This is a genomic window from Paracoccus aminovorans, from assembly GCF_900005615.1.
GTDB classification, from domain to species: domain Bacteria; phylum Pseudomonadota; class Alphaproteobacteria; order Rhodobacterales; family Rhodobacteraceae; genus Paracoccus; species Paracoccus aminovorans.
The window spans coordinates 658057-767579 of sequence record NZ_LN832559.1 but is presented as its reverse complement, the minus strand read 5'-3'; the positions used below and the strand labels follow the sequence as shown (position 1 = coordinate 767579).

The following is a 109523-nucleotide window of genomic DNA, read 5'->3' as shown; positions in this document are numbered from 1 at the left end:
TCGCCACGCTGCGCGGCGTCGGCTTCGACCTGAACCCCGGCCAGGCGCTGGGGGTGATCGGCCCCTCGGGTGCGGGCAAGACCACGCTCGCGCGCGCGCTGACCGGGGCTTGGCCCATCGCCGGCGGCTCGATCCGGCTGGCGGGGGCGACGCTCGACCAATACGACCCCGACGTGCTGGGCGGGCTGATCGGCTATCTGCCGCAGCAGGTGACGCTGTTCGACGGCACCATCGCGGAAAACATCGCGCGGCTTTCGCCGCAGCCCGACCCGCAGCGTGTCGTGGCCGCCGCCACCGCCGCCGCCGCACATCGCATGATCCTGGACCTGCCGCAGGGCTATGACACCAGGGTCAGCCAGACCGGCGGCCGACTTTCGGGCGGACAGATCCAGCGCATCGGGCTTGCCCGCGCGCTCTATGCCGACCCGGTGATCTTCGTGCTGGACGAGCCGAACTCGAACCTCGACAACGAGGGCTCGGCAGCGCTGAACGTCGCCATCCGCAACATCAAGGCCCGCGGCGGCGCCGTCATCATCATGGCGCATCGCCCGGCCGCGATCAGCGAATGCGAATTGCTGCTGGTGCTGGACCAGGGCATGCGCCGCGCCTTCGGGCCGCGCGACGAGGTGTTGAAATCCCTGGTCAAGAACGCGGATCAGATCGTGCGCAGCCAGGGACAGGGCGGAGGCGTGACATGACCGATCCGCTGGACACCGGCCGCGCCCCGGTCGAAAAACCCGCGACCGAACCCGGCGGCGCATCGCCGCAGTTTCGCGCCCGGCGGGCCGAGACCCCGCAGCCGCCGCCGAACCCGCCGCACAAGCGCCCGGAATGGTCGGCGCGAGGTGCAGTGATCCTGGGCATGGTCGCGCTTCTGGTGCTGTTCGGCGGTTTCGGCCTTTGGGCCTGGACTGCACGCATCGCCGGCGCCGTGGTCGCCGCCGGCCAGGTCGAAGTCGAGCAGCGCCGCCAGGTCGTCCAGCACCCCGACGGCGGCGTCGTGGCCGAGATCCTGACCCAGGACGGCGAAAGCGTTACCGCCGGCCAGGTGCTGATCCGGCTGGACGGCACGCTGCTCAAGACCGAACTCGCCATCGTCGAGGGCCAGTATTTCGAGATCCTCGCCCGCCGCGGCCGGCTGGAGGCCGAGCGCGCCGACGGAAAGCAGATCGTCTTCCCCGAGGAGCTGGTCAGCGCCGCCGCCACCCGTCCCGAACTCAAGGCGCTCATGCAGGGTCAGGAAAGCCTGTTCCGCGCCCGGCTCGACACGCTGGACCAGTCGCTGGGCCAGCTTGCCAAACAGGCCGAGCAGGTGCAGTCCCAGATCGGCGGCATCGACGCCCAGGACCGCGCCCTGCAAAAGCAGCGCGACTTCATCGCGCAAGAGCTGCGCGACCAGCGCTCGCTGCTGGAAAAGGGCCTGGCGCAGGCGCCGCGGGTGCTGGCGCTGGAACGCGAGGCGGCGCGGCTCGACGGCCTGCTGGGCGAAACCACCGCCACGCGCGCCCGGGCGGTCACGCAGCTTGCGGAAATCGACCTGTCGCGGCTGGAAAAGACCGCCACCCATCGCGAGGCGGCCGAGACCGAACTGCGCGATCTCGGCTATCGCGAGCTGGAACTGGCGGAACGCCGCCGGGCGCTGGTCGAACAGGTCTCGCGGCTCGAGATCCGCGCCCCGGTCTCGGGCGTGGTGCAGGAACTGCAGGTGACAACGCCGCGGGCGGTGATCCGCGCCGCCGATCCCATCCTGTACATCATCCCGCAGGACCGGCCGCTGGTCGTCGCCGCCCATATCGCCCCGATCAACATCGACGAGGTGCATCCGGGGCAAGAGGTGGTGCTGCGCTTCTCGTCCTTCTCGTCGCGCACCACCCCCGAAATCGACGGCCGGCTCAGCCGGGTCTCGCCCGACACGCTGGTCGATCAGGCCACCCGCGTGCCCTATTACCGGGCCGAGGTCACCATCCCCCCCGATCAGGTGCAAAAGCTCAAGGGCCTGGAACTGGTCCCCGGCATGCCGGTCGAGGTCTATGTCCAGACCGGCGAACGCAGCCCGATGGCCTATCTGGTCAAGCCGCTGAGCGATTACTTCACCCGCGCCTTCCGCGAAAACTGAAAAGGCGCGGCCATCCCGCCGCGCCCTGCCGTTTCTTTTGTGCGAAAATATCCTGGGGGTGCGGGGGCAACGCCCCCGCCCGACGCCTCAGACGCCCAGGCACCAGCGCATGACGGCCTTCTGGGCATGCAGCCGGTTCTCGGCCTCGTCGAAGATCACCGAATTCGGCCCGTCCATCACCGCGCTGGTCACCTCGTCGTCGCGATGCGCCGGCAGGCAATGCATGAACAACGCGTCGGGTTTTGCCCGCGCCATCAGCGCCTCGTTGACCTGATAACCGCGCAGCTGGTTGTGGCGCCGCTCGCGCGCCGATTGCGGGTCGTGCATCGACACCCAGGTGTCGGTCACCACCAGATCGGCCCCTTCTACCGCCTTGGCCGGATCGCGCTCGATCGTCACCTGAACGCCCTGGGCGCGGGCGAACTCGACCGCCTCGCGCTCGGGGTCCAGCGTCGAGGGCCCGGTGAAGGTGAAATCATAGCCGAACTGCCCGGCCGCATGGATCATCGAGCAGCAGACGTTGTTGCCGTCGCCCGACCAGACCACCTTGCGCCCGGCGATGGGGCCGCGATGCTCTTCGAAGGTCATCACATCGGCCATGATCTGGCAGGGGTGGGTGCGGTTGGTCAGCCCGTTGACCACCGGAACGCTGGCATATTCCGCCATCTCCAGCAGCGTCGCCTCCTCGAAGGTGCGGATCATGATCAGGTCGACATAGCGCGACAGCACCCGGGCGGTGTCGGCGATGGTCTCGCCATGGCCCAGCTGCATCTCCTGACCCGACAGCACCATGGTCTGCCCGCCCATCTGACGCACGCCAAGGTCGAAGCTGACCCGGGTCCGGGTCGAGGGCTTTTCGAAGATCAGCGCCACCATCCGGTTCTTCAGCGGGGCTTCGGCATCCGGCGTCGCCTTGGGCAGGCCGGCGCGGGCATCCTTCATCCGGCGGGCGGAATCGATCATGCCGCGCAGCTCTGCCTTGTCGGTGGTATGGATGTCGAGGAAACTGTTCATCTTTGGTCTGTCTTTCGGATTGATCCGGCCAGCAAGCCGCTTTGCCGATGCGAGGTCAAGGCCCGACCCCGGTTTTTTATGCGCGTCGGAAACACGGGGCTTCATCGGTGCCGCGTCATCACGCGGGCCAGCGTCCCGTCCTCGGACCGGCGCAGCGCCTCGCCGGCAAATCCCGCCTTCTCATAGGCGCGGATGGCGCGCAGGTTGTCCGGTTCCGGATCGATGACCAGCACCGGCGTCTCGGCCAGCAGCCGGTCCGACAACGCACGCAGCCAGGCCCCGCCCTGCCCGAAGCCGGCGGGTCCCGAAAAGCAGTCGATCGCCAGCGTCCCGGCGGGCAGATCGGCGAAATGCGGCGCACCCCAACGATGGGCCGGATAGAACTGCGCATAGCCCAACGGCACACCGTCCCGCAGCGCCAGAACCTGCCGCATCTCGGGCAGGTCCAGATCCTCGTCGATCCCGGCCAGCTGCTTCTCGGCCCCGCGCCACCAGCGCGCCACCTCGGGCAGGCGCAGCCAATCCGCCAGCTGGGGCAGATCGGCGCGCGTCACCGGCCGGAACGCGTATTCAGCCATCCAGCCGGCCGGCCGCGCGGTCCAGCCGCACCACCGCCTCGGCGATCTCCTCGTCCGAGATGATCAGCGGCGGCAGCAGGCGCAGGGTGTTGTCGGCCGCCGCCACGGTCAGCACATGTTCCGCATAGCCGGCCCGCACCATCTCGGTCGGGGCGACGCGGCATTTCAGGCCCAGCATCAGCCCCTGCCCGCGCACGCTTTCAAACACCGAGGGATGCGCCGCCACCAGCCCCTCCAGCTTCTGGCGCAGCAGCGCCGCCTTGCGGTTCACCTCGGCCAGGAATTCGGGCGCGGCGATGATCTGCATCACCTTGGCGCCGACCGCGCAAGCCAGCGGATTGCCGCCATAGGTCGAGCCGTGCGTGCCCGCCCCCATGCCCGAGGCGGCCTTTTCCGTGGCCAGCACCGCACCCAGCGGAAAGCCGCCGCCGATGCCCTTGGCGACCATCATGATGTCCGGCGCGATGCCGGCATATTCATGCGCGAACAGCCGGCCGGTCCGGCCCATGCCCGACTGCACCTCGTCCAGCACCAGCAGCGCGCCGGTGCGGTCGCAGAGTTCGCGGATCAGCCGCAGATCGGCATCGGGCAACGGACGGATGCCGCCCTCGCCCTGCACCGGCTCCAGCATGACGGCGGCGGTACGCTGCGAGATCGCCGCCTCCAGCGCCGCCATGTCGCCCCAGGGCAGGTGCCGGAACCCCGGCATCAGCGGGCCGAAGCCCTGGACCATCTTTTCCGACCCCGAGGCGGCGATGGCCCCGGTCGAGCGGCCGTGGAAGGCGCCTTCGAAGGTCAGGATCTCGATCCGCTCGGGATCGCCCTGCTCGCTCCAATATTTGCGCACCATCTTGATCGCCAGCTCGGCGGCCTCGGTGCCGGAATTGGTGATGAAGGCGGTGTCGGCGAAGGTGTTGGCGACCAGCAGTTCGGCCAGCTTCTCCTGCTCGGGGATCTGGTAGAGGTTCGAGACATGCCAGATCCGCTGCGCCTGTTCGGTCAGCGCCGCCACCAGTTCCGGGTTGGCATGGCCGAGCGCGTTCACGGCGATCCCGGCCCCCAGGTCCAGGTATCGCGTCCCATCCGTCGCGATGGCCCAAGAGCCCTCGCCCCGCTCGAAGGCGATGGGGGCGCGGTTATAGATCGGCAGGACGTGCGAATTCATGGGGTTACCCTCTCTGGGAACGGGTGCGTGGCGGCACCATGGGCTGACGGAAGGCGGAAGGCAGGCGGGATCGGACGCGAAAGCGTCAACGTCGGGGACGGGCGATGATGGCGGTCCGCGGGGTCATGGCCCGTCGCATAGCGCGGAAGCGCCGCCCGCGCAACGGTGATTTCGGTGGCGGATCCGGCCGTCATCTCAGGGCTTCATCCGATAGCCCGAGGCCAGCCAGCGCCAAGCGACGGCCAGCACCAGCACCACCGTCAGCACGCAGACCGCGAGGCCGCGCAGCACCGGCGCGTCCGAGACGCCCAGGATGCCGTAGCGGGCGCCGTCGATCAGATAGAAGATCGGGTTCCAATGCGCGAAGGCCCGGAACGGCTGCGGCAGCGCCTGGACCGAATAGAAGGTGCCCGACAGGAACGACAGCGGCGTGACGATGAAATTGGTGATCACCGCCATCTGGTCGAATTTCTGCGCCACGATCCCGGCCAGCAGCCCCAGCCCGCCCATCAGCAATGCGCCCAGCACCACGAAGCCCAGGGCCCAGGCGGGATGCGCCACGCCCTGGCCGATGACCAGCGCCATGCCGGCGGCGATGGCCCCGGCGACGATCAGCGCCCGGGCGACCGCGCCGATCAGATATCCGGCCAGGATCTCGCCCGCCGACAGCGGCGGCATCAGCGTATCGACGATATTGCCCTGCATCTTCGACGAGATCAGGCTCGACGAGGTGTTGGCGAAGGCGTTCTGGATCACCGTCATCATCAGGATGCCGGGTCCCAGGAAGGCGAGATAGGGCAGGCCCATGACCTCGCCCCGGCTGCGGCCCAGCGCCAGGGCGAAGACCACGACGAACAGCGCCGAGGTCATCAGCGGCGCGAAGACGGTCTGCTGCCAGACCGACATGAAGCGCATGATCTCGCGCTGGGACAGGGTATAGAGCCCCAGCCAGTTCACCCGGCCAAAGCGGCGCACGCCCATCTGGCGGATTCCGGGTCGGGTCTGGATCGGCTGCATCGGCGCTCCTTGAATTTGCGGGTGCGGACGGGTAAATCTGGCTATCCCCGGATTTAAGCCCGGGCCTGCCGGAATTGAAGCCACGAACACGAAGGCACCGGACCGCAGCCGGTGCAGGAAAGGCAAGCCATGTCCTGGACCGACGAGCGCGTCGAGACGCTGAAACGCATGTGGGCCGAGGGACAGTCGGCCAGCCAGATCGCCAAGGAGCTTGGCGGCGTCACCCGCAACGCCGTGATCGGCAAGGTCCACCGGCTGGGCCTGTCGAATCGCGGCGAAGAGGCCGAGGCCGCCCCCGCCGAGCCGAAACCGGCCGCCGCCGCGCCGATCCCCGAGCCCGCGGCCCGGCCCGAAGCCGCCCCCGAGCCCGCGCCGCAGCCCAAGCCGGCCGCGGCCGCCGCGGCGCCCGCCGCCGAACCGGCCCCCGAGGCCGCGGCCGCCGCGCCGCAGCCCAGCTTCAACCGCCGCACCCTGGTGCCCTCGGGCCAGCCGCTGCCGCCGCAGCCCTCGGCCAACGAGATCAGCCCCGAGGCGCTGGCCTCGGTGCGCGAGGTGGAAAAGCGCGCCCGCAAGCTGACGCTGATGGAACTGACCGAACGCACCTGCAAATGGCCGATCGGCGACCCGGCGACCGACAAGTTCTGGTTCTGCGGCCTGCCCTCGGTGCCCGGCAAACCCTATTGCGAGGCTCATGTCGGCGTGGCCTTCCAGCCGATGAGCTCGCGCCGCGACCGCCGCCGCTAGGCGACCGGCACGACACGGGGCCGAAAGAGCGCCTTTCCGCGCGGCACCCGCAGCCCCGCCCGGCGGCCGCCGCCCTTTCTTTCGCGGCCGGCGCGTCCTATATCCTGCGGGCAATCCGCGAAGACGCGCCGAAAGGAAGCCGATGTCCCAGAAAGCGATGCAGCGCCTGTCCTTCTTCCTGCTGATGGGGCTGACGCTCTATGCCGCCTTCGTGGGCGCGGGCTGAGGGCGGGCGGATGGCCAAGCGCTTTGGCGGCCGCTTCTCGCCGCAGCCGCAGCCGGACGAAAACGGCGCCCGCCGGCCGGCGCGTCCGGCGCCCGGCGAGGTCCGGCACCCGCTGGAATCGCGCACCCGCTGGGTCACGATCATGGCGATTCCCTTTCTGATCAGCGCCTTCTGGCAGGACCCGAACGGGCTTGCCCTGCATCTGATCGCCTTCGGCAGCCTCGCCTCGGGCATGTGGATGACGCGCGAGGGGCTGCAGGCCGAGGCCGCCTATGACGCCCGCCGCGTCGCCCGCCGCCCGGCGATCCCGCGCAAGCTGTTCGGCGGCATCCTGACCGGGCTCGGCCTCGCCATCGGCGCCTATGTCCCCGGCGCCGAGGCCGGCGCGGGCGTCATCGGCGTCGCCGGCGCCGTGCTGCACTGGCTGGCCTTCGGCACCGACCCGATGCGCGACAAGGGCATGGAGGGCGTCGACGCGTTCCAGCAGGACCGGGCCCAGCGCATCCTGGCCGAGGGCGAGGCGCATCTGAAGGCGATGCAGGACGCCATCCTGCGCACCGGCGACCGCCGGCTGGAAGCCCGGGTCGGCATGTTCGCCGCCACCGCGCGCGAGCTTTTCGGCCATATCGAGGACGACCCCGACCATATCGCCCCGCTGCGCCGCTATCTGGGCGTCTATCTGCAGGGCGCGCGCGACGCCACGGTCAAGTTCTCGGACCTCTATGCCCAGACCCGCGACCCGCGGGCGCGCCAGGATTACGAGACCTTGCTGGACGACCTGGAAACCGAATTCGCCGCCCGCAGCGCCCGGCTGCTGGAAGGCGGCCGCAGCGATCTCGACATCGAGATCAGCGTGCTGCGCGAGCGGCTGGCGCGCGAGGGGGTCCGCCCCGCCGATCCCGCCCCCACCGATCCCGCCCCTGCCGATCCGGCGGCGCTGGAGCGTCCGATGACGCTGGACGACCTGCTGATCCCGCGGCAAGGCGAAAAGCAGCGCCGCTAGAGATGCCCCGCTTCGCCCTGCTGATCGAATATGACGGCACGCCCTTCGCCGGCTGGCAGGCCCAGGCCGACCAGCCCAGCGTGCAGGGTGCCATCGAGGCGGCGCTGGCCCGGCTCGACCCCGGCTTCGCGCAGGGCGCCCGGATCGCCGCGGCCGGCCGCACCGATGCCGGCGTCCATGCCACCGGCCAGGTCGCCCATGCCGATCTGGCCCGCGACTGGGACCCGTTCCGGCTGTCCGAGGCGCTGAACTGGCATCTGAAGCCCGCGCCGGTCGCCATCCTGTCGGCCGCGCGGGTCGGCGACGATTTCCACGCCCGCTTCTCGGCGCATGAGCGGCGCTATACCTTCCGGCTGGTCGCCCGGCGCGCGCCGGTCACGCATGATCGCGGCCGGGTCTGGCAGGTGCAGAACCCGCTGGACCTTGACGCCATGCGGGCCGGGGCCGCGCATCTGCTGGGCTTGCACGACTTCACCACCTTCCGCTCGACCATGTGCCAGTCGAACAGCCCGGTAAAGACGCTGGACCAGATCCGCATTGAGGAAATCGCCATCCCGCAGGGGCGCGAATTCCGCTTTCACCTGCGGGCGCGGTCTTTCCTGCACAACCAGGTGCGCTCGATCGTCGGCACGTTGGAGCGGGTCGGTGCCGGGTCCTGGCCGCCCTGCCGCGTGGCGCAGGCACTGGCCGCCCGCGACCGTGCCGCCTGCGGTCCGGTCTGCCCGCCGCAGGGGCTGTACCTGACCGGCGTGGGCTACGACCCGGCGCCGTTTCCCGGCTGATCCCACAGCGCCCGCATCCCCTCGGCGATGCCGGTCCGGGCGATGAAGCCGAAGCCCTCGCGCGCGGCCAGCGGGCTGCCCAGCGACTCGCGGATGTCGCCGCTGCGCAGAGCGGCATGTTCGACCGGGCTCGCGCCGCGTCCGGCCAGGAGGTCGAGCTGCGCCACCAGCTCCAGCAGCGTCGTGCCGGCGCCGGTGCAGATGTTGAAGACCCGGGCGCCGCCGCCCTGCGCCGCCGACGCGCCGGCACGCAGCAGCGCCTCGACCACGTCGGCGACATAGATGAAGTCGCGGCTCTGGCCGCCGTCGCCAAAGATCACCTGCGGCCGGTCGGCCCGTCGATTGGCGCAGAATTTCGAGATCACCCCGGCATAGGGCGATGCCGCGTCCTGCCTCAGTCCGTAGACGTTGAAGAAGCGCAGGCCCACCGAGGCGAGGCCATGCACCTCGGCCATGGCGCGGACCTGATGCTCGGAGCCGAGCTTGTCGGCGCCATAGGGCGAGATCGGCAGCGGCAGGTCATCCTCGGCGCAAGCGGCGCCCGAGCGGTTGCCATAGACCGCTGCGGAAGAGGCATAGACCACCGGCACCTTGCCCGCCCGCTGCGCGGCCTGCAGCACGGCCATGGTGCCGCCCAGGTTCACCCGATGCGCCGCCATCCAGTCCGAAATGCACAGCTGCACCGAAACCCGCGCTACCAGGTGAAAGACCCGGTCGACGTCTTGCAGCAGCGAGTCGAGCAGCGCGCCGTCTGCGACGTCGCCGGCGATCAGCCGCACATCCGGGGGCAGATTGGCGCGGCGCCCGCTGGACAGGTCGTCCAGGACGGTGACGTCACGCCCCTCGGCCAGCAGGCGCTCGACCAGGTGGCTGCCGATGAACCCGGCCCGTCACCAGGATTCTGTGCTGCAAACTCATGTCCCCGTCTTCGCATCGGCGAAACTAGGGCAGAAAACGGCGGGGCGCCAGAGGACGAAGGGCCGCCGCGAGGGCGGCCGTCAGGGATCAGTTGCGGCCGCGCCGGCGCGGGCGTTCGTCCTTGTAGACCACGACCAGGATCGTGCGCCACAGGATCCACAGGTCCAGCCCCAGGGTGCGGTTCTTCTGATAGATCAGGTCGATCTTCAGCTTGGTCGGCAGGCAGCGGCCGGCATAGGCGGCCTCGGTCGCCTCGGCGCTCTTGCAGCGGCGCAGGATCTTGTCCTCGTGCCGGTGATAGATCAGCGTCGCGAGCCCGGTGACGCCGGGGCGGCTTTTCAGCACCTGCCCATAGACCGCCGGATAGCGGTCCACATATTCGCGGATGGTCGGGCGCGGGCCGACGAAGCTCATGTCGCCCTTGAGGATGTTGAACAGCTGCGGCAGCTCGTCGATGCGGGTGCGCCGCATGAAATGGCCCAAGGGCGTGATGCGCCAGGCCTTGTGCGCGCCGGTGACGCCGAAATCGTCCTCTTGCCGCAACATGGTGCGGAACTTCAGATGGGTAAAGGTCCGGCCGGGCGCCAGCATGCGGGGCGCGGCGTAAAAGATCGGACGGCCCTGCACCACCAGCAGGATCAGCGCGAAGACGGCCATGACGACCGAAAGCGGCACCAGCAACACCAGCGCCAGCACGATGTCGAACAGCCGTTTCGAAAGGGGCATGGCCGCGACCGCTCTGCCGTCGGCCTGGAACCAGGACATGGCGGGCTGAGGCAAGGTGGCGAGCCGGGCGATGTCGGCCTTTTCCCAATCTTGGTGGATTGTCACAATTCCGTCCCGCGTTCGGCGCTTTGGCTAACCTAAGTCGAGTAACACAGCACCCCTGAATTGCAAACCGTCGCAAGAGGGAAAGCGCACAAGACTTGCGCCAGCGTGTCCTTTCGGCCAGTCTTTGCCCAGATCGGGGCAACCGGACGGAGAGCGATGCGGAAATTTCTGGTGGTTCTGGACGATTCGCGCGAATGCCTGAACGCCATCCGCTATGCCGCCCTGCGCGCATCCCGCACCGGCGGCGGGGTGCAGGTGCTGGCGGTGATCCCCGCGAACGCCATCCAGCACGGCATGGGCGTGGCCGAGGTGATGCGCGCCGAGGCCTATGAGCGGATCGAGGCGCATTACGAGGTCTTTGCAAAATGGATGCGCGACCGGCCGGGGATCGAACCCGAGCTGGTGGTGCGCGAGGGCGAGCCGGGCAACGAGCTTCTGGCCCAGATCGGCGCCGACCCCGAGATCGGCGTGGTGGTGCTGGGCGCCTCGACCGAAAGCGCAGGGCCGGGGCCGCTGGTCACCCGGCTGCTGCGCGAGGTGGCGACCCTGCCCTGCCCCGTCACCATCGTGCCCGGCGACATCTCGCGCGAGCGGCTGGAGCAGATCACCGGATGAACCGGCCCCTGGCGCTGGCGGCGGTGCTGGCGATCCCGGGTCTTGCGGCGCTGTTCCATCTGCTGGGGCAGTCCGGCCTGCGGCCGCTCGACGCGCAGCTGGCGGGGCTGGCGGCCTATTGGACCGCTTTGGCGATTGCCCTGGCCCGCTGCGGCGGATGGTCGCTGCGGCTGCGCCGGCCCTCGGTGCCGGCAGTGCTGGCGCTGGTCGCGCTGGTGCTGGCGGCGCTGGCCTGGCAGGGCGGCACGCTGCTGCGGCTGTCGCCCGGCGTGCTGGCGGCGGTGGTGCTGGCGGCGGCGCTGAACGGCGCGCTGGAAGAGGCTTTCTGGCGCGGCGCGCTGATCCCGGATCCGGGCCCGGGCGCGCAGGCGCTGGCGGCGGCGCTGTTCGTGCTGTGGCACCTGGCGCCGGCGGCGGGCGCGGGGCTGGCCGGGCAGGACACCCTGCGCCTGCTGCTGGGCGCGGCGCTGATCGCACCCTTCATGATGGCGGCGCGGCTGTCCTCTGGGACCGCGGGCGCGGGCGCGCTTGCCCATGCCCTGGTGAACCTGCTGGCTTTTTCCGGGCTCGCCGCCGCGAACGGGATGCCCGCTTCGGCTTGACTTGCGCCCCCTTCGATCCCCATATCCCCGGACAAAGGAGCCCGCGCCATGTTCATCCAGACCGAAACCACCCCGAACCCCGCGACGCTGAAATTCCTGCCGGGCGAAACCGTGCTGGGCAGCGGCACCGCCGATTTCCCCCAGGCCGAGGCCGCGTCCGCCAGCCCGCTGGCCCGCCGCATCTTCGCGGTGCCAGGGGTGACCGGCGTGTTCCTCGGCTCGGATTTCGTGACCGTGACCAAGGCCGACGACGCGGTCTGGGACCACCTGAAGCCCTCGGTCCTGGGCGCGATCATGGAGCATTACCAGTCCGGCGCCCCGGCGATCGAGGGCACCGCCGCCAGCGGCCATAACGAGCAATCGGGCCCGGATGCCGAAATCGTTACCCAGATCAAGGAGCTGCTGGACACCCGCGTGCGTCCGGCCGTGGCCCAGGACGGCGGCGACATCACCTTCCACGGCTTCGACCGCGGCGTGGTCTATCTGCACATGCAGGGCGCCTGCGCCGGCTGCCCCTCGTCCACGCTGACGCTGAAGATGGGCATCGAAAACCTGCTGCGCCACTATATCCCCGAAGTGACCGAGGTCCGCCCTGTTGGCTGAGCCGCTGTCGCTGGGCTTCGACACATCGGCCGCGCATTGCGCGGCCGCTTTGCTGCAAGGCGACCGTGTGCTGGCCCAGGCGCAGGAAGACATGGCCCGCGGCCAGGCCGAGCGGCTGATGCCGCTGCTGCAGGACCTGCTGGCCCAGGCCGGCGTCGGCTGGCGCGACCTCTCGGTGATCGGCTGCGGCACCGGGCCGGGCAATTTCACCGGCATCCGCATCGCCGTCGCCGCCGCGCGCGGGCTGTCGCTGTCTCTGGGCATCCCCGCCGTCGGCGTCGGCCGGGCCGAGGCCGCCGCCCATGGCCTGGCCCGGCCCTGCCGCGTGCTGCTGCCCGCCCGCGACGGCGAGGTGCTGTGGCAGGATTTCGGACCCGGGCTGGACAGCCGGCCCCGGCAGGGGGCGGTCCACGACCTGCCGCCCGGCCCGCCGGTGCATCGCCACCCCCTGCTGCCGCTGGCCGAGGCCATCGCCCGCATCGCCCTGGACCGCCGCGCCGCGCCCGGCCTGCCGCGCCCGGCGCCGATCTACCTGCGTCCCGCCGATGCCGCGCCCGCGCGCGACCGCGGCCCGGTGATGCTGCCCTGACCGCCGTGACCCGCCCCGACCAGCTTGCCGAACTGCATCTGCGCTGTTTCGCGGCCCATCCCCGGCCCTGGTCGGCGCCGGAATTCGACGCGCTGCTGAAAAGCCCGCTGAATTTCCTGCTCGTCCGCCCGCAGGGTTTCCTGCTGGGCCGCGCCGTCGCCGGCGAGGCCGAGTTGCTGACCCTGGCCGTCGCCCCCGAGGCGCGGCGCCAGGGCCTGGGCGCGCAGCTGCTTCGGGACTTCGCCGCAGCGTCGCGGGCGCGCGGCGCCGAGATGGCTTTCCTGGAGGTCGCGGCCGACAATGCCGGCGCCATCGCGCTTTATGCCGGGCGCGGCTGGGAAAACGCCGGCCGGCGGCGCAACTACTATGCGCCGGGGCTGGATGCGATCCTGATGCGCCGTGCCCTGGGGCTCGCGACAAACGGTTGACGGAGTCCGGCCCTTGCGCCCTAATCCGGCTATCCCGCGGGCTGAATCGCCCGCCCAAGGTTGAGGTTCCAAAATGTCCCCGATGAAATTCCTGCTGACCGGCGCCTGCCTGAGCCTTTTGCCGCTGGCGGCCCTGGCCGATCCGGCGCTGATCTTCGACCTGGGCGGGAAATTCGACAAGTCGTTCAACGAGGCCGCCTATAACGGCGCCGAGCGCTGGAAGGCCGAGACCGGCGGCAGCTACAAGGAACTGGAGATGCAGTCCGAGGCGATGCGCGAACAGGCGCTGCGCCGGCTGGCGCAATCGGGCGCCAACCCCATCGTGATGACCGGCTTCGCCTTCGGCGAGGTGCTGAACAAGGTGGCGCCGGACTATCCGGACACGAAATTCGTCCTGATCGACATGGTGGTCGAACAGCCCAACGTGCAATCCATCGTCTTTACCGAGGAACAGGGCTCGTACCTGGCCGGCGTGCTGGCGGCGCAGGCATCGAAATCGGGCACGGTCGGCTTCATCGGCGGCATGGACATCCCGCTGATCCACAAGTTCGAATGCGGCTATGCCCAGGGCTTCAAGGCCGCGCGGCCGGACGGCAAGGTCATCGTCAACTATACCGGCACCACGCCCGCCGCCTGGAACGACCCGGTCAAGGGCGGCGAGCTGGTCAAGGCCCAGCTGTCGCAGGGGGCGGACGTGATCTATGCCGCGGCCGGCGGCACCGGCATCGGCGTCCTGCAGGCGGCGGCGGACGCGGGGATCCTGTCCATCGGCGTCGACAGCAACCAGAACCACCTGCATCCGGGCAAGGTGCTGACCTCGATGGTCAAGGGCGTGGACAATTCGGTCTATGAATCCTTCAAGGCCGGCACCGAGATCCAGCCGGGCGTCAAGGTCATGGACCTGAAATCCGGCGGCGTCTCGGTGGCGATGGACGACGACAACAAGCCGCTGATCACCGAGGAAATGGCCGCCGCCGTCGAGGCCGCGACCAAAAGCATCGAGGACGGCTCGGTCAAGGTCCACGACTACATGACCGACAACACCTGCCCGGTGAAGTGATGGCATCGGCCGGCGCCCCCGCGATCGAATTGCGGGGGATCTGCAAGGCCTTCGGGCCGGTGCAGGCCAACAAGGACATCGACCTGGTGGTGCCGCGCGGCACCATCCACGGCATCATCGGCGAGAACGGCGCCGGCAAGTCGACGCTGATGTCGATCCTCTACGGCTTCTATCGTCCCGACGCGGGCGAGATCCTGATCGACGGCCGGCCCACCCAGATCGCCGACAGCCAGGCCGCGATCCGCGCCGGCATCGGCATGGTGTTCCAGCATTTCAAGCTGGTGCGGAACTTCACCGTACTGGAAAACGTGATCCTGGGCGCCGAGGACGGCGCGCTTCTGCGCCCGTCGCTGTCGCGCGCCCGGGGCGAGCTGAAGCGGCTGGCGGCGGAATACGGGCTGCAGGTCGATCCCGACGCGCTGGTCGAGGACCTGTCGGTCGGCCACCAGCAGCGGGTCGAGATCCTGAAGGCGCTGTATCGCCGGGCCGAGATCCTGATCCTGGACGAGCCCACGGGCGTGCTGACCCCCGCCGAGGCCGACCACCTGTTCCGCATCCTGCGGGGCCTGCGGGACGAGGGCAAGACCATCGTCCTGATCACCCACAAGCTGCGCGAGATCATGGCGGCGACCGACAATGTCTCGGTCATGCGGCGGGGCGAGATGGTGGGTTCGGTCAGGACCGCCGAGACCGGCCCGGCCGAACTGGCCGAGCTGATGGTCGGCCGCAAGGTGCTGCTCAGGGTCGAGAAGCCGCCGGCCGCGCCCGGCGCCCCGGTGCTGGAACTGCGGGGCTTGCGCATGGTCGATGCCCAGGGCGTCGAGCGGCTGCGCGGCATCGACCTCGACATCCGCGCGGGCGAGATCCTGGGCATCGCCGGCGTCGCCGGCAACGGCCAGACGCAGCTGCTGGAGATCCTCGGCGGTTTCCCCGAGGCCGGCGCGACGCTTTCGGGCGAGATCCGGCTGAAGGGCGCGCCGCTGGCGCTGGCCGGCTCGAACGGCCGCGCCCGCCGCGCGGCCGGCATCGGCCACGTCCCCGAGGACCGGCAGACCGAAGGGTTGATCATGGATTTCTCGGCCTGGGAGAACACGGCCTTCGGCTATCAGGACGCGCCGGAATACAACCGCGGCGGCCTGATGGATCACGCCGCCATCCGCGCCGACGCGGCGGACAAGATCGCGCGTTTCGACATCCGCCCGCCCGACCCCGAGCTTGCGGCGAAGAATTTCTCGGGCGGGAACCAGCAGAAGATCGTCGTCGCCCGCGAGGTCGAGCGCGACCCCGACCTGCTGCTGGTCGGGCAGCCGACGCGCGGCGTCGACATCGGCGCCATCGAGTTCATCCACAAGCGCATCGTCGCCTTGCGCGATGCCGGCAAGGCGGTGCTGCTGGTCTCGGTCGAGCTGGACGAGATCCTGGCGCTGTCGGACCGGATCGCGGTCATGTTCGACGGCCGCATCATGGGCGAGCGCCTGCCCGATCAGGCGACGACCGGCGAATTGGGCTGCCTGATGGCCGGCGTCGATCCCGCGACCCGCCCCGAGGTGGTCTCGTGATGCCGCGCGGCCGGCCTCCGGCGGGGGTATTTGGACAACGGAAAGAACCAGGGGCAGCGCGCTGATGGAACGGATGCCGACATGGGCCGATGTGATCCTGACGCCGCTGATCTCGCTGGTTCTGGCCTTTGCGCTTTCGGCGCTGGTGATCCTGGCCATCGGCGAAAGCCCGGTCGAGGCGCTGAAGGTCATGGTCGAGGGCGCGCTGGGGTCGAGCTATGGCTTGGGCTACACACTGTATTACGCCACGAATTTCGTCTTTACCGGGTTGGCGGTCATGGTCGCCTATCACGCCGGCCTGTTCAACATCGGCGGCGAGGGCCAGGCGGCGATGGGAGGCCTGGGGGTGGCGCTGGTGCTGCTGGCGCTGCCCTGGCCGCATTGGGCGCTGGCGCTGCCGGCGGCGATGCTGGGGGCGGCCGGGTTCGGCGCACTCTGGACCTTGATCCCGGCCTGGCTGCAGGCCCGGCGCGGCAGCCATGTCGTCATCACCACCATCATGTTCAACTTCATCGCCGCGGCCGTGCTGAACTATATGCTGGTCAACGTGCTGCGCCCGGTCGGCAGCATGGACCCCGCCACCGCCCGCTTTCCCGCCGGGGCGCAGTTGCCGAAACTGTCCGAAATGGCGGCGGGCTTCGGCTTCGCCTGGGGCGAGGACACGCCGGTGAACGTCACCTTCTTCATCGCCATCGCCGCCTGCCTGCTGGTCTGGCTGCTGATCTGGCGCACACGGCTGGGCTATGAGATCCGCGCCTTCGGCAAATCCGAGCCGGCGGCGCTTTACGCCGGGATCTCGCCCGTGCGGATCACCGTGCTTGCCATGCTGATCTCGGGCGGGCTGGCGGGCCTGATGGCGGTCAACAACGTCATGGGCGAGGCGCAGCGGCTGGTCCTGAACGCGGTCGAGGGCGCGGGCTTCATCGGCATCGCCGTGGCGCTGATGGGGCGCAACCATCCCTTCGGCGTGTTCCTGGCGGCGCTGCTCTTCGGGTTCCTCTACCAGGGCGGGGGCGAGCTGGCGCTGTGGACCTCGATCCCGCGCGAGCTGATCGTGGTGATCCAGGCGCTGGTGATCCTGTTCACCGGCGCGCTGGACAATATAGTGCGCCTGCCGCTGGAACGGCTGTTCGCGCGCGGCCGCAGGGGGGCGTGATGGATTTCGCGACGCTGATCCAGATCCTCGATTCCGCCGTGCGGCTGATGGTGCCGCTGCTGCTGGCCTGCCTGGCCGGGCTGTATTCGGAACGGGCCGGGGTCTTCGACATCGGGCTGGAGGGCAAGATGCTGATGGCGGCCTTTTGCGCCGGCGCGGTGGCCTATGCGACCGGCAGCGCATGGCTGGGGTTGCTGGCCGGGATCGGCGGCGCGCTGGCGCTGGCGGCGCTGCATGGGCTGGCCTCGATCACCTTCCGCGGCAACCAGCTGATCTCGGGCGTGGCGATCAACTTCCTCGCCTCGGGGCTGACGGTGCTCTTGGGGCAGAAGATCTTTGCGCTCGGCGGCCGCACGCCGTCGCTGCAAGGCGCCGCGCGGTTCAACGAGATCACCCTGCCCTTCGCCGACGCCCTGCGGCCGGTGCCGGTGATCGGGCGCCTCTATGCCGAGCTGATCTCGGGCCATTCGGTGCTGGTCTATCTGGCCTTCGCCATGGTGCCGCTGACCTGGTGGGTGCTCTATCGCACCCGCTTCGGGCTGCGGCTGCGGGCGGTGGGCGAGAATCCGGCCTCGGTCGATACCGCCGGCGTCTCGGTCACGCGGCTGCGCTACGCGGCGGTGCTGATCTGCGGCGCATTGTGTGGGATCGCGGGGGCCTATCTCGCCACGGCAATCTCGGCCGGCTTCGTCAAGGAGATGACGGCCGGGCGCGGCTTCATCGCGCTGGCGGCGCTGATCTTCGCCAAATGGCGGCCCTGGTCGGCGCTCGGCGCCTGCTTCCTCTTCGGCCTGATGGAGGCGGTGGCGAACCGCTATCCGAACCTCGACCTGGGGCTGGTCACGGTGCCGTCGATGTTCATGAACGCCCTGCCCTATATCCTGACCGTCATCATCCTCGCGGGTTTCGTCGGCCGCGCCATCCCGCCGCGCGCGGGCGGAGAACCCTATGTCAAAGAGCGCTGAGCTTGCCGCCCTGATCCGCGCCCGCGCCGGCGTGGAACCACCGGAATACGGGCTGGTGCTGGGCTCGGGCCTGGGCCATCTGGCGTCGGCGGTTCAGGGCACGGCCATCCCCTATTCCGACCTGCCGGGCTTTCCCCATGCCGGGGTCTCGGGCCATGTGCCACAGTTGGTGATCGGCCGGCTCGAGAGGCGACGCGTCGCGGTCTTCGGCGGCCGGGCACATTACTACGAATCCGGCCGCGCCGACGCCATGCGGCTGCCCTTGGAGGTGCTCAAGGCACTCGGCTGCCGGCGCCTGATTCTGACCAATGCCGCGGGCTCGCTGCGCCCCGACCTGCCGCCCGGCGCGCTGATGCTGCTCTCGGACCACATCAACTTCTCCGGCACCAACCCGCTGATCGGCGAGCCGAGCGACGCCCGCTTCGTCCCCATGACCGCCGCCCACGACCCGGGCCTGCGCGCCGCCCTGCAAGCCGCCGCGGCCGCCGAGGGGCTCGCCCTGCCCGAAGGCGTCTATTGCTGGTTCTCGGGCCCCAGCTTCGAAACCCCGGCCGAGATCCGCGCCGCCCGCACCTTGGGCGCCGATGCCGTCGGCATGTCCACCGTGCCGGAAATCATCCTGGCGCGCTTCCTCGGCCTCGACTGCGCCGCCATCTCGGTCATCACCAACATGGGCGCCGGGCTCTCGGACGAAGCGATCAGCCACGACCACACCAAGGCGATGGCGCCCCTGGGCGCGGCCAAACTGGAACGCATCCTGCGCCGCCTTCTCGGCGCCTGAGCTTCTTTTGTGTGCAAATATCCCCGCCGGAGGCCGCCGACCGCGCCGGCAGGCGATGCCCTCACCGATTGAGCCCGGCCAGCGCCGCCTCGACCCGGGCCGTCGCCGCGTCCAGATCGTCCAGCCGCTGCAACGCCACCACCCGGCTGCGACCGTCGTCGTGCCGGGCGCGGTGCTTGTCATAGCGCGGATCGTAATGGTCGCGCATCAGTCCCAGCGACAGGCCGGTCCAGTCCCGCGCCTCGACCAGGCGCAGCCAATCCGCGATGCGCTCGGCCGGATGCAGCGGGCGCAGACTTTCGATAATGTGCGCCACCCGGGTGGGGTCGGCGCAGGCATCGCCGTAGCTTCGGGCGGTATAGGCGGCACGGGCTTCGACGGGCACCGCCAGCCGCAGGCGGGGCGCGGCGATGATCGCCTGCCAGATGCCGCGCGGCAGGTTGACCTCGCCGATGCGCGAGCTTTCGGCCTCGACCAGCAGCGGACGCGAAGGGTCCAGCGCCTCCAGCGCCATGGCAAGCCGGCTTTCGAACAGCTTCTGCGACGGCTGCCCGCCCGGCAGGGCGCCGAACAGGCTGCCGCGATGGTTGGCGAGCCCCTCCAGGTCCAGCACCTGGTGCCCGCGCGCCGCGAGGCGCTGCAGGATCTCGGTCTTAGCGCTGCCGGTATTGCCGTCCAGCACCACGACCGGCACCGCGACATCGGCCGTCACCCGCGCCACCACCAGCGACCGCCAGGCCTTGTAGCCGCCCTCGATGCGGCCGACGCGCCAGCCGATCTGCCCCAGGATGGTGGCAAAGGCGCCCGAGCGCTGCCCGCCGCGCCAGCAATAGACCAGCGGCCGCCAGCCGCCACCGAACCCCGCCAGCGGGCCGGCGATATGGCGCGCGGCATTGGCGGCGACCAGGGCGCCGCCGAGCTTGCGGGCGTCGAACGGGGAAACCTGCTTGTAGATCGTGCCGACCTGCGCGCGCTCCTCGTCCGAGAGCACCGGCAGGTTGATCGCGCCCGGCAAGTGGTCCTCGGCGAATTCCGAGGGCGAGCGCGTGTCGATCACGGTGTCGAACCCGGCCAGCGCCGGATCCGACAGCGATGTCAGCCGAATGTCCAATCAGTAGACATAGACCGGGGTGCCGACCGGAACCTGCTCGTAAAGGTCCATCACGGCCTCGTTGCGCATGCGGATGCAGCCGTTCGAGACGGCGCGGCCGATCGAATTCGGCTCGGTCGTGCCGTGGATGCGGATCGAGGTGTCGTTGCCCTTGGCGTCGTACATGTAAAGCGCGCGGGCCCCCAGCGGGTTGGTCGGCCCCCCCGGCATGCCGTCGGCCCATTTGCCGTATTGCGCCGGCTTGCGCTTGATCATCGCCGGCGTCGGGCGCCAGCTCGGCCATTCGGTCTTGCGGCCGACGGTGGCGCGGCCCTTCCAGACCAGCTCGTCCTTGCCGACCGCGACGCCATAGCGAACCGCCCGGCCCGGCGCGACGACATGGTAGAGGAAGAAGTCCTTCGATACCACGACGATGCTGCCGACCTCGAAATCGTTGCGGATCGCCACTTCGGTCGGGGCATAGGGGTCGCGCTTCGGCTCGGCCTTGGCAGCGGGCGCGGCGGGCAGCGTCCTGTCCTGCGCGAAAAGCAGCGTGGGCGCGGCCAAGAGCGGCAAGGTGGCCATCAGCATCTGTCTGCGGTTCATCTGTGCGTCCTGAATCCTTGAAATCCTTGATCATCCGCGTAACCGCTCACGCGCGCGGGATCAACTCAAAGCGCCGTGAAACGGTTGAATCGCAGGCGGATCGTGCCTAGCTTGCATCGGGAAAGGACCCCTCGTCATGCCAAGTGCGACCGCCACGCCCTGCTGCCATCCGCTCCGCCGCGCGGCGGTGCGGCCGCCGCATCTGTGCCGGGGACGGGGCGACCGGCATTGCCGCTGTCACCTTGGCGCACGCAGGCGGCTGGCCCGCCCGGTGCTGGCCGGCAATGGCCATCCGCTGCGCTGGCGCCCCGCGCCCGACGGACCGCCGCCGCTGATGCGGGTGCTGCACGACCCGCCGCAACGCCCGCAGGCCCCGCCCCTGCCTGTCTGAATCGCGAATTTCCCGCCATTCCGACAGGACAGGACCCATGACCAAACACCGAAACGATGCCGAGCTGACCGTCACCGGCATGAGCTGCGCCTCTTGTGTGGGGCGCGTCGAAAAGGCGCTGCGCGCCGTGCCCGGCCTTTCCGACCCGCAGGTGAACCTCGCCACCGGCCGGGCGCATTTCCGTATCGACACGCCCGAGGCCCTGCCCGGTGCCGTCGCGGCGCTGGCAAAGGCCGGCTATCCGGCCGAACCGCTTCAGACCCGGCTGAACGTCGCGGGCATGACCTGCGCCTCATGCTCGGGCCGGGTCGAGAAGGCGCTCGCGGCCCTGCCGGGCGTAAGCTCGGCGCAGGTGAACCTGGCGACCGGCAGCGCCACGGTGCTGCATTCCCCCGCCGTGACGCCGCAGGCGCTGGCCGAGGCCGTGACCGCCAAGGGCTACCCAACCGAGGTGCAGGCCGAGGCCGGCCATCACATGCACGACCATGGCGGCGACGCCGCGATGCTGAAACGCCATTTCCTGGTCGCGCTGGTGCTGACCCTGCCGGTCTTCGTGGCCGAGATGGGGGGCCATGCCCTCCCGGCCTTCCACCACTGGCTGCATATGGCCCTGGGCCAGCAAACGCTGTGGATCCTAGAGTTCCTGCTGACCACGGCGGTCCTGGCCGGGCCGGGGCGGATGTTCTTCCGCATCGGCTTCCCGGCGCTCGCCCGCCGCGCGCCCGAGATGAACAGCCTGGTCGCGCTCGGCGCCTCGGCGGCCTGGCTCTATTCGACCGTCGCGACCTTCGCCCCTGGCCTGCTGCCGCCGGATTCGCGCCATGTCTATTTCGAGGCCGCCGCGGTCATCGTCACCCTGATCCTGCTGGGCCGCTGGCTGGAGGCCCGCGCCAAGGGCCAGGCCGGCGACGCCATCCGCCGGCTGATCGAACTGACCCCAGACGAGGCCATGGTCGAACGCGACGGCCAGACCCGCACCCTGCCGGTGGCCGAACTGCGCCCCGGCGACATCGTCCACCTGCGCCCCGGCGAAAGGGTGGCCGTGGACGGTGTGCTGACCGAGGGCAGCGGCCATGTCGACGAATCCATGCTGACGGGCGAGCCGGTGCCGGTGCTGAAGACGCCGGGCGACACGGTGACCGGCGGCACGGTCAACACGGGCGCGGCGCTGAGCTTCCGCGTCACCGCGACCGGCGCCGACACGGTGCTCGCGCGCATCATCCGCATGGTCGAGGACGCGCAGGCGGCCAAGCTCCCGGTGCAGGCGCTGGTGGACCGGGTCACGGCAGTCTTCGTGCCGGCGGTCATGGCGCTGTCGGCGCTGACATTCGTGCTGTGGATGGTCTTCGCCGGCACGCTGGGGCCGGCGCTGGTCGCCGCGATCTCGGTCCTGATCATCGCCTGCCCCTGCGCCATGGGGCTTGCCGTGCCGGTCTCGATCATGGTCGGCACCGGGCGCGGGGCGGAACTGGGCGTGCTGTTCCGGCGCGGCGATGCGCTGCAACGGCTGGCCGAGGCCCGCATCGTCGCCTTCGACAAGACCGGCACCCTGACCCAGGGCGCCCCCGCGCTGACCCAGCTGGAAACCGAGGGCATCACCTCGGCCGAGGCCCTGCACCTGGCCGCCAGCGCCGAGGCGCGCTCGGAACATCCGCTGGCGACCGCGATCCTGGCCGCCGCCCGGCGCGAAGGGCTGACCCTGGCGCCGGCCAGCGCCGTCGCCGCCAGCGCCGGCCGCGGCCTGTCGGCCAAGGTCGAGGGCCACGCGCTGCTGATCGGCAATGCCGCCGCCCTGGCCGAGGCCGGCATTCCCGCCGCCCCCGCGCTGCTGGACCGGGCCGAGGGCTGGGCCATGGACGGCGCGACGCCGGTGCATCTGGCGGTGGACGGCCGCCATGTCGCCGCCATGGCGCTGGCCGATCCGGTGCGGCCCGAGGCGGCCCAGACCGTGACCGAGCTGCATGAGCTGGGGCTGCGCACGGCGATGATCTCGGGCGACGTGCCGGCCACGGCGCAGGCGGTGGGCCGGCGGCTGGGCATCGACGCGGTGACGGCGGGCGTCCTGCCCGAGGGCAAGCTGAAGGCGATCCGCGACATGGGCGCGGGCACGGTCTTCGTCGGCGACGGCATCAACGACGCCCCGGCGCTGGCGGCCGCCGAGACCGGCATCGCCATCGGCACCGGCACCGATGTCGCCATCGAATCGGCCGAGGTGGTGCTGGTCGGCGGCGATCCGCTGGGCGTCGCCCGCGCGATCCGCCTGTCACGCAGCGTCATGCGCAATATCCGGCAGAACCTGTTCTGGGCCTTCGGCTATAATGTCGCCCTGATTCCCGTGGCCATGGGGGCGCTGGTGCCCTTCGGCGGGCCGCAGATGTCACCCATGCTGGGGGCCGGGGCGATGGCGCTGTCCTCGGTCTTCGTTGTCAGTAACGCGTTGCGATTGAGGCGTGCCGGATGAGATTGAAAGCTCTTCTGCTGTCCCTGATGCTGTCCCTGATGCTGGCGCTGGCGGCGGGGCCCCTGGCCGCCGCGCCGCTGCGCATCCTCGCCTTCGGCGACAGCCTGACCGAGGGTTACGGGCTAAAGCGTGGCCAGGGGCTGGTGCCGCAGCTGCAAGCCTGGCTGAGGGCGCGCGGCCATGACGTGATCGTGCTCAACGGCGGGCTTTCCGGCGATACCACCGCCGGCGGACGGGTGCGGATCGGCTATTCCCTGGCGCGGCACAGGCCCGATGCGGTGATCGTCGAACTGGGCGGGAACGACCTGCTCATGGGCTTCGGGCCAGCGATGGTCGAGGACAACCTGGATTCCATCCTGTCCCAGGCGGGCCAGAACGGCCGGCCGCTGCTGCTGGTCGGCATCGCCCTGCCCCAGAAGGATGCGCCGTTGCGCGAGGAATGGGCCGGGATCTGGCCGCGGCTGGGTGCCCGCCACGATGCGCTGGTGCTTGAGAACCTCTACCAGCCGCTCTACGACGGCCCGGACGAGCAATACCTGTCGCTGCTGCAAGAGGATCAGCTGCATGCCTCGGCCAAGGGCGTCGGCCTGATCGTCGAGGCGCTGGGGCCCAAGGTCGAGGAACTGATCGCCCGGACCGAGGCCCGGCGCTAACAGGTTGCTCAAAACGGATTTTGAGCAGGCCCCATCGCGAAAATCGTTCTGTATCTGGTAAGGATTGGCCTGAAAACCGGGCGTTTCCTGCCAATTCAAGACGGATTTCCCGGTTTCCGGCCATACCCATCGTATCACGCGGGCTTTTGCAGCCCGCCCCGCCCGGCCGTTTCCGCGCCGGCGGCACAGGCCGGCGCCGGGTTTCCCTGCCCCGGACATGCAAAAGCCCCGCCGAAGGGCGGGGCGCATCGCATCCGCGCGCGGGCCTCGAATCGACAGGCCCGGCGAGGAGAACGGCTCAGGCTTCTTTCGCCAGCTCGCGCTTGATCTTCAGGGCGCGGTCCGACAGTTCCGCGTCCTTGGCTTTCGCCAGGAAGGCGTCCAGGCCGCCGCGGTGATCGACCGAGCGCAGCGCCGCGGCCGAGATGCGCAGCTGGTAGCTGCGGCCCAGTTTCTCCGACAGCAGCGAGACGTCGTTCAGGTTCGGCAGGAAGCGACGACGAGTCTTGTTGTTGGCGTGGGAGACGTTGTTGCCGCTCATCGGGCCCTTGCCGGTCAGTTCGCAAACGCGCGACATGATCTTTTTCCTTCGATTCGATCCAGCGCGGGCCGGGCGCCCGCAATATGAAAGGGCGCCGCGTGGCGCCCGGAAATCCGTCTGCGGGGAAATAAGGCCAGCGCGGCGGCGCGTCAAGCCTTTTCGGGCCGGGAATCCCCGGTCGCCGCCCGATCCGGCGCAGTTTGCCCGCCGAACCTGTCGCTTTCGTGACGGATCAGCGCCTGCTTGCGCCACAGCCCGCCGCCATAGCCGGTCAGCCCCCCGTTCGTGCCCAGGACGCGGTGGCAGGGAATCACCAACGCGATCCGGTTGGCGCCGTTGGCCGAGGCCGCCGCCCGCACCGCCGCGGGCCGGCCGATGCGCCGGGCCAGCTCGGCATAGCTGATGGTGGTGCCGGGCGGAATCCGCTGCAGCTCTTGCCAGACCAGGTGCTGGAAGGGGGTGCCGCCCGGCTCCAGCGGCAGGTCGAAACCGGCGCGCGTCCCGGCGAACCAGGCGGTCAGCTGCGCCTCGGCCCGGTCGGTGACCGGGGTGCGGCCCAGGCCGACGCGGCCGCCGCCCTGTCGCGACAGCCGGCGCATCTGGGCCGGCAGCGCCTTGCGGTCGGCGAACTCCAGCAGGTGCAGCCGGCGGCGGTCGGCGACCGCGATCATCGGCCCCAGCGGCGTGGCAAGCCAGGCGGAGGCCAGTGCGGCGCCTTCCGCCGGGGCATGGCCCAGCAATGCGGCCAGTTCGGCGGCCGGGTCAGGCGGGATGGTCATGCGAATCACCGGGCCCGGCCAGCCAGCCCAGCATCTGCGCCGCCGCCCGATCCGGGTCGCTGTCGCCCCGCGCCACGGCATCGCCGATCTTGCGAAGCCGGCTGCGGACCTCGGGGCGGTCCAGCCGCGCCAGCAGGCCGGCGCGCAGTTCCGACAGGAACCAGTGCCGCGCCTGTTCGGCCCGGCGGGCGTCGAAATGCCCCTCGGCGCGGCGCCAGTCGGCCAATTCGGTCATCTCGGCCCAGGCCGTGTCCAGCCCCTCGCCGGAATAGGCCGAGACCGGCAGTGCCTTGGGAAAGCCCTTGGGATCGTAGGGGCGCTTGCGCAGCAGCCGCAGCGCGCCGGCGTAATCGGCGACGGTGCGCATCGCCGTCTCGCGCAGCTCGCCGTCGGCCTTGTTGACCAGGATGATGTCGGCGATCTCCATGATGCCGCGCTTGACGCCCTGCAGCTCGTCGCCGCCGGCCGGGGCCAGCAGCAGGATGAAGAGGTCCGACATTTCCGCGACCAGGGTCTCGGATTGGCCGACGCCCACCGTCTCGATCAGCACCACGTCGAACCCGGCCGCTTCGCACAGACGCACCGTCTCGCGCGTGCGGCGGGCGACGCCGCCCAGTTCGGCGCGCGAGGGCGAGGGGCGGATGAAGGCCAGCGGATCGCGGCTCAGCGTCTCCATCCGGGTCTTGTCGCCCAGGATCGAGCCGCCCGAGCGGGCCGAGCTGGGATCGACCGCCAGCACCGCGACCTTGAGCCCCTGCGCGGTCAGCATCTTGCCGAAAGCCTCGATAAAGGTGGACTTGCCGACGCCCGGCGTGCCCGAAAGCCCGATGCGCAGCGCCTGGCGCGGCGGCAGTTCCGAGAGCAGCCGGACGGCGCGGGCGCGGTGTTCGGGGCGGGTGCTTTCGATCAGCGTGATCGCGCGCGACAAGGCGCGGCGGTTTCCCTGCACCAGCGGTTCCGTCAACTCGTCCATGCTCTCGCCCCTCCCCGGCTGTCGCTGGCGGGGGCCTACCGCCCCCGCACCCCCCGTGGATATTTGCACACAGAAGAACTGTAAACGTGCTTGTCCCGCCGAAAGAGGGCGCCTAGCTTGCCGCCATGATGCTGACGCGACGGATCATGCTGGCCGGGATGGCGGTTTTCGCGGCAAGGGCGGTCCTGGCCGCGCCGGCCTTGCGACTGCTGATGGTGCGGCGCAGGGGCTGCGTCTATTGCGCGCAGTGGGACCGCGAGATCGCGCCGGTCTATGCCGAGCACCCCGAGGGCAAGGCCGCCCCGCTGATGGTGGTCGATCGCGACGGCCCTTATCCCGACGGGCTGGCGCTGGCCCGGCGGCCCTGGCTGACGCCGACCTTCATCCTGCTCAGTGGGGGCGCCGAGGTGACGCGCTTCGAGGGCTATCCCGGCGCCGAGAAGTTCTTTCCGGTGTTGCGGGACATGCTGGCGCTGGCCCGCTGAAGTCTTTCACCGCGCGGCGCTTTGCGCTATCCCCTGCGGCACAAGCCTGTCAGAGGGACGATCATGCACGACATCCGCGCCATCCGCGAAAACCCCGCCGCTTTCGACGCCGCCCTGGGCTTGCGCAACCTGGCCCCGGTGTCGCCGCAGATCCTGTCGCTGGATGCCGAGCGTCGCGCCCGCATCGCGGCCGCCGAGACCGCGCAGGCCGAGCAGAACAAGGCCAGCAAGGAGGCAGGCGCCGCCAAGGGCCGCGGCGACGAGGCCGAGTTCGAGCGGCTGCGCGCCCTGGTCGGCGCCAAGAAGGACGAGATCGCCGCCATGCAGGCCGAGGCCTCGGCGCTGGACGGGCAGTTGCGCGCGCTGCTGCTGACGATCCCGAACCTGCCGCTGGACAGCGTGCCGCCCGGCAAGGACGAGGAAGACAATGTCGAGATCCGGCGCTGGGGCACGCCGCGCGGTTTCGACTTTACCCCGCGCGAGCATTTCGAGATCGGGGGCGTCAAGCCCGGCATGGATTTCGAGACCGCCGCCAAGCTCTCCGGCGCGCGCTTCGTGGTGCTGAAGGGCGGCGTCGCCCGGGTGCAGCGGGCCTTGGCGCAGTTCATGCTGGACCTGCACAGCAGCGAACATGGGCTGGAAGAGACCTGGACCCCGGTGCTGGTGCTGTCCGAGATGATGGAGGGCACCGGCCAGCTGCCGAAATTCGGCGAGGACAGCTATCAGACCCGCGAGGGCTGGTGGCTGATCCCGACCTCGGAGGTGACGCTGACCAATACCGTGAACGGCGCGCTGGTCGACCATGCCAGCCTGCCGCGCCGCATGGTCGCGCATAGCCAGTGCTTCCGCTCGGAAGCCGGCAGCGCCGGGCGCGACACCGCCGGCATGCTGCGCCAGCACCAGTTCGAGAAGGTCGAGATGGTTTCGATCACCGATGCCGAGCAGGGCGTGGCCGAACATGCCCGGATGACGAAATGCGCCGAGGCGGTGCTGGAGCGGCTGGGCCTGCCCTATCGCACCATCGTGCTGTGCGGCGGCGACATGGGCTTCGGCGCCCGCATCACCCATGACCTGGAGGTCTGGCTGCCCGGCCAGGACCGCTATCGCGAGATTTCCAGCGTCAGCTATTGCGGCGATTTCCAGGCCCGGCGCATGAACGCCCGCTATCGCCCCGAGGGCGGCGGCAAGCCCGAGTTCGTGCATACGCTGAACGGCTCGGGCCTGGCGGTGGGCCGCACGCTGATCGCAGTGCTGGAAAACGGCCAGCAGGCGGACGGTTCTGTCGATCTGCCGCCGGCGCTGCATCCCTATCTGGGCGGCAAAACCCGGCTGGGCACGGACGGCACCCTAGCCTGAAATCCCGCCGGGACTGCGAAACCCGCCGCGGGCGCAAGGCGTTTCCTGCGCATGTCCCGCATCGGCACCAACCTGCTGACCTTGGCGGCGCTGGTCTTTGTCGCCAGCACGATGCTTTACGCCTTTTGGCCGGCGGCGCCCGTGCCGCCATCGCCGCCCGCCGATTCGCTCGTGCTGTCAGAGCAGGTGCCGCCGGTCGATCTGGCGCAGCTGTTCCTGCGCCCGGACAGCCCGGCCATGACGGGGCTGCTGGCGGCAACCTGGGCGGCGCTGGGCTATCACGCCCTGCGGCTGAGGCTGGAGGGCCGGCGGCTGGCGCGGGCCCGGCAGGCGGCCGAGATCGAGGGCCGGCCGCTGCCGCCGCAAGGCGCCGGGCCGCCAGTACCGGGCGACCTGCTGCGCCTGCACGAGCGCGACGGCAATCTGGCCGAGCATGGGCCGCTGATCGTCAGCCTGCTGGTCGGGGCGCTGTGGCCCTGGCTGTTGTCGCCTTACCCGCTGATCAGCTTCCTGCTGTCCACCGTCACGCTGGCGGGCACGCTGGCCGCGGCGCTGCGCGGCGTTCGGGTGGGTCCGGTGGTGCAGCGCAGCTCGACGCTGGGCTTCGTTGCCGGCTGGGCGCTGCTGGTCAGCTTCGCCCTGTTCACCGGCCTGCTGGAACAGCGCCTGGGCGTGCCGCAAACATCCGCCGCGCTGATCGCGCTGCTGATCGGCGCGGTGGCGGCGGTGGGGGTGCAACTGCGCATGCCCAAGCGCATCGGCTTCAGCGTGGCCTTGATCTGGGGGCTGATCGGCATCGCCGCCGGCACCGTCACCACCGACGCCACCATCGCCACCGCCACGGTGGTCGCCATCGCCATCATCGCCGTGGCGCTGGTGCGGGTGACGACCTAGCAGGCTGCTGAAAAAGTCCCGTCACGCGACACATGGACAGAAAGCGGAGGTTCACCTCGAATTGTCCGCAAATACGCTGTCCTTTGGCCGATGCTCGTCGGGCCCGGAACGATTTTCCGTCCCGACGCCCTCTCGGAGCTCTTTTTCAGCAGCCTGCTAGGCGCCCTTGGGCTTTTGCCGGGTCTTGTGCTTGGACAGCGCGCCGGACTGGTTGATCTTGTTGGCCTTGTCCCGATAGGGGTTTTTCGTCCCCTGATCGCGGAAGGTCAGCCGGATCGGCGTGCCGGGCATGTCGAAATCCGCCCGCAAGCCATTGATCAGATAGCGCTGATAGCTGTCGGGCAGCTTGTCGGTATGCGTCGCCATGACCACGAAGGCCGGCGGCCGGGTTTTCACCTGGGTCATGTAGCGCAGCCGGATGCGGCGTCCGCCCGGTGCCGGCGGCGGATGCGCCTCGGTCATGGCGCCCAGCCACTGGTTCAGCCGCGCGGTCGGAATGCGGCGGTTCCAGACCTCATGCGCTTTCAGGATCGCATTGTGCAGCCGGTCCAGCCCCTTGCCGGTGCGGGCCGAGACCGTCACCAAGGGCGCCCCCTTCAGCTGCGGCAAGAGCCGCTCGAACGCCTCGCGCAGCTCGTTCAGCTTCTGCGGCTTGTCCTCTTCTAGGTCCCACTTGTTCGCGGCGATGACCACGGCGCGGCCCTCGGTCTCGGCGAAATCGGCAATGCGCAGGTCCTGCTGCTCGAAGGGGATGCCGACGTCCAGAAGCACCACCACCACCTCGGCGAAGCGCACGGCGCGCAACCCGTCGGCGACCGAGAGCTTTTCCACCTTGTCGGTGACGCGCGCCTTTTTCCGCATCCCGGCGGTGTCGAAGATGCGGACCGGCGTGCCCATGAAATCGGCGCCGACGCTGATCGAATCGCGGGTGATGCCGGCCTCGGGGCCGGTCAGCAGCCGGTCCTCGCCCAGGATCTTGTTGATGAGCGTCGACTTGCCGGCGTTCGGCCGGCCGATCACCGCGATCTGCAGGGGCTTCGCGGCCGAGGGACGCCAGCTTTCGTCGTCTTTCTCGTCGCCGTCCTCGGGCAGGTCGATGTCGGTCTCGGGCGCCTGCTGGACGTTGGCGGCCTCGAACGCCTCGGCCAGCGGCAGAAGCGCGCGATAGAGGTCGTCCATGCCCTCGCCATGCTCGGCCGAAAGCCGCAGCGGCTCGCCCAGGCCCAGGGCATAGGCCTCGATCGCGCCCGATTCGCCGGCCCGGCCCTCGGCCTTGTTGGCGGCCAGAATGACGTGTTTCGCCCGCTTGCGCAGGATGTCCGCGAAATATTCGTCGGCCGCCGTCACGCCGGCGCGGGCGTCAATGACGAACAGGCAGACGTCGGCCTCATCGACCGCGCGTTCGGTCAGGCGGCGCATGCGGCCTTGCAGGCTGTCGTCCTCGGCCATTTCCAGGCCGGCCGAATCGACCACGATGAAGCGCAGGTCGCCCAGGCGCCCCTGCCCCTCGCGCAGGTCGCGGGTCACGCCCGGCTGGTCGTCCACCAGCGCCAGGCGCTTGCCGACCAGGCGGTTGAACAGGGTGGACTTGCCGACATTCGGCCGCCCGACGATGGCGAGGGTGAAGCTCATCTATACGCGATCAACTGGCCGTCATGGGTGACGACGTAAAGGGTCTGGCCCGCCACGGCCGGCGCCGCCGCGGCACCGCCCGGGATCTGGGCAGTGCCGATCAGCGCGCCCGAGGCGGGATCGAAGACGCGCAGATAGCCGTCCGAGCCGGCAAGGTAAAGCTTGTTCCCCGCCAGCACCGGCCCGTAATGGTTCCAGACCTTCTGCTGCTTGCGGATGACATTCTGGGTGAAATAGGGCAGCTTCTGCGCCCAGACCCGGCCGCCGTTCGCGGCATCCAGCCGGATCAGCTGCGCCTGGTCGTTGACCAGGAAGACCGAATTACCGACCGCCAGCACCGGGCTGGAGGCACCCTCGCGCGCCTCCCATTTCATCGCGCCGGTGGCGAGGTCGAAGGCGGCGACCCGACCGGAACTGGTGCCAGCATAGACCGTGCCGCCCGCGATCACCGGATCGCCGGTGACGTCGCGGAAATAGCCCACGGCGCGGCCCAGGCGCTGGCCGGCGACATTGGCGGTCCACAGCTGGTTGCCGGTGTTGGTATCGACGCCCATGATCTCGCCGGTGGCGAAGGGGAAGACCACCGTCGAGCCTGCGACCGCCGGGGCCGAGACGCCCATCACGCCGGCCATGCCGTCATTGCCGAAGGCGCGCCACAGCACCTTGCCGTCATTGGCGCGCACCGCCCAGCTGGTGGCGTCGCGGCCGCCGACATAGACCACGCCGTTCTGCACCGTGGGCGAGCCGCCGATGGGCGCATCGACGCGCTGGCGCCAGGCGATGCCGCCGGTGCGCGCGTCCAGCGCCACCAGCTCGCCATAGCCGGTGGTGGCAAAGACCCGGTTGCCCTCGAAGGCCAGCCCGCCGCCCGAGACGCTGCGTCCGCCTTCGCCGGCCGGGCGCAGATCGACGCTCCAGACCCGGCCGCCGCCGGTCGTGGTGGCGGTGACGGTGGACTGGCTGTCGAGCGTGAAGACCAAGCCCGCCGCCACCACCGGATCGGCGGTGATGCGGTGGCGCTTGTCCGAGGCCTGGCCGATCGCCACCGCGAAGACGCGGCTGGTGCCGGCGCCGATCGCCATGTTGCCCGAGGCGTGGCTGGCGCTGCCGGCGCGCTGCGGCCAGTCGCTGTTGCCGCGCACCGGCGGCAGCGACAGGGCGGCGGTGGTCGGCGCCTGCGCCCCTTCGGCCACCGGCCCGTCGGGCGACAGCACCGCGCGCGGGTCCAGCCGCTCTCCGGGCAGGATGGTGTCACGCTGCTGGCAGGCCGAAAGGGCGGTCAGCCCGGCCAAAGCGGCGATCAGGGGCAGCCTCGTCATCGCTCTCTCCTCTTTCCGGGCCGGCGCGGGATCGGCGCGGGCCGCGGCGCAGTTTCCTGGTCTTGCCGCCGGGCGGCGTCAGTTCGCGGTCGGGGCCGGCATGGACTGCGGGCCGGGACCCTCGGCACGCTCGGGCTCGGCGCCCAGCGTGATCATCATCTCGGACAGGCGGCGGCGCAAGGGTTCGGACAGGCCGTCCTTCTGCTGGATCTGGCCGATCAGCATGATCGCGTCCTCCTTGCGCCCGGCGCCGATCAGCGCCACCGCCTTCTGCTCCAGCGCCAGCAGTTCGAAGGGGGCGCCGGCCTTGGACAGTTCGGACAGGATGCGGTCGCGCTCGGCCGCGTCCATGGCCGGGCCCGCGGCCATCACCGCCTTGAGCAGCGCCAGGTCGCGCAGCACCGGGTCGTCCTTGACCGCGTCGGCCGCGGCCTTGAGCCGCTCGGCGGCCTTCTGGTCCAGGCCGGCCTCGGCCTCGAAGCCGGCGGCCAGCATCTCGGACAGGGCCTTGCGCCCGGCGCCGCCTTGCGGATCGACCGCCGACAGCGCCGCGACCCGGTCCTGCGCCTGTTCGGCGGACAGGATGGCGTCGCCCCAGACCTCGGCCCGCGTCTCGTGCTGGCTGCGGGAATATTCGCGCCAGGCCGCGCCCAGGACGATGCCCAGGATGGCCAGCAGCACGATCCAGCCGTAGCGGCGGAACAGGCGGAACAGCCGATCGCGCCGCAGATCCTCGGTGACCTCGTCGATGAAGCTGTCGTTCTGATTGGCCATGTCGCCCCCGGTGGTTCTGTCGCGCTGTTCTATACGCGGTTTCACCCGTTTGCCAATGCCGCCGCGCGGCGCGCCTGCCCCAGCGCCGAGGCCGAATAGATCGCGAGCGCACCCCAGATCATCGCGAAGGCGATCATGTGCCAACGGGTGAAGGGCTCGCCGAAGAGCAGCACCGCGCAGAGGAATTGCAGCGTCGGGTTCAGGTAGAGCATCAGCCCCAGCGCCGCCATGCCCAGCCGCCGCGCGGCATAGCTGAACAGGATCAGCGGCACCGCCGTGATCAGGCCCGAGCCGACCAGCAGCAGGCTGCTTGCCAGGTCGGTACCGAAGACGAACGGCTGCGCCAGCGCGGCCGGCATCAGTCCGGCGCCCTGCAGAATCAGCCAGCCCGCGGCCAGGGGCGACAGCAGCGCCACCTCGGCCGCGACCGACAGCACCGGCCCCAACGCCAGCGCCTTCTTGACCACGCCGTAAAGCCCGAAGGTGATCGCCAGCCCCAGGCTGATCCAGGGCGCGACGCCCAGGCCCCAGGTCAGCAGCCCGACCGCCAGCGCGGCCAGCGCCACCGCGGCGGCCTGCGCGCGGGTCAGCCGCTCGCCGAAGACGAGGACGCCCAGCAGCACCGCGACCAGCGGGAAGATGTAATAGCCGAGCGAGCTTTGCACCACATGGCCCGCTTGCACCGCCCAGATGAACAGCCCCCAGTTGGCCGAGACCGTGATCGCCGCGAAGGCGATGCGCCCGATCTGCGGCCCCGCCAGCGCCGCGGCGAGCTGGCGCAGCCGGCCCTGCAGGCCCAGCACGACCCCGAACAGCACCAGCGACCACAGGGTGCGGTGGGCCAGCACCTCGACCGTGGGGACATGCGCGAGCGCGCGGTAGTAGATCGGCGACAGGCCCCAGCTGACGCAGACCGCGATCATCGCCCAGAAGCCTTTCGTGCCTTCGCGCATCGTCCCGTTCCCCTTGCGACTGCCAGCCATGCGGGGCTTTTCGGGCGAGGGCAAGGGGGCTTTGCCCCCCACGTGGGGAAGGCCCCGCGTTCCCCCCAGGATATTTCGGCACAAATGTAACGCACTAATTCTCCCGCAATGTCACCAATTCAGCCGCAATTCGTGGGAATAGCTGACAATAACCGATTACAAACAATAGTCCGGGAGATGTTGCGAATGTGGCTGCGGCACTACCCGGGCGAGCCCGCAGCGCGCTGCAAACACTCGTCGATGATTTCCAACACGTCGCTGCGATCTTCGTCTGACAGGCCGATGAAGGGCCGGGCGGGAATGTCACCCCAGAGGTTCGGATGCTCGGCCTTGCGGCCGCCGAATTGCATCATCGCCGCCTGAATGGCGTTTGACCCAATCGTCGCGGCGTCCATTTCGGCCTGCATGTGGATCTTGCCGTAAAGGTCACCATGACGCCACAGCGGCTTCTTACCGTAGTGCTCGCCTGCCTTGTCGTAGTGCCCAAGCGTCACGGGCGACCGCAGCGCGAAAGCGGTTCCTCCGGCGTCACGCCAGCCTTGAATCGCTTTGTCGTTGAGGCAAGCAGCGAATCGCCAAGGTCGTTCATCAGGCCTGAAGTGTCGGTAAACGCCCTCTATCTCCTTAAACGCACGACGGATAACCGCATCGTTGAACTCGACTTCAATCATGCTTCACGTCCTCTTTCTGGCGCGGCGCTCCGCATCAGCGCGCAGTCGCTCGCGGTTCTCGGCCTCGCGGCGCAGATAGGTGCGGACCGAGATATCGGAGATGCGCAGTTTGCGGGCGATCTGGGCGATGGACAGACCCTGCGCATGGAAATGGGCGGCACTGTTGCACAAATCCTGTCATGGATTCATCTGATGAAACCCGTACGGTAGCTGGTCTGCATGAGCCGACCCGCATCCCCGACATACAGAACCCGGAACTGACCAGCCTACAATGAAGCGCTCAAGCGCCGGGGTTCGCTGACGATCTGGTTCGACCCCGAGATGAGCTGGGATGCCGCGCCGACAGGCAGGCGTGGCCGCCAGCAGACCTACAGCGATGCCGCCATTCAGACGTGTCTTTCGATGAAGGTGCTCTTCGGCATGGCGCTCAGGCAGACGACTGGTTTCGTCGAGAGCCTGCTGCAGTTGGTTGGTCTCGACTGGACGGTGCCTGACTTCAGCACCCTGTCCCGTCGCCAGAAGACCCTGGCTGTGAACATACCGTATCGCGGGTCCAAGGGGCCGCTGCACCTGCTGATCGACAGCACTGGCATCAAGGTCGAGGGCGAAGGCGAGTGGCACGCCCGCAAGCATGGCGGCCCGAAACGGCGCGTCTGGCGCAAGATCCATCTGGGGATTGATGAGGAAACGCTGGAGGTTCGGGCGGTGGAGATCACAGGGAGCCACATCGGCGATGCGCCGGTGTTACCCGACCTGCTCAAACAGATCCCGGCGCACGAGCAGATCGGCCGCGTCACAGCAGACGGCGCCTACGACACCCGCAAATGCCACGATGCCATCGCTGACCGCGGCGCCGACGCTGTCATTCCGCCCCGCAAGAACGCCAAACCCTGGAAGACAGTCGCCGCCGGCGCGGGCGCACGAAACGAGGCTCTGCGGGCATCGAAATACCTCGGTCGTGCCCTCTGGCGACGATGGAGTGGATACCACCCCCGAAGCCGCGTCGAGACGAAGATGCACTGTGTGAAACTGCTGGGTCAGCGCCTCATGGCACGGGACTTTGACCGACAGGTCGCCGAGCTTCAGGTCCGTATCGCTATTCTGAACCGTTACACCGCGCTTGGCATCCCCGTCACAGAGGCCGTGGGATAGATCTGTCCGGGGAAGGGGGAAATCCGGCCATCAACTCTTTGGTGCAACAGAGTCGCGCGCCACAAAAGAAAAGGCCCGCCGGTTCGGGCGGGCCTTTCGGTCTGTCGCGGGCGCAGGAGTCAGAGGCGCGAGGCCACGTTTTCCCAGTTCACCAGGTTGGACAGGAAGTTTTCCAGGTATTTCGGCCGGGCGTTGCGGAAGTCGATGTAGTAGCTGTGCTCCCACACGTCGCAGCCCAGAAGCGCGGTCTGACCGAAGCAGAGCGGGTTCACGCCGTTCTCGGTCTTGGTGACCTTGAGGCTGCCGTCCTTGTCCTTGACCAGCCAGGCCCAGCCCGAGCCGAACTGGCCCGCGCCGGCTTCCGAGAACTTCTTCTTGAACTCGTCGACCGAGCCGAAGGATTCGGTCAGCGCCTTTTCCAGATCGCCGGGAATGGCGCCGGATTTCGGAGCCATCATGTCCCAGAACTGGCTGTGGTTCCAGTGCTGGCTGGCGTTGTTGAAGATGCCGTTCTGCGCCACGGCGCCCGACTGGTAGGTGCCCCTGACGATGTCTTCGAGGCTCTTGCCTTCCCATTCGGTGCCGGCGACGAGCTCGTTCAGCTTGTCGACATAGGCCTTGTGGTGCTTGTCGTGGTGGTATTCCAGCGTCTCCTTCGACATGCCGCCGGCGGCAAGCGCGTCATGGGCATAGGGAAGGTCGGGAAGCGTGAAGGCCATTTTCGATTTCCTTTTCCAAGGGTTCCGGTGGATGTTCTGGCACAGGAGCCAGACGGGGAAAAGCCCTGTCGGCCGCTAAACGCCTTCGGGGCGGCGCGGGTTCCGGCCCTAGCCGCCGCCGGGCGAGCCGCAGACGCCGCTGCCGGTCATCACATTGTCATAGCCGAGCGCCGTCGCCGCGACCTGTGCGCTGCCGTCGCGTTTCGAGACCGTGAGGCGATAATCCAGCCGCTCGGTGCGCTGGCCGGACCGGTTCCGGACCCCGGCCAGCGCCCAGCCATAGCTGCGCGCGCGGGCGTCGTCGGCGGTCACCTGCGCCGGGATCGGCCGGCCCAACAGGTCCTTGAGAATGGGGTCGAAAACCTCGATCCGGCCCTCGTGGGGGCCGGATGTCTGCCGCGTCAGCATGATGAACTCGGGCACCCAGCCGGTGCCGCTTTCGTCGGTGATCCGGCACATCATCACCACCGGCTCTTGCGCCGCCGCAGGCATCGGGGTCAGGGCGAACAGGCAAAGCGCCGTCGCGCGGATTATGGGACGCATGGAATCAACCCCCGTGTTCATGGGTCATCCATACGCCCCGCCCGCGCGGCGGCAAGGGCTTAGCGCGGTTCCAGGTCCGTGCCGGGCGACGCGGCGCCGGTCAGGATGCCGCGCAGGTAGTCCCCGACCGAGCGGAAGCCGACCAGAACATAGCCGCCGGGCTCGCGCCAGATGCCGCAGGCGACCTGGGCGGCGCGGGTGCGGCGCAGCCCGTTCTCGGGCATGGCGGACAGGTCGGCCGGGCAGAGCTTGGTCAGCACCTGCAGCGCCTTCGCGCCCTGGATGCGGAAGACCGCGCGCATGTCGCTGACGTCCAGCGCCAGCGCATGCTCGGTCGAGAGCGCGTCCTGCAGGGCGGCGAGCGCCGCGGCCGTTTCGGCCTTGGGCAGCACCAGCAACAGCTCGTCGGGCGACATCCAGCCCAGCACGCGGCTGCCGTCCGTGGTGGTGCAGCCCTGCGCCGGGACCGCGAGGCCCGCGGCGCCGGCAATGGCATCGCCCGCCCGCGACAGGTCGGCGCGGATCTGGATCATGCCCCAGTCCTGCACCTGAGAGATCTTCGCCAGTGCCTCAGCCATTCGCCCGGCTCCCTTCCTTGTCATAGAAGACCGGATCGACGATCCGCGCCTTGTAGCTTTCCTGACCCGCGACCGGGAATTCCAGCACCTCGCCCATGCGGTCCGGGCCGTTCAGCACCAGCGCCATGGCGATGGGCTTGTTCAGCGTCGGCGACATGTAGGTCGAGGTCACCCGGCCCTGCGTGTTGCGCTGGCCGTTGGCATTGGTGCCCTCGGCCACGGCATAGACGCCGTCGGGCAGCACGCGGCCGTCCACGCTGTCCAGGCCCACCAGCTTCCAGCGCCGGGGGTCGGTCATGTGGCTGCGTTCCTGCGCCCGCTTGCCGATGTAGTCGGCCTTCTTCTTCGAGATCGCCCAGTTCAGGCCCAGGTCCTGCGGGATCACCGTGCCGTCGGTCTCGTCCCCGATCATGATGAAGCCCTTTTCGGCGCGCATGACGTGCATGGCCTCGGTGCCGTAGGGGGTCACGTTCAGGTCGCGGCCGGCCTCATGCAGCTTTTCCCACAGCTCGAGGCCGCGGTTCGCGGGCACGGCCACCTCGAAGGACAACTCGCCCGAGAAGCTGATGCGATAGACGCGCGCCGGGATGCCGGCGATGTCGCCCTCGATCCAGCCCATGAAGGGCAGCGCCTCGGCCGAAAGATCGATGTTGCCGCCCAGGCGTTCCAGCAGCACGCGCGCCTTGGGGCCGACCACGGCGACCTGCGCCCATTGCTCGGTCACGTTGGCGGTATAGACCTTCCAGTCCCACCATTCGCATTGCAGCCAGTCTTCCATGTGGCCGTGCATGCGGTCGGCGCCGCCGGTGGTGGTATGCACCAGCCAGGTGTCCTCGGACAGGCGCGCGGCGACGCCGTCGTCCACCAGGAAGCCGTTCTCGCTGCAGATCAGGCCATAGCGGCACTTGCCGACCGGCAGGGTGGACATCATGCCGGTGTACATCATGTCCAGGAACTTGCCCGCATCCGGGCCCTTGACGATGATCTTGCCCAGGGTCGAGGCGTCCAGCGTGCCGACCGAGGCACGGACCGCGCGGATCTCGCGCGCCACGGCGTCATGCGGGGTCTCGGCGCCTTGCCGGTAGCAATAGGCGCGGCGCCAATGGCCGACCGGCTCCCAATGGGCGCCATGGGCTTCGTTCCAGGCGTGCATCGGGGTCTTGCGCAGCGGCTGGAAGATCTCGCCCCGCGCTTCGCCGGCGATGGTGCCCAGCGTCAGCGGCGTATAGGGCGGACGGAAGGTCGTGGTGCCCGTCTGCGGGATCGGCTGGTTCAGGGCCTTGGACAGGATGGCCAGGCCATTGATGTTGCTGACCTTGCCCTGGTCGGTCGCCATGCCCAGCGTGGTGTAGCGCTTGGTGTGCTCGACGCTGTGATAGCCCTCTTGCGCGGCCAGTTCGACATCCGAGACCTTCACGTCGTTCTGGAAGTCGAGCCACATCTTGAACTTCATCTTGCGCGTGGCGTTGGTCGGCATGACCCAGACCGGCAGGATCGCGCCCTCTTCGGCCGCACCGGTCGCCTCGGCGACGTGCAGGTCGCCGGCGGCGGCGCCGATGCAGGTCGCCATGGCCTTGCCGTCGGCGCCGGTCGGCGGACGGTTCGGGTCGGGGGCGAACATCGCGCGGTCGTCGTGCCAGGTCAGCTTGCCGCCGCAATGGCTCCACAGGTGGACCACCGGCGACCAGCCGCCCGACATGGCGACGCAATCGGCATCGATCACCTCGGTCACGTTGCCCGAGCCGGAATGGGCGCAGACCTTGACGCCTTCGACGGCCTTGCCGCCCTTGACGCCGGCGATGGCGCTGCCGGTCAGCACGCGCACGCCGTGGCCGCGCACCGCCTCGGGCAGCGCGCCGTTGGCCGTGGCGCGGGCGTCGATCACCGCGGCGACCTGCACCCCGGCGGCCAGAGCCACCAGCGCGGTGCGATAGGCGTCGTCATTGTTGGTGACGACGACGATCTTGCGGCCCGGGGACACGCCGTAGAGGTCGATGAAATCGCGCACGGCCGAGGCCAGGATCACGCCGGGGATGTCGTTGCCGGCGAAGCTGAGCGGACGCTCCAGCGCGCCGGTGGCGACGACGACATGGCCGGCCCGGATGCGCCACAGGCGCTGACGCGGGATCGCGGCATTGGATTCGTGGTCGGCCACCGATTCGCGGACCAGCAGATAGCCGTGGTCGTAAAGGCCGGTCGCCATGGTCGAGCGGCGCAGCGTGACGTTGGGCAGCGCGCGCAGTTCGGCCACCAGGGCGTCGATGCGGGCCTGGCCGTCGCTGTGGTCGGTTGGGGTGCGGCCGCCGAATTGCGGGGTCTGCTCGACCACCCAGACCGACTTGCCGCTGCGGGCGGCTTCCAGAGCCGCGGTCAGGCCGGCGATGCCGCCGCCGACCACGACCACGTCCACATGGGCATAGGCTTGTTCATAGCGGTCCGGATCGGCCTCGGTCGGGGCCTTGCCCAGACCGGCCGAGCGGCGGATGATCGGCTCGAACACATGCTTCCAGAACGGGCGCGGATGCATGAAGGTCTTGTAATAGAAGCCCGCCGGGAAGAAGCGGTACATCCAGTTGTTGATCGCGCCGATGTCGGTGTTCAGGCTGGGCCAGGCGTTCTGGCTGGCCGTGACCATGCCGCCGACCAAGGGCGTGGTGGTGGCGCGCTGGTTCGGCTCGAACCGGCCGCCCTCGCCCAGGCCCAGCAGCGCGTTGGGTTCCTCGGCGCCCGAGGCGACGGGACCGCGCGGGCGGTGATACTTGAAGCTGCGGCCCATCATCAGCTGACCGTTCGCCAGCAGGGCCGAGGCCAGGGTGTCGCCCGCGACACCGCGCATCTGGCGGCCGTCGAAGCGGAAGGGCAGTTGATAGGCGCGGTCGATCAGGCGGCCGCCGCGCGGCAGGCGGAAGGGTCCGGTCTGGGTCATGCTTTCGGGCTTTCGGCGGAGGTGTCAGCGGTGGTGTCAGTCCAGTCGGGCTGCCAGCCGGGACGCGCGGCCTGGACGGCGGCGACGATCTCGGGCGTCGGATGCGGGGTCTGGGCGGTATAGGTGCCGAAGACCTGAAGCGTGGCGGTGTCGCGGGCGGCCATGAACCACTTGCCGCAGCCATAGGCGTGGCGCCAGCGCTCGAAATGCACACCCTTGGGGTTCTTGCGGCCGAAAAGATAGGCCTCGAACTGTTCGTCGGTCGAGCCGGGGCCGAAGCGCTTCAGATGCGCTTCGCCACCCGGAGCGAGCTCGGTCTCCTCGGCGGCGATGCCGCAATAGGGGCAGGTCAGGGTCAGCATCGTTCACTCCTTGGGCGGCAGGGCGCACGCGGTCGCGGGCACCCGGGCCAGGGGCCGGGCGCGCGTGGCGGCGTCGGTAAGCTGATAATGATCGGAAAGGGCTCGGCGCCCATCCGCGGCCTGCCCGGCAAGGGACAGCAGCCGGGCGGCGCGGATCAGGTCGCGATGGGAAAGGCCGGGCCGCAGGCGGGCCGGCGCTTTCCGCAATGCGGGGAAAGCGGCCGGCAGCGCAGGCAGCGGCACACCGCGCGAAGCAGCGCAAGCCGAGGGGCGCACCGCCCCCCGGCCCTCGTTCGTGAGGGCGCGCTCAGGCGCCCGAAGGGTCGCCTCAGTTGGCCGGAGCCGCGGGCTGTGCAGGCTCGGCAGGGACCGGAGCAGCAGGATCGGCCGGAGCGGTTGCCGGCGGCTCGACGGAAACCGCACCGTCATCGGTCGGCGCGGGCTCGCTGCTGACGACAGGCGGCGTCGCGGGTTCGGTCGTTGCTGCCGGCTCGGTGCCCGAGGACATGAACCAGTAGATGACGACCAGCACGACAACGACGACGCCGGCGATGATCCAGATGTTGCTCTTGTTCTGTTCGGCCATGAAGAAAACTCCTTGGTCATGGTGACGTGAAGGAACAATTCACCAAAGCCGCAAGAGTTTCCCATGGGTTGCGCGAAACTTTCCGCCAGACCGAAACTGGCGGAAACCGGCCGGTACCGGCCGGGCGCAGGCATGATCCCGCGCGCATGCTCCATCAGTGCGCCACCCCCGCGGCGACGCTTTCGTCGATGAACCGGCCTTCGACGAAGCGGTTCAGGCCGAAATCCTTGGCCAGGGGGCCCGGCTGGCCCTTGGCGATCACCTCGGCCATGGCCCAGCCCGAGCCGGGGATGGCCTTGAAGCCGCCGGTGCCCCAGCCGCAGTTCACGAAGATGTTGCCGACCGGCGTGGTCGACAGGATCGGCGAGCGGTCGCCGGTCATGTCCACGATCCCGCCCCATTGGCGCAGCATCTTCAGCCGCGACAGCATTGGGAAGGTCTCGACCAGGGCGCGGACGGTTTCCTCGACATGGTTCCAGGAACCGCGCTGGGTGTAGTTGTTGAAGCCGTCGGTTCCGCCGCCGATCACCATCTCGCCCTTGTCGGATTGCGACAGGTAGCCGTGGACGGTGTTGGCCATGATGACGATGTCGCAGCAGGGCTTGATCGGTTCCGACACCAGCGCCTGCAGCGCGATCGATTCGATCGGCAGGCGGAAGCCCGCCATCTCGGCCAGGTGCGACGAGTGCCCGGCCACGACCAGCGCCAGCTTGTCGCATTCGATGCGGCCCTTGCCGGTGTTCACGGCCTTGACCTGGCCATTCGCGGTCTCGATCCCGGTCACTTCGCAGTTCTGGATGATGTCCATGCCCATGGCCGAACAGGCGCGGGCATAGCCCCAGGCCACGGCGTCGTGGCGGGCGGTGCCGCCGCGTTCCTGGTAGAGGCCGCCCAGCACCGGATAATGCGGACCCTCGATGTTGATGATCGGCAGCATTTCCTTGATGCGCTTGGGCGTGACCCATTCGGTGGCGACGCCCTGCAGTTGGTTGGCATAGGCGGTGCGCTTGTAGCCGCGGATCTCGTGCTCGGTCTGGGCCAGCATCAACAGGCCGCGCGGGCTGAACATGATGTTGTAGTTCAGGTCCTGCGACAGGGTCTCGTAAAGCTGCAGCGCCTTGTTGTAGATCGCCGCCGAAGGGTCCTGCAGGTAGTTCGAGCGGATGATGGTGGTATTGCGGCCGGTATTGCCGCCGCCCAGCCAGCCCTTCTCGATGATCGCGACATCGGTGATGCCGAAATTCTTGCCCAGGTAATAGGCGGTGGCAAGGCCGTGGCCGCCGGCACCGACGATGACGACCTGGTATTTCTTCTTCGGCTCGGGACTGGCCCAGGCCCGGGTCCAGCCGGTATGCAATTTCATCGCCTCTCGGGCGATGGCAAAGACCGAATAGCGGCCGGTGCTGGAACTGGCGGATGCGGGCATGGCGAAACCTCTTGCGACTCGACTGGTGCAGACTGTCTTGCGGGGGCTTTTCGGGCAAGCCTGCTTGCGACGGGCCGCCCGTATAATTGCGTCAGGGCGGGGCGCATATCTCCCGGGCGGGGGGGGCTTGCCATTTGTCGCAGGGCTTTGGCTTTCTCATGCCGCGCAAAGCCGCTATCACCGTGGCAGCCACGAAGGGGAAGCCATGTTCTGGATCATCTGCGCCGCGCTGGCCGGGGTGGTGGCCATCGCCATCGCCGCGCCGCTCCTGCGTCGCCGGGCCGAGGCGGGGGAGGAGCCGGCCGCCGCCTACGACCTGCGCGTCTATCGCGATCAGCTGCGCGAGGTGGACCGCGACCTGCAGCGCGGGGTGGTCGACGCCGCCGATGCCGAACGCCTGCGGGTCGAGATCGGCCGCAAGGTGCTGGCCGCCGACCGGGCGCTGCAGGCCGCGGGCGGCAGGCGCCGCGCGCCGGGCGGCTGGGCGGCGCTGGCGGTGCTGGCGGCGCTGCTGGCCGGCGCCTTCCTGCTGTATCCGCGCCTGGGCCAGCCCGACCGCCCCGACGCCCCCATCGCCCAGCGTCTGGCCGATGCGCAGACGCTTTACGACAACCGCCCCAGCCAGGCCGAGGCCGAGGCCAAGGCGCAGAAGGGGCCGCGCCCGGCGCCCGATGCGGATTATGCCGCGCTGATCGAACGGTTGCGCCAGGCGGTGGCCAAGAACCCGAACGATCCGCGCGGACTGGAACTGCTGGCCCAGCACGAGGAACGGCTGGGCAACCTGGTCGCCGCCAAGGAGGCGCAGCGCCGGCTGGTCGCCCTGCGCGGCGACAAGGCCGATGCCGAGGAACTGGCGCGTCTGGCCGGGCTGACCATCGAGGCGGCGGGCGGCCTCATCACCCGCGAGGGCGAGGAGACCATCGCCGCCGCGCTGGCCCGCGACGGGCGCAATCCGCAGGCCCGCTTCCTGCTGGGGCTGCTGCATCTGCAGAACGGCCGCCCCGACCGCGCCTTCCCGCTGTGGGCCGGACTGCTGGCCGAAGGGCCCGAGACCGCGCCCTGGATCGCGCCGATCCGCGGTGCCATCCCCGACATCGCCTGGCTGGCCGGCCGCCCGGACTATACCCCGCCCGAGCCGGCCGCATCCGCCCTGCCCGGCCCCGGCCTGCCCGGTCCCGATGCCGACAGCATGGCCGCGGCCGAAAACATGACGCCGGACGAGCGCCGGCAGATGGTCGAGGGCATGGTCAAGGGCCTGGAAACCAGGCTGGCGACCCAGGGCGGCACGCCCGAGGAATGGGCGCGGCTGATCTCGTCGCTGGTGGTGATCGGGCAAAAGGAACACGCCGCCGCCATCCTGGGCGAGGCGCGGCAGCGGTTCTCGGGCAATGGTCCCGCCTCGGATCTGATCGAGGCGGCGGCGCAAAAGGCGGGGCTGGAATGATCTGCGACGACATCGAGACCTTCGCCGCCGCCCTGCCCCGCGCCGGCGCGCTGGCCGGGCTGGACCTGGGCACCAAGACCATCGGCGTGGCGGTCAGCGACGGGCTGCGCTCGGTCGCCTCGCCCCTGACGGTGATCCGGCGCGAGAAGTTCACCCTGGACGCCCAGGCGCTGCTGAAGATCGCGGCCGAGCGGGCGCTCGTCGGGCTGGTGCTGGGCCTGCCGCGCAATATGGACGGCAGCGAAGGGCCGCGCGCGCAATCGACCCGCGCCTTTGCCCGCAACCTGGAACGGCTGACGCCGCTGCCCATCGGCTTCTGGGACGAGCGGCTGTCCACCGTCGCCGCCGAACGCGCGCTCCTGGAAGGCGACACCTCGCGCAAGCGCCGGGCCGAGGTCATCGACCAGGTCGCGGCCGGCTATATCCTGCAAGGCGCGCTGGACCGGCTGCGGTATCTGGCGCCATGACCGTTTCCACCCCCTGCATCAAGGTCTGCCGCATCGACCCGGAAAGTCGGCTCTGCACCGGCTGCTGGCGCTCGCTGGACGAAATCGCGACCTGGGGCGGCCTGTCCGAGGCGGACCGGCTGGCCGTCATGGCCAGCCTGCCCGCCCGCAAGGCGCGGTTCGCCGCGTCGTCTGGGCCGTCTATCCCGCCAGCTTGACCGACCACAGGAAGGTCTCGCCCGAGGCTTCGTCCACGCCGTCATTGTCGGTGACGATCCAGGCGGTGCCGTCGGGCGCGATCGCCATGCCCTCGACCTTGTCCTGGACATAGCCGTTCCACCGCTTCAGGTCGGGGATCAGGTCGCGCTCGACCCGCTTCTCGACCAGCGGCAGGTCGCCGCCCAGGGGCGCGGGCTTCAGCCCCTCCAGCGCCACCGAGGCGACCTGTTTCAGCTGCGCCGCCTGGCCGATCAGATTGTCGCGCTCGATCAGATAGATGCGGTCGCCGTGGATGGCGAGCTCGGACAGGCCGATCCAGCCCTCGCCCTTGTCCAGCGGATAGCGGGCTGCGGACCAGCGGTCGGTCGCGGGGTCGAAGTTCAGCAGCTTCGCCTGACCCTTGGGATCGTCCTTCCATTCGCGCTGCACCGCCATCCACAGCGTGCCGTCGGCGGCCAGCGCGATGCCTTCGAGCCCGAAGCGGGTCGAGCCGGCGACCAGATCGGCGGGCAGTTCGACCTGGCGCTGGATCGCGCCCTTGCCGTCCACATGCAGGATCCGGTGCGGGATGTCCTTTTCCGGGTCCGGGTTGCCTTCCGAGGCCAGCCAGAAGCCGCCTTCGCCGTCGGCAGCGATGCCTTCCAGGTCGATCTTCCCGGCCGGCTCGCCGTCCTGGATCAGCACGATCTTGTCGGTGAGAACCGCGGGTTGCTGCCCGGTCTGGATGCGATAGATCGCCGGCTGGTCCTTGTAGGCGCTGTCGCTGACCGCGTAGAGCACCGCAGGATCGGCCGGATCGACGGCCAGGCCCGACAGCGCGCCCCAGCCCAGCAGCTTTTCCGAGGCGAGGGTCGGATAGGCCGGCACCCCCTCGGCGCGTTCGTAAAGCATCACATGCGCCCGGGCGCCGCCGTCCTCGCCCAGGTCGGTCTCGTTGGCGCTGGCAAACAGGTTGCGGCCGGGGATCGCGACCAGCCCCTCGGGGCCGATGCCCGAGGGCAGGATCTGCTTCAGCACCGGCGCCGCGGGGGCGGCCACGTCATAGACGCCGATGGCATTGCCGCGTTCCGAGCCGACGAACAGCAACTTCTCGCCGTCGAACTCGGCATATTTCAGCGCCTCGGGCTCGATGCCCTTCTTGCCGGAACGCCCCTCGGGGTAATGACCCATGCGGATGAGCGCATGTTCGAAGGCGGGGCCGGATTCGTGGACCACGGTGCCGTCGCGGTTCCAGATGGTGAAGCCGCGCGAGCCGCCCTGCCAGTCGCCCTCGTTCGCGGTGGCGAAATGGTCGTCGTCGATCCAGGCCACGGCGTCGGGTTCGCGCGGCACCGCCTTCAGGCTGCCGGTAAAGTCCAGCTTGCCGTCCTTGGCGGTGTCCACGCCGTCCAGGTCCACGGTCCCGGCGCTGAAATGGCCGGCGACCGCACCGTCGGCGCCGATGACGACGATGTGGTTGTTTTCCTGCAGCGTGACGACCAGATCGCCCCTGGCGTTGAAGTCGACGAATTCCGGCTCGGGATCCTCGGGGGCGATTGCGGCAAGGCCGGTCAGGTCCACCACCTGCTTGCCGGCGCAGTCGACCTGGCCTTCCCGGACCGGCAGCCGGACGACGAAGCCGGCCGGCATCTGCGGCAGGGCGCCGTCGTTCACCTCTTCGTCGCGCTCGTTCTCGATGGCGACGGCGATCATGTCGCCCCGGGGCGACAGCGCCACCGAATCGGGCTGCCCGCCCAGGTCGCAATCCGCCACAACCTTGCGGCTTTCCAGATCGACCGCGCGCAGCACGCCCGAGGGTTCAGCGTAGCTTTCCGAGGTGTTCACGCCCACGAAGGCGGTCCCGCCCAGGACCACCGTGGTCGTCGGCTCGCCGTCCATGGCAATATTGCCCAGCGGCTTCGGCGCGCGGGGATCGGCGATGTCAATCAGGCCGATCGCGCCCAGCGGGCTGTCGGAATAGATCAGGGTCATACCGTCGGGCGTCGCCGCCATGATCTCGGCCGAGGTGGCGCGCGCCCGGTCCTCGCCCGCGGCCATATTGTCCGGGGTGGCAAAGCTGGCGATGCGGTTGAAGACCGGCGCGGCTAGCGCGGGAGAGGCCGCGGCCAGGGCGATCAGCGAACAGAAGGTCAGGCGGAATGTCATGGCATCCTCGGGGGTTGGGTCCCCCGGGGTTTGGCGCCCTTGCGTGACAGCGCCTTGTCGGAGCGGTGACGTTTCGGTGACGATCAGTCCCGGACGACCACCCGCACCTCGCGGATCGCGGCCTTGAGCCGCACCCGGGTCTCGACCGGCTCGCGCGCCACGGCGTCCAGCATCGCCCGCATGTCGCCGCGCAGCCCGTGCAGCTGATCGACCAGCGACAGCACCAGCGCCAGCGCCTCTTCGTCCAGGTGATAGCCCTCGGCCAGGTCCACGACCAGGCTGAGCCGCGCCAGGTCCAGTTCGCGGAACAGCGGGCCGTGTTCGGACTGCACCGGAACCACGACGCCGGCGCGGATATAGCGGTGCAGTTGCTCGGGCGTCAGGTCCTCGACCCGCGCGAGCGCCTCGACCAGGGTGTAATGGCGCTGGGTCATTTGCCCCTCCTCGGATCATAGGCGTGGCTCTGGCGCCATTCCTCCATGAAGCGCGCCAGTTCGTCGTCGACCTTGGGCGGCATCACGATCTTCAGCGCGACATGCTGGTCGCCGCGCTTGCCGCCGGCGCCCTTGAGACCGCGCCCCTTCAGCCGCAGCTTCCGGCCGGAACTGGCGCCGCGCGGGATGGTCAGCATGACCGGGCCGTCGATGGTCTGCGCCTCGACCTTGCCGCCCAGCACCGCCTGGTCGATGGTGATGGGCAGCGTGGTTTCCACATCGTCGCCGTCGCGCTTCCACTCGGGATCCTCGGCCACGATCAGCGTCAGCAGCGCGTCGCCCGGCTCGCCCTCGCCCATGCCGGGGCCGCCCTTGCCGCGCAGGCGGATGACCTGGCCGTCATGCGCGCCCTCTGGGATCTTCACCTCCAGCACGCTGCCGTCGGGCATGGTGATGCGGGTCGAGCCGCCGCGGGCGGCGGTCATGAAGTCGATCTCCAGCGTGAAGCGCTGGTCGGGGCCGCGCATGTCGAAGCTCCTCGCCCCGCCAGCGCCTGCCCCGCCGCCGCCTGCCCCGCCGCCGCGCCGGGCCTGCGCGCGCTGGCCGAACAGGTCCGAGAACACGTCCGAGAAATCCTCGAACCCGTGGCTCTGGCGATAGGGATTGTCGCCCTGCTCCGCATATTCGCGGTAATAGTGCCGCTGCGCCTGCTCCTGCCCCTGGGAGTCGATCTCGCCCTTGTCGAAGCGGGCGCGCTGCTCGGGGTCCTTGAGCAGATCATAGGCCGAGGACGCGGCCTTGAAGCGCTCATGCGCCGCCGGATCGGGATTCAGGTCCGGGTGGTCGGTCTTGGCGATCTTGCGATAGGCCTTCTTGATCTCGTCCTGAGTGGCATTCCTGTTCAGTCCCAACGCCTTGTATGGATCGTCGGCCATGGCCGCGTCTTCCTTTCCTCACCTGTCCCGCGGGGAACGCATGGGCGCACCCTGGGTTTCATGCCCGTTCCGGCCCGGCCGCGGGACGGCGATGCCGCCGCCCGGCATGAAGCCGGCGCTGAGCGGCAGCGCGGCCGCCCCCAGCGTGCGGGCCCGGCGGCCCAGGGTCCCGGCGCGCACCTCGGGCAAGGTGACGCCGTGGTGGCGCATCCCCGCCAGGGCGCCGGCCGTCGCCTGCACCAGCGCGTCCCGCAGCGCCGCCGGCATGGCGCCGTCGATCACCACCAGCGGCAGGTCCAGAGCCGCGACCGCCCCCAGCGCCGCATGGGACAGCACCCGCGCCGATTCGTCCAGCCATTGCCGGGCGATGTCCGGCGGCAGCCGCCAGCCGGCATCGTCCAGCGGCAGGTCGCGGCCCAGCGCCGTTTCCAGCACCGAAACCGAGGCCACGTCCAGCACCTGCCGCCCGCCCGGCACCGGATAGGAGCCCATCGCCCCCGCGTTGCGCGACGGCCCCAGCCGCAGCCTGCCGTCCAGCACCACGCCGCCGCCGGCGAAATGCGCCAGGTAGAAATACAGGAAATCCTCGGGCAGTTCGCCGCTGCCGAACATCATTTCCGCCCCGCAGGCGCAAGAGCCGTCGTTTTCCAGCCAGACCGGCAGGTCCAGCGCCTGCGCCAGTTCGGCGCGCAGGTCGCGGCCGCGCCAGGGCGCCATCTCGTCGCCCCAGTCCCACAGATAGAACGGGCTGGCGATGCCCATTCCCGACAGCCGCGACCGCTGCGCCGCGGTCAGTTCGGCCAGCATGGCGGCCGCGCCGGCGACGGCGAAATCGCGAATCGCGTCGGGCTCCGGAAAGGCATGCGGCAGCGCCCGCAGCTGCCGGATCGTGCCGGCGAAATCGACCAGCACCAGCTCGGCCACCCGGCGCCCCACCTTGAGGCCCAGAAACAGCGCCCCCTCGGGCGCCAGCCCCAGGGGCAGCACCGGCTGGCCGACCTTGCCGCGCCGGCGCTCGCCTCCCGCGTCCAGCAGGCCGGCGGCGATCAGTTCGCGGGTGATGTTGGTGACCGCTTGCGCCGACAGGCCGGTGGCCTGGGCCAGCGCGGCCCGCGGCATCGGCCCGCCCCTGCGAATCAGCCACAGGATCAGGCGCTCGTTCTGGCTGCGCAGCCCTTGCGGCGTGGCGGCCTCGGGCGTGGGTTTCGACATGGCTCGTTCCTCCCCCTCCTATAAATCAACGAAATTGATTTATTGACAAGCCCCGGATTCTTGGGCAGCCTTTCGTATGAGCCGGCGGGAGGACGCCGCCCACAGGAGGAAAGACACCATGACCAAGACCAAACTGCTGCGCGCGGCGCTTGCGGGATCGGCCCTGACCCTGATCGCGGGCGCGGCAATGGCGGCGGACAGCGCCTGCATCATCACCAAGACCGACACCAATCCCTTCTTCGTGAAGATGAAGGAAGGTGCGACGGCCAAGGCGCAGGAATTGGGCATCACGCTGAAATCCTATGCCGGCAAGATCGACGGTGACCACGAGGGCCAGGTCGCCGCCGTCGAGGCCTGCATCGCCGACGGCGCCAAGGGCATCCTGATCACCGCCTCGGACACCAAGGCCATCGTCGATTCGGTGAAGTCGGCGCGGGATGCGGGCCTGCTGGTGATCGCGCTGGACACGCCGCTCGACCCGGTCGACGCCGCCGACGCCACCTTCGCCACCGACAATTTCAAGGCCGGCGAGCTGATCGGCCAATGGGCCAAGGCGACCCTGGGCGATGCCGCGGCCGAGGCGAAGATCGCGATGCTGGACCTGGGGATCTCGCAGCCCTCGGTGGACGTGCTGCGCGACCAGGGCTTCCTGCAGGGCTTCGGCATCGAGCTGGGCGATCCCGAGAAATGGGGCGACGAGACCGACCCGCGCATCGTCGGCCACGAGGTCACCTCGGGCAACGAGGAAGGCGGGCTGACCGCGATGGAATCGCTGCTGGCCAAGGATCCGGGCATCAACCTGGTCTATACGATCAACGAACCGGCCGCCGCGGGCGCCTATGAGGCGCTGAAGGCCGTGGGCCGCGAAAAGGACGTGCTGATCGTTTCTATCGACGGCGGCTGTCCCGGGGTGCAGAATGTCAAGGACGGGGTGATCGGCGCCACCGCGCAGCAATATCCGCTGGAAATGGCCGCGAAGGGCATCGAGGCCATCGCCGCCTTCGCCAAGGACGGCACCAAGCCGGCGCCGACCGAGGGCAAGGACTTCACCGACACCGGCGTGACGCTGGTGACCGACAAGCCGGTCGAGGGGATCGAATCCATCGACAGCGCCAAGGGCGCCGAGCTTTGCTGGGGCTGATCGGCCGATGAACCGCAGGGCGGGGCGCCTGCCTCGCCCCGATCACAGGCAGCGGCGCCCTGGCTGGCGCCTCGCAAGGGGGGAAGACCGTCCATGTCATCGGATGCAAAGGCGGCCGTCAGCTACGAGGAAGGCCTGAAGGGCGCCTCGGAAAAGGTGGCCGAGTTCCAGGAACACAAGAGCGCGCTGAAACGCCTGCAGCACTGGCTGCACATGACGCCGTCGGCGGTGCCGATGATCGTGCTGGTGGTGGCGCTGATCGTCTTCGGCCTGCTGTCGCCGAATTTCTTCAAGGCGGTGACGCTGTCCACCATCCTGCAGCAGATCGCCATCGTCGGCATCCTGGGCTGCGCGCAGTCGCTGGTGATCCTGACCGCCGGCATCGACCTGTCGGTGGGCGCCATCGCGGTGTTCTCGTCGGTGCTGATGGGGCAGTTCACCTTTCGCTACGGCATCCCGGCGCCGCTGGCCATCGCCGCGGGCCTGGCGCTGGGCACCGCCATGGGCTTTGCCAACGGCTGGCTGGTCGCCAAGGTCAAGCTGCCGCCCTTCATCGTGACGCTGGGCACCTGGCAGATCATCCTGGCGGCGAACTACATCTATTCCGCGAACGAGACCATCCGCTCGTCCGAGATCGCGGCCACGGCCCCCGCCCTGCAATTCTGGGGCAATTCCATCCAGCCGGGCGGGGTCAAGGTGCTTTACGCGGTGTTCCTGATGGTCGCGCTGGTCGCCATCCTGGCCTATGTGCTGCGCCATACCGCCTGGGGCCGCCACGTCTATGCCGTGGGCGACGACCCGGATGCGGCGGAACTGGCGGGGGTGCGGACCAAGCGCATCCTGATCCAGGTCTATGCGCTGGGCGGCCTTTTCTGCGCCATCGCCGGCTGGGTGATGATCGGCCGCTTCGGCTCGGTCTCGCCCTCGGCCTCGACCGGGCAGCTGGGCAATATCCAGTCCATCACCGCGGTGGTGATCGGCGGCATCAGCCTGTTCGGCGGGCGCGGATCCATCGTCGGCATGTTCTTCGGCGCGCTGATCGTCGGCGTGTTCGAGATGGGGCTGAAGATGGTCGGCACCGACCCGCAATGGACCTTCTTCCTGATTGGCATGCTCATCATCCTCGCCGTGGCGGTGGACCAATGGATCAGAAAGGCATCGGCATGACGCAAGAACCGCTTCTGAAGGCACGCGGCCTGGTCAAGCGCTATGGCAAGGTGACGGCGCTGAACAACTGCGACTTCGACCTGATGCCGGGCGAGATCCTGGCGGTGATCGGCGACAACGGCGCCGGGAAATCCTCGCTGATCAAGGCGCTGTCGGGCGCGGTGCAGCCCGACGAGGGCGAGATCACGCTGGACGGCAAGCCGGTGCGCTTCGCCAGCCCCTTGGAGGCGCGCGGCCATGGCATCGAATGCGTCTACCAGACGCTGGCCATGTCCCCCGCCCTGTCGATCGCGGATAACATGTTCATGGGCCGCGAGCTGCGCAAGCCCGGGATCATGGGCAGCGTGTTCCGCCAGCTCGACCGTCCGGCGATGGAGAAATTCGCCCGCGACAAGCTGACCGAACTGGGGCTGATGACGATCCAGAACATCAACCAGGCGGTCGAGACGCTGTCGGGCGGCCAACGCCAGGGCGTCGCCGTGGCGCGTGCCGCCGCCTTCGGCTCCAAGGTGGTGATCCTGGACGAGCCGACGGCGGCGCTGGGTGTCAAGGAAAGCCGCCGGGTGCTGGAGCTGATCCGCGACGTGCGTTCGCGCGGCATCCCGATCATCCTGATCTCGCACAATATGCCGCATGTGTTCGAGGTTGCGGATCGCATCCACATCCACCGCCTCGGGCGGCGGCTCTGCGTGATCAGGCCGCAGGATTATTCCATGTCGGATGCGGTGGCCTTCATGACCGGCGCCAAGGTGCCGGACGAGGTGGCCGAGGCCGCCTGAACGAAACCGGCGGGGGCTTCGGCCCCCGTCGCCTTTCCGGGAAAACGCACATGGACGACATTCTTCGGCGAATCGCCGGGCTGGGGCCCGGGCGGCATGTTGTGGCCATTGCCGGCGCCCCCGGCTCGGGCAAATCCACGCTGGCGGCCGAGCTGGTCGCCGCCGTGCCGGGGGCGGTGCTGGTGCCGATGGACGGGTTCCACCTCGACAACCGGCTGCTGGAATTGGACGGGCTGCGCCCCCGCAAGGGTGCGCCCGAGACGTTCGACGCCGAGGGTTTCGTCGCCCTGATCCGTCGGCTGAAACAGGGCGGCGAGGTCGTCTATCCGGTCTTCGACCGCCAGCGCGACCTTGCCATCGCCGGCGCCGGCCGGGTCGCGGCCCAGACCGGGCTGGTGGTGGTCGAGGGCAATTACCTGCTTCTGGACCGCGCGCCCTGGCGCGGGCTTGCCGGGCTCTGGGACTTGTCGGTCATGCTGGAGGTGCCCGCCGAGGAACTGCGCCGCCGGCTGACCGCGCGTTGGCAGGGTCTGGGGCAATCTCCGGCCGAGGTGCTGGCGCATCTGGAAAACGACCTTGCCAATGCCGAAACCGTGGCCGGCCGCTCTCTGCCCGCCGATATCCGGCTGACGAATGTCTAGCAGACTGCTGAAAAAGCGGCCGCGTCGGGACGGACTGGATCAGAAAACCGGAAACTCACTGCGAATCGGCCGGAAATGACACGGTTTCCAGCCGATCCTTGCCAGACCCGGAACGATTTTTCGTCCCGCGAGGAACAGCTTTTCATCAGCCTGCTAGGCCTTGGGGCGAAAGGCCTTGATCCGCGCCGGGTCGGTGTCGATGAAGCCGGCGCCGATCAGGTCTAGGCAATAGGGCACGGCGGCAAAGACCGCATCGAGGCAGGTGGCGATGGCCGAGGGCTTGCCGGGGATGGTGATCATCAGCGTGGCGCCGCGGATGCCTGCGGTCTGGCGCGACAGGATCGCGGTCGGCACCTCGCGCAGGCTGGCGCGGCGCATCTCCTCGCCGAAGCCGGGCAGTTCCTTTTCGATGACGTCGGCCATGGCCTCGGGCGTCTGGTCGCGCGGCGCCGGGCCGGTGCCGCCGGTGATCAGGATCAGGTCGGTGCCCTGGTCGCACAGCGTGCGCAGGGTCGCGGCCACGCTGTCGCGGCCGTCGGGGACGATGGTCCGGCTGATCTGCATCGGCGTGGTGACGGTGGCGCGCAGCCAGTCTTCGGCGCCCGGGCCGCCCTTGTCCTCGTATTCCCCCCGCGAGGCGCGGTCCGAGACGGTGACGATGGCAATGCGGGCGGGGCGGTTCATCTGGGTCATGGCCGCATCCTGACGCGGCCCGCCCGCAAAGGAAAGCGCCTCTAGCCGCGCCGGGCCGCGTCGATGGCCGCCACGTCGATCTTTTGCATCGTCATCATCGCGTCGAAGGCCCGCTTCGCCTCGTCGCCGCCCGCCGCCATGGCTTCGAGCAGCGTGCGCGGGGTGATCTGCCACGAGATGCCCCAGCGGTCCTTGCACCAGCCGCATTCGCTTTCCCGCCCGCCGTTGCCGGTGATGGCGTTCCAATAGCGGTCGGTCTCCTCCTGGTCCGCGGTCGCGACCTGGAACGAAAACGCCTCGCTGTGCTTGAAGACCGGACCGCCGTTCAACCCGACGCAGGGGATGCCCAGCACGGTGAACTCGACGGTCAGCACGTCGCCGGCCTTGCCCGAGGGATAGTCGCCCGGTGCCGTGCGCACTGCCGTCACCGCGCTGTCGGGAAAGGTCTCGGCATAGAATCGCGCCGCCGCCTCGGCATCCTTGTCGTACCAGAGGCAGATGGTGTTCCTGGGAATCGTCATGGCTTTGCCCTCCCTGATTGGGGGCAACGCGCGGGGCGGGGCGGACGTTCCGGCATGCAAAAGGCCGCGGAGACCGCGGCCTTCGGTCGGTGTCGGGACCGGCTTACTTGACGCGGGCGTTCCGCGCCGCGATCAGCTTCAGCCGCAGCGCGTTCAGGCGGATGAAGCCCGCCGCGTCCTTCTGGTCATAGGCGCCGGCGTCGTCCTCGAAGGTGACGTGCTTTTCGCTGTAGAGCGAATGATCCGACCAGCGCGCCACCGTGCGCACCGAGCCCTTGTAGAGCTTCAGCTTCACGGTGCCGGTCACATGCTCCTGGGTCTTGTCGATCAGCGCCTGCAACGCCTCGCGCTCGGGGCTGAACCAGAAGCCGTTGTAGATCAGCTCGGCATAGCGCGGCATGATCGAGTCCTTCAGGTGGCCCGCGCCGCTGTCCAGCGTGATCTGCTCGATGCCGCGATGGGCCTCCAGCAGGATGGTGCCGCCGGGGGTCTCGTAGACGCCGCGCGACTTCATGCCGACGAAGCGGTTTTCCACGAAGTCCAGCAGGCCGACGCCGTGCTTCGCGCCATATTCGTTGAGGCGGGTCAGGATGGTGGCGGGCGACAGCGCCTCGCCGTTGATCGCGACCGCATCGCCCTGCTCGAAGGTCACTTCGATGAACTCGGGCTCGTTCGGCGCGTCCTCGACGGCGGTGATGCGCTGCGCGACGTAATCGGGCGCCTCGACGGCCGGATCCTCCAGCACGGTGCCCTCGGACGAGGTGTGCAGCAGGTTCGCATCGACGCTGAACGGCGCCTCGCCGCGCTTGTTCTTGGCGATCGGGATCTGGTTCTGCTCGGCGAATTCCAAGAGCCGCGTGCGCGAGGTCAGGTCCCACTCCCGCCAGGGCGCGATCACCTTGATCGAGGGGTCCAGCGCCAGCGCCGACAGCTCGAACCGGACCTGGTCGTTGCCCTTGCCGGTCGCGCCATGGGCCACGGCATCGGCGCCGTGCCGATGCGCGATCTCGACCAGATGCTTGGAAATCAGCGGGCGGGCAATCGAGGTGCCCAGCAGGTAAAGCCCCTCATAGACCGCATTGGCGCGGAACATCGGGAAGACGAAGTCGCGCACGAATTCCTCGCGCACGTCGACGATGTGGATGTTTTCCGGCTTGATGCCCAGCAGTTCCGCCTTGGCGCGCGCCGGTTCCAGTTCCTCGCCCTGGCCCAGGTCGGCGGTGAAGGTAATGACCTCGCAGCCGTACTCGGTCTGCAGCCATTTCAGGATGATCGAGGTGTCGAGCCCGCCCGAATAGGCAAGGACGACTTTCTTCGGCGCGTCGGACATGCGGTTAACCCTTCGTGGAATTTCGGAGGGGAATAGGACGTTTCCCGCCTTGTCACAAGGGGAAGGCCCACCTATCACCCCCGCATTGGACAAGGAAATTCGATGAAGATCCTGCGCATTCCCGCAGCGACCCTGCAGCAGGTGCTGCGCCGTCCCGGCCAGACCCTGCGCATCCTTGGCCTGCCGACGCTGATCGCCATCCTGTCGCTGATCCTGTCCATGGTCCTGACGGCGCAGGCGGGTCTTTCCAGCCCTATGGCGATCGCCGTCCTGCTGGGGCTGACGGGGTTGCAGCAGCTTCTGCTGGCGAGCTGGGCGGCCGTCAACTTCCACCGCCACGTCCTGCTGGGCGAACGCTTCGGCGTCCTGCCGCGGCTGCACCTGCGCGAGACGGCGCGCTATGCGTTGGGATTGCTGCTGATCGTCCTGCTTTGCCTGGCGATCCTGATCCCGTTCATGCTGGTCCTGGTGCAACTGGCGGGCCAGTCGACCCACCCCGGGCGCGTCCTGTTCCTGGCCCGGGTCCTGCCCGCCGCCGTGGTCTATGCGATGGCGCTGCGTCTGGCGGCCCGCTGCCCGGGCTGGCCATCGGCGGCCGCTACGGCGAGGGGTTCGGCCAGCAACAGGGCACGCAGCCCCTGATGATCGCCCTGGCGCTGCTGATCGTGGCGCTGTCCGAACTGGCGGATCTGACCTGGGTGCTGCTGGAACCCGGCCTGCTGTCCTTTCTTGCCGGTATCGACCTGACCCTGGGCAGTTCGGCCCTGCCGGCGCTCTTGCTGCTGGTCCGAGGATTCGCGGCGATCCTCGGCATCAGCCTGCTGACGGCGATCTACGCCAGCCATCGCGACCGCCCGGCGACCTGACCTTCCCTCTTGTCAAGACACGACTTTCGCGCCATTGCCCGCACATGGAAAACTTTGCCGCCTCTGTCCGCCAGGCAGAGGTCGCGCTGCGCGACCTCTTCGAGCCGACCCCGCTTCAGAAGAACGACCATCTCTCGGCCCGCTACGGCGCCGAGATCTGGCTGAAACGCGAAGACCTGACGCCGGTGCGCAGCTACAAGCTGCGCGGCGCCTTCAACGCGATGCGCAAGATCGTGGCCCGGGGCGGCGGCACCCATTTCGTCTGTGCCAGTGCCGGCAACCATGCCCAGGGCATCGCCTTCGCCTGCCGGCATTTCGCCGCGCAGGGCACCATCTTCATGCCGGTGACCACGCCGAAGCAAAAGATCGACAAGACCCGCATCTTCGGCAACGGCGCCGTCGAGATTGTGCTGACCGGCGACTATTTCGACCAGACGCTGGCCGCCGCGCAGGCCTTCGCCCGCGAAAGCGGCGCCACCTTCCTGTCGCCCTTCGACGACCCCGACATCATCGAGGGCCAGGCGACGGTGGGGCTCGAGGTGCTGGACCAGCTCGGCGGCGTCCCCGACATCGTGGTGCTGCCGGTCGGTGGCGGCGGGCTGGCCGCCGGCGTGACCGGCCTGCTGGCCGAGCTGGCCCCGGCCACCCGCGCCGAGTTCGCCGAGCCCGAGGGCGGCACCAGCCTGCGCGAGGCGCTGCTGTCGGGCACCCCCGTCACCCTGCCGGCGGTGGACAATTTCGTCGATGGCGCCGCCGTGGCGCGGATCGGCGACCTGCCCTTCCGCGCGCTCGGCCGCTTCGACGCCACGCAGGTCCACCCCGCGCCCGAGGACCGCATCTGCACCACCATGCTGGACATGCTCAACATCGAGGGCATCGTGCTGGAACCGGCCGGCGCGCTGGCCGTGGACGTGCTGCGCGACATTCCCGACCTGGCGGGCAAGCGGGTCGTCTGCATCTGCTCGGGCGGAAACTTCGACTTCGAGCGCCTGCCCGAGGTCAAGGAGCGCGCCCAGCGCTTCTCGGGCCTCAAGCGCTATTTCATCCTGCGCATGCCGCAGCGCCCCGGTGCGCTGCGCGATTTCCTGCAACTGCTCGGCCCCGAGGACGACATCGCCCGTTTCGAATACCTGAAGAAATCGGCGCGCAACTTCGGTTCGATCCTGATCGGCATCGAGACCACGCGGCCCGAGAACCTCGACAGCCTCTGCAGCCGGCTGGAGGCCGCGGGCATCGGCTATCGCGACATCACCCGCGACCCGGTGCTGGCCGAGTTCCTGATCTGACCCCTGCCACCGGCGGCCGGATCATGCCCGGCGCATGTGCCGGCCGGACTGCGGTTCCACGCCCAGCCCGCGGATCAGCGCCTGCTTCGATTCGGAATAGCTCGACATCAGCTCCTCGAGGCAGACCTCCCTCGGCCGGCCGTCGACGGCCAGCCGCTCGCCCTCGTCGCAGAGATTGCCGAAGCGGGAAAAGCCCAGGTTCCAAGCGCAACCCTTGAGGAAATGCAGGTTGGTTTCCAGGCGCAGCGCGTCCTGCCGCGACAGGCGCATCAGCACGCCCTCGACCTCGTCGAGGAAAAGCTCCAGGATCAGCTGGAACTCGTCGTCGCCGACTTCGTCGCGCAGTTCGTTGATGCGGTCCCAATCCAGCATGGACAACCCTCGGAGGAATCAGGCCGAAGATATAACACGGATTTCATCTAGGACGTGTTAATCGCGAAAATTGTCAGGATTAACGGAGTCTTCAGCGCCGGCGGTTTACACCACCGGCATGATGATCCTCGACAGCCAGGCCGTGAAGTCCATTCCGCACAATTCGCGGCTGGTCCTGCTTGTCGACGACAGCCGGGCGCAACGCCGCACGTTGGCGGTGCAGCTGATCCGCGCCGGCTATCACGTGGTCGAGGCCGCCAGCGGCGAAGAGGCGATGCGGATCTGCCTGGAGCGCCGGCCCGACATCGTGATCTCGGACTGGATGATGCCGGGACAGACCGGGCTGGAATTCTGCCGCCAGTTCAGGGACATGCAGTCCGACCGCTACGGCTATTTCATCCTGCTGACCTCGCGCAACGACAAGAAGGACATCGCCGAAGGGCTGCGCGCGGGGGCGGACGAATTCATGACCAAGCCGGTCTCGGGGGCCGAGCTTCTGGCCCGGCTTTCCGCCAGCGAACGCATCCTGCGGATGGAGGAAAGCCTGCGCACCGCCAATGCCCAGCTGCGCGACACGCTGGACCGGCTGCGCGAGACCCAGGCCGCGATCGACCGCGACCTGCGCGAGGCCCGGCGACTGCAACAGGGGCTGGTGCGCGAAAGGCACGGCCGCTTCGGCGATTTCGACCTGTCGCTGCTGATGCGCCCGGCGGGGCATATCGGCGGCGACCTAGTCGGCTTCTTCCCGATCAACGCCCGTCGGGTCGGCATGTTCGCGCTGGACGTCGCCGGGCATGGCGTCGCGGCGGCGCTGCTCAGCGCCCGGCTGGCGGCGCTGCTGTCGGGGGCGACCGACCAGAACGTGGCGCTGCGAACCACCGACCTAGGCCTCTACGACGCCCGCCCCCCGGCCGAGATCCTGCACCACCTGAACGCACTGATGATCCAGGAACTGCGCACCGATTCCTATTTCACCATGGTCTATGCCGACCTGGACTTCCTGAACGGCCGGCTGCGGCTGGTTCAGGCGGGACATCCCCATCCGGTGCTGCAACGCGCCGACGGCCGGCTGGAGCGGATCGGCGCCGGCGGCCTGCCGGTCGGGGTCTTTGCCCATGCCGAATATGAAGAACTGCAGCTGGTGCTGAACCCGGGTGACCGGCTGTTCATCACCTCGGACGGGCTGACCGAGGCCGAGAACGCCCGCGGCGAGCCGCTGGGCGAGGAAGGGCTGCAGGCGATCCTGCGCACCAATGCCCTGCTGCGCGGCGACGCGCTGCTGGAATCCATCTGCTGGTCGGCGGCAAACTATGCCGGCGGCAAGCGCAACGACGACATCTCGGCGGTGCTGATCGAGCGGCACGGCGAAAGCGGCGGCCTGCCGTGGACCTGACCGCCCCGCCCCAAGCGCAGTGCCGCCTGAGCGAAGGCGCGCGAGCCCGGATCGGGCAACAGGTCGGCCACTTGCGCCAGCGGCACCCAATGCGCGCGGTGGCCCGGTTCGGAGGGCGGACCCAGCCGGGCGACCGGCCGGGCGATCCAGACCGAGCACAGCTTCTCGGCCCAGAAATCATAGTCCGGCATGTAGCAGAAGCGGCGATAGGCACCCAGCCGGCGCGGGGCGGCGATGACCCAGCCGGTCTCTTCGCGCACCTCGCGATGCAGCGCCCGCAGCGGCGACTCGCCGGGGTCGATGCCGCCGCCGGGCAGCTGGAACTCGGGCTCCGGCGCCTGCTGCCAGGTCAGCAGCGCGCAGCCGTCGCGGATCAGCAGCGCATAAGCCCCCGGGCGCAGCCGATAGGAGCGGCGGCCGGGCGACGGCCCGAAACGCGGAATCATGCGGATCCTTCCCTCTCATCTGCGCCGCGCGCGACGCTGCGGGGCCGGCGGCCCATCCGCCTGGCGTGGGCCGGCGGCGTCTTCGCCGGCCGGCATCCTGATGCGGCCGCCCCACTCACGGCAAGCTCCGCCCGCAAGCGTGCCCGGAAAAGCAAAAGCCGTGCAACCCCTAGGGATTGCACGGCTTTTGTCTTGGTGCCCAGGAGAGGACTCGAACCTCCACGCCTTGCGGCACACGGACCTGAACCGTGCGCGTCTACCAATTCCGCCACCTGGGCAGGTCGCGTAGGCCGGGTGATTAAGGCCAGCCGCGGGGGGTGTCAACGGGGCGCGACGAAAATCTTTGCCCACCGCGATTCTTTTTTTCTCCGGCCGCGAAAACGCTTCTCTGGCGGGCTGGGAACGCCTGTCTTCGCCCCCTGTCCTTTCCGGCAGCTTGCCGCGCAAAACCCGGCGGGACTACAACGCCTTGACGACCAGTCCCGTTACCCAGTGCCATTTTATCCGGACGGACCCTGTCATGGACGACGTTAGAAGCCGCGAATGGGATGCCATCGTGATCGGAACCGGCGTGGGCGGCGGAACGGCGGGACGGCGCCTGACCGAGTCCGGCCTGTCGGTGCTCTATCTGGAAAAGGGTCCCGACCTGGGCGACGAGGCGCTCTCCGCCCTGGAGATCGAGACCCGGGACCCCGAAACGCGCCTGTCCAGGGGCGCCTGGCCGCGGCTGCTGGAAGCCGAGCTGGACGGCGCCTGGTGCGAGTTGGACGGGATGATCGGCGCCGGAGTCGGCGGCACCTCGGCCTATTATGCCGCGACCTTGGAACGGCCCGAGCGCCACGACCTGGACACCGGGACCGGCCATCCGCATCCGACCGGCGGCTGGCCGGTCGGCTATGACGAGATGCAGCCTTGGTTCCAACTGGCCGAACGTTATTTCCACATCAATGGCGAGGTCGATCCGCTGGCCCCCAACGGCGCCGAACTGCTGGCGCCGGTGCTGCCGCTGCCGGAATCGGACGCGGCGCTGATGCTGGACCTGCGCCGGGCCGGGATGCACCCCTATCGCACGCATATGGCCGCGCGCTTTCTGCCCGGCTGCGAAAGCTGCTTCGGCCGGCGCTGCCCGCGGCGCTGCAAGATGGACGGCCGATCGGCAGGCGTTCTGCCGGCGCTGGAATCCGGGCGGGCGGCGCTGCTGGATCGCTGCTCGGTCACCCGCATCCAGGCCGACGGCACCCGCGTCGAGGGCGTGACCTGCCGGCGCGACGGGCAGGAGTTCACCCTGCGCGCCAAGCGCTACGTGCTGGCGGCGGGCGGGCTGGGTTCGCCCTCGCTGCTGCTGCGCTCGGGCAGCGAGGCCTGGCCCGAGGGGCTGGGCAACCGCTCCGGCCTGGTGGGGCGGAACCTGATGTTCCACCTCTCCGAGATCATCGCCATCTGGACCGGACAGGGCCAGCAGCGGGGAGAAGAGTCGCGATCGATCAGCCTGCGCGACCTGTATTTCATGGACGGGCAGCGCTTCGGCACCGTGCAGTCCATGGGCCTGAGCGCCGGTTTCGGCGAGATCCTGCACGCGCTGAACGGCCGCTTCGACCAGTCGCCGCTGCGCCGGCTGCGCCCGCTGCGTCACGGCATGCGCATCCCCGCCATGGTCGCGGCGCGGATGCTGGGTCGCGCCAAGCTGTTCGTCGGCGTGCTCGAGGACCTGCCCTATGCCCAGAACCGGGTGCTGCCCGATGCCGACGACCCCGACCGGCTGCGGTTCCACTATGACATCTCGGACGAACTGCGCAGCCGCCGCGCCGCCTTCCGCAAGGCGATGCGCAAGGCGTTCCGGCCGCATCGCGCCATGTTCATGGGCGCGGCCCCACAGCTGAACTTCGCCCATCCCTGCGGCACACTGCGCTTCGGCGACGACCCCCGGACCAGCGTGCTGGACCGCGACTGCCGGCTGCACGGGGTGGAAAACCTCTATGTGGCCGACAGCTCGTTCATGCCGACCTCGAACGGGGTCAACCCCAGCCTGACCATCGCCGCCAATGCGCTGCGGGTCGCGGATGCGGTCGCGGCGGGGCTACGGCTTGCCGCTGGCGGTGGGCTTGGGTATTGAACGGACAAGCACGCCACGCATAGGAGCGAGAGCCATGTCCGCAACCAAACTTGTCACCATCTATGGCGGGTCTGGATTCCTGGGGCGGCAGATCGCCCGAACCATGGCCCAGCAGGGCTGGCGCATCCGCGTCGCCGTCCGCCGTCCGAACCAGGCCGGCGTCGTGCGCACCTACGGCGCCCCCGGCCAGGTCGAGCCGGTGCCCTGCAACGTGCGCGACGACCTTTCCGTCACCGCCTGCATGACCGATGCGGATGCGGTGATCAACTGCGTCGGCATCATGGTGCGCGAGGGCAAGAACACCTTCCAGGCCATCCACGAAGAGGCCGCGGGCCGCATCGCCCGCATCGCCGCCCAGCAGGGCGTCAGGCATTTCGTGCATGTCTCGGCCCTGGGCGCGGACCCGGATTCGACCAGCCGCTACGCCGCCTCGAAGGGCCGGGGCGAGGCCGAGGTGCTGGCGCAGCGCCCCGATGCGGTGATCCTGCGGCCGTCGATCATCTTCGGTTCGGACGACCGGTTCTACAACCGCATCGCGGCCATGACCCGGCTGGGACCGATCCTGGTCGTGCCGGGCGCGAACACGCCGGTGCAGCCGGTCTATGTCGAGGACGTGGCCCGCGCCGCCGCCCTGGCCGCCGCGGGCGAGGCGCCGCCCGGCATCTACGAACTGGGCGGGCCGGACGTGCTGACCATGCGCGACATTGCGCAACAGGTGCTGACGGCCACCGACCGGCGCCGGCTGATCGTCGGCCTGCCGCATGTCCTGGCCGGGATCATGGGCGGGGTGCTGGATGCGGGCCAGGTCGCGGTCGGCGGACTGCTGACCAACCGGCTGCTGACCCGCGACCAGGCGCGCACGCTGCGGCTGGCGAACCGCGTCGGCCAAGACCAAGGCATCCGCACCTTTGCCGATCTGGGCATCCAGCCGACCGCGGCCCCGGCCGTGATCGCGGAATATCTGTGGCGCTTCCGGCCCTCGGGCCAATATGACGCGATCACCGCCACGGCGAAGAACCTGCGCGACAACTGATGGAGCACAACACCATCGTCGCCGCCGCCCTCGGTCTGCTGGAAGGGCTGACCGAGTTCATTCCCGTGTCCTCGACCGGCCACGTCCTGCTGGCCGGGCATTTCCTGGGCTTCGACTCGCCCGGACGCGCCTTCGAGGTGCTGATCCAATTCGGCGCCATCCTGGCGATCCTGGGGGTCTATGCCGGCAAGCTGTGGCGCATCTTCTCCAGTGCGCCGCATGATCCGCGCGCGCGCCGGTTCATCGCCGCGGTGCTGCTGGCCTTCCTGCCCGCAGTGGTGATCGGGGTGCTGGCGCACAAGGTCATCAAGGAGGTCCTGTTCGAGACCCCTGTCCTGATCGCATCCATGCTGATCCTGGGCGGCGTCGTGCTGCTGTTCGTGGACCGCATGGTCAAGCACCCGCGCTATCACGCCGCCGAGGACATCCCCATCGGCACCGCCATCGCCATCGGCTTCATCCAGTGCCTGGCGATGATTCCCGGCGTGTCGCGGTCGGGGGCGACCATCGTCGGTGCCCTGCTTCTGGGCGCCGACAAGCGATCTGCCGCGGAATTCAGCTTTTTCCTGTCCATGCCGACCATGCTGGGCGCTTTCGTCTATGACCTCTACAAGAACCGCGACATCCTGGATGCGGCGGCGGCCGGAAACATCCTGGTCGGCTTCGTCTGCGCCTTCATCGCGGCGGTGATCGTGGTGCGCTGGCTGCTGAACTATGTCTCGGCCCATGGCTATGCGCTGTTCGCCTGGTGGCGAATCGTGGTCGGCGCCGTGGTTCTGCTGGCTTTGCAGGCAGGTTGGTAACTTATACTGACCTATTTTCCACGCCTCATCTGCAGAAAATGGAAGGTGGGCGCAGGAAAACGTTAAATAGGTCAGCTTAGATGACTTTTATTCGGCTGCGGGCTGATCTATCAGGCAGGGGACACCCCCTGCCGAAGGACGCGCAGCCATGGCCACGCAAAAGATGCTCAAGTTCGTCACCATCGGGCGCGAGATGCCCGAAAAGCGCGACGCCGCATCCCGCTGGGAAGACTTTCACGAGATCTATCGCGAATTCGCCGATGCCAAGGCCAAGGAGCAGGCCAGCCGCTGCAGCCAATGCGGCGTGCCCTATTGCCAGAGCCATTGTCCGCTGCACAACAACATTCCGGACTGGCTGCGCCTGACCGCCGAGGGCCGCACGCAAGAGGCCTATTTCCGCAGCCAGGAGACCAACACCTTCCCCGAGATCTGCGGCCGCATCTGTCCGCAGGACCGGCTGTGCGAAGGCAATTGCGTCATCGAGCAATCCGGCCACGGCACCGTCACCATCGGCGCCATCGAGAAATACATCACCGACACCGCCTGGGAGGAAGGCTGGGTCAAGCCCGCCGCCCCGGCGCAGGAACGCCCGGAATCCATCGGCATCATCGGCGCCGGTCCCGGCGGCCTGGCCGCCGCCGACCGGCTGCGCCGCATGGGCTTCCAGGTCACGGTCTACGACCGCCACGACCGCGCCGGCGGGCTGCTGATCTACGGCATCCCCGGCTTCAAGCTGGAAAAGGACGTGGTCGAGCGCCGCAGCCAGCTGCTGCGCGACGGCGGCGTCGAATTCGTGCTGAACGCCAATGTCGGCGAGGACATCAGCTTCGACGCCATCCGCGGCAAGCATGACGCGGTGCTGATCGCGACCGGCGTCTACAAGACCCGCGACCTGGACATCGACAATGCCGAGGCGCGCGGCGTGGTGCGGGCGCTGGACTATCTGACCGCCTCGAACCGGGTCGATCTGGGCGACGAGATCCCCGACTATGAGGACGGAGAGCTGAACGCCCGCGGCAAGCGCGTCGTGGTCATCGGCGGCGGCGACACCGCCATGGACTGCGTGCGGACCGCCATCCGCCAGGGCGCGCAATCGGTGAAATGCCTCTATCGCCGCGACCGCGCCAATATGCCCGGCAGCCAGCGCGAGGTACAGAACGCCGAGGAAGAGGGCGTCGAATTCGTGTGGCTTTCCGCCCCCGGCGCCTTTTCCGGCCATGTTCCCGGCGAGGCCATGCAGGCGCAAGAGGTCGATGTGGATGGGCTGCCCGCCATCGCCTCGGTCCGCATCCAGAAGATGCGGCTGGGCGCCCCGGACGTCAGCGGCCGCCAGTCGCCTGAACTGATCGAGGGCGCAGATTACGACGAACCGGCCGACCTGGTGATCAAGGCGCTGGGTTTCGAGCCCGAGGAGCTGCCGCGGCTCTGGGGCGTCGAGGGGCTGGAAGTGACCCGCTGGGGCACGATCAAGGCCGATTACCAGACGCATCAGACCAGCCTGCCCGGCGTCTTTGCCGTGGGCGACATCGTGCGCGGCGCCAGCCTGGTGGTCTGGGCGATCCGCGACGGCCGCGAGGCCGCCGACAGCATCGCCGGCTTCCTCTCCGATGCCGCCCGCATCGCGGCGGAATAGGGGGCGACCATGACGCACCCCAGACGCGCAAACCGGGCACCGCGCATCCACCGCCAGGCGCTGGCGGCCGGAACGGCAGCCCTGCTGACGCTTTTCGCCCTGCCCGCCGGCGCCGCCAATTTCACCCCGCCCTCGGGCTGCAAGCTGGAGATGACGGTGCAGAACCGCAGCTGCACCGTCTCGCAGCATTATCGCTGCTCGGGCGACGCGCCGGGCGACCAATGGGTGACCTATTTCACTCGCGAGGGCGCCACCTACCAATCGCGCATCGACAAGGAGACGCGCTGGATGGAAAGCACCGACCTGCGCACGGGGCTGGTGGACGTGCTCGAGGACGCGGCCGAGGACCATGCCTCGTTCAGCACCTTGGCCCGGACCGGGCAGGACGATTTCGATTTCTGGACCCGCTCGAACAACGGCGAGCGCCTGCACCATGTCGGCCATGACGAACTGACGGGCGAGAAGGTGCAGATCGACGGCGTGGCGCTGGAGGTCACCCGCTTCGAACTGATCACCTACAGCGAGTCGGGCGACGTGCTGATCACCCGCAAGGGCCAGCAATTCATCAGCCGCGCCCAGGGCCGCTTCTACGGCGGGGTCGAGACCTCGCAGGACTGGACCGGCGCGCGGGAAGAGACCAACGACAGCCCGGTGAGCTTTTCGTTCCCCGGTCAGCCCGGCTTCGGCTCGACCACGCCGGAATATGATTGCGACCTGCAGATGGTGCGCGGCCAGGGCGCCGGCACCCCGCGGCAGCTTATGAAGGAGTCACGGACGTGAACATGCAGGATTGGGAACAGCAAGAGCAGGGCCGCCGCGACTGGATGGCCGAGCATTCGCTTTATCGCGCCGAGGACGAACATTCCTCCTGCGGCGTCGGGCTGGTCGTCAATCTGGACGGCAAATCCAGCCGCAAGGTGGTCGAGGCCGGCATCACCGCGCTGAAGGCGATCTGGCACCGCGGCGCGGTGGACGCGGACGGCAAGACCGGCGACGGGGCCGGCATCCATGTGCAGATCCCGGTGCGCTTTTTCTACGACCAGGTGCGCCGCACCGGGCACGAGCCGGATCAGAACAAGCTGATCGCGGTCGGCCAGTGCTTCCTGCCGCGCACCAATTTCGCCCAGCAAGAGGCCTGCCGAACCATCGTCGAATCCGAAGTCCTGCGCATGGGCCACTACATCTATGGCTGGCGGCATGTGCCGGTGAACACCGGCGTGCTGGGCGAAAAGGCCAATGCCACCCGCCCCGAGATCGAGCAGATCCTGATCCGCTGCGAAAAGGACATCGACCAGGAGCAGTTCGAGCGCGAACTCTACATCATCCGCCGCCGCATCGAAAAGGCGGCGCTGGCGGCGCAGATCAGCAGCCTTTACCTGTGCACGCTCAGCTGCCGGTCGATCATCTACAAGGGCATGATGCTGGCCGAGCAGGTGGCGGAATTCTATCCCGACCTGAAGGACGAGCGCTTTGAAAGCGCCTTCGCGATCTATCACCAGCGCTATTCGACCAACACCTTCCCGCAATGGTGGCTGGCGCAGCCCTTCCGCATGCTGGCCCATAACGGCGAGATCAACACGCTCAAGGGCAACTCGAACTGGATGCGCAGCCACGAGATCCGGATGGCCAGCCGCGCCTTCGGCGAGATGGCCGAGGACATCAAGCCGATCATCCCCGGCGGCTCGTCCGATTCGGCGGCGCTGGACGCGGTGTTCGAGGTCATGGTGCGTTCGGGCCGCTCGGCGCCGATGACCAAGACCATGCTGGTGCCCGAGGCCTGGTCCAAGGCCACCACCGACATGCCACAGGCTTGGGCGGACATGTATGCCTATTGCAACGCGGTGATGGAGCCCTGGGACGGGCCGGCGGCGCTGGCGATGACCGACGGGCGCTGGGTCTGCGGCGGCCTGGACCGCAACGGGCTGCGGCCGCTGCGCTATGTCGTCACCGGCGACAACCTGCTGATCGCCGGTTCGGAAGCCGGCATGGTGCCGGTGAACGAGACCACGGTGCGCGAAAAGGGCGCGCTGGGTCCGGGCCAGATGATCGCCGTCGACATGGCCGAGGGCAAGCTCTACCACGACCGCGAGATCAAGGATTACCTTGCCTCGGCCCAGCCCTTCGGCGAGTGGATCGAGAAGGTGGTGCAACTGTCCGAGGTGATGCGCGACCTGCCCGAGGAACTGGTCTTTACCGGCGAGGAACTGCGCCGCCGCCAGATCGCCGCCGGCTATACGGTCGAGGAAATCGAATCGATGCTGGCGCCCATGGCCGAGGACGGCAAGGAGGCGCTGGCCTCGATGGGCGACGACACGCCGCCGGCGGTGCTGTCGGGCCAGTATCGGCCGCTGTCGCATTTCTTCCGCCAGAATTTCTCGCAGGTGACCAACCCGCCCATCGACTCGCTGCGCGAGACCCGGGTGATGAGCCTGAAGACGCGTTTCGGCAACCTCAAGAACGTGCTGGACGAATCCAGTGCCCAGACCGAGATCCTGTTGCTGGAAAGCCCCTTCGTCGCCAATGGCGAATTCGCCGAGATGATGCGGATGTTCGGCGAGGCGGTGACTCAGATCGACTGCACATTCGCCGACGGCGCCGGGCCCGAGGCCCTGGCCGAGGCCCTGGCCCGCATCCGCGCCGAGGCCGAGGACGCCGTGCGTTCCGGCGCCGGCCATCTGGTGCTGACGGATGAAAAGATCGGCCCCAGCCGCATCGGCCTGCCGATGATCCTGGCGACCAGCGCCATTCATTCCTGGCTGACCCGCAAGGGGCTGCGGACCTTCTGCTCGGTCAACGTGCGCGCGGCGGAATGCATCGACCCGCATTACTTCGCGGTGCTGATCGGTTGCGGCGCGACCACGGTGAACGCCTATCTGGCGCAGGACACCATCGCCGAGCGGATCGAGCGCGGCTTGCTCTCGGGCAGCCTGATCGACAACATGCGCAACTATCGCGATGCCATCGACGCCGGCCTCTTGAAGATCATGGCCAAGATGGGGATCTCGGTGCTCAGCTCCTATCGCGGCGGGCTGAACTTCGAGGCGGTGGGGCTGTCGCGCGCCATGGTCGCGGAATATTTCCCCGGCATGCAGTCGCGGATTTCCGGCATCGGCCTGCACGGCTTGCAGGCGAAGCTGGAGGACATCCACGCCAAGGGCTTTCATTCCGACACCACCGAACTGCTGCCGGTGGGCGGCTTCTACAAGGCGCGCCGCTCGGGCGAAAAACACGCCTGGGAAGCCAACACCATGAAGCTGCTGCAGATCGCCTGCGAAAAGGCGTCCTATGACGTCTGGAAGCAGTTCACCGCGACGATGCGGGCGAACCCGCCGATCCATATCCGCGACCTCCTGGACATCAAGCCGCTGGGCAAGCCGGTGCCGCTGGAAGAGGTGGAATCGATCACCTCGATCCGCAAGCGTTTCGTGACGCCGGGCATGTCGCTGGGCGCGCTGTCGCCCGAGGCGCATATGACGCTGAACATCGCCATGAACCGCATCGGCGCCAAGTCCGACAGCGGCGAAGGCGGCGAGGACCCGGCGCACAGCCATCCGCTGCCCAATGGCGACAACCCCTGCGCCAAGATCAAGCAGGTCGCCTCGGGGCGCTTCGGCGTCACCGCGGAATACCTGAACGCCTGCGAAGAGCTGGAGATCAAGGTGGCTCAGGGTGCCAAGCCCGGCGAGGGCGGCCAGCTGCCCGGCATGAAGGTCACCGATCTGATCGCGCGGCTGCGGCATTCGACCAAGGGCGTGACGCTGATCTCGCCGCCGCCGCACCACGACATCTATTCGATCGAGGATCTGGCGCAGCTGATCTATGACCTGAAGCAGATCAACCCGCGTGCCAAGATCACGGTGAAGCTGGTGGCGTCCTCGGGCGTCGGCACCATCGCGGCGGGCGTGGCCAAGGCCAAGGCCGACGTGATCCTGATCTCGGGTCACAACGGCGGCACCGGCGCGTCGCCCGCGACCTCGATCAAGTTCGCCGGCCTGCCGTGGGAGATGGGCCTGACCGAGGCGCATCAGGTGCTGGCGATGAACCGGTTGCGCGATCGCGTCACGCTGCGCACCGACGGCGGCCTGCGCACCGGCCGCGACATCGTCATGGCGGCGATGATGGGGGCCGAGGAATACGGCGTCGGCACCGCGGCGCTGATCGCCATGGGCTGCATCATGGTGCGCCAGTGCCAGTCGAACACCTGCCCGGTCGGCGTCTGCACCCAGGACGAAAAGCTGCGGGCGATGTTCACCGGCTCGGCCGACAAGGTGGTGAACCTGATCACCTTCTATGCGACCGAGGTGCGCGAGATCCTCGCCAGCATCGGCGCGCGTTCGCTCGATGAGGTGATCGGTCGCGCCGATCTGCTGACCCAGGTCAGCCGGGGCGACAAGTCGCTCGACGATCTGGATCTGAACCCGCTGCTGATCACCGTCGACGGGTCGGAAAAGATCGTCTACGACCGCTCGAAGCCGCGCAACGCGGTGCCGGACACGCTGGACGCCGAGATCATCCGCGACGCCGGCCGCTTCTTCTCGGACGGCGAGAAGATGCAGCTCAGCTATGCGGTCAGGAACACCCAGCGCACGGTCGGCACCCGCACCTCCTCGATGATCGTGCAGACCTTCGGCATGCGCAACAACCTGCAGCCCGATCACCTGACCGTGCGGCTGACCGGCAGCGCCGGCCAGTCGCTAGGCGCCTTCGCGGCGCCGGGGCTGAAGATCGAGGTCTCGGGCGATGCCAACGACTATGTCGGCAAGGGCCTGTCGGGCGGCACCATCGTGGTGCGGCCGCCGATGGGCTCGCCGCTGGCGGCGGTCGAGAACACGATCATCGGCAACACCGTGCTTTACGGCGCCACCGATGGCCATCTGTTCGCGGCCGGCCGCGCGGGCGAACGCTTCGCGGTGCGGAACTCGGGCGCCAAGGTGGTGATCGAGGGCTGCGGTTCCAACGGCTGCGAATACATGACCGGCGGCGTCGCCGTGATCCTGGGCCGGATCGGCGCCAACTTCGGCGCCGGCATGACCGGCGGCATGGCCTATCTCTATGACCGCGAGGGGCTGGCGCGCGACTATATCAACGCCGAGACGCTGATCCTGTGCCCGGTGACGCAGGCGCATTGGGAAGGGCAGCTGAAGCACCTGATCGAACGCCACGCCGAAGAGACCGGATCGCGCCGGGCCGAGGAGATCCTGCAGAACTGGGCCGAGGAAAAGGCCAATTTCGTGCAGGTCTGCCCGCGCGAGATGCTGCCGCATCTGAAGCACCCCATCGCCGAGGTCGAGGACCTGGCCGCGGTGCCGGCAGAGTGAACGGAAAGGGGCCTGCGGGCCCCTTTTCCATTGCGGCGCCGGCCCTCCAGGTCCGGGCGCGGTCGCCGCGATCGCAGTCCGAAGCCGGCTGCCTTGTGCCGAAACTGATTACCTGCGTGCCATTCAAATGTTATATCGGGAAGGCGCAACTGGGCTGGATCCGACGACCGCTTTTCCCGCATGATCCAGATCGCTGCCTGCGGCAACCGGTAGAATCACCAGTGGCCGCGATCCGCCCATGGTTCCGAGGAAGCCCCCGTTCCGGTCATGCCCGACGATCACCAGACCCAGCAGAACCTTGCCCGCGCACAGGCGCCCAGCCTGCTGGCCGTGCTGGCGCGCGCGGCCGAAGAGACCGCCGCCGTCCAGACGCTGGCCGAACTGCGCGCCGCCTTGCGCAATGCCGCCGAGGCACTGGGCTGCCAGAGCTTCAATCTGGCCCTGGACAAGCCCACGCCGCGCTCGGTGATGCAGGAATCGCTGCTGTCCACCTGGACCCAGGGCGCGCTGCGGGAATACGAGCAGTTGGACCTCTACGACCGCGATCCGCTGCTGCGCCATGCGGTCAGCACGCAGCCGACCTGGCTGTGGCGCACGCCGGACCTGCACCGCCTGGGCGAATACGAGTTCCACGAATTCGTCGGCGCCGCCGGCGTGCGCTGGGGCGTCACCGTGCCGATGAACCGGGCGGACGGGACCCGCTCGATGCTGGCGCTGGTGTCACGCGGAGCGATGCCCTTTCCCGCCGCCGAGATGCGGCAGGCGGCGCAGGTGCTGGCCGGGCTGCTCAGCAGCCGCGCCGTGGGCCTGTCGGCCGGACGCCGCCCGGCCTTGGACCATGCGCTGCGGCTCAAACGGCTGTCGCCGCGCCAGATCGAGATCCTGGACTGGCTGTCGCGCGGCAAGACCAATGCCGAAATCGCGCTGATCACCGACATGTCGCGGCGGACGGTGGATTACCATGTCGCCGAAATCATCCACAAGCTGGACGTGGTCAACCGCACCCAGGCCGCCGCCGTCTTCATGTCGCGCTGATCGGCCGACAGGTTGGCGGCGCCGGGCTTCGGCGCTAAAAGGCGCGCTCCACGGATTCGGAAAGGCCGGCCCATGCTCCTATCATCCCGATCGAGCACCGAAAAGCTCGCCCTCGGCAGCATCGTTGTCGGTATCAGCGTGCTGGGGCTCAAGGCGCTGGCCTGGTGGCTGACCGGCTCGATCGCGCTGCTGTCGGACGCGCTGGAAAGCACGGTGAACGTGGCCACCGCGGTGGCGGCGCTGATCGCGATCCGCGTCGCGGCCAAGCCCGCCGACAAGGACCACCCCTATGGCCACCACAAGGCCGAGTTCTTCAGCGCCGTGCTGGAGGGGGTGATGATCATCGTCGCCGCGCTGTTGATCCTGCGCGAGGCCTGGGACGGGTTCCAGAACCCGCCGGTGTTGGCGGCGCCGGGGGCGGGCCTGCTGGTGAACGTCGCCGCCTCGGCGCTGAACGGCTGGTGGTGCTGGGTGCTGATCGCGCGCGGGCGGGCGCTGCGTTCGCCGGCGCTGGTGGCGGACGGGCATCACCTGCTGACCGACGTGATCTCTTCGGTCGGGGTGGTGCTGGGGGTCACGCTGGCGGTGCTGACCGGCTGGGCGGTGCTGGACCCGGCGCTGGCGGCGCTGGTGGCGCTGAACATCCTGTGGTCGGGCTGGAAGGTGATGACCCGCTCGCTGTCGGGGCTGATGGACGAGGCGGTGGCCGAGGAGACCCTGGAGGACATCCGCGCCACCATCTCGGACGCGGCGGCCGGCGCCATCGAGGCGCATGACCTGCGCACCCGCCACGCCGGGCCGCGCACCTTCATCGACTTCCACCTGGTGGTGGACGGCCACACCACGGTCGAGGCCGCGCATACGATCTGCGACCGCATCGAGCAGGCGCTGAAGAAGAAGCTGCCCGACGCGCAGATCACCATCCATGTCGAGCCCGAGCACAAGGCCAAGCATTCGGGCGTGGTGGTGGTCTAGCAGGCTGCCGGACAAGAAGTCCGAGCGAGCGCCGGGACGGAAAGCCGTTCCGGGTCCGACCGGCATCAGCTGAAAAAAGCAGGCCATTTGCGGGCGAGTCGAGGCGATTTCCCCGCTTTCCGTCCGTTGTGCTGCATCGCGGGGGCCTTTTCAGCCGTCTGCTGGCGGCCGCGCGGCGCAGGATCGGGCGGCGCGGATGCCCCCTCCCGCTGCGGCGGGGTTCTGCTATCTTGCCCCGCAAAGGAGTCGCCATGGCATATTTCCTGGGCATAGACGGCGGCGGAAGCGGCTGCCGCGCCGCCGTCGCGGACGGCTCGGGCCGGATCCTGGGCCGCGGCGCGGCGGGGCCGGCGAACATCTCGGTCGAGACCGAGGCCGCCTGCGCCAATATCCTCGCCGCCGCCCGCGCCGCCTTGCTGCAGGCCGGTCGCGGCCGCCTGGAGGAACTGACCGCCGTGCTCGGCCTGGCCGGCGCCAATGTCACCGCCGCCGCCCGCCGGCTGCAAGCCATGCTGCCCTTTCGCCGCGCGCGCATCCTCACCGATGCCGCGACAGCGGCCGCCGGGGCGCTGGGGGACGCGGACGGCATCGTCGTCGCCGTCGGCACCGGCTCGGTCCTGGCGGTGCAGGCCGGCGGCGCGGTGCGGCAATACGGCGGGCGCGGCTTCCTGCTGGGCGACGAGGGCAGCGGCGCGGTGCTGGGCCGGGCGCTGCTGGCCGAGGCGCTGCGCGCCGAGGACGGCTTCGCGCCGACGACCCCGCTGCTGCGCGCGGTGCTGGACGAACTGGGCGGGGTCGAGGGGGTGATCGGCTTCGGCTTGCGCGCCCGGCCGGTGGAATTCGCGGCCTTTGCGCCGCGCATCGTCGCCGGCACCGACCCGGCGGGCGAGCGCATCTTCGCCGCCGCCGTGGCCCAGCTGGGCGAGATGATTCAGACCTTGCAGGCCGGCCGCGATCTGCCGGTGGTGTTCCTGGGCGGGCTGGGGCCGCATTACGCCGCGCGCCTGCAAGGCCGTTGGCGGTTGCAGGCGCCGCTGGGAACCGGCCTGGACGGTGCCCTGCACCTGGCCCGGCGGGACGAGGCCGGCGTCAACGACCCGCCGCCGCCTGCCGCGCAGGCCGAAAGGAGCCCGAGATGAGCCAGACGCATATGGCGCGCGAAACCGCCGAGATCCCCCAGGCCGCCGCCCGCTTCCTGGCGCTGTCGCGCGACGCTGTGGCGGATGCGGCCCATGCCCTGCGCCGCAAGGACCCGGACCTGGTGGTGACGGTGGCGCGCGGCTCCTCGGACCATGCCGCCACCTATCTGAAATATGCCATCGAGCTGGAGGCCGGGGTGCCGGTCGCCTCGGTCGGGCCATCGATCGCCTCGGTCTATCGCCGGCCGCTGCGGCTGGGCAAGGCGGCCTGCATCGGCATCTCGCAATCCGGCCGCAGCCCGGACGGGGTCGAGATGATGCGCGCCGCCGGGCAGGGCGGGGCGCTGTCGGTCGCCATCACCAACGCCGAGACCAGCCCGATGGCCCGCGCCTCGGCCCATTGCCTGCCCTTGCAGGCGGGCGAGGAAAAAAGCGTCGCCGCGACCAAGACCTTCGTCTGCTCGGTGCTGGCCGGGCTGTCGCTGCTGGCGGAATGGCGCGAGGATCATGCCCTGCAAGACGCCGTGGCCGCCCTGCCCGAGGCCTTCGGCGAGGCGGCGGGGCTCGACTGGTCGCCGCTGTCGGCGCGGCTGGCGCGGGCCTCGTCGGCCTATGTCCTGGGCCGCGGCCCGGCCTTCGCCATCGCCTGCGAAGCGGCGCTGAAATTCAAGGAGACCTCGGGCATCCACGCCGAGGCCTATTCCGCCGCCGAGGTGCTGCACGGCCCCGCCGCCCTGGTGCAGGCCGGCTTTCCGGTGCTGGCGCTGGGAATCGAGGACGCTGCCCTGCCCCAGCTTCGGGCCACGGCCGAGCGTCTGGCGGCGCAGGGGGCGGATGTCTTCGTCACCGGCACCGAGGTCGCGGGCGCCACCCCCCTGCCCACCGTTTCCGGGCTGCATCCGTTGGTGGCGCCGCTGGTGACCATCGCCGGCTTCTACGGCTTCATCGAGGCGCTGGCGCGGCGGCGCGGCTTCGACCCCGACACGCCGCCGCATCTGCGCAAGGTGACGGAGACGCTATGATGGCGCGCGAGGTCCTGACCGGCGCCCGCATCTTCGACGGCGCCCGCATGATCGACGGCCATGCGCTGGTGATCGAGGAAGGCGAGATCGCCGCGATCCTGCCCGAGGTCGAGGCGCCCACCGAGGACCGCCGCGCGGTGACCGGCATCCTGGCCCCCGCCTTCCTGGATCTGCAGGTGAACGGCGGCGGCGGGTTGATGCTGGACGGCCGGACGGACGTCGCCGGCCTGCGCCGCATCTGCGCCGCGCATCGCGGCCTGGGCACGGCGGGGGTGCTGCCGACGCTGATCACCGACACGCCCGAGGCCACCGCCCATGTCGTCGCGCTGGGAATCGCCGCGGCGCGGGCGCAGGTGCCGGGATTCCTGGGCCTGCATCTGGAAGGGCCGCATCTGGACCCGCGGCGCAAGGGCGCGCATGACCCGGCGCTGATCCGGCCGATGGGCGAACAGGACCTGGCCCGGCTTTGCGAGGCGGCGCGGCAGCTGCCGGCGCTGATGGTGACCCTGGCGCCCGAGGCGGCCAGCCCGCAGCAGATCGCCGCGCTGGCCGGCGCCGGCGCCATCGTCAGCCTGGGCCACAGCGATTGCAGCTATGACGCGGCGCAGGCGGCCTTTGCCGCCGGCGCCCGCTGCGCGACGCATCTGTTCAACGCCATGAGCCAGATCGGCCACCGCGCGCCGGGGCTGGCCGGCGCGGTGCTGTCGGGCGATGCCCGCGCCGGGTTGATCGCCGACGGCATCCATGTGCATCCGGCGGCGATGCGGCTGGCCCTGGCGGCGCGGCCCGAGGGCCTGTTCCTGGTCACCGATTGCATGGCCTTCGCCGGCACCGACCTGACCGAGATGGCGTTGGGCGGCCGGCAGATCCTGCGCCGCGACGGCCGGCTGACGCTGGCCGACGGCACCCTGGCCGGGGCCGACCTGACCCTGCCGCAGGCCGTCGCCAACCTGGTGCGACTGGCCGGCATCGCGCCGGAACGCGCCTTGCGCATGGCCACGGCCGAGCCCGCGGCGCTGCTGGGCCTGCAAGCCAGCCATGGCGCGCTGGCCCCCGGCCGCCGCGCCGAGATCGTCCTGCTGGACCGGGATTTCGCCCTGCGCGAGTACTGGCTGTGACTGCCCGACGCCCATCATAATTTTTGATTATGGTTGGAATTATAACTTATAAATTCCAGCAATCCTCAAAGCTGCTAGAACAGGGATTAAGGCGCAGATTCGCTCGGCGAACCGCCTTTTCGGAAACGCGCGAGCGGCCCATCAGAGGAGAGCCAGCATGGACGGAAACGACATCAGGATGGCCGGGAAATGCCCGGTGATGCATGGCGGCAATACCGCGATGGGCAGTTCGGTCACCGCGTGGTGGCCCAATGCCCTGAACCTGGACATCCTGCATCAGCAGGACGCCAAGACCAATCCGCTGGGTGTGGATTTCGACTATGACGAAGAGCTGAAGAAACTGGATGTCGAGGCGCTGAAATCCGACCTGCGGGCGCTGATGACCGACAGCCAGGACTGGTGGCCGGCCGATTACGGCAGCTATGTCGGCATGTTCGCCCGCACCGCCTGGCACATCGCCGGCTCCTACCGCACCAGCGACGGCCGCGGCGGCGCCAATACCGGCAACCAGCGTTTCGCGCCGCTGAACAGCTGGCCCGACAACGTCAACACCGACAAGGGCCGCCGCCTGCTGTGGCCGATCAAGAAGAAATACGGCAACAAGATCAGCTGGGCCGACCTGATCGTGCTGGCCGGCACCATCGCCTATGAGGTCGCGGGCCTGAAGACCTATGGCTTCGCCTTCGGCCGCAAGGACATCTGGCACCCCGAGAAGGACACCTATTGGGGCGAGGAAAAGGAATGGCTGGCCCCCAGCGACAACCGCTATGGCGACCTGGGCGACGCGAAAAGCCTCGTCAATCCGCTGGCCGCGGTGCAGATGGGCCTGATCTACGTCAACCCCGAGGGGGTGAACGGCAAGTCCGACCCGCAGGCCACCGCCAACATGATGCGCGAGACCTTCGCCCGCATGGGCATGGACGACGAGGAGACCGTCGCGCTGACCGCCGGCGGCCACACCGTCGGCAAGTGCCACGGCAATGGCAATGTCGCCGACCTCAGCCCCGACCCCGAGGCCGCCGGCCCCGAGTTCCAGGGCCTGGGCTGGATGAACACCAAGGGCCGCGGCATCGGCCGCAACACCATGGTCTCGGGCCTGGAAGGCGCCTGGACCACCGACCCGACGAAATGGGACAACGGCTTTTTCCAGATGCTGTTCAAGCATGAATGGACGCTGACCCACAGCCCGGCCGGCGCCTCGCAATGGCAGCCGATCAGCATCGCCGAAGAGGACATGCCGGTCGATGTCGAGGACCCCTCGATCCGGCGGATGCCGATGATGACCGACGCCGACATGGCGCTGAAGGTCGACCCGGTCTATCGCGAGATCTCGTTGCGGTTCATGAACGATTTCGACGCCTTCAGTGACGCTTTCGCCCGCGGCTGGTTCAAGCTGACCCACCGCGACATGGGGCCGAAGGCGCGCTACAAGGGCCCGGACGTTCCGGCCGAGGACCTGATCTGGCAGGACCCGATCCCCGCCGGCCGCACCGATTACGACGTGGCGGCGGTCAAGGCCCGGATCGCGGCTTCGGGGCTGAGCGTGCAGGATCTGGTCGCCACCGCCTGGGACAGCGCCCGCACCTATCGCGGCTCGGACCATCGCGGCGGCGCCAACGGCGCGCGCATCCGCCTGGCGCCGCAGAAGGACTGGGCCGGCAACGAGCCCGAGCGCCTGGCCCGCGTGCTGGCCGTGCTGGAACCGATCGCGGCCGAGACCGGGGCCAGCCTGGCGGACGTGATCGTGCTGGGCGGCAACCTGGGCGTCGAACAGGCCGCCAAGGCCGCCGGCTTCGACATCGCGGTGCCCTTCTCGCCCGGGCGCGGCGATGCGACGGCCGAGCAGACCGATGTCGAATCCTTCGCGGTGCTTGAGCCGCTGGCCGACGGCTTCCGCAACTGGCAGAAGCAGGAATACGTCGTCTCGCCCGAGGAGATGCTGCTGGACCGCGCCCAGCTGATGGGCCTGACCGGGCCCGAGATGACGGTGCTGATGGGCGGCATGCGAGCCATCGGCGCCAACCATGGCGGCACGACGCATGGCGTGTTCACCCAGCGCCCGGGCGCCCTGACCAACGACTTCTTCGTGACCCTGACCGACATGGCCAACAGCTGGGTGCCGGTGGGCGGCAATCTCTACGAGATCCGCGACCGCAAGACCGGAGCGGTGAAACACACCGCCACCCGGGTCGATCTGGTCTTCGGCTCGAACTCGATCCTGCGCGCCTATGCCGAGGTCTATGCCCAGGACGACAATGCCGGAAAGTTCGTGCGCGACTTCGCCGCGGCCTGGTCCAAGGTCATGGATGCCGACCGCTTCGACCTGCACCGCTGAACCAAGCGTGGGTAACGAGTGACGGGGCCGGTTTTCCGGCCCCTTTTTCACGGCCAGCCGTTCACTCGGCGCCGCCGTGCCCGTCCGGGCGACGCCCCATCAGCCGGGCCATGTCCAGCATCCGGTTGGAAAAGCCCCATTCGTTGTCATACCAGCCGAAGACCCGGACCAGCCCGCCCGCCACCGAGGTCTCGCGCCCCGAGACCACGATGGATTCCGGGCGCGCCCGCAGGTCGCTCGACACCAGCGGCTTCTCGGTCCAGCCGAAGACCGGCGAGGTTTCGGCCGCCGCCTTCAGCACCGCATTCACCGAGGCCACGTCCGCCGGCTTCTCGCTGGCAAAGGTCAGGTCGATGCAGGAGACGCTGGCGGTCGGCACCCGGATCGCCCGCGCCGCCACCCGTCCGGCCAGATGCGGCAGCACGGTGCCGATCAGCCGCCCGGCGCTGGTCGTCGTCGGCACCATCGACAGCGCCGCCGCCCGCGACCGCGCCGGATCGCCGCGCGGCTTGTCCACCGTGGGCTGGCTGCCGGTATAGCAATGCACCGTGGTCATCTGCCCCGAGACCACGCCGAAGCGTTCGTCCAGTACCCGCAGCAGCGGCGCCAGCGCATTGGTAGTGCAAGAGGCGTTCGAGACGACCCGGTGCCCCGCCAGCCCGGATTCGTTGGCGCCGATGACCACGGTGGCATCGGCCTCGTCCGAAGGCCCCGAGATCAGCACCGCCTTGGCCCCGGCCTCGATCCCGCGCTCGACCACCGCGCGCGAGCCGGTCATGCCGGTGCATTCCAGCACCACGTCGATACCGGCCAGATCCAGCTGGCGCAGGTCGGGCGCGGAATGGAAGGGAATCGTCCGGCCGTCGACGACCAGCGCCCCTTCGGCGGTGCCGACCTGCCCGCGCCAGGGGCCGAAGACGCTGTCGTATTCGAACAGATAGGCGCAGCTGTCGAGCGGCGCGATGTCGTTGATCAAGACCAGTTCCAGGTCTTCGTAGCCGCCCTGCGCCCAGATGCGCAGGATCGAGCGGCCGATGCGGCCGAAACCGTTCAGCGCCAGCCTGATCTTCCTGTCCGTCACGTTCCCCTCCCGGCGCGGATCGGATGCGCGCCTGCATCCCCGCATCCATGCCGGGGCCGGGCGGCAGGTTCAAGCCCCGCGTTCAGGCCCGACGTCCCCACCGTCGCCCTGCAGCTGGTCGAAGGCCTGGAGCGCCTTGGCCGCATAGACCGTTCCCGGCCCGCCCGACATCTCGATGGCGACGGCGAGGACCTCCAGCAATTCTTCGCGCCCGGCGCCATGGGCCCGGGCCTCGGCGGCATGAAAGAGCACGCAATCCTCGCAGCCGCGGCCGATGGCGACGGCCAGGGCGATCATTTCTTTCATCGCCGGGCCGATGCGCCCCTCGCGCCCGGCGGCCAGCATGAGACCGCGAAAAGCGCCCATGGTCTTGGGATCGGCCCTGTAGAGCGCGGCGGCGCGCGCGTTCATCTCGGCCAGCCTGCGTTTCGCCTCGGCCATCGCTGCCTCCATCCGGTTTGCTGCCGGACCCAGCCTCGCGCGATACCACGGCGGAATAAAGCGGGTTTCGGAGGGTGGACTGGTAGGCCCGGAGGGCGTCAAACAAGTACCGGAACCCAATGAAATCATTGAGGCAGAGTGCCCCATTGACCCACGGAGCCGCAACAAGCAATATCAATGGGTTATCCCGTGCGGTGTCCCACGAATTCAGGCCACATGTCGAAGCGGCGCATAGCCCAGCATCTCAGTAGAGCCCGCTCGCGAGAGGTGTCCTCCGGCTTACTCCAAGGGTAGATGCCTGGAACATCGCGTCCACGCGCTGGTTGTCAGGCCAGGAGGAAGCATCATGACCAGAGAACAAGCCACACCAAAGGACAATCCCGCGACCGATCCCGAACGCGAGAACGGCCAAGGCAAGCACGACGGGATGCCCCACGACCCGGAAGAGTTCACTCGGGCCGACCCTGAGAGCGGGAAGGAATGGCCCGCCAAGCCGCGAGGGGCCAAGCCCAACACCGCCATGTGCGAGGACCGGAGCAAGCCCGGCGTCGTGGACAAGAGCGAAGGCTGCTGACGGCTGCATCGGCGCCGAAACGCAAAATGGCCCCCGCCCCGGGCAAACCGGGACGGGGGCCATGCTTTCCGATCTTCGACCTACGGGTGGTGACGCTTCATCTTCGCGCGCTTTGCGTTGTCGCGACTTAGCTCATCCAAGATAAGGCAAAACTAAACTATATTGTTCAAAAACCTGTTGACGGGTGCAAGCAATGCAACCAAAGCGTGTTTTGCTTGCTGGCCAGATGGTCTGTGCCAGCAGAGCCGTTCTCCGTGTTGAGGAAAGATGCCCGTATACAGCTTTTCGGTGGTGCCGAACTCCGGCCTCGGTCTCGAGGACTACTCTTTAGATTCCGTAACAAATGCTACGATTTCCGGTAGGCTGACGATGTCCGTTTGCCACGCCCTTGATGCTGTCGCTGCCGGTGGCATCAATCTGGGGGGCTGGCGAATAGCAGCCGGATATGGAGACGAGGACGACGGCGGCGAATAAATGCTTCATGGGACAAAGTCTTAACGTGTGAACTCTGTCCTGGTTAGCGCATGTCTCCTGCCAAAGCGCCCTGCATATTTCGACAGTTTTACAGGCTGCACCCCTTGCTGCACCCGCGACTTTCGCGACAAGGAGCACAAAAAGAGCCGCCCCCTGCCCCGATACCCGCTAGCCTCAGACGCTATGACCGCTGATCAGGAGATGGGGAGGACTGACCTCCCGCCCCCTGTCCATCCTGCAAAGCGTTCGTCCAGGCCGGTTGTGCCGAGCTTTACCGGAATCATTCTCTCGCGGCCGTCGTCATGCCGCAGCTTCACGAGGCTTCCTCTGACATGCTGACTGATGCCGTCGAGATGCCAGGGCGGGTTCTGGAAAACCTCGGTTAATCCGCTCAATGCATCTGTCAGCGACACGCTTCTGATCATGTTCAGACCTCTTGCTTAAGGACAAACAATGGCGGTGGGATGAACCCACCGCCACGCCCCTCGGCTACTAGCTGCAACGCATGCCGGCACAAAGGAATCGTCATGCCTTGTTGCGCCGCTTCACCGGGAGTGCTGCAATCAGGAGGCGCGGTGACACACAACCTGAAGGCCATGCCTACTTGCTTTGTCCGCTCTTTTGCTCGGCGGACGAGCTTTTGTCACCGTCGCCGGGCTGCTTGCCCGTGGAGCCGCTTTGCTCCTGTTGCGGATCGGTTTTCTGCGGGTTCGGATTTTCTTTATCGGTGCCCAATGTTGGGACCTCCATTTCGCCGCCGGAAGATACCGGCCGGACTAGCTAGAGATGGGACCCGCCAGATCGCATTACATCGGGCAGCCAGCACTTATCTCGTAACCGATGGTTCCCACGTGAAAGAATAGTAATCCGACATGCAAAAAGCCGTCCTGTGAGCGCACCGACGGGTTGGGACCGATGATGGTCGTTGTGTCGGACTTTCTACTCAGCGGGAACACTTGCCCATCTGCCAGGTTGGGAGGGTCGCATTGTCCACAGTGGACTCGGCACATCCAACGAAAATGAGATAAAAATGACCAAATCCGATCCTCCCGGAACGGCGCGAGAAAAAGCGCCCCCCGATCCCGATGCGGGAAATCCTTCCGCAAAGCTTGTGGTGCTGGCCCTGAAACTGGACGCCGCTCTTGCTGCTGCCCGTGTCACTGGCGAAAGGAAGGAGGACAAACACCGCCCGTGACCCATCCGCCCCGAAACGATTTCTGCGGAGCGAAGTTCATCGAAAGGTCAATACCAGGGGAGGCTGCGAATGACCGAAAATACCGTTGAACTTCTACCTGCGCTTTTAGCACGGGCCCGGGCGCTCACCTCTGGCGACGAGGAGGCCGAGGCTCTGGTCGAGAGGTGCCTGTTCTGGGCTATCTTCGGCGTCGTGGAGGAACGTTACCTTGCTGCCCAGGTCCATGACCTGAAACCCCGCATCGGTGTTCACGGGGTTGTCGTTGCTAACCTTATCGGCAGTGAGCACGGCAATATCCGTGGCGGTCACATCGCCGGAGACCACGCGCAGCACCGTGTTGCGGCGGCGCAGGACATATCGGCGGCCGACCACGAAATATCCCGGCGGAAGCTCCGCGCCGTCGGGGTCGAGCATCTGATAGCGCATCCCGGCAACGGTCAGGTAGATTTCCGACGTGGTATTGGTCCGAGTGGGGTGGATCTCGATGGTCGTCGAGGTGGAAATCGTGGTGACACCGGCATTGGTGACGGTCGAGGACAGGTCGGCGGTCCATTCATCGCCCACGCCGCCCAGGTTGATGGTGCGCAGATCCGCATTGGCGCCGATGGCCACGCTGCGCAGAGCGTCCTGTGCGGCACGGTCGGATTGCTCCAGCCGATGCTGGTCGGTGCCCACCGCCCCAGAAATCAGGACCCAGTTGCCACCACGCCGCTCAAGCACCAAGGCAGCGCCTATCGAAACGTCGCTGGCCAGCAAGCTGGCATTATTACGCTCGCGCATGATCGGCCTGTCGCTGTCGCCGGCGATCTGCAGGCGCAGCATGCCCTCGGCGCCGGCCGGCATGATCAGCCTGACCACGGACCCGGCACCCGCCGCGATACCGTTGGCTGCAGCTGCAGCGGAGAGTTCGGCCGAAACAATGGTCGATCCACCAGCAGGAGCCGCGGCCGCGGCGTTTACCAGCGATATGAACCCCACCGCATTGTCGGCCGCGATGCGTGCCGCCGCCTCGCTCGCGGTGTCGAGGCGCAAGACCGCCCCCCAATAGGGATAGGTCGCGAACAGCGGATCGTCAGCGGAGGCGCCCAGGCCGCGCACGACCAGGGCGGTGCCCTCGATAGTCACGATCCGCACCAAGGCGGCGGGGATCGCTGCCTGACCGGCCTCGACAGCCTGGGCACGGGTCGCGAATATCTTGCCGCCGTTGGCAATGACATCGTTCCACACCGCCACTAGCGAGGCATTGACCGCGTTCTCAAGCCCTTCCTCGGTCGCATACTGGTTCGGCGCCGACCCGAGAACGGGCAGGTTGAAAGTGGGTGCCGGCATGGCTGTTCCTCAGATTTTCAGGAGGTGGTGGTTGCGCTGGCGCTGGCCGAGAAATCCGACAGGTTGCCCCATTGGTCGGAGGCGCGCGTGAAATAGTAGCGGGTGGTATCTGCGGCCAATCCGGTCTCGGCCGTGGTGACGGTTACCGAAGCGCCGGCCGACCTGTCGTCCAGCAGGCTGGCCGTCAGTGGGCTGTCGATGCTGTTCGCGTATATCCACAACTTCCGAACCCGGTAGTCGCTCACCTGCGTCGCAGTGATATTGATCCGTGATGCGCTCACCGCGGTTGCCAAGGGTGCCGTCGGTGTCGCGAGCGTTTCGTAGGGGCCTCGGGCGACGATGAGATCGGAGACCGCCCAATCGGAGGCGCCATAGAGCCCGGTGGTGCGGACCCTGATCTGATATTCTGCACCGACTTCGACCCATGGGATCGACGCTGAAAACACACCGTCATCGTCCGCTGCCGTTACGTCCAGCGTCCCGCCAGCATTCCATGCCGGCCGGGTCGGCGAGGGGCCGATCTGGATTTTGACCCATTCCCATTCGTAGCCCGCGGCCGACGGCGACGGAGAGGCCGTCCATGTTGAACGGCTTGCAATAAGGACCCCGCTTCTGGGGTGATCGGCGTCCAAAATGGACCCCACCGACCGGGGGTTGGGTCCATTGTGCCTTCGATGATTATCGGAGGCCGAGCACGGGATGCTGATCGTGGAGACAATCGCAAAAATCAGGCGGCTACATTTCACCGAGGGCAAGGGGATCAAGACGATCTGCCGTGACCTGAAGCTGTCGAAGAAGGTGGTGCGGAAGGTGATCCGCACCGGGATTACCGAGTTCACCTATACCCGGACGGTGCAGCCGCGCCCGAAGCTGGGTGCCTGGCTGGGGGAACTCAACCGGCTGCTGGAGGTCAACGCCGCGCGGTCCAGCCGGGAACGTCAGTCTCTGATACAGATCTACGAAGAACTGAGCGGTCTCGGTTATGAAGGTGGGTATGACGCGGTGCGCCGCTACGCCTCGAACTGGGCACGCACTCAGAGTTCAGGCGCTTCTGCCGCCTTCGTGCCCCTGAGCTTTGCGCCCGGTGAAGCCTATCAGTTCGACTGGAGCCACGAGGTTGTGGTGATCGATGGGGCGACCACCACCATCAAAGTGGCCCATGTTCGCCTGTGCCACAGCCGGATGTTCTTTGTGCGGGCCTATCCGCGCGAGACGCAGGAGATGGTGTTCGATGCCCACGACAGGGCTTTCGCCTTCTTCAAGGGCACCTGCACCCGCGGGATCTACGACAACATGAAGACGGCGGTGGAGACCATCTTCACCGGCAAGGAACGCCTCTACAATCGTCGGTTCCTGCAGATGGCCAGCCATTATCTGGTCGAACCCGTTGCCTGCACCCCTGCTGCGGGTTGGGAGAAAGGCCAGGTGGAGAGCCAGGTCGGCACTGTCCGTCAGCGGTTTTTCGCGCCCCGCGTCAGGGTCAAGAGCTACGAGGAACTGAATGCCTGGCTGCTGGACAAGTGCATCGCCTCGGCCAGAACCAGCAAGCATCCGGAGCTGACGGACAAAACCGTCTGGCAGGTCTTCCAGGAAGAGCGCCCGCACCTTGTCCCCTATGCCGGGCGCTTCGACGGATTCCATTCACTGCCTGCGGCGGTGTCAAAGACCTGTCTCGTGCGCTTCGACAACAACAAATACTCCGTCGCGGCAACGGCTGTCGGGCGGCAGGTCGAGATCAGGGCCTATGCTGAGCGGATCGAGATCCGGCAGGAGGGCCGACTGGTCGGAGACCACCCGCGTCACTTCGGCCGGGACCGAACGGTTTACAATCCCTGGCATTATGTGCCTGTTCTGCTTCGCAAACCCGGGGCGCTGCGTAACGGCGCACCGTTCAAGGACTGGGTTCTTCCCGGAGCTCTTGAACAGATCCGCCGCAAGCTGCAGGGCTCCTCAGATGGCGACCGCCAGATGGTGAAGGTCCTCGGCGCTGTGCTGACGGAAGGGATGCCTGTGGTTCAAAAGGCATGTGCCGAAGCTCTCTCGCAAGGCGTCCATTCTGCCGATGTAATCCTCAATATTCTATCCCGCAGGCGAGATCCGGAACCACCACCGCTTCTGCTGACCTCTCCGGCCTTGCAGTTGACCCATGAGCCTGTGGCGGACTGCGCCCGTTATGATCTGCTGCGGAGGGCCTGCTGATGGATCGTGCTGACATCATGGCTGCAATGGGCGAGTTGAAGCTCTACGGGATGCGCGCCGCTTATGACGAACTCATGGCGGTGGCTGTGCGCCGCCAGCACGAACCCCGCCAGATCGTTGGAGATCTTCTGGCCGCCGAGATCAACGAGAAGAAAGCGCGGTCGGTCAAATACCAGATCACCACCGCCAAGCTGCCCTATGCCCGGGAGATCGAGGAGTTCACCTTCGATGACACCCCAATCAACGAGACCCTGGTGCGAGATCTGGCCAGCGGGGAGTTCCTCAGCCAACAGCGCAATGTCGTGCTGGTTGGCGGCACCGGGACCGGCAAGACCCATATCTCTGTGGCCATAGCGCGCGCGGTCATCCGCAATGGTGCCCGGGGCAGGTTCTTCAATGTCGTCGATCTGGTGAACAGGCTGGAGGCCGAGGCCCGTGCCGGACGGGCAGGCCGGCTTGCAGAACATCTGATGCGGCTCGACTTCGTCATCCTCGATGAACTCGGATACCTGCCATTCGCGCAGTCCGGCGGCCAGCTGCTGTTCCATCTGATCAGCAAGCTCTATGAGCAGACTTCCGTCATCGTCACCACCAACCTCGCATTCGGGGAGTGGCCGACCGTCTTCGGAGACGCAAAGATGACCACCGCGCTGCTCGACCGGCTCACCCACCACTGCGACATCGTCGAGACCGGCAACGACAGCTGGCGCATCAAAACCCGAGCCTGAACACCCTCCAAAACGCAGGCCCGCGTCGGCTGCGCCAGCTGGAAAGCTACGCCGCCACGGGCCTGCTCACCCGCGCGCCAAAGGGGTCACTTTTGGACGCCGATCAGGGGGCCCGTTTGAATGCCGATTGACAGGCTGACCGCATCGACGTCATCTCCCGCATCAGGGCGCTGCGCGCCCGGGCGGCGGACGCAGCATCATCCGAGGCCGAAGCCGAGGCGGCGGCGCGGATCGCAGCCAAGATCATCGCCGAGCATGGCGTGACAGAGACCGAGCTGGTCGAACGCGGCACCGCCGGAATCGCCGAGGGCGAACACAACGCCGGCCGCGCCCGCTTGCACCCGGCATTGGATGCGGCCAGTTATGCCATTGGCCTGCTGGCCGAGTGCCAGGCGCTGGTGCGGCGCGGCACGAATATATGGGTCGGCCAACCAGAGGACGTGGAATTCGCCCTCTATCTCTGCGAACTGATCCAGGGCACCTCGGAACGGGCCTATCGGAACCACTGGCAGCGCAGCTTCCGTCGCGCGCCGCCGGATCGCTATCGCAGGTCGTTCCATCTGGGTTTCGGCCTGGGTGTGGCAGACCGGATCCGGCTCATCGTGGCCGAACGCCAGCGAGCGCGGCGAGACGCATCAGGAACCGGCACCAGCTTGGCAGTGGTGAAGGACGCGCTGATCGCGGATTACATAGCTCAGACCTGTCCTGCAATTCGCACGCAGCGTACCCGTCCGCTCAAGGCGGACATGATGGCGGTGCTGCATGGCCAGCAGGCTGCTGGCGCTGTTGCGCTGTCCCGGCCGCTGGAAGCGGGCGAGGATGCCGCCGGGGTTGCGGAGGTGCGTCATGGCTAAGCGGCCCACCGATCCGCATCTGATCCGCGAGACCATCGCCGACCTGCGCCAGCGCCTGGACGCGCTGCCCTCGATCGACAGCCGCACTGGCGATCTCATGGATCAACACCGTCGCCACCGCGCCGCGGCCGAAGCGTTGGCCGACCACCTGCGCACCGCTTATGGCGCGCGGATCGCGGCCAAGGCCTGGACCAACACCATCCGCATGCACGGCATCAGCTCGAGCGGCACATCCGGCCTGCACCAAGCCTCTCGAAACTGGATAGCCGCGGCCGAGCGCAAGCTGGCCGCCATCGAAGGAAACGCATCATGAAAAACAAGCTCGGCGACCTGAACAACCATCTTTTCGCCCAACTCGAACGCCTGGCCGACGAATCCCTGACGCCCGAGCAGATCGAGCAGGAGGCCAAGCGCGCCCACGCCATCGTGTCCGTCGCCGATCGCATCGTCGGCAATGCCGATCTCCAGTTGAAAGCCGCGAAGCTGTTTGCGGAACATGGTCAGGGCGTGCTGCCCAAGATCGGGGGCGACACATGAAAGGGCGCGCCATCGCCTACGAGCCCGAGGAGTTGGCCTGGATCGAGGCGCACAAGGAGCTGCCTCGCGCGGAAGCGTATGCCCTGTTCTGCGCCCGCTTCATGCGGCAGGATATCTCGTTTACGAACTTCAAGGCCCTTTGCAAACGCAAGGGATGGCTGACCGGTCGCACCGGGCAGTTCGCGCCTGGGCAGGTCTCGCATAACAAGGGCAAGCCGATGCCCGAGCACGTCAAGGCCAAAGCCAGGGACACGATGTTCAAGCCGGGCAACAGACCTCACACGTGGCGCGGACCGGGGCACGAATCTATCGACCCCAAGGACGGTTATGTGTGGATCATTGTAGCGGACACCAATCCTCACACGGGCGCCGATACCCGCAGGGTCATGAAGCATCGATACCTCTGGGAACTAGAGAACGGCCCAATTCCGGCCGGCCATGCACTGAAATGCTTGGATGGCGACAAGACCAACACCCACCCGAGCAACTGGGAGGCCGTGCCCAGGGCGATGTTGCCGCGGCTGAACGGGCGCTTCGGTCGCAACTATGACGGTGCGCCCGCGGAGCTGAAACCGGTCATCATGGCGACCGCCAAGCTGGAGCATCGGGCGCGCGAGGTCAGGAAAGGAAAAGCGTGATGGCCGCCAGGAAGCGCTTCGCTCCTACCGAGGCGACCACGCTGAGGGCAATCGAGTTTGTTCGAAAGGCCGGCCTTCGGATTGCTGCAGTCGAGTTCCCGCGCGACGGCATGGTGCGGGTCATCACGTCCGCGGTGGACATGCCAGAAAAGCCAGAGCAGGATGACCGGAAACCAGAACCGTGGACCTGATGCGCCTGGAGTATGTCACTGAGGAACGACTTCCCTCTGGGGCCGTCCGGTATCGATTCCGGCGCGGTAAGGTCAAGGTGACATTGAAAGGCGAACCGGGAAGCCGAGAGTTCCTCGAACACTACTCGACCCTGCGGGACGGCGTTCCTGTTCCCAAAAGCCGGGCTATCACAGGTTCGGTCGAATGGTTGGTTGGTCTCTACCTAAAAGATCTGGAACAGCGCGTCGCCACCGGCTTGGCATCCCCACTCACCTTGAAAGGACACCGTCACCACCTCGGCAAGCTGGTCTCTGAATATGGAAGCAAGGATGCGGCGATGCCCAGAAGCGCCGTCATCAAGCTGCATGACAAGCTGATGGCCACGCCTGGCGCGGCTGATAACCTGCTCAAAGCCATATCCGCGCTCTACAAATGGGGCATCCAGCGAGAGCATGTCGATTGCGACAATCCGACCAGAGACGTGAAGCGCAACCGGAAGCAAACCGGGGGCTTTGAGCCGTGGACAGCAGACGATATTGCGACATTCCTGGCATTTCACAAGCCGGGGACCATGGCCCGTCGGGCGCTGATACTCGCCATGTCCACCACCGCCCGGCGCGGGGATCTCTGCCGGCTGGGCAGGCAGAACGAATTCACCCGCGATGGCCGGGTCTGGCTCCGCTGGAAACAGGACAAGGCACCCCATGGCACCGTGGAAATGCCCATGCCGACCGGCCTGATCGATGAACTGCACGCTAGCAGCAACATGACATATATCCTCAACGGATATGGTGCCCCCTTCACCGTCGCAGGGCTGGGGAACAAGTTCCGCGAATGGGCGGAAGCGGCCGGGCTGAAGGGGCGCAGCTTGCATGGGGTCCGCAAGGGGCTTTCGGCAATCCTGACATCAGGCGGCGCGTCCAGCGGCGAGATCGATGTGCTGCTCGGCCATGAAATGGGCAGTTCCGAAACCAGAATCTATATCCGCTCAGCCGAGCGCGCGTTGCTAGCCGAACAGGTAGTTGATCGCCTGGACAAGATCATTCCCGGAACAGCGAAGTGACCCACGCCGGGTTTCGAAGTGACCCACGCGTCCAATTATCCAATTATATCAGTAACTTGCAAAGTGGCTGGTAGGCCCGGAGGGACTTGAACCCCCAACCAAGGCGTTATGAGCGCCCTGCTCTGACCATTGAGCTACAGGCCCAGACCGCCGCCACCTTTGATCCAGCCGGCCGCATTCGTCAAGGATCAGATCGCTCCGCCCACACGGCCCGGGCGCTTCCGGCTTGCGAACGGGGCCGCTCTGTGGACTGATGGCCGGGCAAGCCGCGGGGCTCTCGCGGCGTCAACTCCACAGGTCCCACCATGCAAAGAAACGTGCTGATTTCCCAGACCGCCCTTGTCCTGGCCCTGACCGCCGTGCCCGCGCTGGCGAACGATCCGCAAGCCTGCGCCACCGTGCATCTGTCCGATCCGGGCTGGACCGACATCACCGCGACCAATGGCGTCGCCACCGCAGTGCTGCAGGGGCTGGGCTATACGCCCGACGTCGTGACGCTTTCGGTGCCGATCGGATACGAGGCGCTGAAGAGCGGCAAGACCGACGTCTTCCTGGGCAACTGGATGCCCGCGCAGCAGACGTTCCGCGACGATCTCGACGCCTCGGGCAAGGTCGAGGAGCTGGTGCAGAACCTCGAAGGCGCCAAGTTCACGCTGGCCGTCACCGATGCCGCCAAGGATCTGGACGTCAAGGATTTCGCCGATCTCGACGCCCATAAGGACGCCTTCCAGGGCAAGATCTACGGTATCGAGCCCGGCGCCCCGGCCAACCAGACGATCCAGAAGATGATCGATGCCGACAAGTTCGGCCTCGGCGACTGGGAACTGATCGAATCCGGCGAGCAGGCGATGCTGGCCCAGGTCGCGCGCAACGATGCGGCGGGCACGCCCTCGGTCTTTCTGGCCTGGGCGCCGCATCCGATGAACGTCAAGTTCGCGATCAGCTATCTGTCGGGCGGGGACGAGGAATTCGGCCCCGATTTCGGCGGCGCGACCGTGCATACCGTCGCCCGCAAGGACTGGGTCGCGCAATGCCCGAACGTGGCGCGGCTGTTCAAGCAGCTGACCTTCAGCGTGGACATGGAGAACGTGCTGATGGGCAATATCCTCGACGACGGCATCGCGCCGGCCGCGGCGGCCAAGGCCTGGATCGCCGCCAATCCCGCGCCGGCGGCGAAATGGCTGGAGGGCGTGACGACGCTGGACGGCAAGCCCGGGCTCGACGCGCTGATGGCCTCGGTGCAGTGACGGCAGAGGCCGCCGGCTGCGGGCCGGCGGCCGCCCGGGGTTTCAGGCAAAGAGACCGGCGAAATCCCGGCGCAGCAGGTTCTTCTGCACCTTGCCCATGGTGTTGCGCGGCAGCGCGTCCAGCACCGCGACATGCTTGGGCTGCTTGAACCCGGCCAGCCTGCCCGACAGCGCGGCGCGGATCGCCGCCGGGTCCGGCGCAGCGCCGGGCTCGGGCACCAGCAGCGCCACCACCGCCTCGCCGAAATCCGGGTGCGGCACGCCGATCACCGCGCTTTCCAGCACGCCCGGCTGTTCGTCCAGGATCAGCTCGATCTCCTTGGGATAGACGTTGAAGCCGCCGGTGATGACCACGTCCTTCTGCCGGCCGACGATGCTGACATAGCCGTCGCCGTCCACGGTGCCGATGTCGCCGGTGATGAAGAAGCCGTCCTCGCGCAGCTCCTCGCGGGTCTTCTCGGGCATGCGCCAATAGCCCAGGAAGACGTTCGGGCCGCGCACCTCGATCATGCCGGGCTGGCCCTGCGGAACCGGGGCGCCGTCCTCGCCGGTGATCTTCAGCTCGACCCCCGGCAGCGGCGGGCCGACGGTGCCGGGGCGGCGCTCGCCGTCATAGGGGTTCGATGTGGTCATGTTGGTTTCCGTCATCCCGTAGCGTTCCAGGATACGATGCCCGGTGCGGTCCTGGAACCGGCGATGCGTCTCGGCCAGCAGCGGCGCCGAGCCCGAGGTGAACAGCCGCATATGCCCGACCAGGTCGCGGGTGAAGCGCGGATCGTCCAGGAGCCGGGTGTAGAAGGTCGGCACGCCCATCATCGCCGTCGCCCGGGGCAGCCAGGCGATCACCTGGTCCAGCTTAAAGCCGGGCAGGAAGATCATCGCGCCGCCGGACAGCAGCGACACGTTCGAGGCGACGAAGAGCCCATGGGTGTGAAAGATCGGCAGCGCGTGCAGCAGCACGTCCTGCGGGCCGAAGCGCCATGCGCGCACCAGCACCTCGGCATTCGACAGCAGGTTCGACTGGCTCAGCATGGCGCCCTTGGAGCGGCCGGTGGTGCCCGAGGTGTAAAGGATCGCGGCCAGATCGTCCGCGCCCCGCTGGGCCGGCACCGCCGTCCCGGCCTGCGCCGCCAATTCGGCCAGACTGCCTTGCCCGGCGGCATCGAGGGTCTGGAAGCCGGCGCCGTGGCGGGCGGCGCGTTCCCGCAGCGGCCCGGCCTTGGCCGGATCGCCGACCAGCAGCGCGGCGCCGGCATCGGCGACGAAGTAATCCACCTCTTCGGCGGTATAGGCGGTGTTCAGCGGCAGGAAGACTACGCCCGCCGCCAGCGCGCCCAGATACAGCGCCATGGCCTGCGGCGTCTTTTCGACCTGCACCGCCAGGCGGTCGCCCGGGCGCAGCCCCAGCCCGGCCAGCGTCGCGGCCATGGCCATCGCCATGCCATGCAGCGCCGTGCCGGAAATCTCTTGCCCGGCCGCGTCGATCAGCACGGCCGAGTCCCGGCCGGCCAGCGGCGCCACCAGCGCGTCGTAAAGCGGATTGCCCATGGGCGGCTCCCTCTCCTGCATCTCCCGCCCCCCTGTTCTGGGCAAGGGCGGCGCGGCGGTAAAGCCCCTTCTGGAACCGGGGTGCCCGGGACGGCGTTGGCCGGCGTCACCCTTTGGAAAGGATTCCCGCCATGTCGGACCTGCTTGTCATCGCCTTCGACGACGAGGCCACCGGCTTCGAGCTGCGCACCGAACTGGTCAAGATGCAGAAGGAATATCTGATCGAGCTTGAGGATGCCGTGGTCGTCACCCGCCCCACGGCCGAGGACGTCAAGCTGCACCAGGCGATGAACCTGACCGCGGCCGGCGCGCTTGGCGGCGGCTTCTGGGGCACGCTGGTCGGGCTTCTGTTCCTGAACCCGCTTCTGGGCGCGGCGGTGGGCGCGGCCTCGGGCGCGCTGGCCGGCAAGCTGTCCGACATCGGCATCAACGACGATTTCATGCGCGAGCTGGGCCATTCGATCCCGCCCGGCGGCTCGGCCGTGTTCATCCTGGTGCGCAAGATGACTGCCGACAAGGTGCTGGCGCGGCTGGAAAGCTTTCACATGAAGGGCCGGGTGCTGCAGACCTCGCTGCCCGATGCCGAGGAAGAGAAGCTGCGCGAGGCCTTTGCCGGCGGCAAGCTTGGCGCCGCCCTGGGCATGCCCCAGGCCGATCCGGCGCCCTCGGCCCCGCCTGCCGGCGCCTGATCGCTTGACGCAGGGGGCATGGGCGTGACAGGACGCGCCCATGCCCCGCCGCAGCCAGACCCTTGCCGACCCCGAGGCGTCACGGACGCCGACCGCCCTGCGCCGGCGGTGGCGCCCGCTGCGGCGCGCGGGGCTGTGGCTGTGGGGCTGGACGCGCTGGATCGGGCTTCGGCTGCTGGCGCTGATGTTCGTGCTGGTGTTCCTGTTTTCCTTCATCAACCCGCCCAGCACCTGGACCATCATCCAGGGTCAGCGCGAATTCCCGGGCCGCCCGGCGCGCGCATGGGTCGACCTGGACGAGGTGTCGCCTCATATCGTCCGCGCCGTGGTCGCGGCCGAGGACGCCAATTTCTGCGCCCATTGGGGTTTCGACATGGTCGAGATCCGCAAGGTGATCGCCTCGGGCTCCAGCCGGGGCGCCTCGACCATCACCCAGCAGACCGCCAAGAACGTGTTCCTGTGGCAGGGCCGCAGCTGGCCGCGCAAGGTGATGGAGACGCTCTATACCCCGATGCTGGAGGCGCTGTGGTCCAAGCGCCGCATCGTCGAGGTCTATCTGAACGTGGCCGAATTCGGCCGCGGCGTCTTCGGCGTCCATGCGGCGGCGGAATATTACTTCAAGACCACGCCCGACAAGCTGACGCTGGCGCAATCGGCGGCGCTGGCCTCGATCCTGCCCTCGCCGCGGACGCGCAACCCGCAGACCGGCTCGGCCCGGACCCGGTCCATCGTCAGCGGCGCGCAGACGATCCGGGCGGACGGCCGCGATTCCTGCCTGGTGCTTGGGCGCTGATCCGCGCATCGCGGTTGAAACCGCGCCCCCCGAGGCGTATCAACCCGAAGGCCCAGCCACGCACGGTTTTCCCAGATGAACAATTCCTCGCCCAATTCCACGATCCGCCTTTACCACGTCGCCCTGTCCCCCTTTTGCCGCAAGGTGCGGCTGGTGCTGGCCGAGAAGCGCATCGAGGTCGAGCTGGTCGAGGACCGCTTCTGGGAAGCGGGCAGCGAAATCCTGCGCCGCAACCCGGCCGGCAAGCTGCCGGTGCTGCGCATGGACGGCCGGCTGATGGCCGAAAGCCAGGCGATCTGCGAATATCTGGACGAGACCATTCCGCAGCCCGCCCTGATGCCCCATGCCGCCATCGAGCGCTACGAGGTCCGCCGGCTTTGCGCCTGGTTCGACGACAAGTTCAACGCCGAGGTGACCAGGCCGGTGATGACCGAGCGGGTCTGGAAGAAGGTCATGCGCCTGGGCTATCCGGACTCGCGCACGGTCAAGGCCGGGCTGTCGGCGATCCGCTATCACCTCGACTACATGAAAAGCCTGCTCGAACATCGCCGCTGGCTGGCCGGCGACGTGATGACGCTGGCCGATTTCGCCGCCGCGGCGCATCTGTCCTGCCTCGACTACATCTCGGACGTGGACTGGACCTATTCGACCGAGGTGCAGGAATGGTATGCCAAGGTCAAGTCGCGGCCGGCCTTTCGCAGCCTGCTGGCCGACCACCTGCCGGGCGTCCACCCGGCGCCGCATTATGCCCTGCTCGACTTCTAGGATCAGGATTTCCGACCCGGCCGAGATCCGCTCGCGTCTGACGAAGCAGGCCATGGCCGAGGGCTTTTCGGCGCTTGGCATCTGCGCACCGGACGCCAACCCGCATCTGCCCGAGCGTCTGGCCGCCTTCCTGGCCGAGGGCCGACACGGCGACATGGCATGGATGGCCGAGCGCACGCATTGGCGCGCCGCCCCCGACGCGCTGTGGCCCGAGGCGCGTTCGGTCATCATGCTGGCCGAGCTCTATACGCCCGAGCACGATCCCTTGGAGATCATCCACCATCCGGATCGCGGCGCGGTCAGCGTCTATGCCCAGGGCAAGGATTACCACGATCTGGTCAAGAAGCGGCTCAAGCGCCTGGGCGGCTGGCTGGTCGGGCTGACGGGCTGCGAGATCAAGGTCTTCGTCGATACCGCCCCGGTGATGGAGAAGCCGCTGGCGCAGGCGGCGGGGCTGGGCTGGCAGGGCAAGCACACCAACCTGCTGTCGCGGGAACTGGGCAGCTGGTTCTTCCTGGGCGCGATCTTCACCACGCTGGACCTGCCCAAGGACGCCCCCGAGCGCAGCCATTGCGGATCCTGCCGGGCCTGCCTCGACGCCTGCCCGACCGGGGCCTTTCCGGCGCCCTATCAGCTGGACGCGCGGCGCTGCATCTCTTACCTGACCATCGAGCACAAGGGGCCGGTGGACCCGGAGCTGAGGCCGATGCTGGGCAACCGCATCTATGGCTGCGACGATTGCCTGGCCGCCTGTCCCTGGAACAAGTTCGCCCAGGCCGCGACCGAACTGCGCTATCACGGCCCGCATGGCGGCCCGGCGTTGGCGGAACTGGCGGCTCTGGACGATGCGGGCTTTCGGGAACGCTTCGCGGGCAGCCCGATCAAGCGCATCGGCCGCGACCGCATGGTGCGCAATGTGCTTTACGCCATCGGCAATTCGGGGCTTGCGCATCTGCGGCCCTTGGCCGAAGCCTTGGCGCAGGACCCCGACCCCGCCGTCGCCGATGCCGCGCGATGGGCCTGCGAGCGATTGCCATGACCCCAAGCCTGCCCAGCCCGCTGCGGGGCATCCTGCTGAAATGCCTCAGCGTGCTGGTCTTTACCGTCATGGGGGCGCTGGTCAAGGCGACCGCGGCGGGCGGCCACGGCGTGCCGGCGGGGCAGCAGGTGTTCTTCCGCTCGCTCTTCGCGCTGCCGGTGATCCTGGTCTGGCTGGCCTTCCGCGGCGACCTCAGAAGCGGGCTGAAGACGCATCGGCCGATGGGGCATTTCTGGCGCGGCATCTGCGGCACGGCGGCCATGGCGCTGTGGTTCTGGGGCATGGCACTGCTGCCCTTTCCCGAGGCCACGGCGCTGAACTACGCCGCGCCGCTGTTCACGGTGATCCTGGCGGCGCTGGTCCTGGGCGAGCAGGTGCGGCTGTTCCGCCTGTCCATGGTCGGGCTGGGGCTGGTGGGCGTGCTGATCGTGCTGTCGCCGCGGCTGACCGCGCATGAAGGGCTGCGCGACGGGCAGATGCTGGGTGCGGCGGTGACCCTGGCCGGGGCCTGCTGCACCGCCATGGCGATGATCTTCGTGCGCAGGCTGGCCCAGCAGGAACAGACCTCGGCCATCGTGTTCTGGTTCTCGATCACCTCGACGGTGCTGAGCCTGGTCACCCTGCCGAACTGGATCATGCCCGACGCCCGCACGCTGGCGCTGCTGATCACCATCGGGCTGCTGGGCGGGCTGGCGCAGATCCTGCTGACCTCGGCCTATCGCTTCGCCGATGCCTCGCTGGTGGCGCCCTTCGAATATGTCTCGATGCTGCTGGCGCTGGCGATCGGCTGGTTCTTCTTCGGCGAAGCGGCCAGCGCGACCATGCTGGCGGGCGCGGCGCTGGTCATCGCCGCCGGGATGCTGATCATCTGGCGCGAGCGGCAGCTGGGGCTGGAGCGCAACCGCCAGCGCAAGGCCATGCTGCCGCAGGGCTGAACGGCTCAGGGCTGCCCGGCGAAGCCGAAGGCGACGTAATCGCGCAGATAGGCCTTTTTCGCGGCGGCGCGCAGGCTTTGCTCGTTCAGGAAATCCGGAAAGGGCTCGGCGTCCGGCAGGTCGGCGGGCGCCTTGATGCCGACGCTGGCCGCCAGCCAAGACAGTTCGCGCGGCAACTGGCTTTCGCGCAGCACCATGTCGGGGGCGCCGAAGCGGGCGAAGCCGGCCAGCGTCTCGGACTGGCTGGCCCAGCCGGGATGGGTGGGCAGCGTGGTCTGGCCGTTCAGGTTGCGGCGCAGGAAATCCAGGAAGGCCTCGAACAGCTCGGCCTTGCGGCCGTCGCCCAGCCCCGGCAGTTCGGGGTCGGGCGGCAGGGCGACGCGGTGGATGTCGCGCATGAGCTGGCGCAGCTCGGCATTCCTGCCCTTCAGCAGCGCCTGGAATGCGGCCCAGGCCCGCGGCAGCGGGTGGCGCAGCACGGTGAAGCTGCGATGGCCGACATGCTGGCGCTTCCATTGCCGCAGGCTGTTGTGGTTGAAGTCGCCCGTCACCGCGCCCATGGCGCCCAGCCAGCGGGCCACGCTGTCCGAGGGGCCGCCCTTGACGGGCATGAAGATCAGCCCCTTGCCCGCCTCGGCCCCCAGGAACGAGGGCACGGCCGGACCCTTGCGCGGCTCGAAATTCGGGATCTTGCGCAGCATGAACGGGTCGAGGCGGGCCAGTTCCGCCTGCATCTCGTCGAAATTCTCGACCTTCTCGGCCAGTTCGCGGGGGTTCTGCGGCACCTGGTCGCTGGCGGGCTCCACCCCCTCCAGGTCGGTGCGGCCCAGCCAGTGCAGCAGCCCGGTCATCACCTCGGCGTCGCGCAGATCCTCGTAGCCCAGCCAGAAGGCCGACTGGCCGGTGATCTGCAGCCGGTGCAGGACCTTCAGCTGGAACTCCTCAATCTCGCCCGTCACCTGCCGGAACTCGGCGCCGTCGAAGCGGGCGGCGGCGGGGATTGGGGTCTCGGTCTCGTTCAGCTTCCACTGGTTGGTGGCGCGGGCGAGCGCGGTCGAGACATAGCTGTCCACCGGGTTGCGGGTCAGCACGATCTTGGCGGTTGCCCGGTCCTCCATGATGGCGTCGAAGACGCGCGGATCGTGGTCGTGGAAATAGCGAAAGCCCGGCAGGTGGTTCGGCTTGTCGAAGATCGCCGCCAGCAGCCGGTGCGGATCGGCGTCGCGCTCGGCCTTGGTGATGCCCTTGAGCTCGTCCTTGTCGGGCCAGCCCATCATGTAGGGGTTGAAGGCCTCGCCGAAGCAGGTGACGCGCTTGACGGCGTTCAGCGTCGCTTCAAGCAGGTTCGAGCCGGTGCGCATCTCGGCAAAGATGACGAAGCTGCGGAAAGGCTGGGTCATGGCGCGGGTCTTTCTTGAGGCGGAACGGAGGGATCGGTGTCGGTGGCGGGGAAATCGCCCATCAGCTGCGGCCGCAGGCCGGCGTTGCGCAGCCGTTGCAGGAACCGGCCCATGCCCGCGATCTCGCGCATGGGCGGCAGGGTCGCCGCCGTCTCGGGGTCGCCGCCCAGCTGGCGCAGCACACCGCGCAGCACGGCCGCGGGCCGGGCACAGAAATCGCCCAGGTCCCAGACCTGGGTCTGCGCCTTGAGCCAGACCGAGTTCAGCACCTGCATCTGCGCCAGTTCCGTGCGCTGCAGGATGGCGGCCACGCGGCGGATGTCGTCGAAGGGCATGTCGGAATGCAGAAGCGGCACCGCCCAGGCGCCGGTGACGACGAAGATGCGCGCATTCGGGTCGGTGGCGGTGAACCAGTTCATCTCTTGCCCGTCGCGGGGGCTGAACTGCCAGACCTGCATGCGCCGGCTGATGCGGATCAGGTTGGCAAGGAACCCGCGCGGGTCCATGTCGCGCAGTGCCGCGCCGTCAGAAAGCCCGCCCGGCCCGATCGGGCGGCGGCCGGCGAATTCGGCGCCATGGACGGCGAACAGATGGCCGTGCACATCGGCATCGACGCGGTCGGACAGCCAGTCCTCGAAGCCAGGGAACAGGTCGCTGAAGCCTTGCAGCACCGCATAGGGGGCCGAGGTCTTGCCGTTCTCGCGGTCCTTCAGCGGGAAGCGGCTCTGCATGTAAAGTCCCGGCCGGCCCAGGTTGCGGCGGGCCACGGCCTGGCTGATGATCCGGTCCAGCCGCTCAGGCCGCGGCTCGTCGGCCAGGGGCCGGGTCGGGTCGCCCTGCGGGAAATGCGCGTGCAGCCGCGCCGCGCCGCGCCAGATCTTGCGGGCGACGAAACAGCGCGATTGCTGCAGCATCTCCAGATGGTCGTCGTAGAAGATATAGGGCTTGCCCTGGCCGTCGAACTTGGCCAGCGTCAGCGACCGGCTTTCGATGTTCAGCGAATGGCGGCGGGCGAGGGTCTGGAAATAGCTCTCGTCCGGGATCCAGACCCGGGCGAAATAGCGGTCGAACTCGGCCCGGCGCGGATCGGTCAGGATCGCGTCCAGCGTGGTGCGGGTCAGGCACCACCATTGCGAACCCAGATGCGGCACCAGCCCCTGCGGGATGCGGCGGCGAAAGCGCAGCCGGCGCTGCAGATCGACATAGCGGTCGAAAAGCTTCCTGCGGTGCCGGAACGAGAACGGGAAGCGCAGGGTGAAGCGTTCTTCGTTGAGCCCGCCCACCGTCCAGCCCACATCCGCCGCGGTCACGCTTTCGATGAAGTCGCGGCGTGGGTGCAGGGCCAGGAATGCGCACAGCTCGGCCACCGGCCGCAGCGGCAGGCACGAGCCCGAGACCGTCAGCACATGGGTCACCTCGGGGCAGCGGTCCAGCAGCAGGGCCGCGGCGTCCTGCGTGGCCTTGACCAGGCTGAACATGCCCCATTCGCAGGAATGGCGCGGGCTGAACAGCACCTGCGTCCGGTCCGCAAGGTCGCGACGCATCGCCTCGACCGCCTCGGCCGGCGCCTTGGCATCGACATGGATCGCGACCGAGGCGCCGCCGTCGGCCCAGACGCGGGCCATGCGGGCGGCGATGGACAGTTCGTCATGGCACAGCATGACCACGCCCAGCCGGATGGCGTCGCCGTCCCCGGTCATGCCCAGTTCCCCTTCGAGATCAGGCCCAGGTCCTCGAGCTGCCGCCAGTCCTGGAGTTCGCAGGATTCCCCGCACCAGAAGTCCGGGTCCTCCTGCAGGCCGGAATGATAGGCGCGGTATTCCTGGCTGTCGGCGTAATGCTGACGCCGGGTCAGCTCCTCGGCCGATTTCTCGACGAAGGTGGACAGGAACTTGGCATGCAGCAGGCAGCCCGAGGCCTTTTCGCCCCCATGTTCGTCATAGACCATGTTCAGCGAGCGCGGCAGCAGCATATGGGTCGAGCTGACATAGGCGTAGGAACGCTCCCAGCGCACCAGCGGGATCTTGTTCAGCGCCGGGCCGGCCTCGGGATTGTCGCGAAAGAAGGCGCGGCCGCGCGGCCCGCCCTGGATCCACAGGTTGCCGTATTCGGAATTCTTGCGGATGGTATAGTTCGCCGGATCGAACCAGCGCGCGATCTCGAACGGGTCCTGGCCGGAGCGATAGGGCTGCGACGCCAGCGAGCCCTTTGGATACATGTCCAGCAGCATGGCCGAGAAGCTCTTGCTGTCGCCCGCGTCCAGCCAGTCGGTCAGCGCCTGCAAGGGCCGGGTGTCGTGATGCGGATAGACCAGGAACTCGTCGGGATCGACGGTCAGGCACCAGTGGCCGCTGCCGTGGCGGCGCAGCAGGCAGTTCAGCCAGTCCATGCCGAAGCGCGATTCCTTGTAGCTGGCCTCGGTCCGCCACAGCGAAACGTCGGGCTGACCGGCCAGCCAATCGGTGCTGCCGTCGGTGCTGGCATTGTCCACCACCAGGAAATGCTGCACCCCCAGCTTGCGGTAGTGCTGGAAGAACCAGGGCAGCCGGACCAGTTCGTTGCGCAGGGTGACGAAGGCCAGGATGTCGCCCCGCCGGATGGCGCCGGTTCGGTCCCGCACCGGGCGCAAGGCGCGGCCCCGGTTCAAGGCCCGGGCGATCAGCCATTGCCGCCGCACCCGGCGGCGCAGGCGGGTCCAGATCGGCCAACGCTTCAGCCTGGGCACCGAGGGCCATCCTTGGGTTGAATGTGACGGTCTTGCTTCATGCTAAGGGGACATGCGTCGTGACGCGGTCTTTCGCAAGCTGTTTCATCCTTCTGCGCCGGGCCGGCGGTCAATCGCCGCCCCAGCCCGCGCCGCCCATCAGCCCCAGCTCGGCCAGTTGCCGCCAATCCCGATAGCGGACCGAGCGTTCGCTCCACAGCACCGGCGCCGCGGTCAGCGCCCGGTGATAGCCGGCATAGGCGTCGGGATCGGCGAAATGCTGGCGGCGGGCCAGTTCCTCGGCCGAGCGGGCGCCGATGCCGGGCAGGAACTTGCTGTGCAGCAGGACCCCCGACAGCCGCGGGTCGCCCGGCCCGTCGTAAAGGTCGTTCAGCCGCGGCGGCAGCATGGAATGGGTCGAGTTCACATAGGCATAGCGCCAGTTCCAGCGGATCAGCGGCAGCTTGTTCAGCGTCGGCGCGCGCTGCGGCCGGTCGGCAAAGAACACCCGCGCGCGCACCCCGCCCTGGACCCAGCGGTTGCGGCGCGGCTGCAGGACCTGGCAGCGATAGGGGCCGGGGTCGAACCAGGGCAGTTGCTCGATGACGCTGCCCTGCGTTGCGGGCTGGTCCAGCGGCCCCTGCGGATACAGGTCCAGCATCAGTGCGCCCATGCCGGCGATGCCCTGCGCATCCAGATGCGCGGTCAGCGCGCGCAGGTCGCGGGTGTCGCAATGCGGATATACCAGCAATTCGTCGGCATCGACGCAAAGACACCAATGGCCATGGCCGTGGCGCAGCAGCAGCGCGCCCATCCAGTCCAGGCCGAAGCGCGAGTCGCGATAGCTCGCCGCCGTGCTCCAGATCGAGACGTCGGGCTGGGCGCGCAGGAATTCCGCGCTGCCGTCGGTGCTGGCATTGTCCACCACCAGGAAATGCGCGACGCCCAGCTTGCGGTAATGGGCCAGGAACTCGGGCAGGCGCTGCATTTCGTTGCGCAGCGTAGCGAAGCCCAGGATGTCGTCGCGCCGGATCGCCGCGCTGCGGTCGGCCAGCGGCGTCAGCGCGCGCCCGGCGCGGATCGCGCGCCAGATCAGCTTGCGTCGCTTCCAGCGCAGCCGCCAAGCCGACCAAGCCCGTCGAGGCGGACCGGGCGGCCGGGACGGGGTCACCGGGCGTAACCGCCGTTCTGGTGCCAGCGCCAGGCATCCGCAACCATCTGCTGCATGGTCGAGCGCGCCGGGTTCCAGCCCAGCACCGAGACCGCCTTTTCCGACCCCGAGACCAGCTTGACCGCATCGCCGCCGCGGCGCGGGCCATCCACCATCGGCACCGGGCGGTTGGTGACATGCTTGGCCTCGGCCACCACCTCACGCACGGAAAAGCCGTTGCCGGTGCCCAGGCAGAACACCTCGCGCCCGCCATCCGCGACCTTGCCGGCCAGCAGGTGGTGCAGGCCCAGCACATGCGCATCGACCAGGTCCATGACATGGACATAGTCGCGGATGCAGGTGCCGTCCGGCGTCGGATAGTCGGTGCCGTGGATGGTCAGCGCATCGCGCTTGCCGTCCACCGCGTCCAGGATCAGCGGGATCAGATGCGTCTCGGGCTGGTGGAACTCGCCCACCTCGCCGTCGGGGTCGGCACCGGCGACGTTGAAATAGCGGAAGATGACCGAGCGCAACCCGTCCGAGGCGCCGAAATCCTTCAGCATGTCCTCGATGGCGCGCTTGCTGGCGCCATAGGCGTTCAGCGGCGTCTGGACGGTGTTTTCGTCCAGCACCACGCCGTCATGGTCGCCATAGGTGGCGCAGGTCGAGGAGAATACGAAATTCCTGACCCCGGCCGCCAGCGTGGCCTCGATCAGGTTCAGCGAGGCGCCGACATTGCCGCGCCAGTATTTGGCAGGCTCGCGCATGGCCTCGCCGACCTGGCTGAGCGCGGCGAAATGCATCACCGCGACGGGCCTGTGGCGGGCCAGAACCTGGTCCAGCCGCGCGCGGTCCATCAGTTCGCCCTGCTCGAAGGGACCGAACTTCACCGCGTCCTGCCAGCCGGTGCAGAGATTGTCATAGGTAACGGGCAGGAAACCCGCCTTGCGCAGTGCCTTGCAGGCGTGCGAGCCGATATAGCCCGCGCCGCCGGTGACCAGAACCGTTTCCGTCATGCTTACTCGGCCGCCTTGTACATCGCGGTGATGTCCGAGAGGTATTCGGCAAATTCGTGCTTCAACTCGTCGCGCGCCAGGCCGAAGGCCACGGTGGCCTGCAGGAAGCCGGCCTTGCTGCCGCAGTCGAAGCGCTGGCCGCGGAAGCGCAGGCCGAAGACGTCGCGGCCTTCCTCGATCTCGTCGGCGATGGCGTCGGTCAGCTGGATCTCGCCGCCGGCACCCTGCTTGAGCTTGTTGAGGTTGTCCATGACCGTCGGCGCCAGGATGTAGCGGCCGATGACGGCCAGGTTCGAGGGCGGGTTTTCCTTGGGCTTCTCGACCATGCCCTTGGCGCGGACGATGGCGCCCATGTCCTCGGCCACGTCCAGGACGCCGTAGGCCTTGGTCTTTTCGGCCGGGACCTCCATGGTCGCGACCATGGTGCCGCCGGTTTCCTTATAGGCCTCGATCATCTGCTGCAGGCAGGGCGGCTCGCCCATGATGACGTCGTCGGTCAGGATCACGGCGACCGGTTCGTTGCCCAGCAGGCGGCGGGCGCACCAGACCGCGTGGCCCAGGCCCAAAGCCTTGTGCTGGCGGACATAGGCGATGGCGCCCGAATCCATGTTGGTGCCGCGCAGAATGTCCAGAAGCTCGGTCTTGCCGGATTTCTTCAGGCTCGATTCCAGCTCATGCGCGTGGTCGAAATAATCCTCGAGCGCGCCCTTGCCACGGGAGGTGACGAAGATGAATTCCTCGATCCCGGCCGCGCGCGCCTCGTCGATGGCGTATTGGATCAGCGGCCGGTCAACCAAGGTCATGATTTCCTTGGGAATGCTCTTGGTCGCCGGTAGAAAGCGAGTGCCCAGGCCAGCCACGGGAAAGATGGCCTTGGTGACTTTGCGGTTCATGAATCCGATCTCCTGATCTCTTGCGCCGGCGGTCCGACGCTTATCCCTCTTTGACAGGGCTTTCGCAATAAGTGCGTATACCCCCGGCCGGTTTCGGCAAATGACTAAAGCGATTCAATTTTAGACGGGTTGCAGCGATTTTCTGCCTATTCCCGCGGCGTTTCCAGCGAAATTCCTCTGACGGCGGATGGCGCATCGGTCCGCCGCGCCGGCGAATCCCGCAATCCGAACGAATATCGAACTGGGATTATTCTATCTTGGCGCGCATTGTTCAGGCAATGCCCATCCGCTGCATCATCGCTTCCAGCTTGGGCACGTCCGAGGGGTTGTTCAGCTCCCAGAACTCGCGCCCGCGCGATTCGACCTCGACGCAGAGGATGCGGCGGCCGCGCTCCAGGAAACGCAGCTGTTCCAGGCCCTCCAGCGCCTCCAGCCGGCCCTCGCCCCAGGACGGATATTCGGCCAGCGCCGCCGGGCGATAGGCGTAGACGCCGACATGGTGAAAGACCGGGGTCGGGTCGCCGGGGGCGAAATCGGCGCCGGCATAGGGGATGACCTCTTTCGAGAAATAGAGCGCGCGGCGGTCGTGGCCGAAGACGGCGGTGGTGCCGCCCACGCGCCCGGCCACCCGGTCGGCGATCAGGTCCGAGCGCATCGCCCCCGAGCAGCGCAGCACCGGCGTCGCCACGTCGGCACCCGAATCGGCGCGCAGCCCGGCGACCAGTTCCTCGACGAACCACGAAGGCGTCAGCGGCGCGTCGCCTTGCAGGTTCACCACGATCTCATGCGTCAGGCCCAGCGTCGCCACTGCCTCGGCGCAGCGTTCGGTGCCATTGCGGGCCGCGGTCGAGGTCATGGCGACCTCGGCCCCGAATCCCTCGGCATGGTCGCGGATGCGGGCGTCGTCGGTGGCGACGATCACCCGGTCCACGCCGGCGACGGCCTGCGCCGCCTCCCAGCTGCGGCGGATCAGCGACAGGCCTTCGCCCGTCGCGCCCCGCAGCTCGACCAGCGGCTTGCCGGGATAGCGGGTCGAGGCGTGGCGGGCCGGGATGACGATGACGACCGACATCGGCTCAGTCCTTGACCAGCAGCACGCCGGGGGCGAAGGCGATGAAGAACGGGTTCTCGAACCCCGGCTTGCCATAGGTCAGCGGCGTGTGGTCGTCGAAACGCACCACCTCGCCGCCCGCGCCGCGCAGCACCGCGTCGCCGGCGGCGGTGTCCCATTCCATGGTCCGGCCCAGGCGCGGATAAAGGTCCGCCTCGCCCGTCGCCACCAGACAGAACTTCAGCGACGAGCCGGCCGAGGTCATGTCGCGCACGCCGTAGCGGCCGATATAGTCGTCGGTCGCGGCGTCGCGATGCGATTTCGAGGCCACGACCATCAGCCCGCGATTGTCGGGCATCGAGTTGACGCCGATCGGCGTGACCTCGCCCGGCTCGGGGCCGAAGGGGCCCTTCTCCTCGACCGCGCCGCCCTCGGCCGGGGTATAGAACAACCGGCCCTTGGCGGGGGCATAGACCACGCCGAAACGCGGCACGCCGTTTTCGACATAGGCGATGTTGACGGTGAAATCGCCGCGGCGCTGCACGAATTCCTTGGTCCCGTCCAGCGGATCGACGATCAGGAAGGTGGAGAGGCTCTGACCATGGGTCGCCGCCTGTTCCTCGGTGACCAGCGGCACGCCGGGAAAGGCCGCGCGCAGGCCGGCCGAGATCAGGGCGTCGGCGGCCTCGTCGGCCTCGGTCACCGGCGAGGCGTCCGCCTTGGTGCCGACGGCGAAATCCTCGGTGCCATAGATGCGCATGATCTCGTCCCCAGCCTGCAGGGCAAGGCGGCGCATCTCGACAATCAATTGATCGAATTGCATGTTCTTTCCTTTCCGTCCCGGCGGTCCGGGAATGCGGTGCCGATTGAACCCGGCGGTTGTGTTCCTTATGATGCGGCGGATCGCGCAGGGCAAGCGCGCCACGCATGTCGCAAGGGAAAGGCCCCGCAAAGGATGTTCTCGCAGCGCCGCAATCGCAACATGGTCGAGGCCGCGTTCACCACGCTGGCGCTGATCTATCACGTGACGGTCAACAACCTGCGCAAGGGCCAGCGCAACGCGGTGGTGGCGCTGGTGATGACGGTCGCGCAGGCCATGGCGATGATCGCGGGCTTCTGGCTGATGTTCACCATCATCGGCGTGCGCAGATCGCCGATCCGGGGCGATTTCATCGTCTACATCATGACCGGGATCTTCATGTTCATGGCCCATTCCCAGGCCATCGGCGCGGTCTCGAACGCCGGCAGTCCCAGCAACCAGATGATGAAGCACGGGCCGATGAACACGGCCGTGATGATCACCGCGGCGGCGCTGGCGACGCTCTACAAGCAAACCTTCTCGGCGGTGGTGGTGCTGACGGCCTACAACTACCTGGTCGAGCCGATCCTGATCGACAAGCCGCTGCAATGCTATGCCATGCTGCTGCTGGCCTGGTTCTCGGGCTGCTGCATCGGGCTGATCTTCCTGTCGATCCGGCCCTGGTGGCCGCAGGCGGCGACGGTGATGACGCAGTTCTACCAGCGCATCAACATGGTGTTTTCCGGCAAGATGTTCGTGGCCAACACCATGCCCGGCTTCATGCTGCACATGTTCACCTGGAATCCGCTGTTCCACATCATCGACCAGACCCGCGGCTTCGCCTTCATCAACTATTCGCCGCGCAACTCGTCGCTGACCTATCCGGTCTATGCCACGCTGGCGCTGCTGATGATCGGGCTGATGGCGGAATTCGTCACCCGCCGGGCGGTGTCGCTCAGCTGGTCCTCCGGCCGATGAACCGGCCCGCGCCCCCTGCGCCCGCGGCCGTCCGCCGCGGCTGCAAGCCGTTCGATTTTATGCCCGTCACCGTGTTGCAGGCCGTCGAACCCCTTCCTATATAGCCCCCAGAACATCGAAGGGCGCCCGAACGGACGGCCCCTTCGACAATCCTGGGATCGGGCTTCGGGGGCCGCTTTCGGACCCAAGGCCCAGAACATCGCCGCAAGAAAGGTTATTGTATGTCTAAAGTCATCGGCATCGACCTCGGGACCACGAACAGCTGCGTCGCCATCATGGACGGCAGCCAGCCCAAGGTCATCGAGAACTCGGAAGGCGCACGCACCACGCCCTCGATCGTTGCCTTCACCGACAATGAGCGTCTGGTCGGCCAGCCCGCGAAGCGGCAAGCGGTGACCAACCCCTCGAACACCATCTTCGCCGTCAAGCGCCTGATCGGCCGCCGCACCACCGACGCCGAGGTGGAAAAGGACAAGAAGCTGGTGCCCTATGCCATCGTCGACGGCGGCAACGGCGACGCCTGGGTCGAGGTCCGGGGCGAGAAATACTCGCCCAGCCAGATTTCCGCCGTCATCCTGCAAAAGATGAAGGAAACCGCCGAGTCCTATCTGGGCGAGCCGGTGACGCAGGCCGTCATCACCGTCCCGGCCTATTTCAACGACGCCCAGCGTCAGGCCACCAAGGACGCCGGCAAGATCGCGGGCCTGGAAGTCCTGCGCATCATCAACGAGCCGACCGCGGCCGCGCTGGCCTATGGTCTGGACAAGAAAGAGTCGAAAACCATCGCGGTCTATGACCTTGGCGGCGGCACCTTCGACATCACCATCCTGGAGATCGACGACGGCCTCTTCGAGGTGAAGTCCACCAACGGCGACACCTTCCTGGGTGGCGAGGACTTCGACATGCGGATCGTGAACTACCTCGCCGAGGAGTTCAAGAAAGAGCATGGCGTCGACCTGACCAAGGACAAGATGGCCCTGCAACGCCTGAAAGAGGCGGCCGAGAAGGCCAAGATCGAGCTGTCCAGCGCGTCCCAGACCGAGATCAACCAGCCGTTCATCTCGATGGACAAGGACTCGGGCACGCCGCTGCACATGGTCATGAAACTGACCCGCGCCAAGCTGGAAAGCCTGGTCGGCGACCTGATCAAGCGCACCATGAAGCCCGTCCAGGACGCGCTGAAGGATGCCGGCATGTCCAAGGGCGACATCGACGAGATCGTTCTGGTCGGCGGCATGACCCGGATGCCGAAGGTGGTCGAGGAAGTGACCAGCTTCTTCGGCAAGGAGCCGCACAAGGGCGTGAACCCGGACGAGGTCGTGGCGCTTGGCGCCGCCATCCAGGCCGGCGTGCTGCAAGGCGACGTCAAGGACGTGGTGCTGCTCGACGTGACGCCGCTGTCGCTGGGCATCGAGACGCTGGGTGGCGTCTTCACCCGGCTGATCGACCGCAACACCACCATCCCGACCAAGAAGTCGCAGATCTTCTCGACCGCCGAGGACAACCAGAACGCCGTGACGATCCGGGTGTTCCAGGGCGAGCGCGAGATGGCTGCCGACAACAAGCTCCTGGGCCAGTTCAACCTGGAAAACATCCCGCCGGCGCCGCGCGGCATGCCGCAGATCGAGGTGACGTTCGACATCGACGCCAACGGCATCGTCTCGGTTTCCGCCAAGGACAAGGGCACCGGGAAAGAGCAGAAGATCACCATCCAGGCCTCGGGCGGTCTCTCGGACGACGAGATCGAGAAGATGGTCAAGGACGCCGAGGCCAATGCCGACGCCGACAAGAAACGCAAGGAACTGGTCGAGGCCCGCAACCAGGCCGAAAGCCTGATCCATACCACCAAGAAATCGCTGGAAGAGCATGGCGACAAGGTGGACGGCTCGACCGTCGAGGCGATCGAACTGGCCGTCGGCGCGTTGGAGGATGCGCTGAAGTCCGAGGATGCCGGCAAGATCAAGGGCGGCATCCAGAACCTGATGGACGCCTCGATGAAGCTGGGCGAAGCGATCTACAAGTCCCAGCAGGCCGAGGGCGGCGCCGAAGCGGGCAGCGAGCCCGGCCCGCGCGACGTGGATGACGAGATTGTCGACGCCGATTTCGAGGATCTCGGCGAAGACAAGCGCAAGTAAGCGCGATGTGACCAACCGGCCGGCCCGCTGCAATCCCGCGCGGGCCGGCCATTTCGTGAAAGACCCCGGACGCGATGAACATGGCGAAACGCGATTACTACGAGGTGCTTGGCGTTCAACGGGGCGCCTCGGCCGACGAGATCAAGAAGGCCTACCGCGCCAAGGCAAAGCAGCTGCACCCCGACCGCAACAAGGATTGCAAGGTCTCGGAGGCGCAGTTCAAGGAAGTGAACGAGGCCTACGACTGCCTCAAGGACGACCAGAAGAAGGCCGCCTACGACCGATTCGGCCATGCCGCCTTCGAGAACGGCGGCGGCTTCGGCGGCTTCAACCGCGGCAACGGCCATGGCGATTTCGGCTCGGCCTTCGCGGATGTGTTCGAGGACCTGTTCGGCGACATGATGGGCCGCCGGCCCGGCGCCGGCGGCGGCCGTTCGCGCGCCAGCCGCGG

General features: G+C 68.2%; 108 protein-coding genes, 2 tRNA genes and 3 pseudogenes (2 of these 113 only partly in view). 65 read left to right on the top strand and 48 right to left on the bottom strand.

What is annotated here, in order from left to right:
• Together JCM7685_RS03875 and JCM7685_RS03870 are read left to right on the top strand one after the other, a co-directional pair.
• Positions 1–698: the 3' portion of a type I secretion system permease/ATPase gene (locus tag JCM7685_RS03875; RefSeq protein ID WP_074970168.1), read on the top strand. The gene continues 1045 nt to the left of window position 1, outside the view; only the last 698 of its 1743 coding nucleotides appear in the window; the start codon falls outside the window, past its left edge; it ends in the stop codon at positions 696–698.
• Positions 695–2116 carry an HlyD family type I secretion periplasmic adaptor subunit gene (locus tag JCM7685_RS03870; RefSeq protein ID WP_083412921.1) on the top strand — a complete coding sequence of 474 codons (1422 nt, stop codon included), beginning with the start codon at positions 695–697 and terminating at the stop codon, positions 2114–2116. Before JCM7685_RS03875 ends, JCM7685_RS03870 begins: the two co-directional genes overlap by 4 nt.
• An 87-nt stretch (positions 2117–2203) precedes the next feature.
• On the opposite strand, the gene argF is transcribed toward JCM7685_RS03870, so the two are convergent.
• The 4 genes from argF to JCM7685_RS03850 form a co-directional block, all read right to left on the bottom strand.
• Complete coding sequence (argF, locus tag JCM7685_RS03865) at positions 2204–3130, bottom strand: ornithine carbamoyltransferase (RefSeq protein ID WP_074970170.1); 927 nt, start codon at positions 3128–3130, stop codon at positions 2204–2206.
• Positions 3131–3231: 101 nt separating this feature from the next.
• The gene (locus JCM7685_RS03860) at positions 3232–3708 is read right to left on the bottom strand and encodes a GNAT family N-acetyltransferase (RefSeq protein ID WP_074970172.1); all 477 of its coding nucleotides are present in this window, start codon (positions 3706–3708) and stop codon (positions 3232–3234) included.
• Entirely contained in the window at positions 3701–4873 is a 1173-nt protein-coding gene (locus JCM7685_RS03855; protein ID WP_074970174.1) for an aspartate aminotransferase family protein, read from the bottom strand. Before JCM7685_RS03855 ends, JCM7685_RS03860 begins: the two co-directional genes overlap by 8 nt.
• Before the next feature lie 195 nt (positions 4874–5068).
• Positions 5069–5890 carry an ABC transporter permease gene (locus tag JCM7685_RS03850; RefSeq protein ID WP_074970176.1) on the bottom strand — a complete coding sequence of 274 codons (822 nt, stop codon included), beginning with the start codon at positions 5888–5890 and terminating at the stop codon, positions 5069–5071.
• A gap of 129 nt (positions 5891–6019) precedes the next feature.
• Between JCM7685_RS03850 and JCM7685_RS03845 the strand changes: the two genes are divergently transcribed.
• The 3 genes from JCM7685_RS03845 (at position 6020) to truA (ending at position 8645) form a co-directional block, all read left to right on the top strand.
• On the top strand, positions 6020–6634 hold the full coding sequence (locus tag JCM7685_RS03845) for a GcrA family cell cycle regulator (RefSeq protein WP_074970178.1): 615 nt from the start codon (positions 6020–6022) through the stop codon (positions 6632–6634).
• A gap of 236 nt (positions 6635–6870) precedes the next feature.
• Positions 6871–7863 carry a 5-bromo-4-chloroindolyl phosphate hydrolysis family protein gene (locus JCM7685_RS03840; protein WP_074970180.1) on the top strand — a complete coding sequence of 331 codons (993 nt, stop codon included), beginning with the start codon at positions 6871–6873 and terminating at the stop codon, positions 7861–7863.
• 2 nt (positions 7864–7865) lie between these two features.
• Complete coding sequence (truA, locus tag JCM7685_RS03835) at positions 7866–8645, top strand: tRNA pseudouridine(38-40) synthase TruA (RefSeq protein ID WP_074970182.1); 780 nt, start codon at positions 7866–7868, stop codon at positions 8643–8645.
• Here the strand turns inward: truA and JCM7685_RS03830 are convergent.
• Together JCM7685_RS03830 and JCM7685_RS03825 are read right to left on the bottom strand one after the other, a co-directional pair.
• Complete coding sequence (locus tag JCM7685_RS03830; RefSeq protein ID WP_408634325.1) at positions 8618–9511, bottom strand: NAD-dependent epimerase/dehydratase family protein; 894 nt, start codon at positions 9509–9511, stop codon at positions 8618–8620. The two genes, truA and JCM7685_RS03830, sit on opposite strands and share 28 nt — an antisense overlap.
• 139 nt (positions 9512–9650) lie before the next feature.
• On the bottom strand, positions 9651–10394 hold the full coding sequence (locus JCM7685_RS03825) for a sugar transferase (protein ID WP_083412923.1): 744 nt from the start codon (positions 10392–10394) through the stop codon (positions 9651–9653).
• 156 nt (positions 10395–10550) lie between these two features.
• On the opposite strand from JCM7685_RS03825, the gene JCM7685_RS03820 reads away from it, so the two are divergent.
• The 10 genes from JCM7685_RS03820 to JCM7685_RS03775 all read left to right on the top strand — a co-directional run bounded on the left by JCM7685_RS03820 (position 10551) and on the right by JCM7685_RS03775 (position 18752).
• Positions 10551–11009 carry a universal stress protein gene (locus JCM7685_RS03820; RefSeq protein WP_074970186.1) on the top strand — a complete coding sequence of 153 codons (459 nt, stop codon included), beginning with the start codon at positions 10551–10553 and terminating at the stop codon, positions 11007–11009.
• The gene (locus JCM7685_RS03815; RefSeq protein ID WP_074970188.1) at positions 11006–11611 is read left to right on the top strand and encodes a CPBP family glutamic-type intramembrane protease; all 606 of its coding nucleotides are present in this window, start codon (positions 11006–11008) and stop codon (positions 11609–11611) included. The genes JCM7685_RS03820 and JCM7685_RS03815 overlap by 4 nt, the downstream gene beginning before the upstream one ends.
• A 48-nt stretch (positions 11612–11659) precedes the next feature.
• Complete coding sequence (locus tag JCM7685_RS03810) at positions 11660–12214, top strand: NifU family protein (RefSeq protein ID WP_074970190.1); 555 nt, start codon at positions 11660–11662, stop codon at positions 12212–12214.
• Positions 12204–12803, top strand: a complete 600-nt coding sequence (tsaB, locus tag JCM7685_RS03805; RefSeq protein ID WP_170848972.1) for a tRNA (adenosine(37)-N6)-threonylcarbamoyltransferase complex dimerization subunit type 1 TsaB — start codon at positions 12204–12206, stop codon at positions 12801–12803. The genes JCM7685_RS03810 and tsaB overlap by 11 nt, the downstream gene beginning before the upstream one ends.
• Positions 12804–12808: 5 nt before the next feature.
• Entirely contained in the window at positions 12809–13231 is a 423-nt protein-coding gene (locus tag JCM7685_RS03800) for a GNAT family N-acetyltransferase (RefSeq protein WP_231964682.1), read from the top strand.
• Positions 13232–13304: 73 nt separating this feature from the next.
• Positions 13305–14291 carry a BMP family lipoprotein gene (locus JCM7685_RS03795; protein ID WP_074970194.1) on the top strand — a complete coding sequence of 329 codons (987 nt, stop codon included), beginning with the start codon at positions 13305–13307 and terminating at the stop codon, positions 14289–14291.
• Positions 14291–15850, top strand: a complete 1560-nt coding sequence (locus JCM7685_RS03790) for an ABC transporter ATP-binding protein (RefSeq protein WP_074970196.1) — start codon at positions 14291–14293, stop codon at positions 15848–15850. The genes JCM7685_RS03795 and JCM7685_RS03790 overlap by 1 nt, the downstream gene beginning before the upstream one ends.
• Positions 15851–15914: 64 nt before the next feature.
• Positions 15915–17006 carry an ABC transporter permease gene (locus tag JCM7685_RS03785; RefSeq protein ID WP_074970198.1) on the top strand — a complete coding sequence of 364 codons (1092 nt, stop codon included), beginning with the start codon at positions 15915–15917 and terminating at the stop codon, positions 17004–17006.
• Positions 17006–17971, top strand: a complete 966-nt coding sequence (locus JCM7685_RS03780) for an ABC transporter permease (protein WP_074970200.1) — start codon at positions 17006–17008, stop codon at positions 17969–17971. The genes JCM7685_RS03785 and JCM7685_RS03780 overlap by 1 nt, the downstream gene beginning before the upstream one ends.
• Positions 17955–18752, top strand: coding sequence for a purine-nucleoside phosphorylase (locus JCM7685_RS03775; RefSeq protein ID WP_074970202.1), 798 nt, complete (start codon positions 17955–17957; stop codon positions 18750–18752). Before JCM7685_RS03780 ends, JCM7685_RS03775 begins: the two co-directional genes overlap by 17 nt.
• Positions 18753–18813: 61 nt before the next feature.
• On the opposite strand, the gene mnmH is transcribed toward JCM7685_RS03775, so the two are convergent.
• On the bottom strand, positions 18814–19863 hold the full coding sequence (gene mnmH, locus JCM7685_RS03770) for a tRNA 2-selenouridine(34) synthase MnmH (protein ID WP_074970204.1): 1050 nt from the start codon (positions 19861–19863) through the stop codon (positions 18814–18816).
• A complete protein-coding gene (locus JCM7685_RS03765; RefSeq protein ID WP_074970206.1) occupies positions 19864–20448 on the bottom strand; it encodes a L,D-transpeptidase in 585 nt (194 codons plus the stop codon).
• 136 nt (positions 20449–20584) lie between these two features.
• Between JCM7685_RS03765 and JCM7685_RS19495 the strand changes: the two genes are divergently transcribed.
• From JCM7685_RS19495 to JCM7685_RS03755, 3 genes are read left to right on the top strand one after another with little or no spacing between them, the layout of a single operon-like run.
• Complete coding sequence (locus tag JCM7685_RS19495; protein WP_074970208.1) at positions 20585–20839, top strand: hypothetical protein; 255 nt, start codon at positions 20585–20587, stop codon at positions 20837–20839.
• Positions 20840–20876: 37 nt separating this feature from the next.
• Positions 20877–23300, top strand: a complete 2424-nt coding sequence (locus JCM7685_RS03760; RefSeq protein ID WP_074970210.1) for a heavy metal translocating P-type ATPase — start codon at positions 20877–20879, stop codon at positions 23298–23300.
• Positions 23297–23953, top strand: a complete 657-nt coding sequence (locus tag JCM7685_RS03755) for an arylesterase (RefSeq protein ID WP_074970212.1) — start codon at positions 23297–23299, stop codon at positions 23951–23953. Before JCM7685_RS03760 ends, JCM7685_RS03755 begins: the two co-directional genes overlap by 4 nt.
• Positions 23954–24251: 298 nt before the next feature.
• Here the strand turns inward: JCM7685_RS03755 and rpmB are convergent, their stop codons facing one another.
• The 3 genes from rpmB to meaB form a co-directional block, all read right to left on the bottom strand.
• Positions 24252–24530: a 50S ribosomal protein L28 gene (gene rpmB / locus JCM7685_RS03750; RefSeq protein WP_074970214.1), complete on the bottom strand. Its 279-nt coding sequence runs from the start codon at positions 24528–24530 to the stop codon at positions 24252–24254.
• Between the two features lie 113 nt (positions 24531–24643).
• Positions 24644–25273: a methylated-DNA--[protein]-cysteine S-methyltransferase gene (locus tag JCM7685_RS03745; RefSeq protein WP_074970216.1), complete on the bottom strand. Its 630-nt coding sequence runs from the start codon at positions 25271–25273 to the stop codon at positions 24644–24646.
• On the bottom strand, positions 25257–26246 hold the full coding sequence (gene meaB / locus JCM7685_RS03740) for a methylmalonyl Co-A mutase-associated GTPase MeaB (protein ID WP_074970218.1): 990 nt from the start codon (positions 26244–26246) through the stop codon (positions 25257–25259). Before meaB ends, JCM7685_RS03745 begins: the two co-directional genes overlap by 17 nt.
• Before the next feature lie 125 nt (positions 26247–26371).
• On the opposite strand from meaB, the gene JCM7685_RS03735 reads away from it, so the two are divergent.
• From JCM7685_RS03735 to JCM7685_RS03725, 3 genes are all read left to right on the top strand, one after another.
• Positions 26372–26731 (top strand): thioredoxin domain-containing protein, encoded by a 360-nt coding sequence (locus tag JCM7685_RS03735; RefSeq protein ID WP_083412924.1) that lies wholly within the window; start codon positions 26372–26374, stop codon positions 26729–26731.
• Between the two features lie 63 nt (positions 26732–26794).
• Positions 26795–28087, top strand: a complete 1293-nt coding sequence (serS, locus tag JCM7685_RS03730; RefSeq protein ID WP_074970220.1) for a serine--tRNA ligase — start codon at positions 26795–26797, stop codon at positions 28085–28087.
• A gap of 51 nt (positions 28088–28138) precedes the next feature.
• A complete protein-coding gene (locus JCM7685_RS03725) occupies positions 28139–28981 on the top strand; it encodes a hypothetical protein (protein WP_074970222.1) in 843 nt (280 codons plus the stop codon).
• Between the two features lie 156 nt (positions 28982–29137).
• On the opposite strand, the gene der is transcribed toward JCM7685_RS03725, so the two are convergent.
• From der to JCM7685_RS03700, 5 genes are all read right to left on the bottom strand, one after another.
• Positions 29138–30613 (bottom strand): ribosome biogenesis GTPase Der, encoded by a 1476-nt coding sequence (gene der / locus JCM7685_RS03720; protein WP_074970224.1) that lies wholly within the window; start codon positions 30611–30613, stop codon positions 29138–29140.
• The gene (locus JCM7685_RS03715; RefSeq protein WP_074970226.1) at positions 30610–31932 is read right to left on the bottom strand and encodes a PQQ-binding-like beta-propeller repeat protein; all 1323 of its coding nucleotides are present in this window, start codon (positions 31930–31932) and stop codon (positions 30610–30612) included. The genes der and JCM7685_RS03715 overlap by 4 nt, the downstream gene beginning before the upstream one ends.
• 78 nt (positions 31933–32010) lie before the next feature.
• On the bottom strand, positions 32011–32706 hold the full coding sequence (locus tag JCM7685_RS03710) for a hypothetical protein (protein WP_074970228.1): 696 nt from the start codon (positions 32704–32706) through the stop codon (positions 32011–32013).
• 41 nt (positions 32707–32747) lie between these two features.
• Positions 32748–33659, bottom strand: coding sequence for an EamA family transporter RarD (rarD, locus tag JCM7685_RS03705; RefSeq protein ID WP_074970230.1), 912 nt, complete (start codon positions 33657–33659; stop codon positions 32748–32750).
• 230 nt (positions 33660–33889) lie between these two features.
• Entirely contained in the window at positions 33890–34360 is a 471-nt protein-coding gene (locus JCM7685_RS03700; protein ID WP_100526026.1) for a phage virion morphogenesis protein, read from the bottom strand.
• Between the two features lie 219 nt (positions 34361–34579).
• On the opposite strand from JCM7685_RS03700, the pseudogene JCM7685_RS03695 reads away from it, so the two are divergent.
• A pseudogene (locus tag JCM7685_RS03695) lies at positions 34580–35512 on the top strand (IS5 family transposase).
• Between the two features lie 119 nt (positions 35513–35631).
• Here JCM7685_RS03695 and JCM7685_RS03690 read toward each other — a convergent pair.
• From JCM7685_RS03690 to JCM7685_RS03655, 7 genes are all read right to left on the bottom strand, one after another.
• Positions 35632–36231 (bottom strand): superoxide dismutase, encoded by a 600-nt coding sequence (locus tag JCM7685_RS03690; protein WP_074969340.1) that lies wholly within the window; start codon positions 36229–36231, stop codon positions 35632–35634.
• Positions 36232–36339: 108 nt separating this feature from the next.
• Positions 36340–36774: a hypothetical protein gene (locus tag JCM7685_RS03685; RefSeq protein ID WP_074969342.1), complete on the bottom strand. Its 435-nt coding sequence runs from the start codon at positions 36772–36774 to the stop codon at positions 36340–36342.
• A gap of 59 nt (positions 36775–36833) precedes the next feature.
• Positions 36834–37352 carry a sarcosine oxidase subunit gamma gene (locus JCM7685_RS03680; protein ID WP_074969344.1) on the bottom strand — a complete coding sequence of 173 codons (519 nt, stop codon included), beginning with the start codon at positions 37350–37352 and terminating at the stop codon, positions 36834–36836.
• The gene (locus JCM7685_RS03675) at positions 37345–40278 is read right to left on the bottom strand and encodes a sarcosine oxidase subunit alpha family protein (protein WP_074969346.1); all 2934 of its coding nucleotides are present in this window, start codon (positions 40276–40278) and stop codon (positions 37345–37347) included. The genes JCM7685_RS03680 and JCM7685_RS03675 overlap by 8 nt, the downstream gene beginning before the upstream one ends.
• Positions 40275–40640 carry a sarcosine oxidase subunit delta gene (locus JCM7685_RS03670; protein WP_074969348.1) on the bottom strand — a complete coding sequence of 122 codons (366 nt, stop codon included), beginning with the start codon at positions 40638–40640 and terminating at the stop codon, positions 40275–40277. Before JCM7685_RS03670 ends, JCM7685_RS03675 begins: the two co-directional genes overlap by 4 nt.
• Before the next feature lie 328 nt (positions 40641–40968).
• Positions 40969–41226: a hypothetical protein gene (locus JCM7685_RS03660; protein WP_074969352.1), complete on the bottom strand. Its 258-nt coding sequence runs from the start codon at positions 41224–41226 to the stop codon at positions 40969–40971.
• Positions 41227–41380: 154 nt separating this feature from the next.
• Positions 41381–42652 carry a sarcosine oxidase subunit beta family protein gene (locus JCM7685_RS03655; protein WP_074969353.1) on the bottom strand — a complete coding sequence of 424 codons (1272 nt, stop codon included), beginning with the start codon at positions 42650–42652 and terminating at the stop codon, positions 41381–41383.
• Positions 42653–42857: 205 nt separating this feature from the next.
• Here JCM7685_RS03655 and ccmI point away from each other — a divergent pair, with 205 nt between their 5' ends.
• The 3 genes from ccmI to JCM7685_RS03640 are packed head-to-tail and all read left to right on the top strand — an operon-like array spanning position 42858 to position 44760.
• Positions 42858–44096 (top strand): c-type cytochrome biogenesis protein CcmI, encoded by a 1239-nt coding sequence (gene ccmI / locus JCM7685_RS03650; RefSeq protein ID WP_074969355.1) that lies wholly within the window; start codon positions 42858–42860, stop codon positions 44094–44096.
• Complete coding sequence (gene ruvX, locus JCM7685_RS03645) at positions 44093–44563, top strand: Holliday junction resolvase RuvX (RefSeq protein ID WP_074969357.1); 471 nt, start codon at positions 44093–44095, stop codon at positions 44561–44563. The genes ccmI and ruvX overlap by 4 nt, the downstream gene beginning before the upstream one ends.
• Positions 44560–44760 (top strand): DUF1289 domain-containing protein, encoded by a 201-nt coding sequence (locus JCM7685_RS03640; protein WP_074969359.1) that lies wholly within the window; start codon positions 44560–44562, stop codon positions 44758–44760. The genes ruvX and JCM7685_RS03640 overlap by 4 nt, the downstream gene beginning before the upstream one ends.
• On the opposite strand, the gene JCM7685_RS03635 is transcribed toward JCM7685_RS03640, so the two are convergent.
• From JCM7685_RS03635 to JCM7685_RS03620, 4 genes are all read right to left on the bottom strand, one after another.
• A complete protein-coding gene (locus JCM7685_RS03635; protein ID WP_074969361.1) occupies positions 44744–46906 on the bottom strand; it encodes an esterase-like activity of phytase family protein in 2163 nt (720 codons plus the stop codon). The genes JCM7685_RS03640 and JCM7685_RS03635 overlap by 17 nt on opposite strands.
• 83 nt (positions 46907–46989) lie before the next feature.
• The gene (locus JCM7685_RS03630) at positions 46990–47340 is read right to left on the bottom strand and encodes a hypothetical protein (protein WP_074969363.1); all 351 of its coding nucleotides are present in this window, start codon (positions 47338–47340) and stop codon (positions 46990–46992) included.
• Entirely contained in the window at positions 47337–48275 is a 939-nt protein-coding gene (locus JCM7685_RS03625; protein ID WP_074969364.1) for a DnaJ C-terminal domain-containing protein, read from the bottom strand. The genes JCM7685_RS03630 and JCM7685_RS03625 overlap by 4 nt, the downstream gene beginning before the upstream one ends.
• A gap of 18 nt (positions 48276–48293) precedes the next feature.
• Entirely contained in the window at positions 48294–49487 is a 1194-nt protein-coding gene (locus tag JCM7685_RS03620; protein WP_074969366.1) for an ROK family transcriptional regulator, read from the bottom strand.
• A 118-nt stretch (positions 49488–49605) separates the two neighbouring features.
• On the opposite strand from JCM7685_RS03620, the gene JCM7685_RS03615 reads away from it, so the two are divergent.
• The 4 genes from JCM7685_RS03615 to JCM7685_RS03600 all read left to right on the top strand — a co-directional run bounded on the left by JCM7685_RS03615 (position 49606) and on the right by JCM7685_RS03600 (position 53215).
• A complete protein-coding gene (locus JCM7685_RS03615; RefSeq protein ID WP_074969368.1) occupies positions 49606–50628 on the top strand; it encodes a sugar ABC transporter substrate-binding protein in 1023 nt (340 codons plus the stop codon).
• A 93-nt stretch (positions 50629–50721) separates the two neighbouring features.
• Positions 50722–51795, top strand: a complete 1074-nt coding sequence (locus tag JCM7685_RS03610; protein ID WP_074969369.1) for an ABC transporter permease — start codon at positions 50722–50724, stop codon at positions 51793–51795.
• Positions 51792–52574, top strand: a complete 783-nt coding sequence (locus tag JCM7685_RS03605; RefSeq protein ID WP_197701065.1) for an ATP-binding cassette domain-containing protein — start codon at positions 51792–51794, stop codon at positions 52572–52574. Before JCM7685_RS03610 ends, JCM7685_RS03605 begins: the two co-directional genes overlap by 4 nt.
• Positions 52575–52624: 50 nt before the next feature.
• Positions 52625–53215 (top strand): nucleoside/nucleotide kinase family protein, encoded by a 591-nt coding sequence (locus JCM7685_RS03600; RefSeq protein ID WP_074969372.1) that lies wholly within the window; start codon positions 52625–52627, stop codon positions 53213–53215.
• Between the two features lie 153 nt (positions 53216–53368).
• Here JCM7685_RS03600 and mog read toward each other — a convergent pair whose 3' ends face one another.
• From mog to JCM7685_RS03585, 3 genes are all read right to left on the bottom strand, one after another.
• Positions 53369–53908, bottom strand: coding sequence for a molybdopterin adenylyltransferase (gene mog / locus JCM7685_RS03595; RefSeq protein ID WP_074969374.1), 540 nt, complete (start codon positions 53906–53908; stop codon positions 53369–53371).
• Between the two features lie 41 nt (positions 53909–53949).
• Positions 53950–54429, bottom strand: a complete 480-nt coding sequence (locus tag JCM7685_RS03590) for a VOC family protein (protein ID WP_074969376.1) — start codon at positions 54427–54429, stop codon at positions 53950–53952.
• A 103-nt stretch (positions 54430–54532) separates the two neighbouring features.
• On the bottom strand, positions 54533–55759 hold the full coding sequence (locus JCM7685_RS03585; protein WP_074969378.1) for an argininosuccinate synthase: 1227 nt from the start codon (positions 55757–55759) through the stop codon (positions 54533–54535).
• Between the two features lie 102 nt (positions 55760–55861).
• On the opposite strand from JCM7685_RS03585, the gene JCM7685_RS03580 reads away from it, so the two are divergent.
• The 3 genes from JCM7685_RS03580 to ilvA are packed head-to-tail and all read left to right on the top strand — an operon-like array spanning position 55862 to position 57911.
• Entirely contained in the window at positions 55862–56401 is a 540-nt protein-coding gene (locus JCM7685_RS03580; protein ID WP_074969380.1) for a hypothetical protein, read from the top strand.
• Positions 56401–56625 carry a hypothetical protein gene (locus tag JCM7685_RS03575; protein WP_074969382.1) on the top strand — a complete coding sequence of 75 codons (225 nt, stop codon included), beginning with the start codon at positions 56401–56403 and terminating at the stop codon, positions 56623–56625. Before JCM7685_RS03580 ends, JCM7685_RS03575 begins: the two co-directional genes overlap by 1 nt.
• Positions 56626–56669: 44 nt before the next feature.
• A complete protein-coding gene (ilvA, locus tag JCM7685_RS03570) occupies positions 56670–57911 on the top strand; it encodes a threonine ammonia-lyase IlvA (RefSeq protein ID WP_074969384.1) in 1242 nt (413 codons plus the stop codon).
• Between the two features lie 21 nt (positions 57912–57932).
• Here ilvA and JCM7685_RS03565 read toward each other — a convergent pair whose 3' ends face one another.
• Positions 57933–58283 carry an Hpt domain-containing protein gene (locus JCM7685_RS03565; RefSeq protein ID WP_074969386.1) on the bottom strand — a complete coding sequence of 117 codons (351 nt, stop codon included), beginning with the start codon at positions 58281–58283 and terminating at the stop codon, positions 57933–57935.
• A 118-nt stretch (positions 58284–58401) separates the two neighbouring features.
• On the opposite strand from JCM7685_RS03565, the gene JCM7685_RS03560 reads away from it, so the two are divergent.
• Positions 58402–59676, top strand: coding sequence for a PP2C family protein-serine/threonine phosphatase (locus JCM7685_RS03560; RefSeq protein WP_074969388.1), 1275 nt, complete (start codon positions 58402–58404; stop codon positions 59674–59676).
• Positions 59677–59690: 14 nt separating this feature from the next.
• On the opposite strand, the pseudogene JCM7685_RS03555 reads toward JCM7685_RS03560, so the two are convergent.
• Together JCM7685_RS03555 and JCM7685_RS03550 are read right to left on the bottom strand one after the other, a co-directional pair.
• Positions 59691–60122, bottom strand: a pseudogene (locus tag JCM7685_RS03555) (NUDIX domain-containing protein); the annotation flags it as partial.
• A 193-nt stretch (positions 60123–60315) separates the two neighbouring features.
• A tRNA-Leu gene (locus JCM7685_RS03550) sits at positions 60316–60400 on the bottom strand.
• A 242-nt stretch (positions 60401–60642) separates the two neighbouring features.
• Between JCM7685_RS03550 and JCM7685_RS03545 the strand changes: the two genes are divergently transcribed.
• The 12 genes from JCM7685_RS03545 to katG all read left to right on the top strand — a co-directional run bounded on the left by JCM7685_RS03545 (position 60643) and on the right by katG (position 78646).
• Positions 60643–62235 (top strand): GMC oxidoreductase, encoded by a 1593-nt coding sequence (locus JCM7685_RS03545; RefSeq protein ID WP_074969390.1) that lies wholly within the window; start codon positions 60643–60645, stop codon positions 62233–62235.
• Positions 62236–62269: 34 nt separating this feature from the next.
• Positions 62270–63268 (top strand): complex I NDUFA9 subunit family protein, encoded by a 999-nt coding sequence (locus JCM7685_RS03540; protein WP_074969392.1) that lies wholly within the window; start codon positions 62270–62272, stop codon positions 63266–63268.
• Positions 63268–64071, top strand: coding sequence for an undecaprenyl-diphosphate phosphatase (locus JCM7685_RS03535; protein ID WP_074969394.1), 804 nt, complete (start codon positions 63268–63270; stop codon positions 64069–64071). The genes JCM7685_RS03540 and JCM7685_RS03535 overlap by 1 nt, the downstream gene beginning before the upstream one ends.
• A 148-nt stretch (positions 64072–64219) precedes the next feature.
• Complete coding sequence (locus JCM7685_RS03530) at positions 64220–65704, top strand: NAD(P)-dependent oxidoreductase (RefSeq protein ID WP_074969396.1); 1485 nt, start codon at positions 64220–64222, stop codon at positions 65702–65704.
• 9 nt (positions 65705–65713) lie between these two features.
• Complete coding sequence (locus JCM7685_RS03525) at positions 65714–66484, top strand: hypothetical protein (protein ID WP_083412849.1); 771 nt, start codon at positions 65714–65716, stop codon at positions 66482–66484.
• A gap of 2 nt (positions 66485–66486) precedes the next feature.
• The gene (gltB, locus tag JCM7685_RS03520) at positions 66487–71022 is read left to right on the top strand and encodes a glutamate synthase large subunit (RefSeq protein WP_074969398.1); all 4536 of its coding nucleotides are present in this window, start codon (positions 66487–66489) and stop codon (positions 71020–71022) included.
• A 267-nt stretch (positions 71023–71289) separates the two neighbouring features.
• Positions 71290–72057 carry a helix-turn-helix transcriptional regulator gene (locus tag JCM7685_RS03515; protein ID WP_074969400.1) on the top strand — a complete coding sequence of 256 codons (768 nt, stop codon included), beginning with the start codon at positions 71290–71292 and terminating at the stop codon, positions 72055–72057.
• 72 nt (positions 72058–72129) lie between these two features.
• Complete coding sequence (locus JCM7685_RS03510; RefSeq protein ID WP_074969402.1) at positions 72130–73032, top strand: cation diffusion facilitator family transporter; 903 nt, start codon at positions 72130–72132, stop codon at positions 73030–73032.
• 251 nt (positions 73033–73283) lie between these two features.
• Positions 73284–74171 (top strand): BadF/BadG/BcrA/BcrD ATPase family protein, encoded by an 888-nt coding sequence (locus JCM7685_RS03505; protein ID WP_074969404.1) that lies wholly within the window; start codon positions 73284–73286, stop codon positions 74169–74171.
• Complete coding sequence (locus tag JCM7685_RS03500) at positions 74168–75193, top strand: SIS domain-containing protein (RefSeq protein WP_074969406.1); 1026 nt, start codon at positions 74168–74170, stop codon at positions 75191–75193. Before JCM7685_RS03505 ends, JCM7685_RS03500 begins: the two co-directional genes overlap by 4 nt.
• Positions 75193–76311 carry an N-acetylglucosamine-6-phosphate deacetylase gene (nagA, locus tag JCM7685_RS03495; RefSeq protein ID WP_074969419.1) on the top strand — a complete coding sequence of 373 codons (1119 nt, stop codon included), beginning with the start codon at positions 75193–75195 and terminating at the stop codon, positions 76309–76311. The genes JCM7685_RS03500 and nagA overlap by 1 nt, the downstream gene beginning before the upstream one ends.
• A 157-nt stretch (positions 76312–76468) precedes the next feature.
• Complete coding sequence (gene katG / locus JCM7685_RS03490; RefSeq protein WP_074969408.1) at positions 76469–78646, top strand: catalase/peroxidase HPI; 2178 nt, start codon at positions 76469–76471, stop codon at positions 78644–78646.
• A 61-nt stretch (positions 78647–78707) separates the two neighbouring features.
• Here the strand turns inward: katG and JCM7685_RS03485 are convergent, their stop codons facing one another.
• A complete protein-coding gene (locus tag JCM7685_RS03485) occupies positions 78708–79727 on the bottom strand; it encodes a type I glyceraldehyde-3-phosphate dehydrogenase (protein WP_083412851.1) in 1020 nt (339 codons plus the stop codon).
• A 69-nt stretch (positions 79728–79796) separates the two neighbouring features.
• The gene (locus JCM7685_RS03480; protein ID WP_074969421.1) at positions 79797–80168 is read right to left on the bottom strand and encodes a carboxymuconolactone decarboxylase family protein; all 372 of its coding nucleotides are present in this window, start codon (positions 80166–80168) and stop codon (positions 79797–79799) included.
• A 346-nt stretch (positions 80169–80514) separates the two neighbouring features.
• Here JCM7685_RS03480 and JCM7685_RS19490 point away from each other — a divergent pair, with 346 nt between their 5' ends.
• Positions 80515–80742: a hypothetical protein gene (locus tag JCM7685_RS19490; protein ID WP_139218110.1), complete on the top strand. Its 228-nt coding sequence runs from the start codon at positions 80515–80517 to the stop codon at positions 80740–80742.
• 668 nt (positions 80743–81410) lie between these two features.
• Here JCM7685_RS19490 and JCM7685_RS03475 read toward each other — a convergent pair.
• Positions 81411–81641, bottom strand: coding sequence for a hypothetical protein (locus JCM7685_RS03475; protein ID WP_074969412.1), 231 nt, complete (start codon positions 81639–81641; stop codon positions 81411–81413).
• Positions 81642–82246: 605 nt separating this feature from the next.
• Between JCM7685_RS03475 and JCM7685_RS19805 the strand changes: the two genes are divergently transcribed.
• Complete coding sequence (locus JCM7685_RS19805) at positions 82247–82411, top strand: hypothetical protein (RefSeq protein ID WP_170848952.1); 165 nt, start codon at positions 82247–82249, stop codon at positions 82409–82411.
• A 105-nt stretch (positions 82412–82516) separates the two neighbouring features.
• Here JCM7685_RS19805 and JCM7685_RS03470 read toward each other — a convergent pair whose 3' ends face one another.
• Both JCM7685_RS03470 and JCM7685_RS03465 read right to left on the bottom strand, forming a co-directional pair.
• Positions 82517–83740: a hypothetical protein gene (locus tag JCM7685_RS03470; protein ID WP_074969413.1), complete on the bottom strand. Its 1224-nt coding sequence runs from the start codon at positions 83738–83740 to the stop codon at positions 82517–82519.
• Between the two features lie 17 nt (positions 83741–83757).
• On the bottom strand, positions 83758–84372 hold the full coding sequence (locus tag JCM7685_RS03465; RefSeq protein ID WP_139218111.1) for a hypothetical protein: 615 nt from the start codon (positions 84370–84372) through the stop codon (positions 83758–83760).
• 67 nt (positions 84373–84439) lie between these two features.
• On the opposite strand from JCM7685_RS03465, the gene istA reads away from it, so the two are divergent.
• From istA to JCM7685_RS03425, 9 genes and pseudogenes are all read left to right on the top strand, one after another.
• Entirely contained in the window at positions 84440–85939 is a 1500-nt protein-coding gene (gene istA / locus JCM7685_RS03460; protein ID WP_090271472.1) for an IS21 family transposase, read from the top strand.
• Positions 85939–86667 carry an IS21-like element helper ATPase IstB gene (gene istB / locus JCM7685_RS03455; RefSeq protein WP_028030902.1) on the top strand — a complete coding sequence of 243 codons (729 nt, stop codon included), beginning with the start codon at positions 85939–85941 and terminating at the stop codon, positions 86665–86667. Before istA ends, istB begins: the two co-directional genes overlap by 1 nt.
• Before the next feature lie 143 nt (positions 86668–86810).
• Positions 86811–86921: pseudogene (locus JCM7685_RS20690) on the top strand (DUF2786 domain-containing protein); the annotation flags it as partial.
• Between the two features lie 6 nt (positions 86922–86927).
• Positions 86928–87521, top strand: coding sequence for a DUF7168 domain-containing protein (locus JCM7685_RS03450; protein ID WP_074968214.1), 594 nt, complete (start codon positions 86928–86930; stop codon positions 87519–87521).
• On the top strand, positions 87514–87834 hold the full coding sequence (locus JCM7685_RS03445; RefSeq protein WP_074968212.1) for a hypothetical protein: 321 nt from the start codon (positions 87514–87516) through the stop codon (positions 87832–87834). Before JCM7685_RS03450 ends, JCM7685_RS03445 begins: the two co-directional genes overlap by 8 nt.
• Entirely contained in the window at positions 87831–88058 is a 228-nt protein-coding gene (locus JCM7685_RS03440) for a hypothetical protein (protein ID WP_074968210.1), read from the top strand. The genes JCM7685_RS03445 and JCM7685_RS03440 overlap by 4 nt, the downstream gene beginning before the upstream one ends.
• On the top strand, positions 88055–88696 hold the full coding sequence (locus tag JCM7685_RS03435; protein WP_074968207.1) for an HNH endonuclease signature motif containing protein: 642 nt from the start codon (positions 88055–88057) through the stop codon (positions 88694–88696). The genes JCM7685_RS03440 and JCM7685_RS03435 overlap by 4 nt, the downstream gene beginning before the upstream one ends.
• Complete coding sequence (locus tag JCM7685_RS03430) at positions 88696–88887, top strand: hypothetical protein (protein ID WP_074968204.1); 192 nt, start codon at positions 88696–88698, stop codon at positions 88885–88887. The genes JCM7685_RS03435 and JCM7685_RS03430 overlap by 1 nt, the downstream gene beginning before the upstream one ends.
• Complete coding sequence (locus JCM7685_RS03425) at positions 88887–89930, top strand: site-specific integrase (protein ID WP_083412755.1); 1044 nt, start codon at positions 88887–88889, stop codon at positions 89928–89930. The genes JCM7685_RS03430 and JCM7685_RS03425 overlap by 1 nt, the downstream gene beginning before the upstream one ends.
• A gap of 68 nt (positions 89931–89998) precedes the next feature.
• On the opposite strand, the gene JCM7685_RS03420 is transcribed toward JCM7685_RS03425, so the two are convergent.
• A tRNA-Ile gene (locus JCM7685_RS03420) sits at positions 89999–90074 on the bottom strand.
• A 173-nt stretch (positions 90075–90247) separates the two neighbouring features.
• On the opposite strand from JCM7685_RS03420, the gene choX reads away from it, so the two are divergent.
• A complete protein-coding gene (gene choX, locus JCM7685_RS03415; RefSeq protein WP_408634317.1) occupies positions 90248–91177 on the top strand; it encodes a choline ABC transporter substrate-binding protein in 930 nt (309 codons plus the stop codon).
• Positions 91178–91219: 42 nt separating this feature from the next.
• On the opposite strand, the gene JCM7685_RS03410 is transcribed toward choX, so the two are convergent.
• Entirely contained in the window at positions 91220–92725 is a 1506-nt protein-coding gene (locus tag JCM7685_RS03410; RefSeq protein WP_074968198.1) for a malonate--CoA ligase, read from the bottom strand.
• A gap of 131 nt (positions 92726–92856) precedes the next feature.
• Here JCM7685_RS03410 and JCM7685_RS03405 point away from each other — a divergent pair, with 131 nt between their 5' ends.
• The 5 genes from JCM7685_RS03405 to JCM7685_RS03385 all read left to right on the top strand — a co-directional run bounded on the left by JCM7685_RS03405 (position 92857) and on the right by JCM7685_RS03385 (position 96946).
• Complete coding sequence (locus JCM7685_RS03405; RefSeq protein WP_074968196.1) at positions 92857–93414, top strand: DUF1269 domain-containing protein; 558 nt, start codon at positions 92857–92859, stop codon at positions 93412–93414.
• A 40-nt stretch (positions 93415–93454) separates the two neighbouring features.
• On the top strand, positions 93455–94207 hold the full coding sequence (mtgA, locus tag JCM7685_RS03400) for a monofunctional biosynthetic peptidoglycan transglycosylase (RefSeq protein WP_074968194.1): 753 nt from the start codon (positions 93455–93457) through the stop codon (positions 94205–94207).
• Positions 94208–94282: 75 nt separating this feature from the next.
• The gene (gene fzlA / locus JCM7685_RS03395) at positions 94283–94972 is read left to right on the top strand and encodes an FtsZ-binding protein FzlA (RefSeq protein WP_074968192.1); all 690 of its coding nucleotides are present in this window, start codon (positions 94283–94285) and stop codon (positions 94970–94972) included.
• Positions 94953–96011, top strand: coding sequence for a tRNA epoxyqueuosine(34) reductase QueG (queG, locus tag JCM7685_RS03390; protein ID WP_074968190.1), 1059 nt, complete (start codon positions 94953–94955; stop codon positions 96009–96011). Before fzlA ends, queG begins: the two co-directional genes overlap by 20 nt.
• Positions 96008–96946, top strand: coding sequence for a DMT family transporter (locus tag JCM7685_RS03385; protein WP_083412758.1), 939 nt, complete (start codon positions 96008–96010; stop codon positions 96944–96946). The genes queG and JCM7685_RS03385 overlap by 4 nt, the downstream gene beginning before the upstream one ends.
• Before the next feature lie 5 nt (positions 96947–96951).
• Here JCM7685_RS03385 and JCM7685_RS03380 read toward each other — a convergent pair whose 3' ends face one another.
• From JCM7685_RS03380 to cysQ, 8 genes are all read right to left on the bottom strand, one after another.
• On the bottom strand, positions 96952–98346 hold the full coding sequence (locus tag JCM7685_RS03380) for a hypothetical protein (protein WP_074968186.1): 1395 nt from the start codon (positions 98344–98346) through the stop codon (positions 96952–96954).
• Positions 98343–100046, bottom strand: a complete 1704-nt coding sequence (locus JCM7685_RS03375; protein WP_231964681.1) for a beta-1,6-N-acetylglucosaminyltransferase — start codon at positions 100044–100046, stop codon at positions 98343–98345. Before JCM7685_RS03375 ends, JCM7685_RS03380 begins: the two co-directional genes overlap by 4 nt.
• Complete coding sequence (locus tag JCM7685_RS03370) at positions 100043–101071, bottom strand: glycosyltransferase family 2 protein (protein ID WP_083412754.1); 1029 nt, start codon at positions 101069–101071, stop codon at positions 100043–100045. The genes JCM7685_RS03375 and JCM7685_RS03370 overlap by 4 nt, the downstream gene beginning before the upstream one ends.
• A gap of 109 nt (positions 101072–101180) precedes the next feature.
• Positions 101181–102221, bottom strand: a complete 1041-nt coding sequence (locus tag JCM7685_RS03365) for a glycosyltransferase family 2 protein (RefSeq protein ID WP_074968184.1) — start codon at positions 102219–102221, stop codon at positions 101181–101183.
• The gene (galE, locus tag JCM7685_RS03360; protein ID WP_074968182.1) at positions 102218–103216 is read right to left on the bottom strand and encodes a UDP-glucose 4-epimerase GalE; all 999 of its coding nucleotides are present in this window, start codon (positions 103214–103216) and stop codon (positions 102218–102220) included. Before galE ends, JCM7685_RS03365 begins: the two co-directional genes overlap by 4 nt.
• Positions 103217–103218: 2 nt before the next feature.
• Positions 103219–104109 carry a UTP--glucose-1-phosphate uridylyltransferase gene (locus tag JCM7685_RS03355; RefSeq protein ID WP_074968180.1) on the bottom strand — a complete coding sequence of 297 codons (891 nt, stop codon included), beginning with the start codon at positions 104107–104109 and terminating at the stop codon, positions 103219–103221.
• 271 nt (positions 104110–104380) lie between these two features.
• Positions 104381–105181: a 3-deoxy-manno-octulosonate cytidylyltransferase gene (locus JCM7685_RS03350; RefSeq protein ID WP_074968177.1), complete on the bottom strand. Its 801-nt coding sequence runs from the start codon at positions 105179–105181 to the stop codon at positions 104381–104383.
• A 4-nt stretch (positions 105182–105185) separates the two neighbouring features.
• Positions 105186–105983: a 3'(2'),5'-bisphosphate nucleotidase CysQ gene (gene cysQ, locus JCM7685_RS03345; RefSeq protein ID WP_074968175.1), complete on the bottom strand. Its 798-nt coding sequence runs from the start codon at positions 105981–105983 to the stop codon at positions 105186–105188.
• A gap of 132 nt (positions 105984–106115) precedes the next feature.
• Here cysQ and JCM7685_RS03340 point away from each other — a divergent pair, with 132 nt between their 5' ends.
• The 3 genes from JCM7685_RS03340 to dnaJ all read left to right on the top strand — a co-directional run.
• Positions 106116–106937, top strand: a complete 822-nt coding sequence (locus tag JCM7685_RS03340) for an ABC transporter permease (protein ID WP_074968173.1) — start codon at positions 106116–106118, stop codon at positions 106935–106937.
• 221 nt (positions 106938–107158) lie between these two features.
• Entirely contained in the window at positions 107159–109072 is a 1914-nt protein-coding gene (dnaK, locus tag JCM7685_RS03335) for a molecular chaperone DnaK (protein WP_074968171.1), read from the top strand.
• A gap of 80 nt (positions 109073–109152) precedes the next feature.
• Positions 109153–109523: the start of a molecular chaperone DnaJ gene (gene dnaJ / locus JCM7685_RS03330; protein ID WP_074968216.1), read on the top strand. The gene runs 793 nt beyond the window's last position; only the first 371 of its 1164 coding nucleotides appear in the window; its start codon is at positions 109153–109155; its stop codon lies beyond the right edge, outside the window.

Excerpts from the sequence above, each read along its gene's own strand:
- JCM7685_RS03870 (WP_083412921.1), top strand. The coding sequence starts at position 695 with ATGACCGATCCGCTGGACACCGGCCGCGCCCCGGTCGAAAAACCCGCG.
- argF (WP_074970170.1), bottom strand. The coding sequence starts at position 3,130 with ATGAACAGTTTCCTCGACATCCATACCACCGACAAGGCAGAGCTGCGC.
- JCM7685_RS03860 (WP_074970172.1), bottom strand. The coding sequence starts at position 3,708 with ATGGCTGAATACGCGTTCCGGCCGGTGACGCGCGCCGATCTGCCCCAG.
- JCM7685_RS03855 (WP_074970174.1), bottom strand. The coding sequence starts at position 4,873 with ATGAATTCGCACGTCCTGCCGATCTATAACCGCGCCCCCATCGCCTTC.
- JCM7685_RS03850 (WP_074970176.1), bottom strand. The coding sequence starts at position 5,890 with ATGCAGCCGATCCAGACCCGACCCGGAATCCGCCAGATGGGCGTGCGC.
- JCM7685_RS03845 (WP_074970178.1), top strand. The coding sequence starts at position 6,020 with ATGTCCTGGACCGACGAGCGCGTCGAGACGCTGAAACGCATGTGGGCC.
- JCM7685_RS03840 (WP_074970180.1), top strand. The coding sequence starts at position 6,871 with ATGGCCAAGCGCTTTGGCGGCCGCTTCTCGCCGCAGCCGCAGCCGGAC.
- truA (WP_074970182.1), top strand. The coding sequence starts at position 7,866 with ATGCCCCGCTTCGCCCTGCTGATCGAATATGACGGCACGCCCTTCGCC.
- JCM7685_RS03820 (WP_074970186.1), top strand. The coding sequence starts at position 10,551 with ATGCGGAAATTTCTGGTGGTTCTGGACGATTCGCGCGAATGCCTGAAC.
- JCM7685_RS03815 (WP_074970188.1), top strand. The coding sequence starts at position 11,006 with ATGAACCGGCCCCTGGCGCTGGCGGCGGTGCTGGCGATCCCGGGTCTT.
- JCM7685_RS03810 (WP_074970190.1), top strand. The coding sequence starts at position 11,660 with ATGTTCATCCAGACCGAAACCACCCCGAACCCCGCGACGCTGAAATTC.
- JCM7685_RS03795 (WP_074970194.1), top strand. The coding sequence starts at position 13,305 with ATGTCCCCGATGAAATTCCTGCTGACCGGCGCCTGCCTGAGCCTTTTG.
- JCM7685_RS03790 (WP_074970196.1), top strand. The coding sequence starts at position 14,291 with ATGGCATCGGCCGGCGCCCCCGCGATCGAATTGCGGGGGATCTGCAAG.
- JCM7685_RS03785 (WP_074970198.1), top strand. The coding sequence starts at position 15,915 with ATGGAACGGATGCCGACATGGGCCGATGTGATCCTGACGCCGCTGATC.
- JCM7685_RS03780 (WP_074970200.1), top strand. The coding sequence starts at position 17,006 with ATGGATTTCGCGACGCTGATCCAGATCCTCGATTCCGCCGTGCGGCTG.
- JCM7685_RS03775 (WP_074970202.1), top strand. The coding sequence starts at position 17,955 with ATGTCAAAGAGCGCTGAGCTTGCCGCCCTGATCCGCGCCCGCGCCGGC.
- JCM7685_RS03765 (WP_074970206.1), bottom strand. The coding sequence starts at position 20,448 with ATGAACCGCAGACAGATGCTGATGGCCACCTTGCCGCTCTTGGCCGCG.
- JCM7685_RS19495 (WP_074970208.1), top strand. The coding sequence starts at position 20,585 with ATGCCAAGTGCGACCGCCACGCCCTGCTGCCATCCGCTCCGCCGCGCG.
- JCM7685_RS03760 (WP_074970210.1), top strand. The coding sequence starts at position 20,877 with ATGACCAAACACCGAAACGATGCCGAGCTGACCGTCACCGGCATGAGC.
- JCM7685_RS03755 (WP_074970212.1), top strand. The coding sequence starts at position 23,297 with ATGAGATTGAAAGCTCTTCTGCTGTCCCTGATGCTGTCCCTGATGCTG.
- rpmB (WP_074970214.1), bottom strand. The coding sequence starts at position 24,530 with ATGTCGCGCGTTTGCGAACTGACCGGCAAGGGCCCGATGAGCGGCAAC.
- JCM7685_RS03745 (WP_074970216.1), bottom strand. The coding sequence starts at position 25,273 with ATGACCATCCCGCCTGACCCGGCCGCCGAACTGGCCGCATTGCTGGGC.
- meaB (WP_074970218.1), bottom strand. The coding sequence starts at position 26,246 with ATGGACGAGTTGACGGAACCGCTGGTGCAGGGAAACCGCCGCGCCTTG.
- JCM7685_RS03735 (WP_083412924.1), top strand. The coding sequence starts at position 26,372 with ATGATGCTGACGCGACGGATCATGCTGGCCGGGATGGCGGTTTTCGCG.
- serS (WP_074970220.1), top strand. The coding sequence starts at position 26,795 with ATGCACGACATCCGCGCCATCCGCGAAAACCCCGCCGCTTTCGACGCC.
- JCM7685_RS03725 (WP_074970222.1), top strand. The coding sequence starts at position 28,139 with ATGTCCCGCATCGGCACCAACCTGCTGACCTTGGCGGCGCTGGTCTTT.
- der (WP_074970224.1), bottom strand. The coding sequence starts at position 30,613 with ATGAGCTTCACCCTCGCCATCGTCGGGCGGCCGAATGTCGGCAAGTCC.
- JCM7685_RS03715 (WP_074970226.1), bottom strand. The coding sequence starts at position 31,932 with ATGACGAGGCTGCCCCTGATCGCCGCTTTGGCCGGGCTGACCGCCCTT.
- JCM7685_RS03710 (WP_074970228.1), bottom strand. The coding sequence starts at position 32,706 with ATGGCCAATCAGAACGACAGCTTCATCGACGAGGTCACCGAGGATCTG.
- rarD (WP_074970230.1), bottom strand. The coding sequence starts at position 33,659 with ATGCGCGAAGGCACGAAAGGCTTCTGGGCGATGATCGCGGTCTGCGTC.
- JCM7685_RS03700 (WP_100526026.1), bottom strand. The coding sequence starts at position 34,360 with ATGATTGAAGTCGAGTTCAACGATGCGGTTATCCGTCGTGCGTTTAAG.
- JCM7685_RS03690 (WP_074969340.1), bottom strand. The coding sequence starts at position 36,231 with ATGGCCTTCACGCTTCCCGACCTTCCCTATGCCCATGACGCGCTTGCC.
- JCM7685_RS03685 (WP_074969342.1), bottom strand. The coding sequence starts at position 36,774 with ATGCGTCCCATAATCCGCGCGACGGCGCTTTGCCTGTTCGCCCTGACC.
- JCM7685_RS03680 (WP_074969344.1), bottom strand. The coding sequence starts at position 37,352 with ATGGCTGAGGCACTGGCGAAGATCTCTCAGGTGCAGGACTGGGGCATG.
- JCM7685_RS03675 (WP_074969346.1), bottom strand. The coding sequence starts at position 40,278 with ATGACCCAGACCGGACCCTTCCGCCTGCCGCGCGGCGGCCGCCTGATC.
- JCM7685_RS03670 (WP_074969348.1), bottom strand. The coding sequence starts at position 40,640 with ATGCTGACCCTGACCTGCCCCTATTGCGGCATCGCCGCCGAGGAGACC.
- JCM7685_RS03660 (WP_074969352.1), bottom strand. The coding sequence starts at position 41,226 with ATGGCCGAACAGAACAAGAGCAACATCTGGATCATCGCCGGCGTCGTC.
- JCM7685_RS03655 (WP_074969353.1), bottom strand. The coding sequence starts at position 42,652 with ATGCCCGCATCCGCCAGTTCCAGCACCGGCCGCTATTCGGTCTTTGCC.
- ccmI (WP_074969355.1), top strand. The coding sequence starts at position 42,858 with ATGTTCTGGATCATCTGCGCCGCGCTGGCCGGGGTGGTGGCCATCGCC.
- ruvX (WP_074969357.1), top strand. The coding sequence starts at position 44,093 with ATGATCTGCGACGACATCGAGACCTTCGCCGCCGCCCTGCCCCGCGCC.
- JCM7685_RS03640 (WP_074969359.1), top strand. The coding sequence starts at position 44,560 with ATGACCGTTTCCACCCCCTGCATCAAGGTCTGCCGCATCGACCCGGAA.
- JCM7685_RS03635 (WP_074969361.1), bottom strand. The coding sequence starts at position 46,906 with ATGACATTCCGCCTGACCTTCTGTTCGCTGATCGCCCTGGCCGCGGCC.
- JCM7685_RS03630 (WP_074969363.1), bottom strand. The coding sequence starts at position 47,340 with ATGACCCAGCGCCATTACACCCTGGTCGAGGCGCTCGCGCGGGTCGAG.
- JCM7685_RS03625 (WP_074969364.1), bottom strand. The coding sequence starts at position 48,275 with ATGGCCGACGATCCATACAAGGCGTTGGGACTGAACAGGAATGCCACT.
- JCM7685_RS03620 (WP_074969366.1), bottom strand. The coding sequence starts at position 49,487 with ATGTCGAAACCCACGCCCGAGGCCGCCACGCCGCAAGGGCTGCGCAGC.
- JCM7685_RS03615 (WP_074969368.1), top strand. The coding sequence starts at position 49,606 with ATGACCAAGACCAAACTGCTGCGCGCGGCGCTTGCGGGATCGGCCCTG.
- JCM7685_RS03610 (WP_074969369.1), top strand. The coding sequence starts at position 50,722 with ATGTCATCGGATGCAAAGGCGGCCGTCAGCTACGAGGAAGGCCTGAAG.
- JCM7685_RS03605 (WP_197701065.1), top strand. The coding sequence starts at position 51,792 with ATGACGCAAGAACCGCTTCTGAAGGCACGCGGCCTGGTCAAGCGCTAT.
- JCM7685_RS03600 (WP_074969372.1), top strand. The coding sequence starts at position 52,625 with ATGGACGACATTCTTCGGCGAATCGCCGGGCTGGGGCCCGGGCGGCAT.
- mog (WP_074969374.1), bottom strand. The coding sequence starts at position 53,908 with ATGACCCAGATGAACCGCCCCGCCCGCATTGCCATCGTCACCGTCTCG.
- JCM7685_RS03590 (WP_074969376.1), bottom strand. The coding sequence starts at position 54,429 with ATGACGATTCCCAGGAACACCATCTGCCTCTGGTACGACAAGGATGCC.
- JCM7685_RS03585 (WP_074969378.1), bottom strand. The coding sequence starts at position 55,759 with ATGTCCGACGCGCCGAAGAAAGTCGTCCTTGCCTATTCGGGCGGGCTC.
- JCM7685_RS03580 (WP_074969380.1), top strand. The coding sequence starts at position 55,862 with ATGAAGATCCTGCGCATTCCCGCAGCGACCCTGCAGCAGGTGCTGCGC.
- JCM7685_RS03575 (WP_074969382.1), top strand. The coding sequence starts at position 56,401 with ATGATCGCCCTGGCGCTGCTGATCGTGGCGCTGTCCGAACTGGCGGAT.
- ilvA (WP_074969384.1), top strand. The coding sequence starts at position 56,670 with ATGGAAAACTTTGCCGCCTCTGTCCGCCAGGCAGAGGTCGCGCTGCGC.
- JCM7685_RS03565 (WP_074969386.1), bottom strand. The coding sequence starts at position 58,283 with ATGCTGGATTGGGACCGCATCAACGAACTGCGCGACGAAGTCGGCGAC.
- JCM7685_RS03560 (WP_074969388.1), top strand. The coding sequence starts at position 58,402 with ATGATGATCCTCGACAGCCAGGCCGTGAAGTCCATTCCGCACAATTCG.
- JCM7685_RS03545 (WP_074969390.1), top strand. The coding sequence starts at position 60,643 with ATGGACGACGTTAGAAGCCGCGAATGGGATGCCATCGTGATCGGAACC.
- JCM7685_RS03540 (WP_074969392.1), top strand. The coding sequence starts at position 62,270 with ATGTCCGCAACCAAACTTGTCACCATCTATGGCGGGTCTGGATTCCTG.
- JCM7685_RS03535 (WP_074969394.1), top strand. The coding sequence starts at position 63,268 with ATGGAGCACAACACCATCGTCGCCGCCGCCCTCGGTCTGCTGGAAGGG.
- JCM7685_RS03530 (WP_074969396.1), top strand. The coding sequence starts at position 64,220 with ATGGCCACGCAAAAGATGCTCAAGTTCGTCACCATCGGGCGCGAGATG.
- JCM7685_RS03525 (WP_083412849.1), top strand. The coding sequence starts at position 65,714 with ATGACGCACCCCAGACGCGCAAACCGGGCACCGCGCATCCACCGCCAG.
- gltB (WP_074969398.1), top strand. The coding sequence starts at position 66,487 with ATGCAGGATTGGGAACAGCAAGAGCAGGGCCGCCGCGACTGGATGGCC.
- JCM7685_RS03515 (WP_074969400.1), top strand. The coding sequence starts at position 71,290 with ATGCCCGACGATCACCAGACCCAGCAGAACCTTGCCCGCGCACAGGCG.
- JCM7685_RS03510 (WP_074969402.1), top strand. The coding sequence starts at position 72,130 with ATGCTCCTATCATCCCGATCGAGCACCGAAAAGCTCGCCCTCGGCAGC.
- JCM7685_RS03505 (WP_074969404.1), top strand. The coding sequence starts at position 73,284 with ATGGCATATTTCCTGGGCATAGACGGCGGCGGAAGCGGCTGCCGCGCC.
- JCM7685_RS03500 (WP_074969406.1), top strand. The coding sequence starts at position 74,168 with ATGAGCCAGACGCATATGGCGCGCGAAACCGCCGAGATCCCCCAGGCC.
- nagA (WP_074969419.1), top strand. The coding sequence starts at position 75,193 with ATGGCGCGCGAGGTCCTGACCGGCGCCCGCATCTTCGACGGCGCCCGC.
- katG (WP_074969408.1), top strand. The coding sequence starts at position 76,469 with ATGGACGGAAACGACATCAGGATGGCCGGGAAATGCCCGGTGATGCAT.
- JCM7685_RS03480 (WP_074969421.1), bottom strand. The coding sequence starts at position 80,168 with ATGGCCGAGGCGAAACGCAGGCTGGCCGAGATGAACGCGCGCGCCGCC.
- JCM7685_RS19490 (WP_139218110.1), top strand. The coding sequence starts at position 80,515 with ATGACCAGAGAACAAGCCACACCAAAGGACAATCCCGCGACCGATCCC.
- JCM7685_RS03475 (WP_074969412.1), bottom strand. The coding sequence starts at position 81,641 with ATGATCAGAAGCGTGTCGCTGACAGATGCATTGAGCGGATTAACCGAG.
- JCM7685_RS19805 (WP_170848952.1), top strand. The coding sequence starts at position 82,247 with ATGACCAAATCCGATCCTCCCGGAACGGCGCGAGAAAAAGCGCCCCCC.
- JCM7685_RS03470 (WP_074969413.1), bottom strand. The coding sequence starts at position 83,740 with ATGCCGGCACCCACTTTCAACCTGCCCGTTCTCGGGTCGGCGCCGAAC.
- istA (WP_090271472.1), top strand. The coding sequence starts at position 84,440 with ATGCTGATCGTGGAGACAATCGCAAAAATCAGGCGGCTACATTTCACC.
- istB (WP_028030902.1), top strand. The coding sequence starts at position 85,939 with ATGGATCGTGCTGACATCATGGCTGCAATGGGCGAGTTGAAGCTCTAC.
- JCM7685_RS03445 (WP_074968212.1), top strand. The coding sequence starts at position 87,514 with ATGGCTAAGCGGCCCACCGATCCGCATCTGATCCGCGAGACCATCGCC.
- JCM7685_RS03440 (WP_074968210.1), top strand. The coding sequence starts at position 87,831 with ATGAAAAACAAGCTCGGCGACCTGAACAACCATCTTTTCGCCCAACTC.
- JCM7685_RS03435 (WP_074968207.1), top strand. The coding sequence starts at position 88,055 with ATGAAAGGGCGCGCCATCGCCTACGAGCCCGAGGAGTTGGCCTGGATC.
- JCM7685_RS03430 (WP_074968204.1), top strand. The coding sequence starts at position 88,696 with ATGGCCGCCAGGAAGCGCTTCGCTCCTACCGAGGCGACCACGCTGAGG.
- JCM7685_RS03425 (WP_083412755.1), top strand. The coding sequence starts at position 88,887 with ATGCGCCTGGAGTATGTCACTGAGGAACGACTTCCCTCTGGGGCCGTC.
- JCM7685_RS03410 (WP_074968198.1), bottom strand. The coding sequence starts at position 92,725 with ATGGGCAATCCGCTTTACGACGCGCTGGTGGCGCCGCTGGCCGGCCGG.
- JCM7685_RS03405 (WP_074968196.1), top strand. The coding sequence starts at position 92,857 with ATGTCGGACCTGCTTGTCATCGCCTTCGACGACGAGGCCACCGGCTTC.
- mtgA (WP_074968194.1), top strand. The coding sequence starts at position 93,455 with ATGCCCCGCCGCAGCCAGACCCTTGCCGACCCCGAGGCGTCACGGACG.
- fzlA (WP_074968192.1), top strand. The coding sequence starts at position 94,283 with ATGAACAATTCCTCGCCCAATTCCACGATCCGCCTTTACCACGTCGCC.
- queG (WP_074968190.1), top strand. The coding sequence starts at position 94,953 with ATGCCCTGCTCGACTTCTAGGATCAGGATTTCCGACCCGGCCGAGATC.
- JCM7685_RS03385 (WP_083412758.1), top strand. The coding sequence starts at position 96,008 with ATGACCCCAAGCCTGCCCAGCCCGCTGCGGGGCATCCTGCTGAAATGC.
- JCM7685_RS03380 (WP_074968186.1), bottom strand. The coding sequence starts at position 98,346 with ATGACCCAGCCTTTCCGCAGCTTCGTCATCTTTGCCGAGATGCGCACC.
- JCM7685_RS03375 (WP_231964681.1), bottom strand. The coding sequence starts at position 100,046 with ATGACCGGGGACGGCGACGCCATCCGGCTGGGCGTGGTCATGCTGTGC.
- galE (WP_074968182.1), bottom strand. The coding sequence starts at position 103,216 with ATGACGGAAACGGTTCTGGTCACCGGCGGCGCGGGCTATATCGGCTCG.
- JCM7685_RS03355 (WP_074968180.1), bottom strand. The coding sequence starts at position 104,109 with ATGAACCGCAAAGTCACCAAGGCCATCTTTCCCGTGGCTGGCCTGGGC.
- JCM7685_RS03350 (WP_074968177.1), bottom strand. The coding sequence starts at position 105,181 with ATGTCGGTCGTCATCGTCATCCCGGCCCGCCACGCCTCGACCCGCTAT.
- cysQ (WP_074968175.1), bottom strand. The coding sequence starts at position 105,983 with ATGCAATTCGATCAATTGATTGTCGAGATGCGCCGCCTTGCCCTGCAG.
- JCM7685_RS03340 (WP_074968173.1), top strand. The coding sequence starts at position 106,116 with ATGTTCTCGCAGCGCCGCAATCGCAACATGGTCGAGGCCGCGTTCACC.
- dnaK (WP_074968171.1), top strand. The coding sequence starts at position 107,159 with ATGTCTAAAGTCATCGGCATCGACCTCGGGACCACGAACAGCTGCGTC.